The following is a 110890-nucleotide window of genomic DNA, read 5'->3' on the forward strand; positions in this document are numbered from 1 at the left end:
TCGCTGATCGAGCGCAAGCTGTTCTCCGTTCGCCGGCTGTTCTGCGCGTCCCCTGCGTACCTGGAGCGCCATGGCGCGCCACGGGTGCCGACGGACCTGCAACTGCACAAGGTGGCGCTCTACGAGGGCTATCCGTCCCGCAACAAGTGGGTGTTCAACGGCGAGGAACAGGTGGAACTCAACCTCACCGGCCAGGTGCGTTCCAATTCCGTGCATCTGCTGCGGGACTACGCCCTGACCGGCACCTGCGTGGTCTGCCTGCCGACCCTGGTGGCCAGCGACGACCTCCTGGCCGGCCGCCTGGTGCCAGTGCTCGGCGACTATTCGCTGACCTCCTTCAGCTTTTCCGCCGTCTACCCGGCCACCCAACGCCGGGCCCTGAAGGTGCGCACCCTGATCGACTTCCTGGTGGAACGCATCAGTGACGAACCGGCCTGGGACAGGCCGCTGCTCCAGCGCGGCTGGGTACAGCCCTAGCCGCGTCTGCGGGCGACAATCAGGCCGCCGCCCGGGCGTCCCGCGGCGTCCCCACGAAATGCTCGCGCGTGCCGAATATCCAGTCGCACCAGGGCTTGGTCACGCACCAGTTGGCCTGGGGATTGGGACCCATGTGGTGGTCGTAGTGCCAGGGCAGGTGCTGGCGCGCCCAGTCCGGGTGGTCGTGGGCCTTCTTGTGGGTGACGTAGTAGTTGCCGGCGCAGTACCACAGCGTGACGCACAGCCAGGGCGCCCAGAAGAACAGCGGCGCCACCAGCAGGCTGGCGACGATGAGCGCCCAGGCTTCCTTGCCCTGGGCGTGCCAGCCCAGCGGCGGGCGGCGGTAGCAGGGGTCGTAGAAGTCGTACTGTCGGGCGTTGCGGTGGTGTTCGTGGAAATGGAAGCTCCAGAAGGTGCCGCGCTTGCGCCCCAGGCCGTGGAGCACGACGCGGTGGAACCACCATTCGCTGAAGTTGCCGAGCAGCAGGCCGGCGGGGATGCTGATGAGGGCTTCGAAGTACCAGGGCATTTTCTTCTCCTTGTTGTCGTCCCAGCGACCCGGAGTACGGCACCCGCTCCGGGTCATCGGCCCCAGATTCGCGCCGACCGCGGGCGAGGACAGCCCGACTTTCGATTAGCGTCGACGCAGCGCCAGCAGCAGGAGCGTGGCCAGGCAGAAGGCCGCGCCGGCGAGGAAGGTGCTCGCGGCGCCCTGGTATTGCCAGAGCCAGCCGGCCAGCAGGCTGGCCAGGAGCAGCGCGGCGCCGCTGGCCAGGTTGAACAGGCCGAAGGCGCTGCCCTTGAGGTCGGCGGGCGTGGTTTCGGCCACCAGCGCCGCGAGGATGCCCTGGCTGAACCCCATGTGCAGCCCCCAGAAGGCCACGCCGGCCAGCAGCAGGATGGGGCGGTCGGCCACTGCCAGCAGCAGGTCGGCGACGATCAGCAGCACCAGGGAGAAGGCCAGCAGCCCGGTCGGGCCCGCACGGTCGGACAACCTGCCAGCGGGGTAGGCGCAAAGCATGTAGCAGCCCGACATCACCACCATCACCAGCGGCGCCCAGGTGGTGGAAAGCCCCGCGTCCTGGGCGCGCAGCACCAGGAAGGCCTCGCTGAAGCGCGCCAGGCTGAACAGCGCGCCCAGGCCCACCACCCACCAGTAGGCCGCCGGGAAACCGCGCCAGGCGCGCAGGCGGATGGGCGAACGCAGGTGCCGGGACGGCCGGGCCGCGTCCGGCTCCCGCACGCCGAGCAGAATCAGGGCCACCGACACCAGCGCCGGTAACAGGGCGAACCAGAGCACCTGGGCGATATCGCCGGCCAGCAGCATCATCAGCAGGATCGCCAGCAGCGGGCCGAAGAAGGCGCCGGCGCTGTCCATCGCCTGTCTCAGGCCGAAGCAGGCGCCCCGTATCGGCGCCGGGGCGACGTCGGCGATCAGCGCGTCGCGGGGGGCGCCGCGAATCCCCTTGCCGACCCGGTCCAGCAACCGGGCGAAGAGCACCTGGTCGGCGGACGTGGCAACCGGGAACAGCGGCTTGCTCAGTGCCGCCAGGCCGTAGCCGATCAACACCAGGCCCTTGCGCCGTCCCAGGTAGTCGCTGATGGCGCCGGAAAACACCTTGACGGCCAGCGCGGTGGCCTCCGCCAGGCCCTCGATCAGACCGACGGCGAGCATGCTCGCGCCCAGGCTGCCCACGAGGAACAGCGGCAGCAGGCTGTGCACCAGTTCGGACGACAGGTCCATGAACAGGCTGACCAGGCCCAGGACCCAGACGGTGCGCGGGATGCGGTGGGTAACGGGAATGGCGGGCATGTCCTTGTCCTGCGTGACCCATGGGTGGGTTTCAGCCTAGGCGGAAACTCGGCGTGGCACGTTGCCGCATCCCCATCGGGTTTCCGCGACTTGATGTTTTTTTCACGAGTCCTTTACCCGTCGCTCACACGGCCCGGCGCAGACTGTGGTGCTTTCGACTTGCCAAGGAGTCTTTCATGTCCCATTCGCGGCCCTTCAATTTTCGGCTGTGGAGCGCGCTGCCGCTGGCGGCCATGGCGTTCCTGCTGCTGATCGACGTACCCCGGGTCGACTTCGCCCTGGCGCACCTGTTCTACGATCCGCAGAACGGTTTCATCGGGCGTCACAGCGCTTTTCTCGAAGACGTGTTGCATGATCGCGCCAAGCAAGTGGTGATCCTGCTCGGCCTGCTCGCCATCGCCGGTTTTCTCGCCAGCCTGCTGGTCCCCCGGCTGCACCCGTGGCGCCGGCCGCTGGGCTATCTGGTGCTGGCCCTGGGCGTGTCCACGGCCATCGTCACGCCGCTCAAGGCGCTGACCGCCGTGCAGTGTCCCTGGAGCCTCACCGAGTTCGGTGGCGTCGAGCCCTACGCCCCGCTGCTCGGCCACCATCCCTATGTCGACAAGCCCGGCCGCTGCTGGCCCGGCGGCCATGCCTCGGCGGGCTTTTCCCTGCTGGCGCTGTTTTTCGTGCTGCGTGACCGCCGTCCGCGCCTGGCGCGCGGCGCGCTGGTCGGCGCCCTGGCCCTCGGCGGCCTGTTCTCCCTGGGACGGATGCTGCAGGGCGCGCACTTTCTCTCGCACAATCTCTGGACCCTGCTGTTCGACTGGATGATCTGCCTGGCCTGCTACCGGCTGGTGCTCTATCGCCCGGTGCCGGAAGCCGAGGGCACCGGGGCCGTGGAATTCAGTTCTTCCTGAAACGGTAGAAAAGGTTGGGTTCGCCCACCACGTACAGGACGCGTTGGTCGTCCAGGGTCAGGCCTTCCGCCTGGCCCACGCTGTCGTCGAGGTCGCCGAGGTGCCCGAGCAGGGTGCGGAAGCTGACCAGCTCGCCATGTTCCCCGAGCTCGATCACCAGTTTCGACTCATGGCTGAGTACCAGGAGGTGTCCGGTCGGGGCGTCGAAATGCAGGTCGGAAATGTCCCTGGCGAAGACGCTGCGCTCGACCCAGTCGCTGAGGTCCTCCACCTTCAACTGGAGCCTGCCGTCCAGGCTCGCCCTGATGCCGGAGACGGCGTAGAGGCTGCGCGGATCACGCTCCTTGGCGACGAATAGGCGATCGTGCGCGGCGTCATAGGCCACCCCTTCGAACCCCTTGTTGTGGGCGCTGGAGGCCAGTGGCAGGGCCAGGGTCTGGGCGCTGCGCTTGTCGATGCGCTGGCCTGCCTGTCCGGGCAGGCGGAAGAACACCAGTTGCTGCTGCACCTCGTCGGTGAGCGCCACCAGGCTGTCACCCATGTAGGCCAGGCCCTCGACATCCTCGAAGCCTTCCAGCGGATAGCTCGCCAGTACCTTGCCCTCGCGGTCCATCTCCAGCAGCTTGATCGGCGGCGCGTTGGTCACGGCCAGCAGGTGCTGGCGGTCGGCGGCGAAGTCAATGGCGGACAGGTCATCGTCGATATCCGCCACCGGCCGTGCCTGGATGTCGGCCCGGTAGTCAGGCAGCCAGACGCTGCGGCCGGCCCATTGGCTGGCCTCCAGACGACTGCTGACGTAGTACCAGGCGCGCTCATGCCAATGAAACCTGAGCGTGGCGACGGTCGCCAGTAAGAGCAGCGTCACGCCCAGGCCGAGCAGGGTCAGCGCGCGCCAAGTGTGCCTGGACCGGGTCTTGTATCTATCGAGTTCAACGGCACTGTTCATGCTGGGTCCTGTCGTGCGGGCGAGCGACGGCCGCGTCCCCACGCAGGCGGGTCCGCGGCGGATTCACGGTCCTTCAGTCGAGCGGTTGCTTCCAGGCGAATCGATAAGTGAGTCGGTGGGACGCCTGGGCGTGGCACTGGCCGTTGTCGGCATCGGCACCGACCAGCCACCAGTCTTCGTCGTGGCCATCGCCCACGCGTCGGGCCTTTTCCGCGCTGAAGCAGCGGGCCAGCTCGGACCGAGCGATCAGCGCATGACCGCCAGGGTTGGCACGCAGCCATTCGGCGGCCCGTTCCGTCTGCTCGGGGGCGCCGACGCCGAAGTGCACCAGTGGCTGGCGCGCGAACAGCCAGTGCCCTTCGCGCCAGTAGGTCAGGGCGAGTTCTCCCCCGGCGGAGACGTCCGCCACTTCGGCCATCAAGGCCTGACGCGGGTTGATCCCTTCCTTGATGGGCTCGATGAAGCCTCGAGCGAACCAGGCGCAGAACCAGAGGATGGCCAGGCCGACGAACAGCTTCCTGGCGCGTGGACGCCCGGCGAACCAGCGACGCAGCAACCAGGGCACCAGGGGTGCCATGGCGAGCACCAGGCCGGGCAGCGCGGGGTAGATGTACAGCTTGCGCTTACCGCTGCTCAGGCTGAAGAAGATCAGCACCAGCACGACCCAGCCCAGCAGCACCAGGTAGCGCCCGTCGCGCTTGGCCAACTGGCGGCGCCAGGCCGGCACCAGCCAGGGCAGGGCGAGCACCAGGGGCAGCCAGTATTTGGGAATCACCTGGGTGAAGAAGTACCAGAACGGCTCGCGGTGGTGCCAGGCGTTGGCGTAGCGCTGCGCGGTCTGACGCAGCAGGACCTCGCTGAGGTAGGCACGGCTGGCCTCGTCGCCGACCAACGCGACTTTCAGCAGCAGCGGCAGCAGCCAGGTTGCGCTGGTCGCCAGCAGCACCAGCAGGCCGAACAGCCAGGCGCGGGCTTCGCCGGGCATCGGCACGACGCCGGGCCAGCCGCGGCGGACCGCATAGGCGTAGGGAACGAGCATCAACGCCGGGAGAAAGCCGACACCTTTGCTGATGATGCCCAGGCCCATGGCGGCGCAGGCCACGTAGAACCAGCCCCAGGCCGGGCCGAGCAACAGGTGCCGGGCCATGCCGTAGAGCCCCAGGGCGGTCCACAGGCAGAGGAAACCGTCGATCTGGCCGGCGCGCTGGAGGCTGTAGGTCTGGTAGGTGGCGAGGAACAGCAGGCCGGCGATCATGCCGACACGGCGGTTCCACAGGCGCGTGCCCAGGTCGTGCAGGCAGGCGGTGGTGACCATGCCGGCGAACAGTGCGGGCAGGAATAGAGCAATGGTCGGCGCCACGCCGATGCGAATGAGTGCCGCTATGGCCCACATGAACAGCGGCGGCTTGTCCGGGTAGATCTCGGCGGCCCGATGGGGAATCAGCCAGTCGCCGTTCTGGAGCATTTCCAGGGCCACGCCCAGGAAGCGCTCTTCGTCCACGTTGGACGGCTGACGCATGCCCAGGCCGGCGCTGATCATCGCGGCGGCGATCAGCAGCAGGAACAGCCACGAGGTCCGCTCGGAACGGATCAGCCCCATGGATTCGGCGCCTCCGTTCAGGGCAGGCAAGAGGCGACCCATGCTCAATCTCCCAGCTCGCGGGGGGTGGCGTCGAAACGGGTGCGCCGGATCAGCCACCAGACCCCGATCAGATCGAGAACGCCTACCAGTGCGCGGTCCAGGTTGCCGTACTTGGAAACGCCGGCGCCACGCGGACGGTGATTGACCGGGTGGACCAGCATGCCGCCCTGGTGACGCTGGATCAGCGCCGGGATGAAACGGTGCATGTGATCGAAATAGGGCAGGCGGAGGAACGCCTCGCGTTCGATCAGCTTGAGCCCGCAGCCGGTGTCCGGGGTGTTGTCCTTGAGCAGGCGGCCGCGCAGGCGGTTGGCGAATCGCGAAGCCCAGCGCTTGCTGGTGCTGTCCCGGCGGTTCACACGGTGGCCGGCGATCAGCTTGAGGTTAATGGGCGCGTCCGGCGCGCGAAGAATGGCGAGCATGCCGGGGATATCGGCCGGGTCGTTCTGGCCGTCGCCATCGAGGGTGGCCAGCCAGGTCCCTTCGGCGGCCCGTGCCGCGTGGTAGATGGCGGTGCTCTGGCCGAGCGAACGCTCGTGGCTGAGGATGCGCAGCTGCGGATAGCCGCGGCGTTTGAGGGCCAGCAGCCGCGCCGCGGTGTCGTCGGTGCTGCCATCGTCGACCACCAGCACTTCGAAGGACTCGCTGGAAAGCGCCTGGCGAATCTCTTCCAGGAGGGTGGGCAGGTTCTCGGCTTCGTTCCTGGCCGGGATCAATACGGAAAGGTAGGGCCTGTTCGACATGCTGGTTCCATCGCTTGAAAGGGTCATGTGAGCTGTTGCCGGGTGGGCGCTACTGTCGCCGGTCCATGTTGCAGGCAATCCATCGCGGCCAGCGGTTGCTCGCTTGTCATGGGCGTTCCACTTCGCCCAGGGCGGCATCCACCTTGTCGCCCATGCCGAGGCCATGACGGTGATACAGCCAGGCGCCGAGCATCCCGGACGCCAGGAACAGCAGGGCGGCGGTGCCGATACGCAGCGCCGGCGCGACGCTGATGCCACTGCCCACCAGGGCGAAGACCAGCGTCTGCGGCAGGAAACCGACCCCACTGGCGGCCAGGAATGGCGCCAGGCGCGCGCTGGAAATACCGGCGGCGAGGTTGGTCAGCACATTGCTGCCCACCGGCAGCAGACGAATCAGCAGGGTCATCGAGAATGGATGTTCATGGATGAATCGGTCGAAGCGCGCGGCGCGCGTACCCAGGCGGCCCAGCAGCAGGCCGCGGCCGAACGTCCGCGCATAGAAGAAGGTGACCAGGCAGCCGAGCAACGTCGCCAGGGTGCCGAGCAGGGTGCCGGCGACCAGGCCGAAGGCGTAGCCGGCGAGGAAGGCGATGATCTGCCGCGGCAGGCCGACTGCGGTGAACAGCGTACCCATGGCGAGGAACAGCAGCGTGCCTTCGACGCCGTGGCCACGGACGTGGGTGTCGATCCAGGTTTCGTTGATGGCGTTGCCCAGGTCGCTCCTGTCGAACAGGTAGCCGATCAGGGCGAGGCTGAGGATCAGCCCCAGCCCCTTGAGCATGGGCCGCATGGCGGGCATGGCCATGTCCCGGCGCGACGGTTTGTGGTGCGAGGCGCCGCGCTGGATCGTGCTCCACGGCCGCAGTTCATTGCCCATGTCGTTTCATGCTCCGTAGAAGGCCCGGTACCAGTCGACGAAACGGGCCACGCCATCCTGCAACGGTGTGACCGGGCGAAACCCGGTCCGCTCGGCCAGGGCACTGACGTCGGCCCAGGTCCGAGGCACATCGCCCGGCTGCATGGGCTTCATTTGCTTGTTGGCCTCGATGCCGATGGCCGACTCGATGCAGCCGACGAAGTCGAGCAGACGTACCGGGGAGCCCAGGCCGATGTTGAACAACCGATCGGTGGCGCCCTGGCGGGTCCGTTCCGACTCGTCGGCATAGGGGGGCGGGCGGTCCTGGATGCGGACGATGCCTTCGACCACGTCGTCGATGTAGGTGAAGTCCCGCGACATGTCGCCGCCGTTATAGAGGTCGATTGGCTGGCCTTCGAGGATGGCCTTGGTGAACTTGAACGGCGCCATGTCCGGGCGGCCCCAGGGACCGTACACGGTGAAAAAGCGCAGGCCTGTGATGGGAATCCGGTACAGGTGGGCGTAGGTGTGCGCCATCAACTCGTTGGCGCGCTTGGTGGCGGCGTAGAGCGAGATCGGGTTGTCGACGGCATCGGTAACCGCGAAGGGGACTTTCGCGTTCATGCCGTAGACCGAACTGCTGGAGGCATAGACCAGGTGCTGGACGCCGCCCTGACGGCAGCCCTCCAGCACATTGACGAAGCCGGTGAGGTTGGCGTCGGCGTAGGCGTGCGGGTTGTCCAGGGAGTAGCGCACGCCGGCCTGTGCCGCCAGGTGGATGACGCGCTCGAACCGATGTTCGTGGAACAGCGCGAACAGGGCCGCGCGGTTCGCGATGTCCAGTTTGCGGAAGGTGAAGCCTGCGACCGCGTGCAGCCGTGCCAGGCGAGCGAGCTTGAGATCGACGCTGTAGTAATCGTTCAGGTTGTCGATGCCGACCACCTGGTGCCCTTCGCTGCACAGGCGCAGGGCGGTGTGGAAACCGATGAATCCGGCTGCGCCGGTGACCAGGAGCTTCATGGCTGACCCAACCCCACGGCGGCACGGCCGATCGGGTAGTAGGCCAGGCCCTCACGGGCCAGGTGCGCCGGCTCGAAGAGATTGCGCCCGTCGAACACCACCCTGTCGCACAGGCGCTGGCGGATCAGGCCGAAGTCGGCGATGCGGAAGTTCAGCCACTCGGTGAGGATCACCAGGGCATGGGCATCGTCCAGGGCCGACTCCTTGGAGTCGGCCAGGTGCAGGTCGTGGCGCTCGCCATACAGGCGGCGGGCCTCCTGCATGGCCTCCGGATCGAAGGCGCGGACCCGCGCACCGGCCGCCCAGAGGGCCTCCAGCAGCACCCGGCTGGGGGCCTCGCGCATGTCATCGGTGTTGGGTTTGAAGGACAGTCCCCAGAGTGCGAAGGTCTTGCCGCCGAGGTCGCCGCCGTAGTGGCGCTGGATGTTTTCGAAGACCTTGTGCTTCTGCCGGTGGTTGACCGACTCCACGGCCTCCAGCAACTGCGGGCGGTAGCCCACATCGACCGCGCTGCGGCGCAGCGCCTGGAGGTCCTTCGGAAAGCAGGAGCCGCCATAGCCGCAGCCGGCGTAGATGAAGTCGTAGCCGATGCGCGAGTCCGAGCCGATGCCCTTGCGCACCATCTCGATGTCCGCTCCCAGGCGCTCGGCGAGATTGGCCATTTCGTTGATGAAGGAAATCTTGGTGGCGAGCATGCTGTTGGCCGCGTATTTGGTCAGCTCCGCGCTGCGGCTGTCCATGACGATCAGTTTTTCGTGATTGCGGCTGAAGGGTTTGTAGAGCTCGCGGAACAGTTCGATGTCGCGCTCGCCGTCGATGCCGATGATGATGCGCTCGGGGCGCATGCAGTCCTCGACCGCCGAGCCCTCCTTGAGAAACTCGGGGTTGGCCACCACCTGCATGTCGAACCCGTGGCCCTGGCGTGCCAGGGCGGCGTCCAGGTGGGCCTTGAGACGCTGTGCGGTGCCCACGGGGGCGGTGGACTTGTTGATCACCACCTTGGCCTCCAGGGCATGCCGGGCGATGGTATCGGCCACGGCGAAGACGTACTGCAGGTCGGCGCTGCCATCTTCGTCGGGGGGCGTGCCGACGGCGATGAATAGGACCCCGGAGAAGCCCACGCCTTTGGCGGCGTCGCTGGTGAAGCTCAGGCGTCCGGCCGTGAGGTTGGCCTGGATCAGTGCCGCCAGGCCCGGTTCGAAGAGCGGCGAGCGGCCCTGGTTGAGTTGCGCGATGCGGCGTTCGTCGATGTCGACGCAGAGCACCCTGTGGCCTACTTCCGCCAGGCACGCTGCCTGGGTCAGGCCGACATAGCCGGTACCGAAGATGGTGATCTTCATTCAGTGCCTTTTGTTGTTATGCCTGCTCTGTCCGGCGAGCTTGCCATGCACCCCTCCCGCCGATCCTGCCCGCGGGCATGAGGGGCAACCTAACGACATGAACGTGAAAATATTGTGGTGACGGCGCAAAAGAGGTCGCCGCGCGCGACCACCACGCCCCCGGGAGCCGGGAGAAGGGTCATCACCGGCCCGCGTCCTGTCGCGCGAGTTCCAGCACGCGATTGCGGCCTTGCTCGGCGACCAGGTAGCGCCCTGGAGCGGTTTCGACGATGGTCTGGGGCGAGCGCAGGTGCGACAGCACCACGGTCAGATCGCCGTGGGGCGCGAGCAGCAGGACGCGAGCCATGTGGGTGGCGTCCTCGGTGACCCACAGACCTTCGCGGTTGCAGAGCAGGAAACCGGGTTCGCGCAAATTGTCGAGGACCACCGGGTCCTGGCCGTCGGGCCGCCACTCGCGGATGTGGCCGCTGTTCTTTTCGGTGTAGAACAGCCGGCCGTCGGGACAGGAAGCGACCGCCTCGGCTTCGTCCAGGCCGCTGCGCAGGGTGGTCAGGCTGTCCGTCTCCGGGTCGTAGCGCAGCAGGCGGCCGTCACCATGGCGATCTTCGATCGCATAGAGGTAGTGGCCGTCGGTGGCCAGGCCCTCGACGCTGTCGGCGCTGAACAACTGCCGGGTGCCCTGGTCGTTCATCAGGAATACCGGGTGCTCACCCTGTTCCTGGCTGAAGGCAACGCCGCCGCGATAGCGCACCATGCCGTCGGGCTTGGACAGGCCCGACTCCACTTCGGTGCGCTGCCCACCAGGCAGGGCGTGAAGAATCCGGCCTTTGCCGTCTTGCAGCTCCTGGCTGATGTAGAGGCCTCCCGTACCATCGGGCAGCAGCGCACTGACCCGCTCGACGGCGTCCATCTGCACGCGGTAGCGCCACCCTTGCGCCGCACTGGCCGGGTAGAGGTGCCGCCAGGCCGGCAGCCCCGCGCCCACCAGCAGGGCCAGGGCGCAGGTCGCCAGCAGCCAGCGTGTGGCCCGCCGGTCGAGCAATAGCATCAGCCATTGTCCAGTGGGCCGCGATCGCTTGCGCAAAGGCGAACGGTGACGGGGAAGCGGGGCGATTTCTGCGGACATGGAAAGCTCCTTTGCTCAGGACGTCTTGCGCAGGACGTAGACCCGCCACATGGCGAAGCCGGGCAGCAGGTCGAGGTGGGAGAGGATGTTGAAACCGACGCTGTTGAACTCGTCTTCTATCTGTTCGCGCGGCACCACGAAACGGCTTGGCTTGCGCCCCGAGGGGGCGGCTGTCGCCCGGCGGCGATCCACGCGCTTGCGTCGCCAAGCCTGGTAATTGCCGTCCACCCAGAGGGAAATGATCAGGGTGTCACGGGTGACCCGATGGAACTCCCGCAAGACGTCCAGGCGCTGCTGCGTGGATTCCAGGCGATGCAGGAAGCGCATGCAGAAGATGGCATCCACGGCGTTCTCGCCAAGGTCGATGGCGAAGCGCGGCGTATGCAATACGCAAATGCGCTCGGCGATTTCCACGCCATGGGTGGAACGCGGCCTGGCCAGCGAGTCCGCCGGGTCATCCGCGGCCAGCACCAGGCGGTTGGGGTGACGAGTCAGCATCGGCCAGTAGCGGCCATTGCCGCAGGGCAGGTCGAGCACCAGGTTGGGCTCGCCGGCGATGCGCAGGGCCTGCCGCGCCACGCGGTCCTCGCGCCAGACCGTCAGCCGGGTGGCCAGGGCGGGACCGCCGCCGTTAGACGGGGACTCATTGCGTTCGCGGTCAGGGGCGCCTGAGCTGTCCAGCGCGAACGGCTTCGGCCTGGGTTGTGGCATGTGTGCACCGGATCCAGATGGGGAGCGAGTCAATCTAGAGGGCGGGCTGTAACGGCGAGGTCAAAAGCCCGTGAAAAAAATGTCAACGGCCGGGGTAGAGCGTCACGGAGAAGCAGCTTCCCGATTCCGGACTGGATGCCACCCGCACCTCCCAACCCTGCTGCTGGCAGATTCGCCGGACCAGGGACAGACCCAGGCCGAGGCCCTCCCCGCGGGCCTGCTGGCCACGCACGAAACTCTGGAAGATGCGTTCCTGTTCGTCCTGCGCAATTCCCGGACCACTGTCTTCCACGCGAAACCCCTGTGCTCCGAGGATCAACCGGACCGTACCTCGCTCGGTGTAGTGCAGGGCATTGCGCAGCAGGTTCGACAGCACGGTGCGCAGCAGTGGCGCCTCGAAGCGGTCTGCGCTGGCGCCGTCGTCGATGAGGGTGAACGCCAGGCCCTTGGCCCGGAACTGCGGCGACCACTGGTGGTACTGCTCGGCAGCGAGACTGGCCAGGTCTACGTGTTCGGTGACGCCGCCGTCCTCCTGGCCGGCCCTCGCCAGACGCAGGAAGGTCTGTACCAGAGCGTGCATATCGGCACTGGCCCGGGCAATCCGTGAGACCTGGGCGTGCTCGCCGGTGGACAGGCGAGGGGCATTGAGCAGCAGTTCGCAGGAGGAGGCGATAACCATCAGCGGGGTGCGCAGTTCGTGGCTGACGTCGCTGGTGAACAGGCGCTCGCGTTCCAGCGAGTGGCGGAGCTGTCCCAGGGTCTCGTCGAATGCCGCGGCCAGTCGCCCAATTTCATCGTCCGGGTAGTCGGGGGCCAGGCGAGGCGCCAGCGGCAGCAACTGGTCGCGGTGGCGGACCTGTTGCGCCAGGCGTCGTACGGGTGCCATTACCCGGCGCGCCAGCAGACGCCCCAGGCCCCAGGCGCCGAACAGGCTGAGCAGGAATCCCGCCAGGACCACAGCGAACAGCGCCCGCTCGCGGGCTTCGAACTCGTGCTGCTCTTCCACCAGCACGTCTTCATGGCTGCCATGCTTGCGCTTGAAGACGTAATACGCCTCGTCGCCGTCGAGCACTTCCGAGAAACCTTCCGGCAACCCGGTGAAGCGGGGCGGCAAGGCCGCCTGGCCGGCGTGGGAACTGAAGAAGCGGGTGGCGGCGTCAATGCGTGCCGCTGCATCGAGCGCGAGTTCTTCGTGGATGGCGAAGTCCAGTTCCCGCCCCAATTCTTCTGACACCAGATGCTCTTCGATGAAGTGCACGATGGCGACTATGCCCAGGGAGAAGGTGCCGCTGACGATCAGGGTCATCAGCACGAAGGCGAAGATGATCCGCCGCTCCAGCGGCTGCTTGGCTCCCATGGCGCCGACCTAGCGCCCGGCCAGGTCGGTCGTCCCGGTGCGGCAGGAGGCGAACAGGTCCAGGCCGCCCCGGTACTCCTCGGTGCGCACCTGCAGCAGGCCCAGCACCGAATGGAACAGGTTGTCCTGGCTCAGCGGCTTGTCGCGCTCCGCGGCCAGGCAGGCGGTATCCAGGGCGAAGTCCTGCCGGTAGCCGTCGGAGAACCAGGTGAGCAGCGGCACGTGCTTCTGCTGGTCGGGTGCCAGCAGGTAGGGCGTGCCGTGGAGGAACAGGTTGTATTCGCCGAGGGACTCGCCGTGGTCGCTGATGTAGAGCATGGCGGTGTCGACCTTGTCCTGGTTCTGGCGCAGCAGGTCGATCAGGCTCGACAGCAGGTAGTCGGTGTAGACCAGGGTGTTGTCGTAGGCATTGATGATGCTCTGGCGGCTGCAGTCGTTCAGGGCGTTGCTGTTGCACACCGGGGTGAATGTCTCGAAGCGCGCGGGATAGCGCTTGGCATAGTCCGGCCCGTGGCTGCCCATCTGGTGCAGGACCAGCACGGAGTCGTCCTTGAGGTTGTCTATGTAGGCCTGCAGGTCCTTCAAGAGGATTTCGTCGTGGCATTCGCCGTCGCGGCAGAGGTCCGGGTCCTTGGCGTGGCTGACGTTCTCCTGGGCAACCCGGTCGCAGGTGCCCTTGCAGCCGGACTGGTTGTCACGCCAGTCCACCTTCAGGCCAGCGTGCTTGAGCACGTCCAGCAACCCCTCCTGGCTGCGTGCCTGGGCGGCGTCGTAGTCGGCACGGCCCATGTTGGAGAACATGCAGGGCACCGAGACGGCGGTTTCCGTGCCGCAGGAACGCACGTTGCGGAAGGCGGTCACGCCCGGTTCGTTCCTGAGTCGTGGCGTCGTGTCGCGGTCGTAGCCGAGGATGCCGAAGTTCTCGGCCCGCGCGCTCTCGCCGATCACCAGCACGGTCAGCGATTTGCGTTGGTGGGTGTCCCACGCCGCCGATTTGCGAGCGTCGGTGCCGATCTGGCGCAACGGCTCGCTGGCCACCGCCCATTGCTCGCGCAGGTAGCCGTAGGAAGCGTTCAGGTAGTTGCTGGGTACCACCAGCAGGCGCAGTTCGTGGTGGTTGCGCAGCAGCGAGGCCAGGCCCTGGTAGTTGGCCAGCGCGACGGCGCCGAGTACCGCCACCGAACCCAGCGCCAGGACCAGCTTGCCGGCCAGCTCGCGGCCCAGCGACTGGTGACGGACCGGCAGCCGCCACAGCAGCCAGCTGGGCAGCACGCCGAGCAGCAGGACGAACAGCAGGAGTTTGAACGAGAGCAGGTCGCGTACCTCGTTGACGTCGGTCTCCGCGACATTGCGCAGCATGTTGGCGTCGACCATCACGCCGTACTGGCTCATGAAATAGGCGACGCCGGAACTGACGAGGAACAGAACGATGAGGAGCGGCTTGAAGATCCGGCGGAACGACAGCAGCGCCAGCACGAAGGTGAAAATGGCCAACACCATGACGCCGAACGCAATGCGCATGCCGAGGCCGTCGGCATCGGCGGGGACAATGGCGAAGAGATGCCGCCAGAGCGGCAGGTTGTAGATCGAGAGAAGCAGGAGGCTGGCCAGGAAGGCCAGGGCTTCGGGGCGTACCGAAAGGCGTTTGAACATGATCCGCTCGCTGTGACGATGTATCCCTCATGGATAGGGCGCGGAGCTTAGGGGCGGCGGAATCAAGGATTCGTGAAAAAAACCTGCAGAAAATGTCGGGTTTGTGAAAGCGATGTCGAGGCGCCCGACCCGCCGGCGGTGCCTTTTGGATCCAGTCGTGGTCAGAGCAAGGGGGCCCGTCGCGGAGGACACATGACCCGCATCGCCACCTGTCTCGCGCTACTCGCCGGCTGCGGTGCGGCGATGGCGGCCTGTCCGCCGGGGCAGTACGAAGTCTGCGTGACGGACTGCATCTGCCTGCCCGAGGCCCGCGAGGTGATCGGACCCTTGCACGGCGAGGCGACCCGGGTGGCGGCCGCCGCCCTGCAGCACTGGCTGGTGCAGGCGCACGCCGACGCCAGGGCCGGGGGCGTGGAGAGGATACCCGCGGCGATCCGCGCCCGGCTGGCGCCTTACTTCGATGCGGCGTTGCTGGATGGGGTGCGCTATCGGGTCGGCGACCGCAGCGAGATCGGCACGGCCGGCGCGATGCTGAACAACCCGGACATCAAGGCGGTGACCCTTATCGACATCATCCTCTTCCGCGATGCCCAGGCCGCGTCCGCGGATGCGGTGCTCTGGGCCCACGAGCTGGTCCATGCCCAGCAGTTCCGGGAGTGGGGTGTCGCCGCGTTCGCCCGGCGCTATACGGCGGATGCCGACAGCGTCGAACGGCCGGCCTACGCGATGCAGTTCAAGGTGGCGAAGGCGTTGCGGGAGAAGAACGTCCATCGTGAATGAATTCGCTCACACCGGGCTTCGGGTGGAAGCGAATTCATTGCGGGGGCGGTGGCTCAATCCCGCTTGGGAATCGCCAGCCCGCGTTGTACCGCCGGGCGTGCGAGGAAGGCGTCGAGCACGCGCTGGACATTGGCGAATCGCTCGAACCGCACCAGTTCGCCAGCCTCGTAGAATCCGATCAGGTTGCGCACCCAGGGGAAGGTGGCGATATCGGCGATGCTGTACTGCTCACCCATGATCCAGTCGCGGTCTTGCAGGCGCTGGTCGAGCACCGCCAGCAGGCGGGCCGATTCCTGCACATAGCGGTCGAGGGGGCGCTTGTCCTCGTAATCCTTGCCGGCGAATCTGTTGAAAAATCCGAGCTGGCCGAACATCGGCCCGATCCCGCCCATCTGGAACATCAGCCACTGGAGGCACTCGTAGCGGCCGGCGGCGTCCTGCGGGATCAACTGGCCGGTCTTGTCGGCGAGGTAAATGAGGATGGCGCCGGATTCGAACAACGGCAGCGGGCGGCCATCCGGGCCGTTGGGGTCGATGATCGCCGGGATCTTGTTGTTCGGGTTGAGGGAGAGGAGCTCCGGGGACATCTGGTCGTTGCGCTCGAAACTCACCAGATGCGGCTCGTAGGGCAGGCCGGTCTCCTCCAGCATGATGGAGACCTTCACGCCGTTGGGCGTCGGCAGGGAGTAGAGCTGCAGCACGTCCGGGCGGGTGGCGGGCCATTTGCGGTGGATGGGGAAAGCCGACAGATCGGACATGGGGACTCCCTGTGGGATGGCTGATGGGGATGAGCAACCTTACCGGTCGACGGGCGTACCTGAAAGGGCGGGTCAATCGCGATCCGGGGCGCCGAGGGGGAACAGCGACCGATAGGGGCGCGCTTCCTCCACCGCGCGGGCGAACGAGGGGCGGGCCAGCAGGCGCTGGCGGTAACCGAGCAGGTTGGCGAAGTCCGTGGCGATGGGGTGCACCCAATCGGCATAGAAGAGCGCCGGCGCCGCCGCGCAGTCGGCCAGGCTGAAGGCTTCGCCGGCGGCCCAGGTGCGGCCGGCGAGCGTGGCGTCCAGCCAGGCGTAACTGCGCTGCAGCAGCTTCCGGGCTTCTTCCACGCCGAACGCGTCGCGCTGCTCCGCTGGGCGCAACGCGTCGAACACCGGCTTCTGCATGGGCGTCATCACATAGCAGTCGAAGAAACGATCCAGCATCCGCACCTCCAGGGCCGCGTCCGCCGCCTCGGGGATCAAACGCACTGGTCCGGCGTGGTGCTGCTGCAGGTATTCGATGATGACGCTCGACTCCCGCACCACCCGCTCGCCGTCCAGCAGCAGTGGGAAACGCTGCAGCGGCCACAGGCGCTGGAACTGCTCGAAGGTCGCCGGATCGTCCGGCGATAACAGGCGCAGGTGGAACGGCGTGGCGTTCTCGTAGAGCGCGATCAGGACCTTCTGGCAGTAGGAGGAGAAGGGGTGGGCGAACAGGTGCAGGGACATGGGCGGCTCCTGGAGCGTTGGGACGCGCGGACTGGTCGACTGCCAGACGCGGAAATCGACAGCCTGGTGACAGCATGGACCGATATCCCGCCGCTGCCCGGTGAGACGATTGCCGGGAAGAGGATCAGTCGTCGCGGGTCAGGACTTCCAGCAGTTCGATCTCGAACACCAGGTTGGAATTCGGCCGGATATGGGCGCCGACCTGGCGTTCGCCATAGGCCAGGTGCGCCGGCACGAACAGCTTGCGCTTGCCGCCGACCTTCATGCCCATCAGGCCGATGTCCCAGCCCTTGATCACCCGACCGGTGCCGATCACGCACTGGAAGGGCTTGCCACGGCTGTAGGAGGAGTCGAACTCGGTGCCGTCTTCCAGGGTGCCGCGGTACTGGGTGGTGATCAGGGCGCCCTTGACCACTTCCTTGCCGTCGCCCGGTTGGATATCGGTTATCTGCAGTTCGTCGCTCATGGGTGTGCTCCTTGGTTCTGTGGCCGGGTTCGGCCGTTCGCGGGCAGCCTTTTCGCAGGAATCGTGGATGCTGGCAAGCCGGATGTCAGTCAATTGCCACTCGTGCACTTTGCATGACGCCAGGGTGGGAGGTCGTGCAAGTCGCCCGCCGGGGCATGCTTGGCGGCGTTGCAGGTGCCTGATTTGCAAGGCATTCGCCCCGGACGCGAAGCGGGCACGGGGGCTGCTAGGAACAAGGAACCCTCGACCCTGAAGGAGAGTCCCGGATGAAGCTGCCTTTCACTGCCTTCCATGACGCTTTCCCGCAGCACCAGGTGTGCGTCAAGCCGCGCCCGGACGGCACCTTGTTGCTGACACTGGTCGACCAGGCCGGCGAAACCCTGTGCAAGGTCGTCGACCGCGAGGCGCTTTACAGCGACGAGCGGGTGCGTCAGGCCATCCATGAATTGCGGCGGGATATGAAGCTGGAGGCGGGGGAGGTGCACTGGCACGCCAGCGGTATCGATTGGGTTTCCCGCGAACTGCCCACCTACCTGGGCGGCCCTGTCCATATGACGGCGTCCAAGACGCTGGTGGCGCGGCGCAAGCAGGCACTCAGGCAGCAACGGCGCCGCGCCCCACACGCCTGACACAGCCGATTCGCCGGGAAAGGGATGGGGCGATGGCCCCATCCCTCGGGGCTCAGCTACGTTTCGCCTTTTCCGCCCGTTCTTTCTGGACGACGGCTTCCTGGGTTGCGCGCTTTTGCTGCTCGACCTGGGCGAGGCGTTGCTCGTAGCGCTTGATGGTACGGTCGCCACCGCCGGACGCCAGCGCCGAACCGGCGGACAGGGCGACAGCGAGCAGGGTGGCAGTGGTGATGAGCGTCTTCATGGATGTTCTCCTGTAGAGATCAAGGTTGAGTTATCCAGAGCAGGCTCCGAATGCGTTATCCGGACGGGCCGGGAAAAAAAGCCCCGCGGCGAGGAGCTCGGACCCGCGGGGTAGAAGTTGCCGGCCTGGGCAGGCCGGGCAAGGGAGGAGAGGGTCAGGCCTGGGGCTGCCAGCCGCCGCCCAGGGCCTTGTAGATGGCGACGATGCCTCGGTAGACCTCGACTTCCGCCTGGGCCTGGGCGTCCTCGGCGGCCAGGCGCTCGCGTTCGGCGTCCAGCAGCACGAGGAAGTCCACCGTGCCTTCGCGGTAGCGGGTGGCGGCCTGTTCGGCGGCGGCGCGGGTGGCTTCCGACTGGCGCACCAGGGACACCAGGCGCTGCTGGCGCTTGCCGTAGTCGCTGAAGGCGTTCTCCGATTCTTCCAGGGCCAGCAGTACCTGTTGTTCATAGCTGGCCAGGGCGCCTTCGGCGTCGGCTTCGGAGGCGCGGATTTGCGCCCGCACGCTGCCGAGGTCGAAGGCGGCCCAACTGATGGTGGGCGCCACGGCCCAGGCGCGGGCGGCGGACGAACCGATCTGCGAGCCGCGCCCGGCGGTGAAGCCGAGGAAGCCGGAGAGGCTGACACGGGGGAACAGGTCGGCGGTGGCCACGCCCACACTGGCGGTGGCGGCGGCCAACTGACGCTCCGCCGAACGCACGTCCGGACGGCGGCGCAGCAACTCGGCGGGGTCGCCGATGGGCAGGGCCTTGGCGATCACCGGCAGCGGCTTGGGCGAAAGGTCCACGGACAGCTGTTCCGGGCGCTGGCCGAGCAGGGTGGCGATGCGGTTGCGGGCGCGGGCTTCCTCGGCCTGCAATTGCGGCAGGCTGGCCTCGGTGGCAGCCAGGCGGCCGTCGGCGCGCAGCACGTCCAGCTCGCTGCCGACGCCGGCGTCGCGCAGCTGTTCGGTCAGGCCACGGGATTCCTGCTGGTTCTCCAGGTTTTCGCGGGCGATGCGTTCGCGCAGCTGGGCGCCGCGCAGGCTGCCGTAGGCGTCCACCAGTTCGGCGATCAGGCTGACCTGCAACTGTTGCAGGTCGGCCTGGGCGGCATCGGCCTCGGCCTCGCTGGCCTCGATCTGGCGCTGGATGCGGCCGAACAGGTCCAGCTCCCAGGCCATATTCAGGCCCAGGTCATAGCGTTCGGCGTTGACCCGCTCGTCGCTTACGCCGGGCTGCTGGCCCTTGCCGATCGCGGCGCTGGCGCCTGCGGTGACCACCGGAAACTGGTCATTGCCGACGTCGTCGCGGATGGCGCGGGCCGCCTTGAGGCGGGCGAAGGCGATGCGCAGCTCGCGGTTTTCCTGAAGGGACTGCTGCACCAACTGGTTCAGGGTCGGGTCGTCGAACTGCTGCCACCAGAGGCTCTCGAAGCGGGCGCGGTCGACCTTGGCGTCGTCGGCCGAGGCGAGCCGCGCGGGCTCGCTCTCGGGGGCCTTGTAGTCCGGGCCCACGGCGCAGGCGGACAGCGCGAGCGCGAGGAGGGCAGGGGCGAAAGCCTTGTGCATCATGCGTGTACTTCCTTCAGTTGCGGGGCGCGGGCGGCTTTGCGGGCTTCGCGCTTCTCCACGAAGCCGCGGATCAGGACATAGAACACCGGGGTCAGCAGCAGGCCGAAGAAGGTCACGCCGATCATCCCGCTGAACACCGCCACGCCCATGGCATGGCGCATTTCCGCGCCGGCGCCGGAGGACAGCACCAGGGGCACCACGCCCATGATGAAGGCGATGGAAGTCATCAGGATCGGGCGCAGACGCAGGCGGCAGGCTTCCAGGACGGCGGCGATGCGATCCAGGCCTTCTTCCTGTTTCTCCTTGGCGAACTCGACGATCAGGATGGCGTTCTTGCACGCCAGGCCCACCAGTACGATCAGGCCGATCTGGGTGAAGATGTTGTTGTCGAGACCGGCCAGGATCACCCCGGTGATGGCGGAGAACAGCACGGTCGGCACGATCAGGATCACCGCCAGCGGCAGGCTCCAGCTCTCGTACTGGGCGGCCAGCACCAGGAAGGCCAGCAGCACGCAGAGCGGGAAGATGAACACGGCGGTGTTGCCGGCGAGGATCTGCTGGTAGGTCAGGTCCGTCCACTCGTAGGTCATGCCGTTGGGCAGTTCTTCATTCAGCAGCTTGCTGATGGCGGCTTCGGCCTGACCGGAGCTGTAGCCCGGGGCGGCGGCACCGTTGATTTCGGCGGTGATGAAGCCGTTGTAGTGCATCACGCGGTCGGGACCGGAGCTGTTCTCCACCTTGACGAAGGTGGACAGCGGAATCATCTCGCCACGGTTGTTGCGCACCTTCAACTGGCCAATCTGCTCGGGCTCCAGGCGGAACTGCTGGTCAGCCTGGACGTTCACCTGGTAGGTGCGGCCGAAACGGTTGAAGTCGTTGGCGTACAGCGAGCCCAGGTACACCTGCATGGTGTCGAAGATGTCGCTGATGGCCACGCCGTGGGTCTTGGCCTTCTCGCGGTCGATGGCGGCATCCACCTGGGGCACGTTGACCTGGTAGCTGGTGAACACCGACATGGGGTTCAGCTCCGGCAACTGGCGCGCCTTGGCGATGATGTTCTGGGTCTGCTTGAACAGCTCTTCGTAACCCAGGTTGCCACGGTCCTCCACCTGCAGGCGGAAGCCGCCGATGGTGCCGAGACCCTGTACCGGGGGCGGCGGGAAGATGGCGATGTAGGCGTCCTGGATGTCGGCGAACTGCTTGTTCAGCTCGGCGGCGATGGCGCCAGCGGACATGGACGGGTCCTTGCGCTCATCGAAGGGCTTGAGCGGGGTGAACACGATGCCGCTGTTGGGGCTGTTGGTGAAACCGTTGATCGACAGGCCCGGGAAGGCCACGGTGTTCTCCACGCCCGGATGCTTGGAGGCGATCTCCGACATGCGCTTGATCACCGCCTCGGTGCGGTCCAGGGTGGCGGCGTCCGGCAGTTGGGCGAAGGCCACCAGGTACTGCTTGTCCTGCTGCGGCACGAAGCCGGTCGGGGTGCTGGAGAAGCCCAGGTAGCCGAGTACCAGCAGGCCGCCGTAGACCAGCATGGCGATGCTGCTGCCGCGCAGCACGCGGCGCACGGTGCTGACGTAGCCGCCGCCGGCGCGTTCGAACATGCGGTTGAAGGGGCCGAACAGCCAGCGGCCGAACAGCGAGTCGAGGATGCGCGAGAAGCGGTCCTTCGGCGCGTGGTGGTCCTTCAGCAGCACGGCGGCCAGGGCCGGCGACAGGGTCAGGGAGTTGAAGGCGGAGATCACCGTGGAGATGGCGATGGTCAGGGCGAACTGCTGGTAGAACTGGCCGGTGAGGCCGGAAATGAAGGCGGTCGGCACGAACACGGCGCACAGCACCAGGGCGGTGGCGATGATCGGGCCGGTCACTTCCTTCATGGCCTGGCGCGTGGCCTCGACGGGCGATTTGCCCAGGCCGATGTTCCGCTCGACGTTCTCCACGACCACGATGGCGTCGTCCACCACGATGCCGATGGCCAGCACCAGGCCGAACAGCGACAGGGCGTTCAACGAGAAGCCGAACAGGTGCATCACCGCGAAGGTGCCGATCAGCGACACCGGCACGGCGGCCAGCGGAATGATCGAGGCGCGCCAGGTCTGCAGGAACAGGATCACCACCAGCACCACGAGGATGATGGCTTCCAGCAGGGTGTGCACCACCGCCTCGATGGAGCCGCGCACGAAGATGGTCGGGTCATAGACGATTTCGTAATCCATGCCCTGGGGGAAGCTCCGCTTCAGCTCGGTCATGCGCTCGCGCACGGCGTCGGAGATTTCGATGGCGTTGGAGCCGGGACGCTGGAACACCGGGATGGCCACGGCCGGCTGGTTGTTCAGCAGCGAGCGCAGGGCGTACTGGTTGGAACCCAGTTCGACGCGGGCGATGTCCTTCAGGCGAGTGATCTCACCGTCGTCGCCGGCACGGATGATGATGTTCTCGAACTCTTCCTCGGTGACCAGGCGGCCCTGGGTGTTGATCGAGAGCTGGAAGCTGTTGCCGGCATCCGAGGGCGGCGCGCCGAGGGCACCGGCGGCGACCTGGCGGTTCTGTTCGCGGATGGCGTTGACCACGTCGGTGGCGGTGAGGTTGCGCGAGGCCACCTTGTTCGGGTCCAGCCACACCCGCAGGGAGTAGTTGCCCATGCCGAACAGTTGCACGTCGCCCACGCCGTCCAGGCGCGCCAGCTCGTCTTTCACGTTGAGCGCGGCGTAGTTGGACAGGTAGAGCATGTCGTAGCGGTTATCCGGCGAGGTCAGGTGCACCACCATGGTCAGGTCCGGAGAGGCCTTGTCCACGGTCACACCCAGGCGCTGCACCTCGGTGGGCAGGGTGGGCATGGTGCGGGTGACGCGGTTCTGCACCTGCACTTGGGCGTTGTCCAGATCAGTGCCCAGGGCGAAGGTGATGGTCAGCGTCAGCTTGCCGTCGTTGGTGGCCTGGGAGGACATGTAGAGCATGCCTTCCACGCCGACGATGGCCTGTTCCAGCGGCGAGGCGACGGTTTCACCGATCACCTTGGGGTTGGCGCCGGGGAAGTTGGCGCGCACGACCACGGTGGGCGGCACCACTTCCGGGTATTCGCTGATGGGCAGCTGGAACAGGGAGATGGCGCCGCCGATCAGGATCAGCAGCGACAGCACGGCGGCGAAGATCGGCCGCTGGATGAAGAACTGGGAAAAATTCATGGCGTGCTACCTCAGCCGCGCGGGCCGACGGAGGGTTTGGCGTTCTGCCCGGCCAGGCGTGGGGCGTCGCGGCCTTCCACCGATTGGCGCAGGCGGGCCAGCTGGGCGAGGGTGGCGTCGTCGGCCATGGGCACGGCCTGCGGCTCTACCGGCGCGCCGGGCATGGCGCGCTGCAGGCCGTTGACCACGATCTTCTCGCCCTTGGACAGGCCGTTGCGGACGATGCGCAGGCCCTCCAGCTTCGGCCCCAGCTCGACGGCGCGGTAATTCACCTTGTTGTCGTCACCCAGGACCAGGACGAATTTCTTGCCCAGGTCGGTGCCGATGGCTTCGTCCTTGATCAGCGCGGCGGGGTAGGTCTCGCTGCCCACCAGCTTGATGCGGGCATAGAGGCCGGGGGTGAAGCGGCCATCTTCGTTATCGAACACGGCGCGGCCTCGGATGGTGCCGGTGCGCGGATTGACCTGGTTGTCGAGGAAGTCCAGCTGACCCAGGTGCGGGTTGCCGGTTTCGCTGGACAGGCCCATGTACACCGGGCTGGCGGCGCGGGTGTCGGTGCCGGCCTTGCGGGCCAGTTCCACATATTTGAGGAAGGCGCGCTCATCGGCGTCGAAGTAGGCATAGACCTTGTCGGTGGAAACCACCGAGGTCAGCAGCGACTGGCCGGCGTTGACCAGGTTGCCTTCGGTGATCTCGGCGCGGCTGACGCGGCCGTCGATGGGGGCGGTGATACGGGTGAAGCTCAGGTTGAGTTTGGCGTTGTCCAGTTCCGCCTGGGTCGCGGCGACCGCCGCCTGGGCTTCGGTGGCGGCGCTGGTGCGGGCGTCGGCCAGTTCCGCGGAAATGGCGTTGCTCTGGCGCAGGCGCTCGCCACGGCGGGCTTCGTTGGCGGCGCGGGTCTGGTTGGCTCGGGCCTGTTGCAGCTGGGCTTCCAGGCGCTTGACCTCGGCCTGGAAGGGGCGCGGGTCGATCTGGAACAGCAGGTCGCCTTTCTTCACCAGGCTGCCTTCATGGAAGGCCACGCGGTCGATATAGCCGGAAACGCGCGGACGGATCTCCACCGATTCCGGGGCTTCCAGTCGGCCGGTGAATTCGTCCCACTCGTTGAGGGGCTGTTCGATCACCTCGGCGACGCTGACCTTGGGGGCCGCATGGTTGAGTTCGGCTTCCGGTGCCTTGCCACAAGCCACCAGCACCACCGCCGCCGCGAGGGTGAGGGGGTATCGCCAGAATTTTTTCTGAGTTGCTTCCATGGGACAGCTCCACCAATTGGTTTTATGAATGGGCGGAGTCTGCGGGCGGCGTTACATCGAGACGAATCGAATGCCCTGAAGATGACTATCACTGGAAGTGATTGATTCAGGTCGTCATATGGAAATATTGATGATGCGGGGTGGCACGGGGAGACGGTTCTGTGGGGGCCAATTCATTCGCCCCCAGAGATGAATGGGCCTGCGCGGAGCCGAGCTATTCCAGGCTATCCGGGTCCCCGCAATACATCTGGATACGCGAGCGCAGCCAACGCTCGGCGGGGTCGTTGTCCTGGGCGCCGCGCCAGGCCATGGACAATTCGAAGCTCTGCACCGGCAGCGGCGGGTCTTCCGCACGCAGACCGCCGGCGGCGGTGAGGGCGGCGGCGGTGTAGTCCGGCACCATGGCCACCAGGTCGGTGCCGGCCAGGAGCGTGCCGAGGCCGTTGAACTGCGGCACCGCCAGCACCACCTTGCGCGTGCGGCCGACCTTGGCCAGTTCTTCGTCGACGAAGCCGCCCAGGTCCCCGGCGAAGGACACCAGCGCATGGGGCCGCTGGCAGTAGTCGTCCAGGCTGAGGGCGCCGGGCACCGAGTCGGCGCGCAGCAGCTTGGGCCTGGAGCGGCGCAGCGTCTTGCGCTTGGCATTGGCCGGCAGCTCTTCGGTGTAGGCGACGCCCACCGAGATCTCGCCGGAGGCCAGCAGGTTGGGCATCAATAGATAGTTGGTGCGCCGCACTACCAGCACCACGCCGGGCGCCTCCGCGCGCAGACGGCGGAGCAGGGCGGGGAGCAGGGCGAATTCCACATCGTCGGACAGGCCGATGCGGAACACTGCGGTGCTGGTGGCCGGATCGAAGTCGGCGGCACGGCTGACGGCGGTGGAGATGGAGTCCAGGGCCGGTGACAGCAGGGCGAAAATCTCCATGGCCCGCGCCGAGGGCTCCATGCTGCGGCCGGTGCGGACGAACAGCGGGTCGTCGAACAGGGTGCGCAGGCGCGCCAGGGCCGCGCTGATGGCCGGCTGGCCGAGGAACAGCTTTTCTGCCGCGCGAGTTACGCTCCGCTCGTGCATGAGCGTCTCAAACACGATCAGAAGGTTGAGGTCAACTCTTCGCAGGTCGTTCCGGTTCATGGAATCATCCGTAATTAATGTGTGAAAGGTGCTATCCCCGTGCTCGGTCGTCAAGGCTCACATCATCGCCATTTATGACAACTATCAATGACCACGGGTGGTTTTGTAGATAAAGCCCGGATAGAGTCCGTGGCTATGAAGAGACACAGGCGAGGTATGTGATGTCCCGCATGATCCGTTTTCACCAGTTCGGGGGCCCCGAGGTCCTCACGCTGGACGAGCTGCCGACCCCCGCTCCCGGCCCGGGCGAAGTCCTGGTACGCACCCAGGCGTTGGGTGTGAGCTGGCGTGACGTACTCTGGCGGCAGAACCTGGCGGCCGAGCAAGCCGCTCAACTACCTTCCGGTCTCGGTTCCGAGCTGGCCGGCATCGTGGAGGCCGTGGGCGAAGGCGTTGACGACCTGGCGCCCGGTACCCCGGTCGCCGGTTTCCCGGCGAGCACGCCGAGCCATCATCCGGCCTGGGGCGACCTGGTGCTGATGCCGCGCAATGGCCTGGTCGCCTACCCGGACGCCTTGACGCCGGAGGAAGCCAGCATCCATTACACGCCGCTGCTGATGGCCTATTTCGCCCTGGTCGACCTGGGCGGCATCACGCCCGGCCAGCATGTGCTGGTCACCGAGGCCGGACACTGTCTGGCGCCGCAGACGCTGCAGTTGGCCAAGGCGCTTGGCGCCAAGGTGATCGCGTCCACCAGCTACCCGGAAAGTCGTGCGTTCCTCAAGCAACTGGGCGCCGACAAGGTCATTGTCACCGAAGAGCAGGACCTGGTCCTGGAAGTGGAGCGCTTCACCCAGGGCAAGGGCGTCGAGGTCGTTCTCGACCAGTGCGCCGGCCCGCAGATGAAGCTCCTCGGCGACGTGGCCGCGCCGCGCGGCAAGCTGGTGGTCTACGGCTGCAATGGCGGCAACGACACCGCGTTCCCGGCTTGCGCCGCGTTCAAGAAGCATCTGCAGTTCTATCGTCATTGCGTACTCGACTTCACCGGTTCTCCGGAGCTGGGCATCGAGGCCAATGCGGCTTCGGTCAAGCGGGCGCTGGACCATATCAACCAGATGACCCGCGATCATCTGCTGAAGCCTCCGATCGATCGCGTCTTCGCGTTCGAGGACTTCGTCGAGGCCAACCGTCACATGGAAACCTGCCCGGCGGGCGGGCGCGTGGTGATGAAGGTCGCCGACTGAGGAAGGCGGGGCGGGCCCTTGGGTCCGCCTCGAATCTGTGTTGTTTTCGAATGTTGGGCAGTGTGCCGCGCGAGACGGCCGGGTCGATAGCCGAATCCTGCTGAATTATTGCCTGATCCTCCTGACCCTGCTCCCGGCGCGAGACGAGCTGGCAAGCCATGGGTAAAGTTGGCCCATCTTCTCCGAGGGTCCAAACCATGAATGCACAGGCGTTCCTTGCCGCGCCGGAAGCGGATGCGGCCACGCGCCAGCAGCAGGCGCTGGTGCAGCTCATTGAACGATTCACTCGCCATGACGGTGTGGTCGATACAGCCATCCCCGGTCTTACCCTGTACCGCGTCACCCAGCCCAGCGAACCGCTGCACTGCCTCTACGAGCCAGCCATAGGCCTGGTGGTGCAGGGGCGCAAGAAGGTCCTGCTGGGGGACGACACCTACTTCTACGGACCGTCCCAGTACCTGGTGGTGTCGGTGGATCTGCCAGTGATCGGTCAGGTCATCGAGGCCAGCCCCGAAGTGCCTTTCCTCAGCCTGCGCCTGGACCTCGACCCCAAGGAAATCAGCGCCCTGCTGATGGACCTGCCGACTCTCGAATCCCCACCGAAGTCCTGCCCGCGCTGCCTGTCGGTCAGCGGAATCGGCGAGCCCCTGCAGGATGCCGTGCTGCGCCTGCTGCGCCTGCTGGATACACCGGAGGACATCCCCGCCCTGGCGCCGCTGGTGCGTCGGGAGATCCTCTACCGCCTGCTGCGCGGCGAGCAGTACGCGCAACTGCGCCAGATCGCCAGCAGCGGCACCCAGGGGCATCGCATCGGCCGGGCGGTGAACTGGCTGCGGCAGAACTTCCACCAGCCCCTGCAGATCGAGCGTCTGGCCAATGAGGTGAACATGAGCACCTCGGCCCTGCATCACCACTTCAAGGCGATGACGGCCATGAGTCCGTTGCAGTTCCAGAAGCACCTGCGCCTGCAGGAAGCCCGCCGCCTGATGCTGGTGGAGGCCCTGGATGCCGCCAGTGCCGGCGGCCGGGTGGGCTACGAGAGCCCGTCGCAGTTCAGCCGCGAGTACAGCCGGCTGTTCGGTGCGCCACCGCTGCGGGACATCGCGCGCCTGCGCCAGTCGGCTTGACTCCCGCACGCCCGCCTAAGCTGAACCATCATCGTTGTTTCCCGAATGCCGGACCGGCTTTGCTGGCCGGCGCCTATCCGCCATCCACACAGAGGTGGTAAGCCTGATGATTACCCTGAACCTGAACGGCAAGGACTATGAACTCGACGTGCCCGCGGACATGCCCCTGCTCTGGGCTCTGCGCGACGTCGCCAATCTCACCGGCACCAAATACGGCTGCGGCATGGCGTTGTGCGGCGCCTGCACCGTGCATATCGACGGCCAGGCGACGCGCTCCTGCGTCACCCCGGTGTCCATGGCGGTGGGCAAGCAGGTGACCACGGTGGAAGCGGTCGCCGAGGACCCGGTGGGCAAGGCCGTGCAGACGGCCTGGCGCAATCTGGACGTGGTGCAGTGCGGCTACTGCCAGTCCGGGCAGATCATGTCCGCCACCGCGTTGCTGCGCGGCAACCCCAAACCGAGCGATGCCGACATAGACGCCGCCATGAGCGGCAATATCTGCCGCTGCGCCACCTATGTGCGGATTCGCGCCGCCATCCATGAAGCAGCCGGCACCCTGGCCTGAGGAGAGTCGAGATGGGCACCTTCGAAACTGAAACCCGTGCCGCCAGCGGCATCCTCAATGTCAGCCGGCGCACCTTTCTCAAAGGCAGTGGCGGCCTTGCCCTGGGCATCGCCTTCGCACCACTGCTGCGCGGCGGCGACGCACTGGCTGCCGCCGAACCCTTCATGGCCAATGCCTTTGTGCGTATCGCCAGCGATGGCAGCGTGACCGTCCTGGCCAAGCACGTGGAAATGGGGCAGGGCAGCTACACCGGCCTGGCCACCCTGTTGGCCGAGGAGCTGGACGCCGACTGGAGCAAGGTCCGGGTGGAGGGGGCGCCAGCCAACGCCGCGCTCTACAACAACCTGGCCTTCGGCCCGATGCAGGGCACCGGCGGCAGCTCCGCTATCGCCAACTCCTGGGAGCAGATGCGCAAGGCCGGCGCCAGCGCCCGCGCCATGCTGGTGGCGGCCGCGGCCGAGCAGTGGAAGGTGCCGGCCGGAGAGATCGGCGTGAGCAAGGGCGTGGTCAGCCACGCGGCCTCCGGCAGGACCGCCGGGTTCGGTGAGCTGGCGGAAGCGGCGGCGCGTCAACAGGTGCCGTCCGAGGTGAAGCTCAAGTCCCCCGAGCAGTTCACCCTGATCGGCAAGGAGCGCCTGTCGCGCAAGGACAGCCTCGACAAGACCGACGGCAGTGCGCTCTTCACCCAGGACTTCAAGCTGCCGGGCATGCTGGTGGCGGTTGTCGCCTACTCGCCGCGTTTCGGCGGCGTGCCCAAGTCGGTGGACACCAGCAAGGCCAAGGCGGTGCCTGGCGTGGTCGAGGTGGTGGAGTTCAAGGACACGCCCCACGGCCGCGCCGGCGTGGCGGTGCTGGCGAAGAACACCTGGGCCGCGCGCCAGGGTCGTGACGCCCTGGTGGTGGAGTGGGACGACAGCCGTGCCTTCACCCTGGGCAGCGAGGACATCTTCGCCCGCTATCGCGAGGCGGCGGGCAAGGAAGGGCGGGTGGCCGGCAAGCAGGGCGATATCGCCGCGGCCCTGGCGCAGCCGGCGAAGCTGATCGAGGCCGAGTACGAGTTCCCCTATCTCGCTCATGCCGCCATGGAGCCGATGAATTGCCTGGTGAAACTTTCGGAGGGGCAGTGCGAGGTGTGGAACGGCGAGCAGTTCCAGACCGTGGACCAGATGGCGATTGCCAAGTACCTCGGCATTCCGCTGGAGAAGGTCAGCCTTACCCAGCTCTATGCCGGCGGCAGTTTCGGGCGTCGCGCCAACCCGCAGTCGGACTACCTGCTGGAAGCCGTGGCGATCGCCCGGGCCGCCCATGCCAAGGGCCACGGCGTGCCGGTGAAACTGGTCTGGACCCGCGAGGACGACACCCGCTCCGGTTTCTTCCGTCCGGCCTACCTGCACCGCGCGCGCCTGGCGCTGGACGCCGAGGGCGGGCTGCAGGGCTGGCATCAGCGCGTGGTCGGCCAGTCCATTCTCAAAGGCTCCGCCTTCGAGGAGGCCATGGTGAAGGACGGCATCGACCATACCTCGGTGGAAGGCGTGGCGAACCTGGCCTATGCGGTGCCTAACCTGCAGGTGGAATTGCATACCCCCGAGGACATCGGTGTGCCGGTGCAATGGTGGCGTTCGGTGGGCCATACCCACACCGCCTATGCGGTGGAAACCCTGATCGACCAGGCCGCCAGCACCGCCGGCAAGGACCCGTACGAGTACCGCAAGGCGTTGTTGGGCAAGCAGCCGCGCCATCTCGGCGCGCTCGAGCTGGCGGCGCAGAAGGCCGGCTGGAGCCAGCCGTTGAAACCGGGGGCGGAAGGCGAGAAGCGTGGGCGTGGCATCGCCGTGCACGAGTCCTTCGGTTCCTTCGTCGCCCAGGTGGCGGAGGTGACGGTGAAGGCGGACGGTAGCTACAAGGTAGACCGGGTGGTCTGCGCGGTGGATTGCGGCGTGGCGGTGAACCCGGATGTGATCCGGGCGCAGATGGAAGGCGGTATCGGCTATGGCCTGGCGGCCGCGCTGCACGGTGCCATCACCCTGAAGGAGGGCCGGGTGGAGCAGTCCAACTTCCATGACTTCCAGGTGCTGCGGATCAACGAGATGCCGGCGGTGGAGGTACACATCGTACCGTCGGCCCAGGCGCCCACGGGGGTCGGGGAACCGGGTGTGCCGCCCATCGCGCCGGCCGTGGCCAATGCGCTGTATGCGGCGGTCGGGCAGCGCTTCTACCGGCTGCCGCTGCCACCACAGCTGAAGCAGGCCTGACTCGTCAGGCCGCCCGGACGGCAGCGATCAGTTCGCGCAGGGCCTTGCGCTCGGCCACCGGTGTGGGGGCCTTGCGCACGGCCAGGCTGCCGTCTTCCAGGCTTACCACCACTTCGGTCTCGAAGTGCAGGCGGACTTCGTCGAGGGTCACGTGGGTGACCTGATACAGGTTGTCGCTGATGCGAGGGTCGGCGGACATGGCGTTTGTCTCGTTCCAGGTGGCGCAAGGCCGATGGAGCGATAGTGACGTCGGGGCGTCCAGCGCGGAACTGAAAGGGGCTGATGATGAACATCATCCCCGTCGATGGCCGTCAGGGCTGCCCTCCCGGCCTAGTGCGGTTGCGGCACGAAGGCGGGATCGGACAGGTGCTGCACCAGCCGCTCATGCACCAGCCGCACCCTGGGCGGGACCGGTCCTTGCTGGGGGCGGTAGATGAACATGTCCCAGGGCTCCGGGGTCTGCTCCTGCAGCACCGGTATCAGGCGTCCGACGCGTATGTGCGGTTCGATCAGGTAGTAGGGCAACTGGCCGAAGCCCATCCCGGCCAGCACCGCCTCCAGTTCGTTCTCCGGGTCGTCGGTGCAGAAGGCGACGTTGGCCGGCTGGACCTGGCGCCCGTCGGTGAACAGCCAGGGCCAGATGCGGCCGGTGTTGCTGTCGATCAGCGCGGTGGTGGGCAGCCGGTGCAGGTCGTCCAGTGCGCGTGGTTCGCCGTGGCGCAGCAGCAATTCCGCGGCGCCCACCACCAGCAGCGGCACCCGGGCCACAGCGCGGGCGATGTAGCGGCGGTCGCGGATGAAACCGATGCGCACGCCGAGGTCGATCTGTTGTTCGACCGAATCGGTGAGCTGGTCGGACAGGCGCATGTCGAAATGGATGCCCGGGTGCTCCCGCGCGATCGTCGCCAGCACCGGCAGCAGGAAGTGCCGCCCGACCGCGCGCGGCGCGGCGATGCCAACGCGCCCGGCCAGTTCCTCTTCGCGTTTGCCGCCGTGCTCCTGGAACAGCCGGTCCAGCCCCGCCAGGGCTTCACGGGCCTGGCCGGCGAGCCGCTCGCCGAAGGCGGTGATCTGGACGTGGCGGGTGTTGCGGTGGAACAGCGGTTCGCCGAACTGGTCTTCCAGGTCCTTGATGGCGCGGGTGACGGTTTGCGGCGAGGCACCCAGGCGGTTGGCCGCTTCGCGAAAGCTCGGGGTCTCTGCGGCTACACAGAGGATGCGCAGCAGTTCGATGCGATTGAACATGGATAGTGTTCCATTATGTGGAATTTCAAAATCCTAACTATTCCATTCCTTGGTGGTAAAGGCTTTCCGATACTGGCGCCCAGCTACCGGATTCATCCCGATTCCGGACTACCTGGGAGTGCCCACATGAGCAACAACATTTCCACCAAGGTTGTAGTAATCACGGGTGCCAGCAGCGGTCTGGGCGAAGCCACCGCCCGGCATCTGGCGTCGCTCGGCGCCAAGGTCGTACTGGGTGCGCGCCGGGTGGATCGCCTGCAAGGCCTGGTCGCCGAGATCGAAGCGGCTGGCGGTGAAGCCCTGGCGATCGCCACCGACGTCACCTCCGCGCAGCAGGTGGCCGCACTGATGGACGGTGCGGTGCAGCGCTTCGGCCGCGTCGATGTGCTGGTGAACAACGCCGGACTGATGGCCATCGCTCCCATGGAAGAGGTCAAGGTCGATGAGTGGTCGCGCATGTTCGATATCAACGTCATGGGCGTACTCCACGGCGTGGCGGCGGCTCTGCCACTGTTCCGCAGGCAAGGCAGCGGGCATTTCATCAATGTCGCGTCCGTGGCCGGCATCAAAGTGTTCAGCCCGGGCGGTACCGTCTACAGCGCTACCAAGTTCGCGGTGCGCGCCATCAGCGAAGGCCTGCGCCACGAAATCGGCGGTGCCATCCGCACCACGGTGATTTCCCCTGGCGCGGTGGAGTCCGAGTTGAAGCACGGCAGCTCCCACGAGGAAAGCAGCCGGGTGGTGGGCGAGTTCTACAAGATGGCCATTCCGTCCGACTCCGTGGCGCGTGCCATCGCCTACGCCATCGAACAACCGGCCGATGTGGACATCAACGAAGTGGTATTGCGTCCCGCCGTCCAGGAGTTCTGATCTCCAGGCGTGAAAAAGGCGGCCCAGGTGGCCGCCTTTTTTTATTTGCTCAGGAGCACCGCCAGCTCGTCGGCTTCCTCCGCCCAATCGGAATCGTCCAGCAGGGCATCGCGCAGGAAGGCGGATTGGGCGGTGTTCCAGAAGGGGGCGTCGGGCAAGGCCTGGCCCACCGCCAGCCGGTGGTTTGCGACGAAGCCCTCTATACCGCTCTTGTCGGAAGGCAGGCCGAGTTGGTCGAAGAGGGCGCTGAGGGAGTGATGGCTGGTGTCCATGTGGGGCCTCCGGTGGGGCGTTCGACGGAAAAGACCTCCATCGACTATAGACCTTGTGCCGGCTGGAACCTTCCCATGGCAGCATGTCGGTTGAGCCCGGCGCGGGCTTGCGCCGCCGGGCGGCTTGGCTAGCCTCTCAACAAGCGCGGCTGTCGAACCGCGAGCCACCTCACAGGGGGGCGAAATGAGCGTTCAGAGCGAGCAGAAGCATTCCTTCCGAGACCCCGTGGAGGGGCTCGTGTTGATCGCGCCGGTGTGGTCGCCGGTACTGTTCATCTTCCTGGCTCAACTGCTCCACGAGTTCTTCCAGATCCATTGGCTGTTCAATTCCAGCCTGAGTACCGTCGGGATGTTCCTGGTGCCGGCGATTTCGGTATTCCCCCTACTCCACGCGTCGCACCGGCCAGTGGCGTTCACACTGTTGCTGGCGGGCGGCTATTACCTGGTCGGGCTGGCGGCGATCTTCCTGATGGCCTGGGGGATGTTGCTCTATACCGGCTATACCTGATCCTGCGCGGAACCCGGCACGGGCCTATGGATCAAAGGCCTCGGGTCCGCGCATTCGGCGGATCGTCCCACTACGGAGCTATCCATGTCCCCTCTGAAGAAACTCGCGCTCGTCGGCCTCGTGGCCCTGCCGCTGGCGGGCTGCCTGAAAGACGAGCCCATCGACCAGGCAGTGCTTTGCACGTACAGCACCGATGCCGAGGCCAAGCTGTGCAAGCCCGGCCAGTTGTCCTGGTTCAAGGCGGGCAAGGCAATCAACCAGGCATTGCCGCTGAGCGTGGCGGCGGCCTACTGCGATTTCAATCATCAGGTGATGTACAACGAGGCGGGGGTGATCTGCGTGTTCACCGACAAGCGCCTGAGCCTGGTGAAGTAGGAGCGAATTCATTCGCGATCGGTCAGCGCCGCTGGCCCCTGTACCTTCTGGTGGCAAACCTGCAGTTCGCCTTCGCGATTGAAATCGCTCCCACAGGCCATCGGTTTTGCCTGCCCCAAAAAGAAAGAAGGCGCCACAAGTGGCGCCTTCTGCCTTTCGAGGTGCATACGTCATGGATTGCCTGCCTCTGAACTGCTCCGGGAATCAGCTGATGCGGTTGGCGCCAGTACGATCGGCACCGCCTTCGGCTACACGCAGGGACTGGGAGCGCTCGGAACCGTTTTCAGCAACATCGAAGGCCTTGGTGCGGTCGGAGCCACCTTCGGCTACGCGCAGGGACTGGGAACGCTCGGAACCGTTCTCGGCGACGTCGAAGGCCTTGGTGCGATCGGAGCCGCCTTCAGCCACGCGCAGGGACTGGGAACGCTCGGAACCGTTTTCGGCGACATCGAAGGCCTTGGTGCGGTCAGAGCCGCCTTCAGCCACGCGCAGCGACTGGGAGCGCTCGGAACCGTTCTCGGCGACGCGGAAGGCGTTGGTACGGTCGGAGCCACCTTCGGCAACGCGGTGGATGCTGGTGCGGTCAGCGCCACCCTCGGCAACGGACAGTGCGAAAGCGGAAGCGGACAGGCTGGCGATGAACAGGCTGGCGAGGATTTGCTTTTTCATTTTGGTCACCTTGGTTAGAGGGGGTTGGAATTCGTCTACGGGGCCCATCTTACGGATGTGATTTCGATGAAGAAGTGATGCTGCGTGATGGTTACCATCGACGCCGATGATAGTTGTATGGATGCTAATAAAAACAATATGTTAGGCGATCAATTGGGTCGTTGTTGTGGAATGTTGAAAGGCCTTTTCCGTAAATTGTTATAATCGATTTATTAGATGTGTATGCCTGATGAACCTCACCGGTTAGTCAGATCCGGGCCGGACGGGGCTGGGCAGGTGGGAGTCTTCTCGGGCAGGAGGCTGCAGGCCGGGCGTGGGATCCGGCCTGCGAATGGGGTCGCCTGGGGCGGGGCTGGATTGCGTGGGCGGTCAGCGCTTGCCCATGGAGCGACGGGAGCCACGGGGCGGCGGATGGAGCCGTTGGCCGCGGTCGTGGCCCTTGAGCGTCTGATGCCAGGGGATGTTCTGCTTCGTCGGCTTGGCGGGAACGTTTTCGGCGGACGGGGTTTCCTGCGGCTGGGCGTCGGCCGGGTCGTGGTCTTGGCTGGTCATGCTGTTCTGCTCGTTTCGGGCTTGGCCCTGGGCGGGCCGGAGGCGCGCATCATACACCACGGCCTTGCGGGCAGCCTCCGGGATGGCCCGGAGGCTGCGTTCGTCAGACGGGTTGCTGATGGCCGGTGAGCGACACGCGCGGATCCACATGGTTGATGGTGTACAGGATGTGCTCCGGGGCTGTCAGGGAGGGAACCATGGTCCAGCGATTGATGGGCTCATTGCCAACCCGAACCATGCCGGTGTGGGTGAACTGATTGGCGTCCACTTCCGGTTCGATGTCATAGAAGCCCAGCGCATAGCGCAGTGCGTACATGTCCTGCGGGTCGCCGGTGAAGAAGTCCCAGTTCGGTCCGAGCCGGTAGCGCTCGATGTACTCCCGCAGGTGCCTGGGCTGATCCAGCTCAGGTTGTAGCGTCAGGGAATACATGAAGACGTCACGGCCCAGGCGGTCGCCGAGCATCCGTTGCACACCACGGAGATTGGCGATCGAGGTGGGGCAGGTTGCGCCGCAGTTGGTGTACATCATGTTGAGGACCACCACCTTTCCGCGCACCAGGTCGTCATAGAAGGCAAACCGGCGTCCGTCCTGATTGAACAGGGGCGTGTTCGGCAGGTCGAGGGTGCCGGGGCCGCTCACCTTGGGCGCCTGTCGCCCGCTCAGGGCGCCGTGGGCCAGCAATCCCAGCATCCCCACGCCAAGTCCGCCGATGAGGTATCTGCGAGTGTTCATCTGGAGTTCCTCCCGGCGTCTATTCGACATCGAAACGCAGCATCATCGCGTGGTCTTCGTGGATCAGGTTGTGGCAATGCATCACATACTTGCCCCCGTAGTCCCTGAAGCGGATGAAGATGCGGACGGTCTCTTTTTCATTGATGACATACACGTCCTTGCGCCCCTGCTCGTGGGCTGGAATGGGCAGTTGTTTGCCGTTGCGCTGGCGCGACAGGATGCGCCCTTCCTCCAGGTGGATATGAATGGGGTGGGACCAGCCGTCGTCTATGTTGATCAGCTCCCAGATCTCGCCGCGCCCCTTGGGTACCTTGAATCGCGGCGCGTAGACATTGACGAACTCGCCGTTGATGGCCCACATGTTCTGCCGGCGCTCGAAGACGAAACGGCGCACTGGCGCGGCAGCCACTTCCGCCGGGTCCAGGGGAGGCAGCGGACGCAGGTCGGCCGGGACCAGGCTCAGGTCCTGGGCGGAGGGCCAGCGGTCCACCAGGATCTTCAGTACCCGCACACCCGGGTCCCTGGCGCGTCGCGGTAGTCGCGTCTCGATCTGCTCCATCCGGTTGACCAGGTAGAGGGTGGTTCCTACCAGGTACTTGGAGAAATCCACGACGATATCCGCCCGCTCGGCCACGCCCAGGGTGATGTTCTGCATGTTCAGGATGGGGTGGGGGAGCAGGTTGCCGTCGTTGGCGATGTAGGTGAATTTCTGCTTGATGTTGTTGGGGTTCACCAGGGCGAAGTCGTAGAAGCGGCTCGGCCCGGTGTTCAGCAGGCGGAACCGATAGCGGCGCGCGGCCACCCTCAGCACCGGCTCGATCATGCCGTTCACCAGGACCTTGTCCCCCAGCACGCCTTCGGGGTTCACCTGGTCGTAATAGAGCCGGCCCGCGGCGTCGAACAGACGGTCGGCGAAATTCAACGGGTAGTCGTAAGGATGGCTGGGCAGCCGCAGTGCGCCCGGCGTCGCGTCGCCTTCGTCGCCAGAGTCCAGGTGGTCGTAGAGGAAGTAGAAACCGGCCAGGCCCCGGTACAGGTTGGGCGCCGTGAAGTCCAGGGTGTGGTCGTGGTAGAAGAGCGTGCCCAGCGCCTCGCGGTAATCGCCCGGGCTGTTGGGCGGGGTGTTGAATCCGGCGTAGGCATTGGGGTACAGCTGGTCTCTGAACTTGCCGGGGGCTGTGAGATTGGGGCCTGCCTTGGTGGCGCTGTAGTAGTCGCCGGGGAAACCATCGCTTTCCGAGCCGCAATGCATGTTGTGCAGGTGGGTGGAGATTTCAGGGGTGCCGAAGCCGGTGTGGTTGGCCGGCAGGTCGTTATGGATGCGACAGAGCATCGGCGTCCCGTAATGGGCCATCACCGTGGCGCTGAACTCATCGGTGGGTGTATTGGCGGCTCGATAGGTCCAGACCTTCTGCTTCGGATAGGAGGGGTTGAACACCCAGTCGTATTCCTGTGCCCGCAACTCGTAGTACTCGGCTCCGGGGCGGAATCGCGCCCAGTGCTGATGGCGCCCGCGCCCGGCTTCGCCGCCCGTCACGTTGGCGAACTCGGTAGGCGCGGGGTTCAGGTAGGGCACGCTGGCTGCTGGCACGATCTGGTTCGGCAGTCGCATCACCCAGGGTTGGGTCGCCGGACTGGCAGTCGGAATCGCCGCCTCGCTACTGGGGGCCTTCAACAGGGCGGGCGTCGCGGCCGCCAGGGCCGACAGCTTGAGGAAATCCCGTCGGGTTTCGTTATCCAACCTGTCTTTCTTGTTCTCCGGTTGTTGCGAGTCTTTGCCTTTCATGGATGTGCTCCACCTCCCCTTCGCGAACTCGTGTGAACGGCCCGCCCGTGGATGCAGTGCTCCAGGGCTGATTTTCCCCATCCGTTCGCACGAAGGTGCAGGCCGCCAGTGGATCGGCTCGCGCGGCCAATGCGCCAATAAGTCGACTAAAGACTTCTCACTTGGCGAGCGCAATTGGCGGAATGACAATAATTTGCCGCATATGCTGGCCAGTGGCTTCTGGCTCTAGGCGCGCCACCGAATGTTGCAAAATATTTCGCGAAGACGGGCGGCAGCGAACGGAGGGCGGGCGGTAGAGCGGTTTCGCGAGAGGGCGGCGACCGGAAGAAGGGCGAGTCCGGCCGCCGTCGGGGGGTTACTTGTACTTGTCGTGGAACAGGGCGATCTGTTTGACCGGCTTGGGTTCTTCCTTGCCCAGTACGTAGACCACGCGCTGACCTTCCGGACCGCCACCGATGTCGACGTAGCTGAAGGTGGGTTCGCCGATCTTGTACATGTCCATCATGTCGCCGTAACGGCTGAACACGTAGATGACGCCGTCTTCGTCGCGCAGTTCGCCGTAGAACGGCTGGGCCGGCGGCAGGCTGACGTCGAGGAAGCGCTTGGCGGAGAGGGTGTCGGGGTTCTTGCCCTGGTCGGCGGCCTTCAGTACCAGGGCGATGTCGCGGCCGAAGCCGTCCTTCGCGCCAGTGCTCTGTTTGACGGGGGCGGAGCCGCTTTTCACGAATTCACGGTAAGTGGCGTAGTCGTCGAAGAGGAACAACTCCTTCTCGGTGCGGATCTGATACCAGTCTTCATTGTCCAGGGCCGCCGGCTTGGCTGGAGCCGGAGCCTGCATGGCGCAGGCACCGAGGGTGGCGGCCAGCAGGGCGGCGGCCAGGGGCTTGAACAGGTTCTTCTTGTGGTTCATCGGAGGTCCTCCCCAGGAAAGTGGAGCAGAGAATCTGCCTGCGGCGGATGACCGATTGATGACGGGTTCATGTCGCGATGATGAAGCTCAAGAATCTTTGTTTTTCAATAATTTGGCGGCGTTTCTTGTAGGAGCGAATTCATTCGCGAAGGGGCGCGCAGCGAGCCGTTTCGACGTATCGCGAAGGGTTCGTTGGTGCGCAGGGTGTCGGCAAAAAACAGAGTTACCGGTGCGCACGACGCACCCTCCGGATGCCGGCTCGTAATCAGTCCGGCGCTTAAGAAAAAGGGTGAAGGATTTCTCCTTCACCCTGTTAAGGCCCCGCCGTGGCGGGGCAGTCGAGGGACTCGGGTTCAGCCGCGGTAGTAGCGCTGCGGCACGAAGGGGGTCTTGGCGACTTTCATCGCCACGCGCTTGCCGCGCACCAGGGCCCAGACCTCGGTGTCCAGGGCGGCCTGCTCGGCGGCCAGGTAACCCATGGCCACCGGCGCGCCCAGGCTGGGGCCGAAGCCGCCGCTGGACACGCGGCCGATCACCGCGCCCGCGGCGTCGACGATTTCCGCGCCTTCGCGCACCGGCACGCGCTCCTGGGGCAGCAGGCCGACGCGCTTCTCGGCGACGCCGTCGCGCTGCTGGGCGAAGAGGCGCCCGGCGCCGGGGAAGTTGCCGGCGCGCACGCCGTCGGCGCGGCGGGCCTTGGAGATGGCCCAGGCCAGGCTGGCCTCGATGGGGGTGGTGGCGCTGCTCATGTCGTGGCCGTAGAGGCACAGGCCGGCTTCCAGGCGCAGCGAGTCGCGGGCGCCGAGGCCGATCGGCTGGACTTCCGGCTGGGCCAGCAGGGTGCGCGCCAGGGCCTCGGCCTGGGCCGCGGGCACGGAGATCTCGTAGCCGTCTTCGCCGGTGTAGCCGGAGCGGCTGACGAAGCATTCGACGCCTTCCAGGCGCACGCTGCCGAACTGCATGAAGGTCATCTTCTGCACTTCCGGCGCCAGGCGGCCGAGCACTTCGACGGCGGCGGGACCCTGCAGGGCGAGCAGCGCGCGGGACTCGAACAGCGACTCGATCGCGCACTGCTCGCCGAGGTGCTGCCGGAGGTGGGCCAGGTCCTGTTCCTTGCAGGCGGCGTTGACCACCAGGAACAACTGGTCTTCGGCCAGGCGGGCGACCATCAGGTCGTCGAGGATGCCGCCGTTGTCGTCGGTGAACAGCGCGTAGCGCTGGGTGCCCACCGGCAGGTCGAGGATGTCCACCGGCACCAGGCTTTCCAGGGCGCGGGCGGCATGCTCGCCACGCAGGAGGATCTGGCCCATGTGGGAGACGTCGAACAGGCCGGCCTGCTCGCGGGTGTGCAGGTGCTCCTTGAGCACGCCGAGGGGGTACTGCACCGGCATGGCGTAGCCGGCGAAGGGCACCATGCGGGCGCCGAGTTCGAGGTGCAGGGCGTGCAGCGGGGTTTGGGCGAGGTCGGTCATGTAGGGCTCCAGTCAAATTCGGTACGGGGCGAGGCATCCCTCACCCTCGGCCCCTCTCCTGCTTCCGGGAGAGGGCTGGGGAGAGGGTGCTTCTTCAGCATTCGATGATGTTCACGGCGAGGCCGCCGCGGGCGGTTTCCTTGTATTTGCTCTTCATATCGGCACCGGTCTGGCGCATGGTGCGGATGACCTTGTCGAGGGAAATGAAGTGCTGGCCGTCGCCGCGCAGGGCCATGCGCGCAGCGTTGATGGCCTTTACCGAGCCCATGGCGTTGCGCTCGATGCAGGGCACCTGGACCAGCCCGCCGACCGGGTCGCAGGTCAGGCCGAGGTTGTGCTCCATGCCGATCTCGGCGGCGTTCTCCACCTGCTGCGGGGTGCCACCGAGGACTTCGCAGAGGGCGCCGGCGGCCATGGAGCAGGCCACGCCGACTTCGCCCTGGCAGCCGACTTCGGCGCCGGAAATGGAGGCGTTTTCCTTGTAGAGGATGCCGATGGCGGCGGCGGTGAGCAGGAAGCGCTCGACGCCGTCGTCGTTGGCGCCGGGCACGAAGCGACTGTAGTAGTGCAGCACCGCCGGGACGATGCCCGCCGCGCCATTGGTGGGCGCGGTGACCACGCGGCCGCCGGTGGCGTTCTCCTCGTTCACCGCCAGGGCGTAGAGGTTGACCCAGTCGAGCACGCTGAGGCTGTCCTTGAGGGCGGCCTCCGGGCGCTCGCTGAGCTGGCGGTAGAGGGCGGCGGCGCGGCGCTTGACCTTGAGTCCGCCGGGCATGATGCCTTCCTTGCGGCAGCCGGTCTTCACGCAGTCCTGCATCACTTGCCAGATCTTCATCAGGCCAGCGCTGGTGTCCTCGGGACGGCGCCAGGCCTTTTCGTTCTCGCGCATCAAGTCGCTGATGGCGAGGCCGCTGGCGGTGCAGTGGGCGAGCATTTCCTTGGCCGTCTTGAAGGGGTAGGGCAACGGCGTGCGGTCTTCGACGATGCGGTCGAGGCCGGCGGCTTCCTCATCCACCACAAAGCCGCCGCCCACCGAGTAGTACTCGCGGGAACGGATCTGGATGCCGGCGTCGTCGAAGGCGCGGAAGATCATGCCGTTGGGGTGGTAGGGCAAGGGCTTCCTGATCATCGCCAGGTGTTCCTTTTCCACGAAGTGGATCGGCTTCTCGCCGCCCAGGCGCAGTTCGCCGCGCTGGCGGATGGCCGCCAGGCGTTCATCCACGCCTTCGGTATCCACGGTGTCCGGCTGCTCGCCTTCCAGGCCGAGCAACACGGCCTTGTCGCTGCCGTGGCCCTTGCCGGTGGCGCCGAGGGAGCCGTAGAGCTCCACCTTCAGGCTGTGGGTGTCGGCCAGCAGACCTTCCCGGCGCAGGCCATCGACGAAGCGCGCGGCGGCGCGCATCGGGCCTACGGTGTGGGAGCTGGAGGGGCCGATGCCAATCTTGAACAGGTCGAAGACACTGAGGGACATGTCGCGCTCCTGAGCGTGTGCTCGGCGTTTCTTATTAGTCAGCGTAGACAGCTCGACGGATCGGGACCGAGGGCCCGACCGCCGCGCGTCAATGGTGAGTCTCGACCTGCGGGAGCAAATTCATTCGCGAATGAATTCGCTCCCACGGACGGTCGGGTCAGGCGTCCTGGTAGGCCTCGATGGACGGGCAGGCGCAGACCAGGTTGCGGTCGCCGTAGACGTTGTCGACGCGGCCCACCGGCGGCCAGTACTTGCCGTCCACCAGGCTGGCGGTGGGGTACACGGCGAGTTCGCGGCTGTAGCGGTGGGGCCACTCGCCGACCAGCTCCTGCGCGGTGTGCGGGGCGTTCTTCAGCGGGTTGTCGTCCCGGTCCAGTTCGCCGCTTTCCACCGCGCGGATTTCCTCGCGGATGCGGATCATGGCGTCGCAGAAGCGGTCCAGCTCTTCCTTCGACTCGCTCTCGGTGGGCTCGATCATCAGGGTGCCGGGCACCGGGAAGGACATGGTCGGCGCGTGGAAGCCGTAGTCGATCAGGCGCTTGGCGACGTCGTCGACGCTGATGCCGCTGGTTTCCTTGAGCGGGCGCAGGTCGAGGATGCACTCGTGGGCCACCAGGCCATCGGCGCCGCTGTAGAGCACCGGGTAGTGCTCTTCCAGGCGGCGGGCGATGTAGTTGGCGTTGAGGATCGCCAGCTGGGTGGCGCGGCGCAGGCCGTCGCCGCCCATCATGCGGATGTACATCCAGGTGATCGGCAGGATGCTGGCGCTGCCGAAGGGCGCGGCGCTGACCGCGCCGTCCTTGCGCGCCATCTGCGCGTGGCCGGGGAGGAAGGGTGCCAGGTGGGCCTTCACGCCGATCGGGCCGACGCCCGGGCCGCCACCGCCGTGGGGGATGCAGAAGGTCTTGTGCAGGTTCAGGTGGGACACGTCGCCGCCGAACTGGCCCGGGGCGCAGAGGCCGACCATGGCGTTCATGTTGGCGCCGTCGATGTACACCTGGCCGCCGTTGGCGTGGATGATCTCGCAGATCTCGCGGATGCCTTCCTCGAACACGCCGTGGGTGGAGGGGTAGGTGATCATGATCGCGGCGAGGCGGTCCTTGTGCTCCTCGGCCTTGGCCTTGAGGTCGGCGATGTCGACGTTGCCGCGGGCATCGCAGGCGGTCACCACCACGCGCATGCCGACCATGCTGGCGGTGGCCGGGTTGGTGCCGTGGGCCGATTGCGGGATCAGGCAGATGTCGCGCTGGTCGTCGCCCCGGCTCTGGTGGTAGGCGCGGATCGCCAGCAGGCCGGCGTACTCGCCCTGGGAGCCGGCGTTGGGCTGCAGGGACACGGCGTCATAGCCGGTGGCCTGGCAGAGCATGGCTTCCAGTTCGGTGGTCAGTTCCTGGTAGCCGGCGCTCTGCTCGGCGGGGGCGAAGGGGTGCAGGGCGCCGAACTCGGCCCAGGTCACCGGGATCATCTCGCTGGCGGCGTTCAGCTTCATGGTGCAGGAGCCCAGCGGGATCATGCTGCGGTCCAGCGCCAGGTCCTTGTCGGCGAGCTTGCGCAGGTAGCGCATCAGCTCGGTTTCCGAGTGGTAGCGGTTGAACACCGGGTGGCTGAGGATCGCGCTCTGGCGCAGCAGGGCGGCCGGCAGGCGGCTGGCGACGGACGCGGCGAGGGCGGCGAAGTCCGGCAGGGCCTGGCCGTTGGCGAAGATCGCCCAGAGGGCCTCGACGTCGGCCTGGGTGGTGGTTTCGTCGAGGGACAGGCCGAGGCGGTTGGCGTCCACTTCCCGCAGGTTGATGCGCTGGGCGCGGGCCTTACCGTGCCGCTCGGCGGTCTGCTCGCCGGTGGCCAGGGTCAGGGTGTCGAAGAAGTGCTGCTGCTCGACGCTGACGCCGAGCTGGGCCAGGCCGTCGGCCAGGATCGCGGTCAGCTGGTGCACGCGACGGGCGATGCGGGTCAGGCCCTGCGGACCGTGGTAGACGGCGTACATGCTGGCGATGTTGGCCAGCAGCACCTGGGCGGTGCAGATGTTGCTGGTGGCCTTCTCGCGGCGGATGTGCTGCTCGCGGGTCTGCATCGCCAGGCGCAGGGCCGGCTGGCCGTGGCGGTCGATGGAGACGCCGACCAGGCGGCCGGGCATGTCGCGCTTGAAGCTGTCGCGGGTGGCGAAGTAGGCCGCGTGCGGGCCGCCGAAGCCCAGCGGCACGCCGAAGCGCTGGGCGCTGCCGAGGGCGACGTCGGCGCCGAACTCGCCGGGCGGGGTCAGCAGGGTCAGGGCCAGCAGGTCGGCGGCCACGGCCACCAGGGCGTTGGCGGCGTGCAAGCGCTCCACCAGTGCGCGGTAGTCGAAGATGTCGCCGTCGGCGGCCGGGTACTGCAGCAGGGCGCCGAAGTAGGCGCTGGCATCGCCGATCTCGCGCTCGTCGCCGATCACCACCTCGATTCCCAGGGGCTCGGCGCGGGTGCGCAGCACGTCGAGGGTCTGCGGGTGGCAGTGCCGGGAGGCGAAGAAGGCGTTGCTGGCCTTGTTCTTCGACAGGCGCTTGCAGAAGGTCATGGCCTCGGCGGCGGCGGTGCCTTCGTCGAGCAGCGAGGCGTTGGCCACCGGCAGGCCGGAGAGGTCGCTGACCAGGGTCTGGAAGTTCAGCAGGGCTTCCAGGCGGCCCTGGGAGATTTCCGGCTGGTAGGGGGTGTAGGCGGTGTACCAGGCGGGGTTTTCCAGCAGGTTGCGCAGGATCGGGCTGGGGGTGTGGCAGGGGTAGTAGCCCTGGCCGATATGGCTCTTGAACAGCTGGTTCTTGGCGGCGATGGCCTTGATCGCGGCGAGGGCTTCGGCCTCGCCCTGGCCGGCCGGCAGGTCGAGCACGCTGGTGCCCTTGATGCTGGCGGGAATGACGCTGGCGGTCAGGGCTTCGAGATCATCGAGGCCGAGCAGTTGCAGCATGGCCTGGATGTCGGCTTCGCGCGGGCCGATATGGCGGGCGATGAATTCGTTGGTGGTGGCCAGGGCCGGGGTTTCGATGCTCATGGACGTTCCTCAGCCGTTGGCTTTCAGCAGGTTTTCGTAGCCGGCCTGGTCGAGGAGGCCGTCGAGGACGCTGGAGTCGGCCAGCTGCATGCGGAAGAACCAGCCCTTGTCGAGGGGGGATTCGTTGACCAGTTCGGGGCTATCCACCAGTTGCGGGTTGATTTCCACCACTTCGCCGTCCAGCGGCATGACGATGTTGCTGGCAGCCTTCACCGATTCCAGCACCGCGACTTCCTCGCCCTTGGCGTAGGCCTGCAGCTCCGGGAGCTGGACGAAGACCACGTCGCCCAGCGCATCCTGCGCGTACTCGGTAATACCGACGGTCACGCGACCGTCTTGTTCAAGGCGCAGCCACTCGTGGTCGGCGGTGAAACGCAATTCGCTCATTCTTGGTCCTCAACTCGTATGACGCGCCTGTTTCTTCTGCCAGACGCTTGGCCCCGCACGCGGTCATGGCCGCGCGCTGTTGCCCGCCCTTTTAGCAAGGGGAGTGCCAGGAGCGTGAAAGCCTTTGAAAACGGGAGCTTGGACGTATTTCGACAGAAATTACGTAAGGTTTTGTGTAGCGAAATCGCTACGGAGTGTGGCGGGGGTGATGGTGAGTCGTTAGTTGAGCTAGGTGTGGCGCGGGCTGCAGGTGTTCGTTACGGAATCGTTACGCTGTAGTGATTTCGATACGGTGCGTAGAGTGCTGCGGATCGTTTTATTTAAAATCAGCAAGTTACACGCATTTTATCGCGTAAAAGGTGAGAAGTGAGACCGTAGGATGGGTAGAGCGAAGCGAAACCCATGCTGTCTGGAGATGGAGGCGATGGGTTTCGCAGGCTCTACCCATCCTACGGGACGAGTATGTATATCGATTTAAATCAAATAGTTGAGCATTTAATCCAGAAACAGGATCAGCTTTTCCCCGGAATGCCGTACTTGCGCAGCCGGTGGGCAATGGCTGTGTGGGACGTCTGCAGGCGCGCGGCGAGTTGGCGGGTCGAGGGGTAGGTGACGAACAGCTTTTCCAGCAGCGCCCGCTCGAAGTTCTCCACCGCTTCTTCGAGGCTGTTCACCTCGCCGTCGCTTTCCCGCGCCACGGCGGTGCCGGCGATATCCAGGTCGCCGATCTCCACCAGGCTGCTCTCGCAGATGGCGGCAGCGCGGAAGACCACGTTCTGCAGCTGGCGCACATTGCCCGGCCAGCGGTTGCCGAGCAGGGCCTGGAAGGTGCCGGGGGCCAGGCGGCAGGGCGGTCGCTGGATCTGGGTGCAGGCCTGCTGCATGAAGAAGCGGGCCAGCAGGAGGATGTCCTGGCCGCGCTCGCGCAGGGGCGGCACTTCCAGGTTGAGCACATTGAGGCGATAGAAGAGGTCTTCGCGGAAGGTGCCTTCGCCGACCATCTTCTCCAGGTCGCGGTGGGTGGCGCTGAGGATGCGCACGTCTACCTTGATCTCGCGGTCGCCGCCGACCCGGCGGAAGCTGCCGTCGCTGAGGAAGCGCAGCAGCTTGGCCTGCAGGTAGGGCGACATTTCGCCGATTTCGTCGAGGAATACCGTGCCCTGGTGGGCCAGTTCCAGCAGGCCCGGCTTGCCGCCACGCTGGGCGCCGGTGAAGGCGCCTGGGGCGTAGCCGAACAGCTCGCTCTCGGCCAGGTTCTCCGGCAGCGCGGCGCAGTTCAGGGCGAGGAAGGGCTGGTTGCGGCGCGTGCTGGCGGCGTGGCAGGCGCGCGCCACCAGTTCCTTGCCGGTGCCGGTTTCACCGCGGATCAGCAGTGGCGCATCCAGGGACGCTACGCGCTGGGCGCGGGCCTTGAGGGTGGCCATGGGGGCCGAATCCCCGAGCAGCGCATCGAAGCCTTCGGCGGCGTGATCGTGGTGCAGCGCGGAGAGGCGTTCACCGATGCGGTTCGGTGGGTAGAGGGTGAGCAGGGCGCCCGTCAGGTGGTCGCCTTCGGTGATGGGGACGGCGTCCAGCAGCAGCGTCTGGCCCTTGAGGGTGATTTCCCGCAGCGGCAGGCGGAAACCCTGCTGCAGCAGCGTGTGGTGCAGGCTGTCATCGCCGAACAGCCGGGCCAGCGACCAGCCTTCCGGCTCGTCGCCGTAAAGGGCGATCAGTGCCGGGTTGGCGAGCAGGACGCGGCCATCGCTATCCACCGCCAGGACTGGATCGCTCATCGCCGCCAGCAACGCATCCAGCTGCAGGCGCCGGCGCTGGCCGGGGAGGATGTCCACCACCGTCACTTCCTGCACGCCGTGCACGGCATGCAGGGCCTCGCGGAGCTCGTCGAGCACCTCGGGGCTGAGTGTCGGGGCGTCGATGTAGACGTTGGGTGGCACCATTTCCACCGCGTCCAGGTTGAGGTTGCGGCCGCCGAGCAGGGCCAGGACCTCCTGGGTGATGCCGACGCGGTCGATGAAGGTGACGTGAATTCGCATGTGGACGCAGGGCTGGCGATTGGAAGGGGCGAATTATGCCCGGTCCGTCGCGCTTAGGTAACGGGCTGTCGCTTGCGGGTCAGGACGCGAGGGGCTGCACACCGCGTCAGGAATGAAAAAGCCCCGCATCGGCGTAATGCTGTTCACTTAAGCGGAGCAGCCTTGCGGTCCACCGGGTAGCGGGTCTTGGAAATCTTTACCGTCCTGGGTCTTGATGGCTTGGGGCGGTGATCCAGAAACAGTCCGCCAATACCGGCTCGCAACTCCGACAGGCGACGGCCCGTGGCCGAAATCGGGTTGGCCGCCGCCATCACGATCAATTGCACGGCGATATAGTGAGCCACCGGCTTGAAGCGGATGTCGGCGGGTGAGCGGCCGAAGGCGACTGCCGCCTGACCGGCCTCACGGCGGATGATGTTGTAGGCCAGCAACAATCCCCAGACCTCCTGGTAGACCAACGCCTTGACCTTGCTGCGCAGGGTCACCGCATTCTGCTGCAGGGAACTCTTGATGTTCCGGAAACCCAGTTCGATCTCCCAGCGCTCCCGGTACAGTGTGGCGACCGCCTTGGCGCTGTAGCGCTCGGCCGGCAGCGAGGTCAGAACGGTTTTTACCTTGCCCTGGACTTCGTAGCTGACCTCGCGCACCTCCCAGTGCGTGGGTAGGTTCGGGTTACGGTTTCGCGCCTGGGGCGACACCTTCATGCGCAACAGGCGATCCCCTTTGCCATAACGCGTCACTTCCTCGCTGACCAGGCCCTGGCGGGCCGGGATCAACCAATGTCGGTGGTCACCGCCCTTGTTCAACCCCAACAGCAAATCGGCGCTCCAGAACCCCTTGTCGAACAAGGTCACCGAATGGTCGGGAATCTGCTGCACAAAGGCATCGGCCAAGCGCATTTCACTGCGCCGGTATGGGCTCAGCTGGGCATCCAGAATCAAGTGCGAGCGCACATTCATCAGGGCCACGAGCCGCAGCATGGGGAACGGCGTCTGACGGTCAGTGGCGGTATTGCCAGAGCCGAAATGCTCCCGCAGTTCGGGTGTATCCGGGGTGCGCAGCAGTGCACCATCCACCGCCAACACCTGCAGGCCCTGCCAGCTATCGCCGTCATAGCGCTCACACCCCCATTGCTGACCCGTCTGGCGAAACAGCCATTCAACCGGATCGGCCCCCAGCCGTTTGCGTGCCTCGGTGACCCCGCTTCTGGCCAGCAGGTGGCCGGAGGCCAGACCCTGGGCGCAGATGTTCAGGCGCCGCGCCACCTCATGGACCGGCTCGTCGCGGAACAAGGCCATGCCGAGCACCAGCCAGAGCACCTGATCACTGGGCAGGCGCCGGCGGCGGATGGTGGCCTGGGCAGAAAGGTCCAGCGCCGACGCCACCCACTCGATCGGGATGTTTTGGGTGAAAGTGCTCAAGTCGGAGAAGTTGAACAACTCGCCCAGGTCGAGCAACTGCTGTTGAAAGGACATAAAAAATCCGATGCCAGAGGTCTGGCATCGGATTCTCGGGGAGCCTCGGCTGCAGCTCAAATGCTTATGTGAACAGCATTACCGCATCGGCGGGGCTTTTCACGGGGGGCTGTCTCATCAGCAGGTCAGGGCCTTGTGCGTCCGGTCGATCACATTCTGCAGGTGGTCGGCGTCGCCATAGTGCTCCGGGTACAGGCGCTCGCTGTAGCGGGCGACACCGAACTCGTTGACGACAGTGAAGCTGAAGTTGCCGTTGCGAGCGGCGGTGATATGGCAGGTGAACGGCGCAAATGCGCGGGTCAGGGTGCTGATTGCAGCTTGGGCTTGATGATGGATAGTCATCGTGTTGCTTCCTTCGTATTGCGGCCAATCGGCCGCCAGACAATGGCTCCGAATCCGCCGGGCAAGGTGCCCTGGTCGAATGATCCTTATCGGAGCAAGGGTGCCGGCACTGGGTTCCCCAATGGGAATCTGGCTCTGGCAGCTGGTACATGGGATGCCAGGTGCTGCGCCGGGCAAGGGTCTGGCCTGGCTGGCAGTCCTGGTCAATCTACCGCGGGTTCATGACAGCTTTACTGCGTCGCCGGGTGGCGGGCGGGTGGTCGGTGAATCAGCGGGGGTGGCCGGGTCCCCTTGTGGGGCTGCTCCAGCAGGAGCGGCGGGGATCGGAGGCCGGATTGACTTACAACTTGGTACTAACGGAGGCGACCCTAGAGGATCGCCAAGCAAAAGTCAAGCCATCAATGGCCGGAGGGCAATTGGCTGATGTTGATTTCGGTGACCAGCGAGGTCCGCGCCGGGGGTGTACGGGCGAGCAGCGGGCAGAAGCGATCCAGCGACTGGATCAGGTCCCACTGCAGTTCGAGGTCCTGGCCGAGCCCGGTGACCTTGTCCAGCAGGCCGGCGGAGGCCGCCTGCAGGTTGCTGTCAGTGGAGTTGGCCAGGTGGGCGCTGACCTGCGCCAGCAGCGTGGTGATGGCCGTCATGTTGCGGGTGGTGAGGGCCAGGATATTGGCCAGCAGGGCAATTTCGCTCTGGGCTACGTGTTGGGGCGTCTGATCCATGAATGCTCCGTGAGGGTCGCCAATCCGTATGGCATTGAGCCATTATCGGTTTGAGATGGCCGTCACAGCGTTGGAGTCACGTTCATGGTGCGCCTGGGTGGATTCCTGACCGATGAGTGGGCAGTTACCCATCCTTCCGCTTCTTCCACGGCGCCACGGGGCGCCGGCGGGTATCCCTACACCAGTTCCGCGTGCTTCAGTTCGCTCTTCAGGTAGGCGTAGTAGATGGGGGCGGCCACCAGGCCCTGCAGGCCGAACACCGCTTCGAAGGCCAGCATGGCCAGCAGCAGTTCCCAGGCCTTGGCGCTGATCTGGCCGCCGACGATGCGGGCGTTGAGGAAGTATTCCAGCTTGTGGATGGTGATCAGGTAGCCGAGCGCCACCACTGCCACCCAGAGGGAGACTGAGAAGCCGGCGATGAAGATCAGGGTGTTGGACATCAGGTTGCCGATCACCGGCAGCAGGCCAAGGATGAAGGTCAGCAGGATCAACACCTTGGTCAGCGGCAGGTGAATGTCCAGCAGCGGCAGCACCACGGCGAGGAAAATGCCGGTGAGCGTGGTGTTGAGCAGGGAAATCTTGATCTGTGCGAAGACAATGTTGCGGAAGGCGGTCACCAACAGGGCCAGGCGTTCCAGCAGCAGGCGGCTGAGGGGCTTGAGGGTCTCGAAATTGGGGATCGGCTGCAGCGCAATGATGGCGCCGAGGATCATGCCAATCAGCATGGTCACGAAGGTGTGCGCGGCGCCCTTGCCCAGCAGTTGTAACTGGCCGACATGGGCGCGCAGCCAATCCATCAGTTCGCGGCGCAGTTCATCGGCGTTTTCCGGCAGGTAGTTCTCCACCGAGGCCGGCAACTGTGCGCGCGCCTGTTCGGTGAGGACGATGAACTTCTCCAGCAACTGCCCGGGGTTGTGCACTTCCTGCATGACCACGCCGGTGATCCACACGAAGAACAGCGACAGCAGGCTCACCACCAGGGTGCCCAGCAACGCCACCGCCAGCCAGCGCGCCCGGCGGCCGCCCGGGATCACCGGCTGCAGGCGCGGCGCCAGGGTGATCACCAGCTCGTAGACCAGCAGGCCCGACAGCAGCGAAGGCAGGAGACGGAACGGCAACACCAGCAGGAGGCCGAGGATGACGATGGCCCAGCTGGCCAGGAGCAGTTGGCGATGAGTGAAGGCTTGCATAGGTTCCGAAGACGATGGGCGGCGGCGCAGGGCGGCAGTCTGCCAGTGACGGGCGAGGTCGCACAATCGGCTTCGGTAGGCGGTGTGAAGGGCGGCACCGACTTCCTCGGTTGATCACCTGTCGCCGCGCCCGGCCTCACGGGCGCGGCGGACCATGGCGACTAGCCGTAGCGCCGGGCGATCAGGTGATCGATGGAGAGCACCCCCGGCCCCTGGCTGACCAGCAACAGCAGGCTGGCGGCCCAGACGCCGTGGGTGGGGTAGGCATCGGGGTAGACGAAGGTCTGGATCACCAGGGTCATGCCCAGCAGGGCCAGGGCCGAGAAGCGCGTCGCCAGGCCGAGCAGGATCAGCAGCGGGAAGGCGTGTTCGGCGAAGGCCGCGGCATAGGCGGCGAATTCCGGCGAGAGCAGGGGCAGCTTGTACTCATCGGTGAACAGGGGGATGGCCGAGGCGGACAGCTGTGGCATGCCCAGCTCGAAGCGGCCTTCCACCAGGTCGATGGCCAGGCCTTCCACCTTGGTCTGCCCGGACTTCCAGAAGATCGCGGCAATGGAGAAGCGGGCGACGAAGGCCACCAGGGAGTAGGGAATCCCCTTGCACAGTTCGATGGCCTGGGCGACCAGTTTCAGCGGCAGTTGGCTGTGGCGGATTTGCAGGGTGGGACTCATGGTGTCGGGCTCTCGCTGTGGAAGGTGATGGCGCCGCCCGCAAGCAGGCGCGCGAGGGTGGAACCGAGGTCGAAGTCGGTGTCGAGGGTCAGCGCGGCGCCCGCCGCCGGACCAAGGGCACTGCCGGCGCCCAGGGCGCGGATGAAGGCCGTGGCGCCCTGGCCGATCCGGCTGACTTCCACGTCCAGGCCATTGCGCAGCACCAGCGCGCACTCAGGCAGGCCGGGGTCCACCCGGGCCAGTTCCAGCACGCCCTGATGCGCGGCCCAGAGCGAGACGATGGCGAAGTCGGAGTCGATCACCGTCACCGAAGGGTGCAGCCCGAGGCGCAAGCCAGGCAGGCTGTCCGGGTCCGCAAGGCGGGCGGCCAGGGCACTGCCGTCCAGCGGCGGCAGGTCGGCGGCGTGATAGGCACAGACCCGCGCCCGTTCCAGCCGGGCCACGTCGGCCAGGTAGGGCAGCGTGGCGGCTGGCGGGAAGGCAGCGATGAAATCGGCAAAGCCCTCACCGTAGAGCGCCAACACTGGCGAGCGCGGCGGTTCCGCTCGCACGTACAGGCGCGCCATGCCGTCGAAGAACGCATCGCCCACCAGTTGCCGCGTTACCGGAAAGGTCTCGGCGAGTGCATTGATCAGCGACGCCAGCACATTGTTGCGGTACACCGCGAAGCGCCGTTCCGGGTCGGAGCCATTCCATGCGTGCAGGCCAGAGGGCGCGGGGCGCTCGGGATCGAGCAGGGCCCGGGCGAAATCGCTGCGATTCATGGCGCGGACTCCCGCTGCAGCAGCGCTTCGGCGTGCCCGGCTTCGTGGACCAGGGTCGCCAGTGAGGGAATCTCGTTGTCCCGCTCGATCAGCGTCGGCAGTGGCCCCAGGCGCTCCAGCGTCTCGGCGTAGAGCCCCCAGACGGCGGCATCCACTGCCGAGCCGTGGTGGTCGATCAGCAGGCGCGCGCCAGCGGCGTCGCGGTCCTCGGCGAACCCCGCCAGGTGGATTTCCCCGACCGCGTGCAGGGGCAGCGCCGCCAGGTAGGCGCGGACGTCGCGATTGTGGTTGACGCACGTGACGTAGGCGTTGTTCAGGTCCAGCAGCAGGCCGCAGCCGGTGCGTTTCACCACCTCGGAGATGAACTCGGCTTCGTCCAGGCTGGAGCCGTCGAAGCCCAGGTAGGTGGCCGGGTTCTCCAGCAGCATTCGTCGTCCCAGGTGTTCCTGCACCTGCTCGATGTGCCGGCAGACCCGCGCCAGGTTGGTTTGGTCGTAGGCCAGGGGCAGCAGGTCGTTGAGAAAGTGGTCGCCGTGGGTGGACCAGGCGAGGTGTTCGGAGAAGGACGCCGGCTCATAGCGCGCGATCAGCGCGGCCAGGCGTTTCAGGTGGGCTTCGTCCAGCGGCTGGTCGGCGCCGATGGACAGGCCCACGCCGTGGATGGACAGCGGATAGGCCTCGCGAATGGCGCCCAGGTAATGGTGGAAGGGGCCGCCTTCCACCATGTAGTTCTCGGCGTGGACCTCGAAGAACCCGAGGTCGGGACGGCTGTCGAGCACGTCCCGGTGATGCTGGGACTTGAGCCCGATGCCGGCCCGCGCCGGCAGCTGGCCGGCGGGAGCGCGAAGGCGCGGGGAATGGATCATGGGGGTGCTCCCGCCGGCGTGCCTTCAGCCTTTCTTCTCTTCCTTGAATTCCTGCAACTGGCCATGGCCGGTGGGCGAAGTGGGGGACGCGGTCTTCTCGCAGGTGCCGGCCGGGACGTATTTCCACGCATTGCCCTGGTAGTCCATCTTCGCGGTGCCCGCGCAGGTGGTGCCGGCGCCGGCGGCGCAGTCGTTCTTGCCCTTCATGGCGACGCCGAAGCATTTCTCGTTTTCGGCGGCCTGGGCACCGAGTGGCGCCATGGAAAGGCCAATGGCCGTGCTCAGGGCCAGGGCGAGGCCGGTTGCGGATACGACACTGGCAGTCGGGGTTTTCATGGTTGTTCTCTCCGTTTCCATTGGGTCGGTAAGGGCGAGTTGCCCGAGGGTGGCGGGGCGATCCGGTCGCCGGGGACGTTGTCCCCGCCTTCAGGATAGGAGACGAAGGCATCGGCGGGCTGTTACACGGCGGCGGGAAAATATTCCGCGGAGCGCCGTCGGCCTGGCGCCAATGTCTGCGAGGGTTGCGTTTCGTCGCGTCTCTGGCCCTCCTGTCAAAGCCGCGATGGTGGCGTCTTGACTCCTGTTCCCCGGTTACGAAACTCGGGAGGCGGCATCGGTAAATGTAGCGATGCGTCAGCGCTCAGCCCTGAATCAGCAGTGCGGGCAACGGTGGACGTTGTCGGCGAGGGGAGGCAGTCATGTGCCATTCAGTGGAAGTCAGTGGGCTTTACACCGCCGAAGGGAGCCGGCAACTCATCAATTACCCCGACGCCGATGCGGCCTTGCCCATCCATGATCCGCAGCGCGGCGTGGTGTGGATTCCCTGGGGGCGCCGCAGCCGGGAGCATGGCGAGCTCCCGGCCACTGGCTGGCTGCTGGATGGCGGTACGCTACCCGAGGGTTGGGAGCGCTTCAGCCCGGCCACGGTGCTGGCGCGGGTGGCCCGCTTCATGGAAATGAGTGTCGACGGCGAGGCACACTGGTTCGACGTGGAAGATGGTAAGTCGCTGCAGTGCGTGCTGCTGCGTCACGGCAACGAACAGCGGGTCTATGTGGTGACCACAGAATCGCCGAGCGCCCGGCACAACAGTTGGCCGCTGACCCGCGGGCATCGGAGCCGGGGACGCCTCGCACTGCAACCTGCCTGAGCACAGCGGGGCTTGGCCCGGTGCGCTGCCAGTGGTCGATGAAGTCCCCTCCGGGGCCCTGGAGGGCGCTGCGGGTGGATGGAAAGGCGCCACCCTCCCGCCAGGGATTGGCTTTCTCTTTTCGTGAAGAATTTCTTCTCGATTATTCGTTTTACGTGAATAGGTGCCTGGCTTAACGTCGCCGCCAGATTGATCGCGAGCCTCAGCGGCTCCCACGTACGACGAGGACAATATGACCCAGCCCGCCGCCATCTCCCGAAACCCCGCCACTGGCGAGGAAATCGCCCGCTACCCCTATCAGGATGCCGCCACCCTGGATGCCAGCCTGGCGTCCGCCCAGCGCGGCTTCCAGGCCTGGAGCCAGGCCAGCGTCGCCGAGCGTGGCGCCGTGCTGCTGCGCATGGCCAAGGTCCTGCGGGCCAACGCCGAGGCCATGGCGCGCATGACCACCACGGAAATGGGGATGCCGATCAGCCAGTCCCGTGGTGAGATCGAGAAGTGCGCCAAGCTCTGCGAATGGTACGCCGAGCACGGTCCGGCGATGCTGGACGACGAGCCGACCCTGGTCGAGGACGACAAGGCCGTGGTCGCCTACCTGCCGCTGGGCCCGGTCCTGGCGGTGATGCCCTGGAACTTCCCGGTGTGGCAGGTGATGCGCGGCGCGGTGCCGATCATCTTCGGCGGCAACAGCTATGTGTTGAAACATGCGCCCAACGTCATGGGCTGCGCGCGCCTGCTGGGCGCCGCGTGGGCCGAAGCCGGCCTGCCGGAAGGCGTGTTCGAGGTGATCAACGTCGAGCCGCCGCTGGTGTCCGTGGCCATCGCCGACCCGCGTATTGCCATGGTGGCGGTGACCGGCAGCGTCGGTGCCGGCGCCGCCATCGCCTCCCAGGCCGGTGCCGCGCTGAAGAAGTGCGTACTGGAACTGGGTGGCTCCGACCCCTTCATCGTCCTGGCCGACGCCGACCTGGACGCCGCCGTGAAGGCCGCGGTCGCCAGCCGCTTCAACAACGCCGGCCAGGTCTGCATCGCCGCCAAGCGCATCATCCTCGAAGCCTCCATCGCCGATGCCTTCACCGAGCGCTTCGTGGCGGCGGTCAAGGCCCTGCAGATGGGCGACCCGCAGGCCGACGCCACTTATGTCGGCCCCATGGCCCGCTTCGACCTGCGCGACGAATTGGACGGCCAGGTCCAGGCAACCCTGGCTGAAGGGGCGACCCTGCTGCTGGGCGGCCACAAGCTGGAAGGCGAGGGCAACTACTACGCCCCGACGATCCTGGGGGACGTGACCCCGGACATGACGGCATTCCGCAAGGAAATCTTCGGCCCGGTGGCGGCGCTGATCAAAGCCCGCGATGCCGAGCACGCCGTGGAGCTGGCGAACGACAGTGAGTTCGGCCTGGGAGGCGCGCTGTGGTCCGCCGACCTGGCGAGGGCGCAGAAACTCGCCCGGCGCATCGTCAGCGGCGCAGTGTTCATCAACGGTTTCACCGCGTCCGACCCGCGCGTACCGATCGGTGGCGTGAAGAAGAGCGGCTACGGTCGCGAGCTGTCGCATTTCGGCCTGCGCGAGTTCCTCAATGTGCAGACCATCTGGCGCGACCGTCGTTGACCGGTGAGAGGTGATCGCGAACCGGCCTGGCGGCGGTGACGTCGCCAGGCCGAGGGTGTACCCCCGGTCAGGTGAGAGGTCCCGGCTTGCTGCCTGTGCTATATCCGGGGGGTGAGCAAGGCATGCGCCGACCTTCCGTTGAACTTCCCAGTACGCCCGCGCGGCCTGCTGTGTACCTGGCCCCGGGCCTTCAACAAAGAGGTAGACCCCATGAGTACCCTGCAATGCGTTCACCGCAACCACACCATTGTCGCCGACGTCTTCGAGCATCCGGGCATTCCCACGCCCTGGGCGGCCGGCTGCCACATCGAGGCGCCTGACGGCCAGACCACTCGCCGCATCGCCCTGCCGTTGAAGTACGCCTTCCTCGCCGAACTGGACAAAGCCCAGCAGGCCTCCATCGCCCACGGCAAGTGGCTGGTAGATCAGCACCTGGACAAGGGCCTCGAACTCTTCCAGAAGAGCGCCTGACGCGCGGGGCTGCCCTTGTCTGCCGCCGTTGCGTCCCCATCTAGGTGGGGCGCAACGTCCGCGCGGACAAGGAGCAGACCCATGACCGACTATCAGCACAACCCCGAATTGGCCAGCGTCAACGGCCGCATTCTGGCCGACGGCGAGCACCTGCCGGCCGTGACCCTGAAGGATGGCAGCAAGGTGCAGACCGGCACCGTGGCCGCCATGCTGCAGAACGTCGCACGTTATAACCACGGCGAGCGCGGCGAGGTGGAACGGGCGCTGGAAATGGCCGTGCCGACGCTGGTGAAGGTGGGTTTGTTCGAACTCTTCACCCCGGAAGAGTGGGCTGCCGGCGACAACCCGGGTCGCCGCTTCGTCGGCCTCAAGGCGCGTGACTACCTGGCGGACCGCAACGCCTGATCAGGCTGCATCGTCGCGGCGCTGCTGCTCGCGGGAGATCACCCCGCGGGAGGCCGACGCGCGTTTCGGTCGGGTGGAACTGGTGGGAGAGGCCTGGGTCTCTTCAGCGAAACGGGTTTCGCGGGGAGGAAGCGACATTTCATTTCCGCCCTCGCTGTCAAATCCAGCATCGATGGTGAAGCGAAGGGCACGTTCCCTGCGCGAGCAAGAATTCGCGCCTATGGCATGGCCCTGGCACCGATGCTTGGGCTAGCCTTCGCAGGCCAGCCGTGATCAGGACCCGCCGTTGAACATCGACAACCGCATCAAGTTCCGCCACCTGTTGTGTTTCCTCGAAGTCGCGCGCCAGGGCAGCCTGGCGCGTGCGGCGGACCAACTGGCGGTGAGCCAGCCGGCCATCTCCAAGACACTCAAGGAACTGGAAGAGATCCTCGGCACCAGCCTGTTCGAGCGGGGCAAGGGCGGCGCCAGCCTGACGGAGGCCGGGCTGGCCTTCATGCGCTACGCCGGCCCCTGCGTGCAGGCCCTGCGTGATGGGGTGAACAGCCTGCGCGAGGGCGAATACGCTGCCGGCACCCTGCGCCTCGGCGTGCTGTCCACCGTCGAAGGCCTGCTGGTGCCGGATGTGGTGCGGCGCCTGCACCAGCGGCATCCGTCCCTGGTGGTCAGCGTGCTGACCGGACCAGGCGCCTACCTGCTGTCGCAACTGCGAGTGGGGGAACTGGACCTGGTGGTCGGGCGCATGACCGACAGCCCGGACATCCACGGCCTGACCTTCGAGCACCTGTACAGCGAATCCATGACCCTGGTGGTGCGCGCCGGGCACCCGTTGCTGGCGGAGGGCGCCGATCGCCGCTCCCTGGAGGGTTTTCCGCTGGTCCTGCCACTGGCCGGCACCACCATCCGCAAGCACGCCGACGGCTTGTTCGTGCAAAGCGGCATCAGCCCGCCGCGTCAGCGTCTGGAAACCCTGTCCCTGGCCCTCAGCCGGCGCTATGTGCTGAACGGCGATGCGCTGTGGATCGCACCGCTGGATGCGGTGCGGCTGGACCTGGACCGGGGCGAGCTGGTGGAGCTGGACCTTGGTTTCAAGGAACCTGGTGGCTCCGTGGGCATCTGCCGCAATGCGTCGCTGCCGCTTTCCCTGGCCGCCCAGTGGGCGGTGGAGACCCTGCGCGAAGCCGCCCTGGACTACCGTGAAGGGCGTCTTGCATAACTGACTGGTTATGGATGGTCGGCAGGATTTCAGTTTTCCCCCGCCTTGTGCCGGATGACACTGCGGCCCCGGCCCCTGCCTGTTGCACCGGGCCGCCCGACAACTCCAAGAAAGAGGAAACCGTGATGTCCGATGCGGAAAACAGCCGCTTCGTCATTCGTGACCGAAACTGGCACCCGAAAGCCTTCACGCCTGATTACAAGACGTCCGTCGCGCGCTCCCCGCGCCAGGCGCTGGTGAGCATCCCGCAGTCCATCTCCGAAACCAGCGGCCCGGACTTCTCCCACCTGAAGATGGGCGAGCACGACAACGACCTGCTGCTCAACTTCAGCCACGGCGGGCTGCCCATCGGCGAGCGCATCATCGTTTCCGGCCGGGTCATCGACCAGTACGGCAAGCCGGTTCCCCATACCCTGGTGGAAATGTGGCAAGCCAACGCCGGCGGCCGCTACCGCCACAAGAACGACCGCTACCTGGCGCCGCTGGACCCGAACTTCGGCGGTGTCGGGCGCGCCCTGACCGACAGCGACGGCCACTATTGCTTCCGTACCGTCAAGCCGGGTCCGTACCCCTGGCGCAACGGCCCCAACGACTGGCGCCCGGCGCACATCCACTTCTCCATCAGCGGGCCCTCCATTTCCACCCGACTGATCACCCAGTTGTATTTCGAAGGCGACCCGATGATCCCGCTGTGCCCGATCGTCAAGAGCATTGCCAATCCCGACGCGGTGCAGACCCTGATCGCCCGGCTCGACATGAGCAACGCCATCCCCATGGATTGCCTGGCCTACCGTTTCGACATCGTCCTGCGCGGCCAGCGCAAGACCCACTTCGAGAACCGCTGAGGAGCGCCCGCATGCCCATCGAACTGCTGCCGGAAACCCCCTCGCAGACCGCCGGCCCCTACGTCCACATTGGCCTGGCCCTGGAGGCCGCCGGCAACCCCACCCGTGACCAGGAAATCTGGAACCGCATGGCCCGCGCCGATGCGCCGGGCGAGCACATCCTGCTGATCGGGCACGTCTACGACGGCAACGGCCACCTGGTGCGCGACTCGTTCCTGGAGTTCTGGCAAGCCAACCACGAAGGCGTCTACGACAGCGACTTCGACCTGGAAAAGCCCTTCAACGGCTTCGGTCGCACCGCCACCACCTTCGACGCCGGCGAGTGGACCCTGCACACGGTGAAGCCCGGTGTGGTGAAGAACGCCGCCGGCGTGCCCATGGCTCCGCACATCAACCTGTCGCTGTTCGCCCGGGGCATCAATATTCACCTGCAGACGCGCATCTACTTCGAGGACGAAGCCGCCGCCAATGCCGCCGACCCGGTGCTCAACCTGATCGAACAGCCGCAGCGCCGTGAAACCCTGGTGGCGCGGTGCTGCGAGGTGGACGGCAAGCGGGCCTACCGCTTCGATATCCGCCTCCAGGGGGAAGGGGAGACGGTGTTCTTTGACTTCTAGGGGCGCGCCCTGACACGCGGACCGAGGCCGTCGGTCCGCGTGTCTGCAACCATCAGCCGCATCCGCGACTTCATGGGCGAGGTGTTTCCGTGCCCGACGGGACTGTCGCGCTGACTATCCTCTAAGGGGTGCCGCACGGCCGTGCGACCCCACCCGAACAGGAGGAGGCGATGATGAGCAAGCGATTGAGCGAGGAGGGCATGGACCTGTTGTTCCGTCAGGCCCGCACCTACAGCGCCTGGCTGGAAAAACCGGTCAGCGACGACACCCTGCGCCAGCTCTACGACCTGATGAAGTGGGGCCCCACCAGCGCCAACTGTTGTCCGGCGCGCATTCTGTTCCTGCGCACGGAGGAGGCCAAGCGGAGACTCCTGCCCGCGCTGGCCCCCGGCAACGTGGACAAGACCATGGCGGCGCCGGTTACGGCCGTCATTGCCTATGACGTGAAGTTCTACGAACAGTTGCCCAAGCTCTACCCGCATACCGACGCCCGCGCCTGGTTCGCCGATACCCCGGAGCTCGCGGGCGTCACCGCCCGGCGCAACAGCTCGCTGCAGGGGGCCTATTTCATGCTCGCGGCGCGGGCGCTGGGGCTGGACTGCGGCCCCATGTCCGGCTTCGACAACGCGATGGTCGACCATGAGTTCTTCCCGGCCGACGGGCAGGACGATGCCTTCCAGCTGGAACATTTCCCGGACAGCCACGTAAAGACCAACTTCCTCTGCAACCTGGGTTATGGCGATCCGTCCAGGCTGCATCCGCGTTCGCCTCGCCTGGAATTCGACGAGGTGTGCAAGCTGCTCTAGGGCGACCCGGTGCCGCTTTGTGGGGCGCGCTCGATCGCGAGTGAACTCGCCCCTACAGCGGCCCCACTTCCACCTTGCCGTCGTGGCGTTCGTTCATCCAGCGCAGGACCTGCTCGCCGAACTCCGCCGGCGCCTTGCGTGCGACCCGGCGTATCAGGTCGAGCACCGTGGTCTGGGCCAGCGCCTCTTCCATGCGCTGCTGCGCCTGCATCATCACCGCGTGGATGGAGCAGGGGCCGGCCTGGGCCCAATCCGGTGTCGGGCAGCCATCGCTGAACAGGGCGCAGCGTTCACGCACGTCACGGCATTCGAATATCTGCTTGTCGCCATCGATGGCGCGAACGATATCCAGCACCGTGATCTCGTCGGCCGGCCGCGCCAGGCGGAAGCCGCCGCGCACGCCCTCGGTGGCCGCCACCAGGCCGGCCTTGGCCAGGCGCGTGAACACCTTGGCCAGCAGTTCCGGGGGGACGCCCTGCAGTTCCGCCAGGCTGCGCACGCTGGCTTCGCGGCCGTCGCCTTTCTCGTCTGCCAGGTAGAGGAGGCAATGGATGCCGTATTCCACTCCCGCGCTATACAAAGCCATTTATAACTCCGACTAATGTGGTCGCCACTTAAGGGGCATTTCTCCGGTGCTCTCCGGCGATTTCGGCTGCCTTGTGCATGCCTTCTTTCACTCTGCATGCTCTCATGCTAAGGGATTTAAGGCAAAAGACCCAGATTTCTTGCGGCTCGGAGGAAATGATGGCGACGAGCGGCAGGCGTGGGCAAGAAAAAAAGCTTGTGGAAATTAACTACGACAAATACAGTCGCAGTTAGCCGGTGTGGTGCGAAACGCGAACCTCACAGCCCGGCATGACGATGTCGGGCGCCTCGGCCCGCTACAGCCTCACTTTTCGCTTTGTGGAGAACGATATGAAACAACGCATCCTGATCGTCGGCGCCGGTTTCGGTGGCATGTGGAGCGCCCTGAGCGCCACTCGACTGCTGGACCAGCATGGCCGCGACGACGTCGAGGTGGTGGTCCTGGCGCCCCAGGCCGAGCTGCGCGTACGCCCGCGCTTCTATGAGCCGGAGGTGCACAAGATGGTGGCGCCGCTGGGCGAACTGTTCGACGCAGTGGGTGTGACTTTCGTGAAAGGCTTCGCCGAACGCATCGATGCCGAGGGCAAGCGCGTGGGTTACCGCACCATCGATGGCCAGTTCGCCGAGCTGGGCTATGACCGCCTTGTGCTGGCTACCGGCAGCCAGGTGGTACGTCCGGCGCTGGCCGGCGTCGAACACGCCTTCGATGTGGACCAGCTGGAAGAAGCCGTGCGCCTGGAGCGCCACATCCAGTCCCTGGCGCAGCGCCCGGCTTCGGCCAGCCGTAACACGGTGGTGGTGGCCGGCGGTGGCTTCACCGGCATCGAAACCGCTGCCGAAATGCCCGCCCGCCTGCGTGCGGTATTGGGCGCGGACGCCGAGGTGCGGGTGATAGTCGTCGACCGGGGCAACCAGATCGGCGCCGCCCTGGGCGAAGGTCCGCGCGTGGCCATCGCCGAAGCCTCCGCCGAACTGGGGGTGGAATGGTGCCTGAACAACGCGGTGGTCTCGGTGGACGCCAGCGGCGTGACCCTGTCCAGCGGTGAGCGCATCGAGGCAGACACAGTGATCTGGACCGTCGGCGTGCGCGCCAGCTCGCTGACCGAACAGGTCGCCGGCGAGCGCGATGCCCAGGGGCGCCTGCATGTGGATGCCAACCTGCAGGTGCCGGGGCATGACGGGGTGTTCGCCACGGGCGACGTCGCGCGCGCCGCGTGCGATGACCAGGGCAACCACGCGCTGATGTCCTGCCAGCACGCCATCGCCCTGGGTCGTTCTGCCGGCAACAACGTGGCGGCGAGCCTGCTGGGTGTGGCGCCGATTCCCTACAGCCAGCCCAAGTACGTCACCTGCCTGGACCTGGGGGCCTGGGGCGCGGTGTTCACCGAAGGCTGGGACCGCCAGATCAAGTTCGAGCGTCAGGAAGGCAAATCCATCAAGCAGCAGATCAACTCGGTGTGGATCTACCCGCCGGCGGCCGACCGCGCCACCGCGCTGGCCGCGGCCGATCCGCTGATCCCGGTCGTGGCCTGACCCACGCCCGCGGCCACAAACTGCCTGTGCCGCCCGTCCCGCGACGGCGCGGCCAGACGTCGAGCGACGCACCGGAGCCTGTCATGAACCAGACCGTCCTGATCAGCACGCGCCCCTTGGACTTCTCAATCCTCCAGCGCTTCATGGCCAGCTGCCTGCCGGCAGACGCCTGGGCCCTGCGCCCGGAATCGGGCGAGGGCCGCGCCTGGAATCTCCAGCTTTCCATTCACCCTTGCTCCGAGCCGGTCCGGCAGATGCTCTGCGCCATCCTGAATCACGGTTGGCTCCAGGGCCTGGAGTTCGGCAGCGCCTGAGGCGCCGGCTTTCACAGACTCCGCCGCCGGGTTGAAATTGACCGGGCCGATCAGCGCTCGATGGCCAGGGCCACGCCCATGCCGCCGCCGATGCACAGGGTTGCCAGACCCTTCTTCGCATCGCGCTTGATCATTTCGTGCAGCAGGGTCACCAGCACGCGGCAGCCGGAGGCGCCGATGGGGTGGCCGAGGGCGATGGCGCCGCCGTTGACGTTGACCTTGGCCATGTCCCAGCCCAGCTCCTGGCCCACCGACAGCGACTGCGCGGCGAAGGCTTCGTTGGCTTCGATCAGGTCCAGTTCGTCCAGGCTCCAGCCGGCCTTCTCCAGGCAGCGGCGGGTAGCGCCGACCGGGCCGATGCCCATGATCGCCGGGTCGACGCCGGCATTGGCGTAGCCCTTGATCCGCGCCAGCACCGGCAGGCCCAGGGCCTCGGCCTTGTTGGCGCTCATCAGGACCACGGCGGCGGCGCCGTCGTTGAGGCTGGAGGCGTTGCCGGCGGTGACGCTGCCGTCCTTCTTGAACGCCGGCTTGAGCTTGGCCAGGGACTCGGCGGTGGTGCCGGCGCGCGGGCCTTCGTCGGTGGCGAAGGCGACCGGGTCGCCCTTGCGCTGGGGAATCAGGATCGGGGTGATCTCGTCCTTGAAGCGGCCGGCTTCGATGGCGGCGACGGCCTTCTGTTGTGAGGCGGCGGCGAAGGCGTCCTGGGCTTCGCGGCTGATGCCGTACTTGTCCACCAGGTTCTCGGCGGTGACGCCCATGTGGTAGTGGTTGAAGGCGTCGGTCAAGCCGTCGTGGATCAGGCTGTCCAGGGCCTGGGCATGGCCCATGCGCAGGCCGGTGCGGGCGGCCGGAAGGACGTAGGGCGCCAGGCTCATGCTTTCCTGGCCGCCGGCGATGACCACTTCGGCGTCGCCGCAGCGGATCGCCTGGATGCCCAGGTGCAGGGCCTTGAGGCCGGAGCCGCAGAGCTTGTTCAGGGTCATGGCCGGCACCGCGTGGGGCAGGCCGGCGAGGACGGCGGCCTGGCGCGCGGGGTTCTGGCCGGCGCCGGCGGTGAGCACCTGGCCGAGGATGACTTCATCCACCTGCTCGCCCTTGAGGCCGGTCTGCGCCAGCAACTGGCGGATCACCGCGGCGCCCAGTTCGTGGGCCGGGATGTTGGCCAGGGCGCCCTGGAAGCTGCCGATGGCGGTGCGGGTGGCGGCGACGATGACGACGTCTTGCATGTTGGAACTCCTGAAAATCGCAGGTGGGTGCGGGCGGCGGACTGCCTGAGCGAAGCGCAGCCCAAGGAGGCGGACCATCCTGCGGAGCGAAGTGGAAAAAGGCGCGGCCCGAAACCAGCAGGGCCGCGCGTCACGCTAAAGCCTCAGAACTGCTCGGCGCTGAGCCCGAAGAGGGCGTCGCTGCCAGCGCGGATGCTGGCTTCCAGACCCAGGATGCGAGGCAGCAGGCGGCGGAAGAAGAACTCCGCGGTGGCCAGCTTGCCGGTGTAGAAGGCTTCGTCCTCGCTGCGGCGAGCCTGCGCCGCCTGGGCCATGCGCGCCCACATCCAGGCATAGGCCACGTGGCCGAAGAGCTGCAGGTATTCCACTGAGGCGGCCCCCACTTCATTGGGGTTCTGGGTGGCGCGGGCCAGCAGCCATTCGCTGGTGCTCTGCAGGCGTTGCACGGCCTCCAGCAGTTCGGTGGCGTAGGGCGCGCCGGGTTGGCTGGCGAAGGCGCGGACCTCGGCGCAGAACAGTTTGAGCGCGGCGCCGCCGTTGGCCACCACCTTGCGGCCCAGCAGGTCGAGGGCCTGGATGCCGTTGGTGCCTTCGTAGATCTGCGCGATGCGCACGTCGCGCACCAGTTGCTCCTGGCCCCATTCGCGAATGTAGCCGTGGCCGCCGAACACCTGCTGGCCATGCACGCAGCTGTCCAGTCCGGTGTCAGTGAAGAAGGCCTTGGCCACCGGCGTGAGCAGGGCCACCAGGGCCTCGGCGCGCTGGCGTTCATCGGTGTCTTCGGCGTACTTGGCCAGGTCCAGCTGCTGGCCGACGTAGCAGGCGAAGGCGCGGCCACCCTCGGTCATGGCCTTCATGCTGAGCAGCATGCGGCGCACGTCCGGGTGGACGATGATCGGGTCGGCGGCCTTGTCCTGGGCCACCGGGCCGGTCGGCGCGCGGCTCTGGATGCGCTCGCGGGCGTAGGCCACGGCGTTCTGGTAGGACGCGTCGGCGCAGCCGATGCCCTGGAGGCCGATGGACAGGCGCTCGTAGTTCATCATGGTGAACATGGCGGCCAGGCCCTTGTTGGCTTCGCCGATCAGGTAGCCGATGGCGCCGTCGAAGTTCATTACGCAGGTGGCCGAGGCCTTGATGCCCATCTTGTGTTCGATGGAGCCGCAGGACACGGCGTTCTTCTCGCCCAGGGAACCGTCGGCGTTCACCATCACCTTGGGCACCAGGAACAGCGAAATTCCCTTCGGGCCGGCCGGCGCGTCCGGCAGCTTGGCCAGCACCAGGTGGATGATGTTCTCGGTCAGGTCCTGCTCGCCGCCGGTGATGAAGATCTTGGTGCCGCTGATCGCGTAGCTGCCATCGGCCTGGGGTTCGGCCTTGGTGCGAATGATGCCGAGGTCGGTGCCGGCATGGGGTTCGGTCAGGCACATGGAGCCGGCCCAGCGGCCTTCGTACAGCGCCGGCAGGTAGGTGGTCTTGAGTTCCTCACTGGCATGGGCGTCGATGGCCAGGCAGGCGCCGGAGGACAGCGCGGAGTACAGGGCGAAGCTGGCGTTGGCGGCGTAGAGCATTTCCTCGAACTGCACGGCGAGCATCTTCGGCATGCCCATGCCGGCGTAGTCCGGGTTGCCGGAAAGCCCCACCCAGCCGCCTTCGATATAGGTGGCGTAGGCCTCCTTGAAGCCGGCCGGCGTGCTCACCAGGCCATCGCGCCACTGCGCGCCTTCCTCGTCGCCGCTGCGATTGAGCGGGGCTATCAGCTGGCCGGTGACCTTGGCCGCTTCTTCCAGGATGGCATCGGCGGTGTCGGCGTCCACCCGCTCGGCCAGGGCCGGCAGGCGCGCCCAGAGGGCCGGGGCCTGGAAGACTTCATGGAGGACGAAGCGCAGGTCACGAAGCGGAGCGGAGTACTGGGGCATGGGCGTTACCTTGGGTTGAGACGGGGGAAGCGGTTTTCAGGAAGCTGACCAACTGGGAGACGGCGCCGAGGATCAGGCTTTCGAGGAAGGCCGAGCGCTCGGCCTCGGCCAGCCCGGCGTGCTCCAGCCAGTTGGGTATCTGCTGGAAAATGTTCAAGAGGGCATCTCCGGCGGCCTTGCGGCTGCTGGGGGACAGGTGCAGGCCCTTGCCCACCTGGCGCAGCCAGCGCTCCTGGCAGAGCAGTTCCAGTTCGGCGATGCGTTGCTGGTGGGCGGGGGTGAGGCAGTGGCGTTCCTTGGCGGCGAGGCGGAAGCGCAGCGGCTGCTGGCGGTGCAACTCGATCAGCGCCGCGGCCAGGTCGCGCAGTTGCTCGGCGCACGGCTTGCCGGGAGTGACGCGGGACGACACCGCGAGCAGCCCCTCGTAATACTCCTCGATGAATTCGAACAGGAGTTCTTCCTTACTGCTGCAGTGGTGATACAGCGAGCCCGCGGTCAGTTCGAGGTGGGCCGCCAGCTCGCGCAGGCTGACCTGGCCGAAGCCCTTGCAGGCGAAAAGCGCCAGGGCCTTTTCCCGGTTGCGCTCGAAACGCGACGCCGCCGGACCTTCGCGGCGGGCGCAGGGCGAGGCGCCGGCGCTTGCTGTCTGTGTAAAACCCACTTTTCCTCCTGGTCCGCGGACCGACCCGATCTAGAACAGCTTCGAGTCTAGGCACGAAAGGCGCATCGGCCTATGCCCAAAGTGCGCGACCCGGCCTGAACATTTTTGCCACACGCACGCTGTCTGGCGGGAGCCGCGCCCACTATGATTGGCGGACTTTACGCCGGAGCGACGGAGCAACGAGGGGCACGATGCGGGAACAGGATTCGGTGGCGGCGTACCTCGTGCAGGTGGCCCTGCACAGGCTGGAGGACGAGCCCGCGCGCAAGAAGGCGGTGCTCGACGAGGCCGGTATCGACCCGCGCACGCTGGAGATCGTCGATGCGCGCCTGCCCGCAACGGCCGTCAACCGGTTCTGGCTGGCGATGGTGCGCGAGCTGGATGATGAGTTCTTCGGCTTCGATTCACACGGCCTGCCGCGCGGCAGCTTCGCGCTGATCTGCCGGGGCCTGATCCAGGAACCGACGCTCGGCAAGGCCTTGCGCCAGTGCCTGACCTACCTGGGGCTGTTCATCCATGACATCCGCGCGCACCTGGAGGTGCGGGGCGGCCGGGCGGTGGTCAGCCTGCGCACCTCGATGGACAACCAGGCCATTCGCGGCGGCGCGGAGGAGATCTACCTCAATATCGTGCTCGGGGTGCTGTGCTGGCTGGTGGGCCGGCGGATTCCCCTGGACAGCACGCGCTTCAGCCATCCGCGCCCGGCCCATCGTTCCGATCCGCTGTTGTGGGGCCCGCTGCTGGAGTTCGACGCCGCCTGCACCGAAGTGGCCTTCGACGCCAGCTACCTGGCGCTGCCGGTGGTGCAGGATCTGGCCGCGCTCAAACACTTCCTGCGCACATCGCCGCAATGGCTGATCGTGCGCATCCGCAACGAGGAAAGTCTGGCTGCGCGCGTGTTCCGGCGCCTGCGCCAGCAGGAGGACCATGTCCCGCCGACCCTGGTGGCCCTGGCCGAGGAATTGGGGATGAGTGCTGCCGGTTTCCGTCGCCAACTGGAGCGGGAAGGCTTCAGCTACCAGGAAATCAAACACGAAGTGCGGCGTTCGGTGGCGTTCGAGCTGCTCCGGGGCGACCGTTACAGCATCGGCGAAATCGCCATCAAGGCCGGTTTCCAGGAACCCAGTGCCTTCCACCGGGCCTTTCGCAGCTGGACCGGGGAAAGTCCGGGGCATTTCCGCAAGCGGGTGCAGCAGGCGCCCGCCGACGACTGAGCGGAACCGGGCCCGCGCGGCCCGGTTTCGCCCGTGGCGGGTTCAGCCGCGCGACAGGGGCGGGGTGCGCGGCGGGATCAGCCGCTTCGAACCGGTGGACTCGAACGCCGCCGCGAAACGCAGAAGCGCCGAATCGTCGTAGGCGCGGCCGGCGAAGGTCAGGCCCACAGGCATGCCGATATCCGCCATCACACCCATCGGCACCGTGACCGTCGGAACCCCGAGGTGCCGGATGGCGAGGTTGCCGTTGGCCACCCAGACGCCGTTGCTCCAGGCGATATCCGCCGACGCCGGGTTCACATCGGCGTCCGCCGGGCCGACATCGGCCACGGTCGGGAACAGCACCGCGTCCAGGCCCAGGCGGTCCATCCATTCCTCCAGGTCGATGCGCCGGGTTTCTTCCAGGCCCCGCAGGCCGTCGGGGAGGGTGGGGATCTGCTCCCAGGACTTGATGCCGCGCTCGGCCATCCGCACGTATTCATCCATGCCGGCGGCCAGGTCGCCTTCGCGGTTGGGCAGGGTGCCCGGGTCGTGGGGGAATATCTGCGGGCCGTCCACATCCACCAGACGGTTCAGCCTGGGGTCGCCGTTGGCGCGGAGGAAGTCGTCGAAGCCCCAGGCCGACAGGTCCCAGAGCTCGTCGTGGAGGAACTCCTTGGAGACCAGGCCACGATTGAACACGGTGGGCGCGCCGGGGCGGTCACCCTCGCAGTTGGAGACCAGCGGGAAGTCCACTTCGACCACCTCGGCGCCAGCGGCTTCCAGCGCCTTGCGCGCATCTTCCCAGAGGGCGATCACCGAGGGGCGGGTGTCGATGCGTTGCCCGGTCGGGCCGCCGATGCCGGGGTGCTCGCTGGTGCCCATCTCCGGGTCCTGGTTGATGAACATGCGCGGCACACCGAAACGCTTGCCGGCCAGCGCGTCGGCCTTGGCCGCCAGTTCCAGGTAGGATGCCGGGCGCACCGACGCGACGCTGGGGATGGGCACCCAGGGCTGCAGGCGCCACAGGTCGCCGCGCGTGTCCGGGTCCTCGGCCACCACCACGTCCAGCACTTCCAGCAGGTCGGCCATGGTGCGGGCGTAGGGCACCACGACGTCCATGGTGGGCGTCAGCGGCCAGTTGCCGCGCACCGAGATCACCCCGCGCGACGGGGTGTAGGCGCACAGGCCGTTGTTGGACGCCGGGCCCCGGCCGCTCGACCAGGTTTCCTCGGCCAGGCCGAATGCCGAGAAGCTGGCCGCCGTGGCCGTACCGGCGCCGTTGGACGATCCCGAGGCGAAGGGCGCGGTGAGGTAGTTCGCGTTGTAGGGGCTCTCGGCGCGGCCGTACACGCCGCGCTGCATGCCGCCATTGGCCATGGGCGGCATGTTGGTCTTGCCCAGGCAGATGGCGCCGGCGGCGCGCAGCCGCTCGATGGTGAAGGCGTCGCGCTGGGCGACCAGGTCCTTGAAGGCCGGGCTGCCGGAGGCGGCGGTGAGGCCCTTGACCAGGTAGCTGTCCTTGGCGGTGTAGGGAATGCCGTCGAGCGGGCCCAGGGTTTCGCCCCGCGCCCGGCGGGCGTCGGACGCTGCCGCTTCCTTGAGCGCATCGGGGTTGCGCACCACCAGCGCATTGAGGGCGGTGGGCGTGTCGGGCCCGTCGTAGGCGTCGATCCGCGCCAGGTAGGCCTGCACCAGCTCGACCGCCGTGGTGCGACCGGATTCCAGCGCGGCGCGCAGTTGGGCAATGGAAACCTCGGTCACCTCGATCATGCTGTCACCGCCGGCTGCTGGTGGATGGCTGCGGCGCACCGGGCGCCGGATGTCTCAAGATCGGCTCTCATGGGGTTCCTCGTTTCATGGCATGACGCGACAGGGTCGGAAGGGCCGCGAGGTTACTGGGGCGTCCACTGAACATCAAACTATTAGCAGAGGCCAGGGTGGTGCGCACCCGCCCCGCAGCGACCCGCACGCTCCGCGCGCGGATTCGCTCGTCGGGAGACCGGGTCGAACCGCCACGTCGCCGGGCTGAACCGAACTATAAAGTGGTGTGCGGCTCGCAGGCCTGTTGCGCCACGTCCCAACATCGAAGCGGAGAACACCCATGGCGAACTGGATCATCACCTATAGCAAGGACCAAGGTACGAACACCCTGGACATGCAGCTCGACCATCAGCCGAGCATGGAGGAGGCGGTCCTGCACCTGCTGGAGTGGGCCCACGGCAACCTCCAGAAAGGCGAATATGGGGACCTGCAGGACAAGCGCAGCGACGAACCGGCGGAGCTGCTGCTGCGCCAGTACGGCATCACCATCACCGGCATCTCGCGGGCCTGAGGCGATACGCCTGTTCCACACGGCCTGCGCTGCCCGCGCGCGGCGGCGCGACCAGTCCTGAATCCCTACCTTCCTTGGCCGCCCTGAGATCCGGCAGTGGCCGTCGGCTTGATGGCCGATCAGCAGGGCGCGCAACTGGCGACGGTGGCTACTGACCGTGCTTGACCGCCTGGATGATCACGTTGGCGACCTCGACCGGTTTCGACTGCTGCGGCACGTGGCTGGCGTCGAGCTGCGTCGTACTGGCGCGGATCTTCCTGGCGAAGGCCCGTTGCAGGTCCGGCTGGATCATGCGGTCCTGGTTGCTGACGATGTAAAAGGATGGCTTGGCCTGCCAGGCCGCAGCGCTGGTCTTTTCTTCGAAGGCCGCCGCGCGGATCGGCCCCTGGGTGGCGCTCATCACGGCGGTCTGCTCCTTCGACAGGTCCTGGGCGAAATCGGTGGCCATGCCCTGCGGGGTCATGTACAGGTAGCCGTTTTTGTCCGGCGCGATCTGGCTGACGCCGGGCGGCGACGGATAGCCCTCGTAGAGTTCCTTGGTGTTCTGCCCGGCATTGGGCGCGAAGGCGGCGACGTAGACCAGGCTGCGGACCTTCTTGTCGGTGCCGGCCTGGCTGATGACCGTGCCGCCCCAGGAGTGCCCGACCAGCACCACGTCGCCATCCTGGTTGTTCAGCACGCGCTGGGTGGCGGCGACATCGTCGGCCAGGGAGGTCAGCGGGTTCTGCACCACGGTGACCTTGATGCCTTCGGCCTGGAGCAGGGGAACGACCCGGGCCCAGTCGGAGCCGTCGGCGAAGGCGCCGTGGACGATCACCACCGAGGGCTGGGCGGTGGCCGCCTGGCTGCCGAGGGTGAAGAGCGAGGTGGCCATGGCGAGGGCCAGGGCGAGGGACTTGGGTGTGTTCATGGGGTGGATCTCCGCTGTGTGTGTGGCGCCAGTGTCGGGATTGCGCGGCTGTGCGGGTATCGGTCGTTTATCCGAGGCGACTCGTGGACAATGCGGGCGAGGGGAGGGAGAACAGCATGCTGGATACTGAATGCGTGGGTCTGGAGGACGCCATCCTGGCGCTGTCCATGGTGGGCGATCTGAGCATGGGGCAGCCCATCGACCAGTCCCGCCGTACCGCGCGCCTGGCCGGATTCCTCGCTGGCGCCTGCCAGGGGGAGGCTGGGCGGGAAGAGGTCGCCCGTCAGGTGGCGCTGCTGCGCTGGTCGGGCTGCACGGCCAACGCCGAGGGCTTCATGCACCTGCTGGGGGATGACGTCGGTGGACGCCGCGCCATGCTCAGCCAGACGCTGGACGCGGCGGGGTTGCGCGCCATGCGCAAGTCGCGGCCCCTGGCCGAGGTGCATTGCGAGGTTTCCGGCGATATCGCCCGTACCCTGGGCCTGGCCCCTGCGGTGGAGCTGGGCCTGCGCCATGTCTTCGAACAGTTCGACGGCCAGGGCAATCCCCTTGGCCTGCGCCACCCCGAGATACCGGACGTGGTCTACCAGGTGGTGTTGGCCGGTGATCTGGAAATCCTTTCACGCGTGCATGGACTGGAGGCCGCGCTGGAATGGATCAGCGCCCAGGGCGACCGCCGCTATCCGTCCGCGCTGGTCACCGAACTGGTGCGTCATGGCAAGGACTGGCTGGATGCGCTGCATCAGCCGGAACCGCCTCCGGTTTCGGCGGGGGAACGAGCACAGGTCGAGTTGACCCTGGTGGCGGATGTGATCGACCTCAAACTGCCCTGGCTCGCCGGCTATTCGCGCCAGGCCGCCGAGCTGGCGCGTCGCGCTGGCAAGCTCTGGGGCCTGTCCGGAACCGCGATCGATCTGCTCGGCAAGGCCGCGTTGATCCATGGCATGGGCCGGGCGGCGGTACCCAACCGGATCTGGAACCACCCTGGCCGGTTGCTCGAAGGCGACCTGGAACAGGTGCGTCTGGTGCCCTACTGGACGCTGCGCGCATCAGGTTCCATCAGCGGCCTGTCCGCCTCCGGGCAATTGGCCGCCCATGCCTACGAACGCCTGGATGGTAGCGGCTACTTCCGTTCCCTCAGTGGCGACCATCTGCAGGCCGAGCAGCGGTTGCTGGCGGCGGCCCTTGCCTGGCAGGCGTTGCGTGCCGAGCGCCCCTGGCGGCCAGCCTTCAGCGAGAGCGAAGCAGCACGCCTGCTGGAGGGGGAGGCCAAGGAGGGGCGATTCGACGCCGGGGCCTGCCAGGCGGTGATCGCCGCCGCCCGTGGCGAGTGCGGCGCTACCTTGCCCAAGGTCGCCAGTGCGCTGCTTTCCGAGCGGGAAACCGAGATTCTGCGGCGCATCAGCACCGGCGCGAGCAACAAGGAAGTGGCCCGCGACCTCGGCATCAGCCCGAGCACGGTGCGAACCCATGTGGAGAGCCTGTTCCGCAAGCTGCAGTGTTCCACCCGCGCCGCCGCGACGTTGAAAGGCCTGACGCTGGGACTGATCTGATGGCTCAGGCGCGCCCGTGCGCCGACCGAGCGTTCCCGGGCAGGGAACACCCGGAAAGCCGGGGGCGACTCAGAGCTGGACGTTAGCCAGTTCGCGGGCGATCAGCAGGCGCTGCACTTCGCTGGAGCCTTCGTAGATCTGGGTGATGCGGGCGTCGCGGTAGTACTTCTCCACCGGGTAGTCCTCCAGGTAGCCGTAGCCGCCGTGGACCTGGATGGCGCTGGAGCACACCTGTTCGGCGATCTCCGAGGCGAACAGCTTGGCCTGGGAGGCTTCGGAGAGGCAGGGCAGGCCGGCGCTCTTCAGGCGGGCGGCATGGAGGATCATCAGCCGCGCGGCGTTGAGGCGGACCTGCATGTCGGCGAGCAGGTTGCCGATGCTCTGGTGCTCGACGATCGGTTTGCCGAACTGCACCCGTTCCCGCGCATAGCCCAGCGCCGCCTCGAAGGCCGCACGGGCGATGCCGAGGGCCTGGGCGGCGATGCCGATACGCCCGCCTTCCAGGTTCGACAGGGCGATGGCCAGGCCCTTGCCGCGCTGGCCCAGAAGGTTCTCTTCCGGTATGCGGCAATCGCTCAGGGTCACCGCACAGGTGTCGGAGGCCTTGATGCCCATCTTGTGTTCGCTGCGGTCGACCGCGAAACCGGGGGTATCGGTGGGTACCAGGAAGGCGGACAGGCCTTTCTTGCCCAGTTCCGGATCGGTCACCGCGAAGACGACGGCGAGCTTGGCGCGCCGTCCGTTGCTGACGAACTGCTTGGCGCCGTTGAGTACCCACTGGCCGTCCTTGAGTTCGGCGCGGGTGCGCAGGTTGTGGGCTTCGGAGCCGGCCTGGGGTTCGGTGAGGCAGAAGCAGCCGATGGCCGCACCGCTGGCCAGGTCCGCCAGCCAGCGGTCCTTCTGGGCCTCGCTGCCGTACTTGAGGACGGGCCCGCAGCCCACGGAGTTGTGGATGCTCATCAGGGCGCCGAGGGCGCCATCGCCGGCGGAGATTTCTTCCACCGCCAGGGCATAGGCCACGTAGTCGATGTAGGTGCCGCCCCATTCCTCGGGCACCACCATGCCGAGCAGGCCCAGTTCGCCCATCTGGCGCACCAGGTCGTCATCGATCCAGCCGGCCTTTTCCCAGGCCTGGGCCCTGGGCGCCACTTCGGCGCGGGCGAATTCCCGCGCCATGTCGCGGATCATGCGTTGTTCTTCGGTGAGTTCGATATCGTGCATCGTACGTGTCTCCCGCAGCGTGCTGCCGTCAGGCACTGCGAAGGGGGTTGCCGAACGCGGCCTTGCATCCGCTGAAGAAGGACGGCACGCGCTGGGGCTCCGCCAGGGTCGGCGGGCGCTCGCAGGCCAGCTTCGGGGCCGCGTTCTCGTTCATGCTCAGGCTTCCCGGCGGAACAGCTTGATGATCGCGGAGAAGTCCAGGCCGCCGTTACCCTGCAGGCTGAAGGTCTGATAGAGCTGCTGGGCGGCGGCGCCGAGTACCACCGGCTGTTTCGCCTGACGCGCCGCTTCGGTGGCCAGGCCGAGGTCCTTGAGCATCAGGTCAGTGCCGAAGCCGCCGCTGTAGCCGCGCGAGGCGGGGGCGTTTTCCAGCACGCCGGGGAAGGGGTTGTTGATTTCCGAACTCCAGCAGCGGCCGCTGGAGGTGTTGATGATGCCGGCCAGCACCTTCGCGTCCATGCCCAGGGCGACGCCCAGCGCCATGGCTTCAGCCGCGCCGATCATGGAAATGCCGAGCAGCATGTTGTTGGCGATCTTGGCGACCTGGCCGTTGCCGGTGTCACCGCAGTGGACGATGTTCTTGCCCATCGCGGTAAGCAGCGGATAGGCCTGGTCGAAGGCGCTGGCGGTGCCGCCGACCATGAAGGTCAGGGTGCCGGCCGCGGCGCCGCCGGTGCCGCCGGAAACCGGCGCATCGAGCATGGGATTGCCCTGTGCGGCGGCGGCCGCGGCGACTTCGCGGGCGCTGAGCGGGTCGATGGTGGAGCTGTCGATCAGCAGCACACCCGGGGCGATATTGGCCAGCAGGCCGTCCTCGCCAAGGTAGACCTGCTTCACCTGGGCCGCGGCGGGCAGCATGGTGACGATGGCGGCGACGCCATTGCGGGCAAGTTCCGCCGGGCTGTTGGCGCTGCGGGCGCCCAGTTCGATGAGGGGCGCGGTGGCCAGGGCCGAGGGATCGAACACGGTGAGGCTGTGGCCGGCCTTGAGCAGGTTGCGGGCCATGGGGCCGCCCATGTTGCCGAGGCCTAGGAATCCGATATGCATGTTGGCGTCCTCCAGGGATGGGCCGGGAAATTCGGTCAGTGGTGGGAGAAGCGGGGGGCGGGTTTCCACGCAGGCGTGAATGCCTTTGTCCAGGGCGGCGCCGGCGGCGAATTCCATGCCGCTGCTCCAGGCGGGCCGGCGCGAGGCGCCGGCCCGCAGGGGTCATTTCAGGGTGATGGTGGTGTTCACGGCGCCGCCGACTTCGTCCTCGTCGAACCAGCGCGCGGTGACGGTCTTGGTCTGGGTGTAGAACTGCACCACCTGCTTGCCGTAGGGGCCGAGGTCGCCGAGCTTGGAGGCGCGTGAACCGGTGAAGGAGAACAGCGGTACCGGCACCGGGATCGGTACGTTGATGCCGACCTGGCCGACGTCGATCTCTTCCTGGAAGTGCCGCGCGGCGGCGCCGGAGCGGGTGAAGAGGGCCGTGCCGTTGCCGTTCGGGTTGGCGTTGATGAAGGCAATGGCTTCGTCCAGGGTCGCGGCGTTCACCAGGCAGAGCACCGGGCCGAAGACCTCTTCGCGGTAGATGGTCATGTGCGGGGTCACGCCGGAGAAGATGGTCGGGCCGACGAAGTTGCCGTCCTGATAGCCCGGCACGCTCGGGCTACGGCCGTCGAGCTCCAGCGTGGCGCCTTCCTCGGTGCCGGTCGCGATCAGGCCGCTGATGCGCTCCAGCGCGGCGCAGGAGACCACCGGACCGACATCGGTACCCGGCTCCACGCCGGCGCCGATCTTCAGGGTCTTCGCCTTTTCCACCAGCTCCGGCACCCAGCTCTGCGCCTCGCCCACCAGGATCGCCACCGACAGCGCCATGCAGCGCTGGCCGGCGGCGCCGAAGGCGGCACCCAGCAGGTTGTTGAGGGTCTGCTGCTTGTTGGCGTCGGGCAGGACGATGGCGTGGTTCTTGGCGCCCATCATGCACTGGGCGCGTTTGCCGTTCAGCGTGGCGCGGTTGTAGACGTGGGTGCCCACGCGGGTGGAACCGACGAAGGAAACGGCCTTGATGTCCGGGTGGTCGCAGAGCAGGTTCACCGCATCGGCGCCGCCGTGGATGACGTTGAGCACGCCTTTCGGGATGCCGGCTTCGAGGGCCAGCTCGGCCAGGCGCATGGTCACCATCGGGTCCTGCTCGGAGGGCTTGAGGACGAAGGTGTTGCCGGTGGCGATGGCCATGGGGAACATCCACAGCGGGATCATCGCCGGGAAGTTGAACGGGGTGATGCCGGCGCACACGCCCAAGGGCTGGTTGAGGGTGTAGGTGTCCACGCCGCCGGCCACGTTATTGGCCAGCTCGCCCATCTGCAGGGAGCCGATGTTGGCGGCGTGCTCCACCACTTCCAGGCCGCGGAAGATGTCGCCCTCGGCGTCCGGCAGGGTCTTGCCCTGCTCGGCGGTGAGCAGGGCGGCCAGCTCCTTCATGTTTTCGCGGATCAGTTGCTGGTACTTGAGGAAGATGCGCGCGCGGGCACCGATGGGGGTCTTGCGCCAGGTCTTGAAGGCCTCCTTGGCAGCGGCCACGGCGGCGTTCATTTCCGCCTGGGTGGCGAAGGGCACGCGGGCCAGGACTTCCTGGGTGGCCGGGTTGACCACGTTGCGCCACTCGGTGGTGCGGGATTCGACGAGTTCGCCGTTGATGAGCAGCTTGACGCTGGGAACGCTGGAAGAGGTCATTGTCGGGTCCTGCCTGCTGTCATGGAGTCGAGTGAGGCCCCTCGGCGCGATGCGCCGAGCGGTAAGGTTTTCAGTCGCGGTGCGGATTCAGCCCTTGAGCTGCGGGAAGTCTTCTTCGAAGTACTCCTGCTCGCCCCGTGCAGCGCTTTGCCAGCGCAGCACTTCCATCTGCCGCAGTTCCACCCGGCGGATCTTCCCGGAGATGGTCTTGGGCAGTTCATGGACGAACTCGATGCGCCGGACGCGCTTGTAGGGCGCCAGGTGTTCGCGGGCGAAGGCGAGGATGTTGCAGGCCAGTTCGGCGCTGCCGGGCTGGTCATGGGCGAGAATCAGGAAGGCCTTGGGCACCGCCAGACGCACCGGGTCCGGGCTGGGCACGATGGCCACTTCCATCACGGCCGGGTGTTCGATCAGTGCGCTTTCCAGTTCGAAGGGGCTGATGCGGTAGTCCGACGACTTGAACACGTCGTCGGCGCGACCGACGAAGGTGATGTAGCCGTCTTCACAGACCTGCGCGGTATCGCCGGTGCGGTAGTAGCCGTCGCGCATCACTTCGGCGGTCTTTTCCGGGCTGTCTTCGTAGCCGAGCATCAGGCCCAGGGGGCGTACGTCCAGCGGCAGGGCCACTTCGCCTTCGTGGCCAGGCTGGCCGTCGGGATCGAGCATGGTCACCCGGTATCCCGGCAGCGGGCGGCCCATGGAACCGGGCTTGAGCGTCTGGCCGGGGGTGTTGCCGACCAGGGCGGTGGTTTCCGTCTGGCCGAAGCCATCGCGCAGCCAGAGGCCCCAGGCCTGGTGGACCTGCTCGATGATTTCCGGGTTGAGTGGCTCGCCGGCCCCCACCAGCTCACGCAGGCGCAGGCGGCCACGGTAACCGGCCAGGTCTTCCTGGATCAGCATGCGCCAGACGGTGGGCGGCGCGCACAGGCTGGTGATGCCGTAGCGTTCCAGCACGCCGAGCAGGGCCGGGGCGCTGAAGCGCGAAGTGTTGTGGATGAAGATGCAGGCGCCGGCGTTCCAGGGGGCGAAGAAGCAGCTCCAGGCGTGCTTGGCCCAACCGGGGGAGGAAATGTTCAGGTGCAGGTCGCCGGGCTGCAGGCCGATCCAGTACAGGGTGGAGAGGTGGCCGACCGGGTAGCTCTGGTGGCTGTGCAGCACCATCTTCGGCTTGGAGGTGGTGCCGGAGGTGAAGTAGAGCAGCATCGGATCGGTGGCCAGCGTCACACCGTCGGCTTCGAACTCGGCGGCGTATTCCTGCGCGGTTGTGTGCGGCGTCCAGCCCGGCGCCTCCTGGCCGACGCTGATGCGGGTGCAGCCTTCGGCCAGGCCGTTGAACTTCTCCAGGTGGGCACCGCCGACCACCAGGTGGCGGACGCGGCCACGTTCGATGCGGTCGCGCAGGTCCTCGGGGGTGAGCAGGGCGGTGGCGGGAATCACCACGACGCCGAGCTTGAAGGCGGCCAGCATGGTTTCCCAGAGGGCGATGTCGTTGCCGAGCATCATCAGGATCCGCTCGCCGCGTTTCACGCCCAGGGCACGCAGGTGGTTGGCGACGCGGTTGGAGCGTTCGGCCAGCTCCCGGAAGCTGTAGCGGCACTCACTGCCGTCTTCCTCGACTATCCAGAGTGCGGTGGCCTGGTTGTCCCGGGCCATCTCGTCGAAGTAGTCCAGGGCCCAGTTGAATTCGCCGAGCTGCGGCCAGCGGAAATCCCGCACGGCGGTGTCGTAGTCGGTGCGGTGGGTGAGCAGGAAGTCACGGGCGGCAAGGAAAGGAAGGCTGTTGGCGTTCATGGTGCGTACCCTTGATTGTTTTTGTCGGGTCTTCCGGCCCGTGGCCGGCGGGTGGCTTGAGTATAGGCAGGCGCAAATCAGATAAGAACGCGCAGAAAAACCGGTGCGATGTGCAAAAAAGTCATTAGTAGACCGCGAGGCTACGAATGGCCTGCCCGTAGGTGGGGCTTTGCAGACTCAGCGCGGGCCATGGGCGGCACAGGGTAGCCAGGAAAAGTCGCTTGGCCGCAGTCGTTGGCTGTGCGTATATGCAGGCATCCATCCACCCATGAGCGGATAAATATCCTGATGGACATGCAAAAAAGTGCCAGCCCCGATCAGGTCAAGTGGGATGACCTGCGCTTCTTCCTGGAGGTCGCCCGAACCCGTACCGCCACCGCCGCCGCGCGCCGCCTGGGCGTCGACTACACCACCGTCTCGCGGCGCGTGCGCGCCCTGGAACAGGCACTCGGTGCCTTGCTGTTCGAGAAGTCGCGCGCGGCGGGCTTCGTTCTCACGGTGGAAGGCCAGCGCCTGCTGGGCCACGCCGAGACCCTGGAAAGCACCCTGCAGGCCGCTTGCGAGCAGGTTTCCGGTACGCGCCTGGGGCTTTCCGGACACGTCCGGATCGGCTGTACCGAAGGCTTCGGCTCCTACTTCGTGACCGCGCAGATGAGCCGCTTTCTCGAGCGTTACCCGCACATCTCCGCGGACATCCTGCCGGTGCCGCACTTCGTCAGCCTGTCGCGACGCGAGGCGGATATCGCCATCACCCTGGAGCGGCCGGAACGCGGCCCCTATGTCTGCTCCAAGCTCGCCGACTACCGCCTGCGCCTGTACGCCTCGCCGGAGTACCTGGCGAAGCACCCGCCGATCCGGTCGCGCGACGACCTGGCCCGCCACCCGTTCATCACCTATGTCGAAGACCTGGCGTTCAGTCCGAAGCTGCTGTACCTGAACGACCTGCTGCCCGGGGCCATGAGCCAGTTACGCAGTACCAGTGTGATCGCCCAGTACCAGGCCGCGCTGCAGGGCAAGGCGCTGGCCATCCTGCCGTGTTTCCTGGTGGCCGGCGACCCGAGGCTGCAGGCCGTGTTACCGGGCGACGTGGAGGTGACGAGGCAGTTCTGGATCTACTACAGCGAAGACTTGCGCCGCCTCAAGCGCATCACGCTGGTGGCCGAACACCTGCATCGCTGCGCGGACCTGAACCGGGACTGGCTGATGGGTGAGGGCAGCACGCTGCTGGTTCCCACGCTCGAGTAAACATCCACGTTCGTAGAACGTGGACTTGCTCTTGGCCCCCTAGAAGGGGGCATCCAGGTGCCGCCTGGCAAATCGGGGCCGGGAGGAAATCCGGGAGCACTGACGGGTCTTCCCCCCAAGCGCTTCCCTGCGACGAGACTGGCCACGACGACGTAGCAACGTAGGATGGGTTGAGCCGGCGAAACCCATGCCGTTTGCTGGGACCGATGGGTATCGCTTCGCTCAACCACATCCTACGAACGTCATCCTGATACCCGGGCAGCCCAATCGTCACAGGCAGAGCCGATAACTCATGACCACGTCCTCAGGACGTGGTTTCCCAAGTTCAAATGAATGTGTCTGGCGGCCGTGTCGACGCAATGGCGCTTGCGGAGGGTGCCACGGCCGCTCCGTCTTCCTGGGGCGTCAGCTACGGTGCCGGTCGCGCCGCTCGACTGGAATGGGTTGCAGGGGCGGTTCGGTGCGTTGACCGCGGATCGCCACGATGACCAGCACAACCAGCACAGCGGCGAGAATCGACGATGAGCCAACGGTGCCGAAGTCGAGGCCGCCCTTGTCGTGCGCCTTGGTCAGCACATCACCGAGTGTGGCGCCAAAGGGGCGAGTCAGTACAAAGGCCAGCCAGAACAGCAGTACGCGTGAAACACGGGTGCAGTAGTAGGCCAGGGCTACGCTCGCGATCAGGCTGCCGATCAGCAATGCCCCGCCGACGAAGCCCAGGCCGGAATCATCGGCCAGGTAGTCACCCAGCGCAGTCCCCAGGGTGTTGGACACTAGGATCGCCGCCCAATAGAACAACTCCCCTCGGCGGCTGTCGATGTGAGCGACCGACACCGTACGTTCGCTGAAGCGCCACGCCGCCAGCACGCCCAGCAGCAGGGCCAACAGGAGGACCGAGCCGCTTGCATAGCCCAGACCGAGCGTGCGATCCATGAAATCCGACATCGTCGTGCCGGCGGTGCTGGTGGTGAGGATTACGGTCCAATAGAGCGCAGGATGGAAGCCTTTGGCCCGCAGTTGGCCCAGCAGGGAAACGAGGAACAGGCTGATCAGGATCAGCGAGCTGATCGCGTAACCGACATCGAGGGTCATCGACAGCAGATCGCCGGCGGTTTCGCCCAGCGTAGTGGCACAGATCTTCATCACCCAGAATGCCAGGGTGATCGTCGGCAGTTTGTTCATGTGATGTCCTTGAAGGTTAAGCCACAGAGATGGCGCCCGGACTGTAAGCGCGACCACGTCAAGCACCGGTCAAGCGGAATTCAAATTTTTGTGAAGGCAGAAATGAAGGCGCTAGCGGCGCCTGCCGGCGAACACGGTGCAGAACCTCGAGGTACAGGTCATGGCGGAGCAGGCCAGGCCCCATCGCCGTGGTGAACGTCAGTACCCGGTCGTGGATTCCCTGACTGGCAAGGCGGAGCGGGATGGGGTATGCCACTCCAGCACGTCGCTAAAGGAAGGGGGCTTCGTTTCGCCGGGCCGGTCAGGCGTTTCTGCGGAACAACAGTGCGTCCAGGCTGAACCGCCCAGCGCCGTTGAGCAGCAGAGGCAGGGCGGCAATGAGATAGATCAGCGGCAGCTTGTAGTTGCCGAAGCCCTTGTTGCTGATGGCGTAGCCCTGGGCCAGTTCGGCCAGGCTCGACCAGTGCGCCGGCCAGTGCACGGCGGCGATGGCGACCACGGTCAACACCATCAGCGCCGCCGTGGCGAAGCGGGTTCCCAGGCCAAGCAAGAGGAGCAGGGGCGCGATCAGCTCGACCCACATCGACAGTTGCCAGCTCAGGTCGGCGGAAAGCAGGTTGAAGGGGAAGGGAAAGGCGGACTGGATATCGGCGAACCAGTTCTGGCCATTCCATTTTTCCAGTCCGGATTCATAGAACTCCCAGGCCAGGAACAGGCGCAGGGGGAGGTCGGCGCCCCAGGCACCGACGCGGTCGAGGTGGTTGAACAGGGGGGTGACGAAGGGAGGCATGGGCGGGCTCCTTTGCCTGGCGCGGTCGGCGGGATGCCGGCGCTGCTCATGTGCCCATGCTGACAAGGGGGCTTGTCCCGGATGTGTCCGCCGAAGGCCGCCATGTATCGCTGTGTACAGAGCCTCAGGTCGCGCCGCCGAGGTCCAGTTGTGCGCAGAGGCCGCCGCCGTCACGGTTGGCGAGGGTCAGGCGGGCGCCCAGGGCCTGGCTCAATTGCAGGGCGATGGCCAACCCGAGGCCGGTGCCACCGGTGCTGCGGTTGCGTGAGCTCTCCACCCGGTAGAACGGTTTGAACACGTCCTGCAGTTCCGCCTCGGCGATGCCCGGCCCGTTGTCCAGTACCTGCACCTGTACATGGCCCAGTGCGTCGCGGTGCACGTCCAGTTGGGCGTTGCCGCCAAATTTCAGGGCATTGTCGATCAGGTTGCTCAGTACCCGTCGCAGGGCATGAGGGCGGGTTTCCAGCAGCATTCCGCTGGCCCCGGCGAGGCTCACGGCCTGGCCGCTGTCCTGGTAATCGCAGACCAGGCTGTCGAGGAAGGCATCGAGGTCGATGCGGCACAGGGGCTCGCTGGCGCCGTCCATGCTGCGTGCATAGGCGACGCCTTCACGCACCAGGTGCTGCATTTCGTTCAGGTCGCTCCAGAGCTTGTCGCGCTCCTGCGAACCCTCCATCTGCTCGACACGCAGCTTCATGCGCGTGATGGGGGTCTGCAGGTCGTGGGAAATGGCGGCCAGCAACTGCATGCGCTCTTTCAGGTAAGCGCCGATGCGCCCCTGCAGCGCATTGAGCGCGCGCGCGGCATAGGCCACTTCCTGGGGGCCGCGTTCGTCCAGCAGCGGGCCCGAGGCGTCCGGGTCGAGGTGGTCGACGGCCTGGGCCAGGCGGGTCAACGGACGGATCGCCATGCGCACCGCAAGCCAGGTGCAGACCAGCAGCAGCGCCAATTGCAGGATCAGCACAACGGGCAGCCATTGGGCGACTGGAATGGGGCCGGGGGTGACGTCGATGGTCAGTGGTCGGCCATCGTTCAGTACCAGGTGGGCCTGGAAATGCGGGTGCGGGCCGGGAATGTTTTCGAAGCGCAGCGCGTAGCGCTGGCCAATGGCGCGCTCGATGGAGGTCACTGCCATCGGGGCCTGGGCCATGTCCATCGGCTTGCCGGGCAGGCCTTCGTCCAGTCGATAGCGGTAGTTGCGCCGTTCCAGGAGCGAAAGCCACCGGCTGCGCTCCTCCGCCGGCAGGCGGTCGATCAGTGCCACGGCGGTGCTCACGTCGTGCTCCAGGTTGCCGAGCATCACATTGCGCCCGGTCTGGTAGCGCTCGTAGAACTGTGAAGCGAACGACAATCCATAGGCCAGCAGCAGCCCGCCGAGGAAGATCAGCGCGAGGCGCGCGGCCAGGGTGCGTGGCCAGCGGGACAGGGCCATCACGCAGTGGGCTCGATCAGTTGCACGGGCAAGGAGAAGACGTAGCCCTCGCTGCGAACGGTCTTGATATAGGCCGACTCGCGGGCGTCGTCCTGCAAGCGTTGCCGCAGGCGGCTGACCAGCAGGTCGATGGAGCGGTCGAACACGTCCGCCTCGCGGCCCTGGGTGAGGTTGAGCAATTGCTCGCGACTGAGGACCCGCTGCGGATGATCCAGAAACACCCGCAACAGGCGATATTCGGCTCCGCTCAGGGCAACCAGGGTGCCCTCGGCGTCCAGCAGGTGACGGGCGGTGGTGTCCAGGCGCCACTTGCCGAAGCCGATCAGCCGGCTGCTCTCGGTAATCTGCAGGTTCGGCGGCAGCATGCGCGTGCGGCGCAGCACGGCGTTGATCCGCGCCAGCAGCTCGCGGGCCGAGAAGGGCTTGGTGAGGTAGTCGTCAGCGCCCATCTCCAGGCCGATGATGCGGTCGGTTTCCTCGTTGCGCGCGGTAAGCATCAGCACCGGCGTCGCTTTGTGCCGGCCCACCCGTAGCTCGCGGCACAGGCGCAGCCCATCGTCGCCGGGCATCATGATGTCGAGGACGATCAGGTCCACCACGTTGGCGTCGAGGAACGCCCGCATCTGCCGGCCGTCTGCCGCCAGGCTCACGCGCAGGCCGTTCTTCTTCAGGTAGTTGCCCACCAGCTCGCGGATTTCCCGGTCGTCGTCGACGATCAGGATGTGATCGACATGCTCCATGGAAAGACCTCGTTCAGCTCGATGGGGGCCAGTGTATCGGCCCTGGCGGCGCTTGCCTTGCGCGCTTTGTATTCCAGTGTATCCGCCGCCGCCCAGATACCTGCGCTTGCACAAGGCCCTGCGTATCCCTGTGTATCCACGGGCGTTGCCGATACCTGACGGCGCAATGTCCGCTGGCGCCGGACACATCGAAGATACCCCCCGGCGATGGAATAGGCCCTGACGGATGCGGTGCTTGATCCGCTCCCCTTACTCATCGGTCAGGAGATCAGCATGAAGTTCATGTCCCTGGGTGCCGCCTGCCTGCTGGCGGCTACTTTCAATGTTGTCAGTGCCGTGGCGCACGCCGCCGAGAGCGCTCCCCCCGAGCGCTACCACTATGGCATGCACCTGGATGTAAAGAAGGTTATCGCGGTCCATGAGGAACCGTCCGTGCTGTGCCAGGTAGTCGATGCGCGCATGGACTACCTGGATTCCAGCGGCCAGCTGCGCAGCCTGGAGTACCGCAAGCACGCCGATGTGTGCAGCAACGAAAATTGAACGGTGTGAATCGCGTCCGCTGGCCCGGAACCCTGCGGTTCATGCAGCCGAAAAGCGGTGGGCGCGCCGCCAACGTCATTTGCCATCGAGGTGCCTCATGCTGCTCGTAGCCTTTCTTGGTGGGGTGCTGACCCTGTTCAGTCCCTGCGTTCTTCCTGTCTTGCCGCTGTTGTTCTCCCGGGCGGGAGGTCCCACCTGGTCGCCCTTGCTGACCCTGGCAGGCCTGGCGTCCGGCTTTGCCGTCCTGGCGAGCCTGGCGGTGGTTTCCAGTGAATGGGTGATCCACGCCAGCGAGTGGGGGCGCGACCTGGCCCTGGTGCTGCTGGGCGTTTCGGCCGTAGCGCTGCTTTCCAGTCGATTCGGTACCTGGGTGTCGCGCCCCTGGCTCTGGATGGGCAATCGGCTGCACGGCGATGCCCGGCGCCTGCCACCGGCGCTTTCCGCCTGGCTGATGGGCTTCGCCGCGGGCCTGCTGTGGGCGCCTTGCGCAGGTCCGATCCTGGGGCTGATCCTGTCCGGTGCCATGCTCAACGGCCCCAGTGTCTCCACCAGTGTGTTGCTGATGAGTTTCGGCCTCGGCAGTGCCCTGGCGATGGGCGCCCTGATCTTCCTTGGGCGCGGCGCCTTCCAGCGGGCGAAACTGTCGCTGCGTGCGGTGGAATGGCTGCGGCGTGGCGCTGGCGCCCTGGCGTTGGTGGCGCTGGTGGGGATTGCCAGCGGAACCAGCAATCAGTTGGCGGCGCTGGGGTCGTCACGCCTGTCTGCCGAACTGGAGCGCAAGGTGATCGAGGGCGTTCCCGTCCTGCTGGAGAAGCTGGTGAGCAGTGCCCGCGCAGACAGCATCGAGCAACTGCCGGACCTCGGGGCGATGCCGTCGCTGGATGGCGCCACCCTGTGGCTCAACGGCCCGTCGCTGACCAACGAGCAACTGCGTGGCAAGGTGGTGCTGGTGGACTTCTGGACCTTTGACTGCATCAACTGTCGCAACAGCTTGCCCTACGTGAACCAATGGGCAGAGCGCTACGCCGACCAGGGTCTGGTGGTGATTGGCGTGCATACGCCCGAGTACCCCTTCGAACGGATCATCGACAACGTGCGCGAGGCGACCGTACGCCTGGGCGTCAAGCATCCGGTGGCGGTCGACAACCAGTACCGTATCTGGAATGCGTTCACCAACCAGTATTGGCCGGCGCACTACTTCATCGATGCCAACGGCCGTGTCCGTCACCTGCATATCGGTGAGGGTGATTACGAAGAGCAGGAGGCCATCATCCAGAAGCTGCTGCAGGAGCGGACGGCGGCGGAGAAGGAGGGGAGTGCCACCTGATCGTCTGGCGGCTTGGCAAGATCAAGGGGAGGCCATGCCTCCCCTTGGGTCTACGCCATTACCACTTGCCGGTGCTCATGCCACCGTCCACGGCCAGGACCACGCCGGTCGTGAAGTTGGCGCGGGCCAGATAGAGCACGGCGTCGGCGATTTCCTCGATGGTACCGACCCGGCCGGACGGTGCCAGATTATTCAGGAACTCACGGGCCGCCGGATCGTGCATGGGCGTGTCGATGATGCCAGGGGCCACGGCATTGACCTGGATGTTGTGCGGCGACAGTTCCAGGGCCAGGGCTCGGGTCATCTGGTTGATGCCGCCCTTGATCAGGACCGGCAGCGCGGCCGGGACGCTGATGTTCGGCTGCAGCGCCACCGCCGCGGAAATGTTGATAATGTGGCCGCCACCACGCTGCTGCATGTGCGCGGCTGCCACCTGGGAGCTGTAGACGACACCCTTGAGGTTGGTGTCCAGCAGCGCTTCCAGGTCCTGCGGGCTGTATTCGATGAAGGGCTTGGGCAGGAAGAAACCGGCGTTGTTCACCAGCACCTCAACGCTGCCGAAGGCTTCGATGGCGGCATCGAACACCTGGCGCGCGGTGGCCGGATCGGCCACATCGCCGGCCACGCCAAGGAATTTGGCCGGCTGTCCCAGGCTGGCGGCGGCTTCCTCCAGGCGCTCGATGGAGCGGGCGGTGCCGACGACGTTGTAACCCTGTTCGATGAAGGCCCTGGCCAGGCCCAGGCCGATACCGCTGGATGCTCCGGTGATGACGACGGTCTTGTTGCTCATGATCTGTTCCTCGCAGTGGATGTTGAGGGCGGCGGTTCGGTTAAGAGGGGGGATTCCGCCCTTGGGAATCACTTTATTCACGATGTCTGAGTTTATAAATGTGTCTTGACTTGTTTGAGTTGATACCTGGTGTAATCAATCGTTGCCAGCCGAGGGAGGAAACGAAGAGGCCCGGAGCGGCCGGGGGCCAGGACAGTGGACGTCGTTGCGGTTGCCCACCCGGCACCGTGCCGGGTGGGAACTGGCCGGAGTGACGTCAGCCAGGCTGATTCTTGCGGTACTCGGTGGTGGTCATTCCGGCGTAGCCCCAGTTATCGGTGTCCACTTCCTCGATCACGATGTGCGTGAGGTCAGGGCGCTTGCCCAGTACGCGCTGCAGGGTGTCGGTGATCTCGGCGATGACCTGGGCCTTCTGTTCCCGGGTCACGCCATCACGGGTGATACGAACGCTAACGAACGGCATCTTGAGCCTCCTTGGAGGATTGGTTATTGGTACCAGGGCAGCGGGACGACCCCACCCTTGGTCCGGTTTGCCCCCACATGAACCTGTACCGGCTGCTCGGGCGGAAGTGCCGAGATCACGTTGGCACCTGGCGCGACGCTGTACTGCACACAGGTCCCGGAAGATCCGGAGTCGATGGGGGCGGTCGAACTATATTTGTGCGGGTTCGGTGGATAAATGTAGGCTCGGATACTTCAGTTGATACTTGGTGTAATGAGTCGTGAAACGCCACTTCGATGACATTCAATTGGGCAGTATCGAACTTTTCTGCCTGGCAGCGGAGGAGGGCAGCTTCACGGCTGCGGCGCTTTCGGCAGGGGTGACACCGGCGGCCGTGAGCCGGTCGATTTCGCGGCTGGAGGAACGCCTTGGCACGCGCTTGTTCGTGAGGACGACACGCAACATCCGACTCACGGAAAACGGCCGTACCTATTTCGAGCAGAGCCGCCAGGCGCTGACCCAACTGGTGGAAGCCGAGCGCGAAGTAATGGGCAAGCAGCTCGAACCCACGGGCGTACTGCGCATCAGCATTCCCACGACCTATGGCCACTATCGCATCCTCCCGCTGCTGTCGCGCTTCCGCGAGCGCCATCCCGGCGTGAAGATCGACATCCATCTGAGCAACCGCAATATCGACTTCGTAGGGGAGGGCTACGACTTGGCGATCCGCGTGCGCGCCCAGCCCGACTCGACACTGATCGCCCGGCACCTCGAAGACGCGGCGCTGGTGGTGGTCGCCACGCCGGAGTACCTGGCGAAGGCGGGCACGCCCACCACCCTGGACGATCTGGAGAGGCACGACTGCATCCAGTTCGAGCTGCCCAGCAGTGGCCGCCGTATCTCCTGGCTTTTCACCGAGGACGGCAAGGAGCGGGAGATCTTCGCCAGCGGCAACTACTGCTGCTCGGACGATGTCCTTGGCGGTGTGACCCTGGCCAAGCATGACGCCGGCCTGTTCCAGACCTACCGCTTCATCGTCGAGCGGGAACTTGAAGAGGGCTCGCTGGTGGAAGTCCTGCAAGCGTTCGGCGGCCGCTCGCGGCCGTATACGCTGCTGTACCCGCACGGTCGTCATGTCCCGTTGCGCCTGCGCGCCTTCATTGACTTCCTGATGGAGTGCAAGCGGGAGTGGAACGGTTGAGCGTCAGGGCGGGCAACTGCTACGAACGTACCGCGCCACTCGTGAAAAATTAAGTCCAAAGCAGCATTGCCTCACCGTTGGACGCTGTTGAAGCTATGGCTGTATTCCGCGGCTATCCGGCGCGCCATGTCTTCTTCGATCAACGCCCCCAGAGCGCCATCCCCTGTGGACTTGCGTCTCCCCAACGGTCTGCGAGTTCGCCTGCTGCGACGGCCAGGGGCCACGGCGGCGGCGGCGGTAGAAGTAAGTGCCGGCAGCCACGATGAACCGGCCGAGTATCCGGGATTGGCGCACTTCGTCGAGCACGTGGTCTTTCTCGGCAGCCGGGATTTTCCTCCCGGCGAGGGACTGATTCCCTTCGTCCAGGGCCTGGGAGGCCGGGTCAACGCCAGCACGCGCGCGCGCAGCACGCGGTTCTTCTGCGAAGTGCCGGCGCAGCGTCTGGAGGGCGCCCTGGCACGGCTCCTGGACATGCTCGCCACCCCCTTGCTGGAAAGTGAAGCCGCGCGGCGCGAGCGCGAAGTGCTGGAGGCCGAGTACCGTGCTCGTGCGCAGGACCCGCAGACGCTGTGCGAAGCCGCCCTGGCCTGGGCCTTGGCACCTGGCCATCCGCTGGCCGACTTCCATGCCGGCAACGCCGGCAGCTTGCGGCTGGATACGGATGACTTCTTCCCGGCCCTCAGGCATTTCCATCGGAGCCAGTACCACGCGCGGAACATGCGCTTGAGCCTGGTAGCCCCGCAACCTCTGGATGAGCTGCGGGAGTTGGCGCAGCGCCTGGGTAGCCAACTGCCGAAAGGCGAGACACTGCCGAAGTCCGTCCTCCCGCCCATGCAGCCTCTTCGCGCGGGCAGGATCAGGCTCGGGGTTCCGGGCGGTCGCGAGCGACTACTGTTGGCCTTCGTGCTGGAAGGAAAGGCGCAGGACTTGAGCGCCGCATTGGTCTTCCTTGAACTCCTCATCGCCAATGGTTCCACCGGTGGCCTGCACGCATGGCTGGCATCCCTCGCGCTGTGCGATGCCATACGGCTGTCCCTGCCCTATGCCGACGGCGGGCAGGGGTTGCTGTCGATGGCGTTCGACCTGGTGGTCGGGGCCGATTGCGCCCGGCTGGAAGCAGAGGTCCTGGATTGGCTGGCCTTCCTCCGCGCAGCGTCGCCGTGGCCCGGACTTTGGGAAGAGAGCCTCGGGATTCTGCGGCGCAAGGCGGTGCTGCAGGCGCCGCTGGAGACGGCCCTCGCGGCGCCATTGCCCACGAAAGCGGGCGTCCGGACCCTCCTCGAACAGCTGCGCCCGGAACGCCTGATACGCCTGGAAACCTGCGATTTGCTCGGGCCGCCCACGGTGATTTCGGCCGGCTTTCCGCTGTGCCTGGAACGGCTCGAGGCGCCGCCTGCAACCAAGGCCGCCGGGGAATGGCGCTTACCCCCTGCGAACCCTTACCTGCATCCCACCAGGGTGTCATCCGCGATAGTGTCGCCATTGCCATTTCCACGGCTTCCCGGCCTTGCCGGCCTTGCCGGCGCTCACGAAGATGGAGCCCTGTTCCTGCGCTGGCTACCGGGGCGGGGCGGAATGCCCCGTGGCCTGGCCCATGGGCTGCAACGAGCCCTGCGCCCGGTGCTCGGGGCTGCGGTACAGGCCGGCGTAAACGGGAGCTTTCAGGCCGAGCACGGTTGCCTGGCGTTAACGCTGCAGGGCAACGCGGCGCTGGTGGGCAAGGTCGCGGGGGATCTGCTGCACTGCCTGCAGGCCCCCGCGCTCCCGGACCTGGCCCAGGGACCGCGCCTGCAGCAGGAGGAGCAGCGTCGTGCCGCCGGCGAACTGCCGATCCGGCGGCTGCTGCAAAGCCTGCCCGGCTTTCTGGATGCCCCGATGCAGGTGGCGCCTGCCGTGCTCGACACGGCAGGGCTGGCGCAATTCTGGCTGCAGGCATGTTGGCAAGGCCTCGGCGTTGGCGAGGTGGCGGTGGAGGCCGAGCTTCCGGGCTTGTCGACTCCGATCCAGGTTCCGGTGGAGAAGGGCGGGCGGGTCTGGCAGCGGTTGGCACTGCCTGGCAGTGAAGCGTCGCTGCTGCTCTTTTATCCGCTGCACCATCCCTCGGCCGAGGACGAGGCTTGCTGGCGCCTGCTGGGCTGTTGCCTGGAGCCGGCTTTCCATCAGCGTCTGCGCGGTGAGTTGCAGTTGGGCTACGCCCTGGCTTGCGGCTTCCGTCAGTTCGGACCACACCGTGGCCTGCTGTTCGCAGTGCAGTCACCGCGCACCTCCGTGGCGGGACTCGTCGACGCGGTGGATGGGTTTCTCGCGCGCCAACAGGACACCCTGTTGCGGCTCGGCGAGGGGCGCCTGCAAGGGCTGATCAGCGATCTGGATCAGCAAATGCGGCAGCAGGCCGTGAGCTTTTCCGAGTATGCGCGGCAATGCTGGTGGGACCGTCTCGCGGGCCTGCCGCAAGGCCATGCCGGCAGGGTGCGAGACGCCCTCGCCACGTTGCACCCGGCCCAGTTGCGGGACCAGCATCAATGCCTGGTCGCCGGCCTGTCCTGCCTGGCGTTGGCCAATGCCGAAGCACCTTCGCCAAGCTGGCAAACCCCTGCCTGATCCCACTCCATCTGACCCCTTCGAGATGATCCTTTCCGGTTTCGTCTCGTGGTGCCCGCGTCTCCGACCTGTGGTCTACGACTTCGGTCCAGGCCGGTCGTAAGCCTTTTCGGCGCGGCGATCCTGCCCTGGCCAAAGCAGTGACAAAACCCTGCCAAGGCAGCGTATTTCGGCCTCGCCGGCATTTCGATAATCGCCTCCGACACGACTGACCTAAGCGGTCGTCCAACCACAGTGGAGAGCGCCATGAACAACAAGAAGATCGCCCAAGCCCGAACGTCCCGTCTTGCCCTGGCCGCGGCGGTTGCCCTGGCTGGCCAGCAGGCCGCTGCCGAGATCGTCCTCTACGACAAGGACCAGACGACCTTCTCCACCGACGGCTACGTCAACGCCTTTTACGTCAACAGCGATGTGGACCGCGACGGCGAACAGTTCGACCGCCGTCAGTCGCGAGTGAAGATGGGCTTCCTGCCCAACTGGATCGGCTTCAACATGGGCAAGCAGGTGGACGATCTCAAGCTCGGGGCACGCTCATCCTTTTGGGTCACCATCAACGATAGCGAAACCAACGGGACCGCCACTGCCATCGATGTTCGCCAGTTCTATGGCACGGCCGGGGGCGACTGGGGCGAAGTACTGGTGGGCAAGGATTTCGGTCTGTTCGCACGCTCCAACATCCTGCTCGATGAACTGCTGGCCGGTTATGGCCAGGTGAGCGATACCCTGGGTCTGGTGGACGGAGGCGGCGTGTCCTTCGGGAATATCGGCAGCGGGTATCCCTATCCTTTCCCGACGTCGCAGATCACCTACCGCAGCCCCAAGAGCGATGGCCTGCGCGCCGCCGTGGGCATCATGGACCCGGTGGACACCAATGACGACAGTCCGACCGGCAAGGCCTACCAGGAAAACCCGCGCTTCGAGTCGGAGGTCACTTACGAATTCGATCTGGCCGGCGCGCAGGTCTATTCCTGGGTCAATGGCGCCTACCAGACTTCGGAGAATACCGACCCCAGAGTCGACAGCGTGACCTCCAAGGGCCTGGGTTACGGCGTTCAGGCCAAGATGGGGGCCTTTACCGTGGTCGGCTCGGGCTTCCAGGCCAAGGGCATCAACCCGTTCTTCACCAACAACGCAGGTGAACCGACTCTGCGGGAAGTGGACAGCGACGGTTACCTGCTCCAAGGGTCCTACCGCTTCGGCAAGAACCGCCTGGCAGTGTCCTACGGCAAGACCAGGGACGACGGCAATGGCGTGGTCAACACGGGGGCCGACTACGAGACACGCGGCATCGCCCTGTTCCACGATATCAACGACAATCTCAAGCTCGTGGCCGAGTACAACCAATTCGAGATCGATGGCCATGAAGGCGATGCGCAGAACGAAGACACCGACTCCTTCGCCGTGGGCGCCGTGCTGACCTGGTAATCCCATCGCTCCAGATGCTCCGGTCTTGGCGGGAGAGGCGGCAGCCCTCCCGCTTTTTTTGATTCGGCGCCCGCATTCTCGATGCGGCCGCAGGGCTGGCCGGTTACTCCACCGTGAGGGCACTGTCCAGTGCGCGCAGCCAGGACAGCTCCTACCTTCGAACGAGTCCGCCGCTACCCAAGGAGGATGGGGAGCCGGCAATGAGGCCCGTAGAATCCCACTATCGAAAGCAGGCTCATTGGGTGGTGATCGGGATGCTCGACGAACCGGCAGAAGGCGTCGTTACCGCCATGTCCCTGGCCAGCGAGGCCGAGGCAGTGGCCCAGGACCTGGCGCGCCAGCTTATTCATCCGCACCTCGGCTTCGTGTTGTTCTTCTGCTCGGCCGAGTACGATCTGGAAGCGCTCGGCCAGGCCCTTGAGCAGTACTTCGGTGGAGTCCGTCTGGTGGGCTGCACAAGTGCCGGCGAGATCACTTCCCAAGGCTACGGCCGCAACTGCGTCAGTGCCGTGGGTTTCGACCACCGCAGCTTCTCCATCGCGAGCGCCCTGGTCGACGAAATGGACCGCTTCGGCCTGATCGACGCCCAGCAGCTGGTGGAGCGCCTGGTGCAGGATTGCCGCGTCAACTCCCTGGCTCCGATCAAGGACCACAGCTTTGCCCTGACCTTGCTGGACGGCCTATCCAGCCGCGAGGAAGTGGTACTCGCGGCCCTGGGCGCAGCATTCGGAAGCATCCCGCACTTCGGGGGATCGGCCGCAGACGACAATCACCTCAAGCACACCCATGTCTACTACGAGGGCTGTTTCCACACCGGTGCGGCGGTGGTGGTGCTGGTCAACACCGGCCTGGATTTCGAGGTATTCAGCACGCACCACATCCTCCCGCAAGCGGAAAAGCTTGTGGTCACCCGTGCCGACAATGCCAGTCGCCGGGTTTTCGAACTCAATGCCGAGCCGGCGGCGCAAATCTACGCACAACTCACCGGGGTTCCCCTGGAGCGATTGGATCATCGGGTATTCGCTGCCCACCCATTGGCGGTGCGCCTGGGCGACTCGTACTACGTGCGTTCCATCCAGCGGGTCAATCCCGACCTTAGCCTGAGTTTCTATTGCGCGGTGGAGAACGGCATCGTCCTCACCGCCATGCGTCCCGGCCCCATGCTGCCGAACCTGGAAGCGCTCTTCGCGCGCCTGGGCGAGCGGCTGGGCCCAGCGCTGCTGACTATCGGCTGCGACTGTTTCCTGCGTCGCCTGGAGCTGGAGGATGACCCGCAGGCGCTTGCGCTCACGTCCGAGGTCCTGCGCCGGCAGCGGGTGATTGGCTTCAACTCCTATGGAGAGCAGTTCAATGGCATGCACATCAACCAGACCTTCACCGGAGTCGCCATCGGACGCCGGAGTCGCAGCGGCGGCCGCTGAACAGCACGCACGCTTGGCGGCCCTGGAGGAGGAGAACCGCAAGCTCCGGCGGATCAATGCGGCACTCATCGAGCGAGTGGAGTCCGGAGCCTCTCGCCCCGACGACAGCTATGCGGCTTTCCAGCATTCGGTGGTGCTCGCCGAGCAGGTTCGCGAGCGCACTGACGCACTGAACCAGGCCATGGCCGAGCTCAAGGCCGGCAACCGGCTGTTGAGCGATGCCCGATTGCGGGCGGAAACTGCCCACCAGTACCTGATCGACGCCATCGAAAGCATCTCCGATGCCTTTGTACTGTTCGACCGCGAACAGCGCATCGTCCTCTTCAATAGCCGCTTCAAGTCCTTCTGGGCGCGAACCCGTGCGCGCATCGGCAGCGGTACGCGTTTGTCGGAGATCCGCCGCCTGGCCGAAAGCACCGGACTGATCGTCGAAGAACACCGTGGCAGTGACGACAACATCCTCTACCGGCTGCATGACGGCCGTTGGGTGCAGGTCAGCGAGCGGCCTACCCGCGAGGGTGGGCTGGTGATTCTCTACACCGATATCACCCAGGTGAAGCAGACCGAGAGCGACCGCCGCGAACAGGCCCTGGCGCAAAAGTCCAGGCTGCTGCAGCGTGCGGTGGACAACCTCTCGCAGGGCGTGGCCATGGTCAGCGTCGAGGGCATCCTCGAACTGTGGAACCACCGCTTCCTCGAACTCTGCGGCCTGGCTCCGGTGGAAGCGCATCGCCCCTTCGCCGGCGTCATGGCCGACAGCGAACTGCCGCTGCTCACCCCCGACACCCGCGATGCTGTCGGTCGCCCCATCCGCGAAATGGAAACGCGCCTGTGTAACGGCCGGGTGCTGGAGGTGCGTACTCATCCACTGCCCACCGGCGGCTTCGTCAACACCTTCACCGACATCACCGAACACTACCGTCATGCCGAGGCCCTGGCCGAAAGCGAGCGCTGGATTCGGCTGATCGCCGACCATGTTCCGGCGTTGATCGCCTACCTCAACGCCGACCTGGTCTACGAATTCACCAACAAGGTCTACGAGGAGTGGTACCGCTGGCCCCGTGGCGCCATGCTTGGCCAAAGGCTGCGCGAGGTGCACAGCGAAGAGCACTGTCGGCGTCTGGAACCCTATGTCGAGCGAGTATTGGCCGGAGAGAGCCTGTCCTTCGAGGTCAGCGAGACCAACCTCAACGGTCAGGAGCGCTGCATGCTGCGTTCATATGTACCGAACCGCCTGGCTAATGGAGAAGTGGTGGGGATATTCGTGCTGATCCGCGATATCACGGAACGCCGCCGCACCGCCGAGGCCCTGCATCAGGCCTATCAGAACCTGGAGCAGCGCGTGCGTGAGCGCACCGCCGAACTGACTTCGTTGAACAACCAACTGCGGCGTGAAATCGACGAACGCAGCCAGGTGGAGTTGCGTCTGCGCGAGGCCAAGTCCGAGGCCGAAAAAGCCAATCTGTCCAAGACCAAGTTCCTCGCTGCCGTCAGCCACGACCTGCTGCAACCCCTGAACGCCGCGCGGCTCTTCACCAGCGCCCTGCTCGAACAGCGCGACCAGGCGTGCAACCTGGCGCTGGTGCGCAATGTCAGCAACTCGCTGGAGGACGTGGAAAACCTCCTGGGCACCCTGGTGGACATCTCTAAGCTGGACGCCGGCGTGATCAAGCCGGACATTGCGTCCTTCGCAGTCAGCGAATTGCTCGACAACCTGGCCGTGGAATACCGCCAGATCGCTGCAAGCGAAGGCCTGCGCCTGGACTTCGTGCCAAGTTCCGCACTGGTGCGCAGCGACCAGCAGTTGCTTGCCCGCATCCTGCGCAACCTGCTGAGCAACGCCATTCGCTACACCCCGAGCGGCCGCATCCTGCTGGGCTGCCGACGCCAGCGACATAGTCTGTGGATCGAGGTGCACGACACCGGCATTGGCATAGCCCAAGACAAGCTCGATGAGATTTTCCTGGAATTCAAGCGTGGCGAGATGGTGCGCGAAAAGCCGGACCGTGGCTTGGGACTGGGCCTGGCCATCGTCGAGAAAATTGCCCGCATGCTCGGTCACCGCATTCGTGTTGCGTCGACCCTGGAGCGGGGCTCGCTGTTCGCCGTGGAGGTTCCCCTGGCCCGCCGCGTCCCCCGGTCGAGGCGGGTGCAGGACGAACCCCAGGCGGTGCTGGAGCGCCTGCAGGGCGCACGAGTCTGGGTGCTGGACAACGACGCGGCCATCTGTGCCGGCATGCGCACTTTGCTGGAAGGCTGGGGCTGCCGGGTCATCACCGCGCTCTCCGAGGAAGATCTGGCACGCCAGGTGGAGAACTTCCATGCCGAAGCCGACCTGCTGATCGCCGATTACCACCTGGACGACGGTTGCAACGGTGTGGATGCCGTCGCCGCCATTAACGCCCGACGCAGCACACCGCTACCCGCCCTGATGATTACCGCCAACTACAGCAACGAGTTGAAGCAACAGATGCGCGAACTGGGCCACACCCTGATGCACAAGCCCGTACGGCCCATGAAGCTGAAGACGGCGATGAGTCACTTGCTGGGGCAGTGAGGTCCGCGTCTGCCGCGGCGGGTCAGGCGCGCTGCGATACGGCCTGAAACTTCGCGCGCAAAACCAGGGCTATGCCACCCAGCACCGCCACCGACACCAGCGCCAGGCGAAGGCTGATGTCTTCGCCAAGTAGCAGGGCGCCCCCAGGGCGGCGATTACCGGGACGCTCAGTTGCACGCTGGCGGCCTGCAGGGCTCCGAGGCCGGGAAGCGCGCTGTACCAGATGGCGTAGCCGATACCAGAGGTCAGAGCGCCGGAAAGAAGGGCGTAGATGAGGCCCATCGGGTCAAGCCGCAGTTGGCCAATGAAGGGCACCAGGAGCAGCGAGGCAAAGGGCAGGGCGCGGATGAAGTTGCCGGCAGTGGCGGCCAGTGGCCTGCCGGCCTGGCGACCGAGCAGTGTGTAGGCGCCCCAGGCCAGGCCGGAGAGAAGCATCAGCAGTCCCCCGGCGAAAGGGGGCGCGCTGGCTCCAGGCAGCAGCAGGACCACCAGCCCGCCGGCGGCCAGGGCAAACCCCAGGAGCTGCTGTGGGTTCAGACGCTCGCCCCGTACCAGACCGACGACCACCATGCACAGTTGCACTGCACCGAACAGCAGCAAAGCTCCCGCGCCAGCGTCCAGTTGAAGGTAGGCGTAGGAGAAGGCCGCCGCATAGACGAACAGTGCCGCGGCTGCGCGCCAGTTGCCGGTCGCTGCCAGGGATGGGCGACGCAACCGCAAAAGCAACCAGAGCACCAGTGCGCCGGAGGCGATGCGGATGAAGGTGAAGCTCACCGCGTCTATGGCGGTCTCCTTCAGGGCGAGACGGCAGAGCAGAGAGTTTCCGGCGAAGGCCAGCATGGCGAGCGTCGTCAGCAGCAGGATGCGTGCGGCAGGCATGGGATTCCTCGGGGAGATGCCGGTCGTTCAACGGCGCAGGTAGGCCGTGAAATCGATATCGCTGGCCGAGAGGATGGCCTGCACCCGGTTGTGCACGTTGAGCTTGCGGAGGATGGCCGAGACGTGCGCCTTGACGGTGGTTTCGGCGATGTCGAGGTTGTAGGCGATCTGCTTGTTCGACTCGCCCTTGGTCATGCGCTCCAGTACGAGCAACTGCTTGCGGGTCAGGGCCTGCAAGAGCTCCGGCGGAATGCCGGCGTCTTCATGGCTGCGGCGCGGCGAGGTCTTCTGGGTGCGAATGATGTCCGACGGCAGGTACACGTTGCCGTTGAGAATCTGTTCGATGGCGTCGGTCATCTGCGCCCGTGGCGAGGACTTGGTGATGAAGCCCACCGCTCCGTAGGTAATGGCCTGCAGAACAACCTGTTTGTCTTGTTCGGCGGAGACGATGACCACCGGCACGGTGGGCGCCTCGTTGCGGAGATTGATCAGGCCGTTCAGGCCATGCATGCCGGGCATGTTCAGGTCGAGAAGGATGAGGTCCAGGTCATCGTGTTCCTGGGTCAGCGCCAGGGCGCTGTCCAGGTCGGCGGTCTCCATCACTTCGCTTTCCGGGAAGCCATCGCTGATGACGTTGTGGATGGCTTCGCGGAAGAGCGGGTGGTCATCGGCAATCAAGATCTTGTACACGGCCTTTCACCTCGTTGATTTCATTATGGTGCGGCATGCCCGGCGGGAAATTCGACGGGACGAGCGGGCAGCAACGGCAAGCCTGCCTGTGCCCACGCGTCGATGCCGTCACGGTACCAGTAGAGGTTGGTGTAGCCCAGCGTGGCGGCGCGTTTCACGGCGTTCCAGCTCAGCCAGCAATCGGAGCGGCAATAGAACACCAGCGGGCGGTCCCGGCGGCCCCCGGTGACCTTGTGCAGATTGTCGGTGAGGTAGGCCTGCCATGCGGGAGGCAGTTGGCCGTCACCGGTGTTGGCGAGCCAGAGGCTGGCGGGCAGGTTGGAATGGGGTTCGTCTTCGACGAATCGCCCGTGAAGCCATTGGCGGCGGTAGACGTCGATCAGCAGGGTGTCGGGGCGTTGCTTGAGCTGCGTCTGGAGCTGGGATGTGTCGAGGGTGTGGGCGAACGGAGCATGTTCGGGGGTTGGGCTCCGGTAGCGGCCCAGCCGATAGCCCTCGGTGGAGAACAACGGTGTTTCGCGTGCCTCGTCGGCAAAGACGGGCAGCACCAGCGCAAGGCAGGTCAGGCAGGTGAGAAGGCGCTTCATGGCGGGCTCTCTGTTCTTTTTATGAAGTCATTACAGGCCCATTCCGCTGCTTTTGGAATTCGACGTTGAGAGGGGAAAAGCAGTACCAAAGTCGTAGTGGGTGCCGGCCGGGCGACTCATCCCGCCTTGCGCAACGCCGCATGCTGGGGATTGAAGGTCAGCAGCGCGGCCACGGCGATCAGGATCGTCAGGCCTAGGCAGACGCTTGTCGCCAGGGCATCGAAGCGTTCGTAGAGGGCGAAACGAACCATCTCCACTGCATGGGTGAAGGGATTCAGCGCGCAGAGCCAATACAGCCATTCGCTGGCTTCGCGCATCTTCCACAGCGGGTAGAGCGCCGAGGAGAGGAAGAACAGTGGGAAGATCACGAAGTTCATGACCCCGGCGAAGCTCTCCAACTGACGGATGCCGTTGGACAACAACAGACCAAGGGCACTGAGGAACAGCGCGGCCAACAGCAGGGCGGGGAGTGCCACCAACAGCCCGAAGGCTGGCGGCTGCACCCCGTAAAGCCATGCGATGACGAGAAAGGCATAGACCTGCAGCAGGGACACCAGGGCCGTCGCGAGCAGCTTGGCCGCCAGCAGGAAAGCTCGCGGCAGCGGGCTGGTGAGCAGCAGGCGCATGCTGCCCATCTCGCGGTCATAGACCATCGACAGGGAGCCTTGCATGCCATTGAACAGGAGGATCATGCAGGCCAGGCCCGGGACTATGTAGGTCTCGTAGGTGATGTAGGTGTCGTAGGGCTCGATGATGGCAATGCCCAGGGCCGAACGAAAACCCGCGGCGAACACCAGCAGCCAGAGCAGTGGGCGCACCAGGGCGCTGAGGAAACGAGTGCGCTGCTGCACGAAGCGCAGCCACTCGCGCAGCAAGATGCCGCGAAGGCAGTACCAGTAGCGTGTCAGCATTGGGCGTCGCTCCGGAATCGCGGCATGGATGGGCAGTCGTGTATTCGTGCGGTCAGGCGTTCGAAGGCGCCGGCCAGTCCGCCTTCTTCCCGGGCAACCAGGTTGGCGGCTCTGTCATTGGCAATCAGCCGGCCCTGGTGCAGCAGTAGCAGGCGGTCCTGGGTGTGGACTTCGTCCAGAAGGTGCGTGGTCCAGAGCACCGCCATGCCCCGGTCGTGGCAAAGGCGGCGGACGTGGCGGTTGAGGTTGTCGCGGCTTGCCGGGTCCAGTCCGCTGGTGGCTTCGTCAAGCAGCAGCAAATGCGGTTCGTGGAGCAGGGCGCGGGCGATTTCCACGCGGCGCCGGTGGCCGCCATTGAGCAGGCGCACCTTGTCATGCCGGCGCAATTCCAGTTGCTGGCGTTCCAGTTCGCACTCGATGCGCTGTTCCGCCAGGCGTCTCGGCAAGCCGTGCAGGGCGGCGTGGTATCGCAGGTTCTGTTCGACCGAGAGGTCCAGGTCCAGGGTGCTCTGCTGGAACACCACGCCGAGCCGCGCCAGGGCGGCGCGCGGTTCACGGCGCAAGGAATGGCCGCAGACACTGACCTCGCCCCGTTGCAGATCGTAGAGGCGGGTGAGCAAGGCGATCAGAGTCGACTTGCCGGCGCCGTTAGGGCCGAGCAGGGCGGTGAAACTACCGGGTTCAAGGCGGAAGCCGACCTGCTCCAGGGCGCGGCGCGCTCCGTAGGTGAATCCCACGCCGGACAGTTCCAGGGCGCTCACGGGGTCACCACCACGCCCCAGGGGTAGCGGCCGACCTTGATCGACTTGCTCACCTTGCGCTCATCCACCTCGATCACCGACACGTCGCCACTGATGCCGTTGGTGGCCAGGAGCCGTTTCTCGTCCGGGGTGAAAGCCAGGTGCCAGACACGCCGGCCCACCAGCAGATAGTCGAGTACCTCGTATGTCTTCGCATCCACCACCGCGACGTGATTGGCCGGACCGAGAGCGACGAACGCGTAGTTGCCGTCGCGGGTCAGCTTGACGCCCACCGGTTGCACCTTGTCCGGGTGAACACCCTTGATCTGGAATTTCAAGACCTTCTGCACCTGGCGACTGGCCACGTCGACCACTGTTACCGTGCCGCCGATCTCGGCCGAGGCCCAGAGCAGCTTGCCGTCCTGGCTGAACTCCACATGGCGGGGGCGCTGGTCCACCAGGGTATTGTCCACCAGGCTCTGGGTGGCGCTATCGATCCAGTGCAGCATGTTGGTGGTTTCGCTGGTGTTCACCACCCACTTGCCGTCCGGGCTCACTGCCATGCCCTCCGGTTCGACGCCCACTTCCAGCTGGGCCAGCACCTGCTCGGTCTGGGTGTCCACCACAGTCACCAGGGCGTCGTCCTCGTTGGAGATGTACAACCAGCGGTCGTTGGGATGCAGGGCAAACTGCTCGGGGTCGGCGCCAGAGGGCAACTCCTTGACGATCTTGCGCGTGGCCAGGTCCATCACCTGCACGCTGTCCGAGTCGCTGGCGCAGATGTACAGCAGCTTGTTATCGCTGGACAGCGCGAGACCCCGGGGCCGTGCGCCCACGGGCAGGCTGGCGGTGACCTCCAGACTGTCCAGATCGATCACGCTGATACTGTCGTCCTTTTCATTGGACACATAGGCGGTGGCGGCCAGGGTCTGGCCGGCGAGGAGCAGCAGGGCGGAGCCGATGGCCGCGGCAAGGGGTGTGGGCATGATGGCGGTTGTCCTTCCTGTTCTTGTCAGTCGGCCGCCGCGAACTGGCGGCAGGTGCTTTCCGGACGATCGAAGCCGAGGCTGTCGAGTTCGCTCACCGGGTGGAGGAATCCGTCCTGGGGCGAGGTGCTGACCAGCGCGCGCGGATGTACCACGGGAATGGGCTGGCGCAACTGGCCGTCCCAGTCGCGGTAACTGAGCTTGCGGCCCTTGAATCCGTCCAGGGGCAGGTCGGCGGAAAGCGCCAGCCGGCGAATGGCGTGCGGGTCAGTGCTTTTCTGGCGGGTCACGGCGCTGGCGATACTGCGCACGGCGATCCAGGCGGCAAAGTCGCGGTCGTTCATCCAGCGTCCGGCCAAGGCTTCGAAGCGCTTCTGCAACTGCGCCGCGCCATAGGTTTCCACCGCCTTGTGCCAGCCGGTGGGGGTCAGGCCCTGGGTGCCGGCCACCGGGCGCGGGTACCAGGTGTTGTAGGGCAGGTACTCGCCGAAGTCACCGCGCTCGTCGGCCACCAGCACCACGTCGTAGTCGCTGGCCTGGGTGAACAGCGGCATGTCCGCCTGGGCGCTGCGGCGCTGGTCGTTGTCGAAACTCCAGGGTTTCTCCGCGACGATCTTGGCGCCGAAGCGCCCGGCAGCGCGGCGCAGGGCGGCGGCGTAGGCCTGGTCGTCGGGCGTCTGTCCGCTGACCAGCAACCAGCGCTGCCAGCGGCGGGTGGCGAGGAACTGCGCCAGGGCATCAGCCAGCATGGTGCGGTTGGGCAGGCTGTGCAGCAGGTTGGCCCGGCATTGCGAGCCACGCAGTTCATCGCTGGGGCTGCCGGCGTTGAACAGCAGGCTGTCGGGGAGGCTGTCGGCCAGTTGCAGTACCTGCTCCGCCGGCGCGTTCACCACGAACAGACGCAGGCCCTGGTCGTGCATGTCGCGGGCCTTGGCCAACAAGTCCTCGGGGGTGGCGGCGCGGACTGCATCCAGCCGATAGCGCTGCCGGAGGAAGCGGCCCGTGCTGTTGCTGTCGGCGACGGCCAGTTCGGCGCCGCGCAGGCCGGCATCCTGCGGCTCGGGGATGACGTTGGAAAGCAGCGGACCGCGCTTCGGCTCCCAGGCCAGGTAGCCGATACCGACCTCGAGGCCGTCGCCTTCGGCACGGACCTGGGTGGCGAGCAGAGCGGCGCTGGTCAGGGCGAGCAGGCAGGCCAGACCATGGATCAGGTAGTGGCGCATCAGATGGCTCCTTCGAACATGGAGCCAGCATAGGAAGGGGTGGGGGGGCGGGAAATATGCAGAAGGTACCGGTCGAGCGGTACCAAGGTAGTAGAAAGCCGTCGGCGATTCGGCCCTAGCATGGCCGCACAAGAACTGGAAGGAGGCCGCCATGCGCACCCTCAAGCACCTGTTGCTGCCCTTGCTGCTGATCCTCACTCTGCTCGGCTTCGACCGCGTCACGTCCGCCGATGGCCACTACCGGGGTGGGGCGCCGGTGCTGCCGGTCATCTGGCTGGATGAGTGAAAGTTGTCTGTCCGCCTGCCGGCCGCCGGGAGGTCGGCGGGTAATCCGTGGCCAGGGGATGAGCGTTCGCACCTGCAGGAAAGTACTGGTCGTTCGGCACCAACGTAGTACAGCCAAGTCGAGCACCCGGTCCTAGGATCGCAGGTGAATGCACGTGAAAGAGGATCCCGCCATGGTCGTCATCAAGCATCTGTTGTTCCCCCTTCTGGTGATCTACTGCCTGCTGGAGTTCGAAGCGGTCAGGGCCGCCGACGACCTGGAGCAGTGCAGGCCCTCTTGCTCGGGCCGCAGCCTTGCCGCGCCCGTGTCGCTGTCCACGGCGAGTTGACTCGTCCCGCCTCCTCGGCACAGTGGCTGCCGGCTCGGCGGAGGATGGCTTTGGCCTTTCGCCGATGAGTCGGCCCCTGTGCGTTGGCTGTCGCAGAAGTCTTGTTCCCCTCCACCGGCACTACTACCAAGGGATGAGGCGCCGGCCACCAAAGCAGCATGGGGAGAGTTCCCACGGCTTTTTACCATCTCATCACAGCGCCCCGACCGGGGCGTCGCCTTGCACAGCAGCAGAATGAGGATGTACGTGATGAACAAGAACAGCGCACTGCGCGGCCTCGCATTCCTGGCCGGCCTGACCCTCAGCGGAATCGTCATGGCCCACGGCGACGTGGTCCCCCAGGCCGTCAACACCGAAGGTCTGGAGCCGCTGGGCGAGGAGTGGCGCGACGAAAATCCCTACCGCAAGCCCTATGCCAACAACGCGCTGGCGGTGGAAATCGGCGCCTCCGCCTACAACCAGAACTGTGCCCGCTGTCACGGCCTGGAAGCCAAGTCCGGCGGTATCGCGCCGGACCTCCGCTACCTGGAGGCCGACGCGAGTGGGGATGAGTGGTTCAAGGAGCGGGTAATCAACGGCGCGGTACGCGACGGGGCGGTATATATGCCGAAGATGGCCGACTTTCTCAGCCAGGAAGCCCTCTGGGCCATCCGCACCTACCTCGATAGTGTTGCCGTTACCGAGTGAACGCCATGCGCCTGCTCGCCTTGCTGGCCTGTCTCGTGTGCCTGCCCCTCGCGCAGGCACAGGTGCGGCCCTATGACGACATCCTCGAGTCGGGGGTGCTCAAGGTGGCCGTGTACGAGAACTTCGCGCCCTACAGTTTCCTGGAGGAGGGTCGCGGCCGTGGCGTGGACGTCGATCTGGCGCGGGCCCTGGCCGAAAGCCTGGGCCTGAAGCTGGAGCTGCTCTGGGTCGTCCCCGGGGAGAAGCTCGACGACGACCTGCGCAACTTCGTCTGGAAGGGGCATTACCTGCGGCCCGGCGTGCTCGCCGACGTGATGCTGCGGGTGCCCTACGACCGTGACTTTTCGCAGAAGCGCAACGACCTGGGTGAGCTGGCCAATGAACAGGTGGTGATTTTCTCCCCCTACCAGCGCGAGCGTTGGCAGGTGGCCTACGACAGTCGCCGCCTGGCCGAGGTGCCGAGCATAGGCGTCTTCCAGTTCCATCCCATTGGTGTCGAACTGGAGAGCGTGCCGTCCTTTTATCTCACCTCGGTCTTTGGCGGGCGATTGGCGCGCAACACCCGTCATTATCCGGGGCCGGCGGCGGCCTTCGAGGGCATGCGCATGGGCGAGGTGGACGCGGTGATGGCCCTGCGTGGAGAACTGGACTGGCTGGAGCGCCAGGCCCGCGATCCGCAGATCAGAAACGCCGACGGCACCTATCCCAACCTTGGCAGACCCGACTGGGATATCGGCATGGCGGTGCATGAAAGCAACCGCCAGTTGGCCAATGCCCTGGAGGAAACCATCGAAGGCATGGTTCGCGACGGGCGCATGGAAGAACTCTATGCGGGCTATGGCCTGCATTACGAGCTGCCGGGCCTCTACCAGGACGTCAGATAGGAGGCGCGGGATGGACAGGCGCTCGTTGTTGCTTTTGGGAATGCTGGGCTGCGTTGCGCCGCTGCGAGCGGCACAGGATCCCGTCGAGTCGGTGATGTGGGACTACTTCCACCAGCGCCTGCTCGGCGGCCAGCCCTTTGTCCATGATCCCGGTGTAGTCCTGGAAGCACCGCCGTTCGCCGAGGATGCGCGCCAGGTGCCGATTCAGGTGGACGCCCGCGCCCTGGCTGGATCGGTGGTGAAAATCATGGCCTGGGCGGAGCTCAATCCCATTCCGCGGATATTCATTTTCCAGCCCGGCGAGCGGGTGGCGCCGCTGCTCGCAATCCGTATCCGCGTCGAGCAGGCCACGCCTCTCCGCGCCGCCGTTCTGACCCGCGACGGGCTCTGGCACGTAGGCTCCACCCGCATCGACGCCGCCGGGGGCGGTTGCACCGCACCAAGCCTGGTGCGCGCCCAGGCAGGTTGGGAGGACCGGCTCGGGCAGGTGCGGGGTGGACGTTTTGCCAAGGGGGAGAGCAATCGACTGCGCCTGCGCATCGACCATCCGATGGATAACGGACTCACCGGTGGCATCCCGGAGTTCTTCCTCGATCAGGCCGAGCTGCGGGATGCGCAAGGCACGGTCCTGGCGACGCTGGAGCTGTTCCCCGCCGTCAGCGAAAACCCAACCATCAGCCTGGAGATGCGGGGCAGGGAAGAGGCGCAATTGTGGCTGCGGGACAACCACGGCAACGAGTTCGAGGCCAGTCTCTGAAGGAGTGCCCATGCACCTGATCGTGTTGCTGATGGCCTGCCTGGCGCTGACCGTCCAGGCCGGCCAGGACTATTCGCTCGCGCCTCGGCGGATCGCCGAAGGGACCTGGTTGCTGGAAGGCACCGTTGACAACTTCGACGAGGCCAACGGCGGGAACATCGTCAACACTGCCTTCATCGTCACCACGGCCGGGGTTGTGGTGATCGACAGCGGCCCGTCAAGGGCCTATGGCGAAGCCATGCGCCGGGCCATTGCCGGCGTCACCGAACGGCCGGTGGCACTGGTGCTGCTCACCCACCATCACCCGGATCATGTGCTGGGCAACCAGGCCTTCGCCGATGTTCCCATCGCCGCCCTGAGCGGTACCCGCAGGCTGCTGCGAGAACAGGGCGAAGCGATGGCGGAGAATATGTACCGCCTGGTGGGCGACTGGATGCGTGGTACCGAGCTGGTGCTACCGACCGAAACCCTGGAGCCCGGCGTGCGCGAGATTGGCGGGCACCGCCTGCGGCTGCTCGGTCTGCAGGGGCACACGGGCGCGGATCTGGCGGTGCTGGACGAAAACACCGGCGTGCTCTTCGCTGGTGATCTGGTGTTCTACCAGCGCGCCCTAACCACACCCAACAGCCCAGGTCTGGACGCCTGGCTGGACGACCTGGAGCGCCTGGATAAATTGCCCTGGAAACTGCTGGTGCCCGGCCATGGCCCGACCAGCGCAGGCCCTGCGCCATTCGCCCAGATGCGCGATTACCTTGGTTGGCTGGATGCCTTGCTGAAGAAGGCGGCAGCCAATGGCGATGAGATGAACGAGGTGATTCGCGCGCCGATTCCGGAGCGCTTCGCCTCGGTGAGCCTTAGCCGCTACGAGTTGATCCGCACGGTCAGCCACCTCTACCCGAAGTACGAGATGGCGCGCCTGTCAAAGATCGACGGCGCGGCGAAGTGACGTCGCCACAAGCACGCATGGGTGTCCTGTCCCTTCGGCGCCCCCGTTGCCAGCCCTATCGCCGCCACGGCAAGTCTCGCCTGCCAGCGCCGCAGCCAATCGGTGCGCTCGGAGCTGCTTCGAGAACGAGCCGATATTGCTACCAACGGAGGAGATAATTCCGCACTGCGTCCAATTGTGGGTCTTCCATGGCGAACCAAGAATTTGCTGCAGACCGGGAAATCTTCCCGGTTCACAACAACAAGCCCGCAGAGGTAGCCGCTAATGAAGCTCGCCACACCCCACCAGCCTTTCGCCCGGACGCTGCTGTCCGTCGCCCTGATGCTGTCCAGCAGCCTGGCCCTGGCCGGTGTCACTGACCAGGACATCCTCGACGACTCCAAGTCCACCGACCAGATAGTGACCAACGGTCTGGGTCTGCAGGGGCAGCGCTACAGCAGCCTGGACGCCCTGAACGCCGATAACGTGCAGCAACTGCGCCCGGTCTGGGCGCTGTCCTTCGGTGGCGAAAAGCAGCGCGGACAGCAAGCCCAGCCCCTGGTGAAGGATGGTGTGATCTATGTCACTGGCTCCTACTCGCGGGTGTTTGCCGTGGATGCGCGCACGGGCAAGAAGCTGTGGCAGTACGATGCGCGCCTGCCCGACGGCATCATGCCTTGCTGCGACGTGATCAACCGCGGGGTGGCGCTCTACGGTGACCTGGTCATCTTCGGCACCCTGGATGCCAAGCTGGTGGCGCTGAACAAGGACACCGGCAAGGTGGTCTGGCGCAAGACCGTGGCCGACTACAAGGCCGGCTATTCCATTTCCGCCGCACCGCTGGTGGTCAAGGGCAAGCTGATCACCGGGGTCGCTGGCGGCGAGTTCGGCGTAGTGGGCAAGATCGAAGCCTACGACCCTAACAACGGTGAGTTGCTCTGGACTCGTCCGACCGTGGAAGGTCACATGGGCTACGTCTACAAGGATGGCAAGAAAGTCGAGAACGGCATCTCCGGTGGCGACGCCGGCAAGACCTGGCCCGGCGATCTGTGGAAGACCGGCGGTGCCGCGCCGTGGCTCGGCGGTTACTACGACCCTGAAACCGACTCGCTGCTGTTCGGCACCGGTAACCCCTCGCCGTGGAACTCCCATCTGCGCCCCGGCGACAACCTGTACTCCTCTTCACGCCTGGCGCTCGACCCGGACGATGGTTCGATCAAATGGCACTTCCAGACCACTCCGCATGATGGCTGGGACTTCGACGGCGTCAACGAGCTGGTGTCCTTCGACTACCAGGACGGCGGCAAGACAGTGAAGGCGGCGGCCACCGCCGACCGCAATGGCTTCTTCTATGTGCTGGACCGCACCAACGGCAAGTTCATCCGCGGCTTCCCCTTCGTGGATGAACTGACCTGGGCCAAGGGGCTGGATAAGAACGGCCGGCCCATCTACGACGATGCCAAGCGACCTGGCGCGCCCGCCGCCAATGGCAAGCACGGCAGCGCCGTGTTCGTCGCGCCCTCCTTCCTTGGCGGCAAAAACTGGATGCCCATGGCCTACAGCCAGGACACCGGTCTGTTCTATGTGCCCTCCAACGAGTGGGGCATGGACATGTGGAACGAGAACGTCGCCTACAAGAAGGGTGCGGCCTACCTGGGCGCCGGCTTCACCATCAAGCCGCTGAACGAGGACTACATCGGCGTCCTGCGCGCCATCGATCCGAAGTCCGGCAAGGAGGTCTGGCGCTACAAGAACTACGCGCCGCTCTGGGGCGGCGTGCTGGCCACCAAAGGCAATCTGGTGTTCACCGGCAACCCCGAGGGCTACCTGATGGCGTTCGACGCCAGATCCGGAAAGAAACTCTATGAGTTCAACACCGGCTCCGGCGTCATCGGCTCTCCCATCACGTGGGAAATGGACGGCGAACAGTACGTGTCGGTGCTGTCCGGCTGGGGTGGCGCCGTGCCGCTCTGGGGCGGTGAGGTGGCCAAGCGCATCAAGGACCTGAACCAGGGCGGCATGCTCTGGACCTTCAAGCTGCCAAAGGCCGAGGTGATGGCCAAGCGCTGATCGGGCGTTCCTGCGGGCCAACCGGGGTGGATCAGGCTGCCCTGGTCCACTCCGGTTGGCTGAGCAGGTGGAGTTGGAGGCGAAATCCACGCAGCACGATTCATGTGATCTCCAAGGCCAGGAAACAGGGCTGTTCCCGCCCATACGACAATAACAAGGCGCCCTGATGCCAGGCGCCAAGGGGCATGAAATGCGCAACTGCCTGTTCCAAAGCCTGCTGATCCTTCTTCTTGCCGGCGCCGTGGCCGTGAGCGGACTGCCCCCCTGGTCGGGTATCGCCCTGTGCCTAGTGGTGCCCTGGCTGTTCTGGCGCAAGGCCCCATCGACCATGCCTCCGGTCGTGGGGGAGGGCGCTGATGTGGTGCGGCTCACCCGCGATCTTTCTCGTAGCACCACCTACAACGCTCTCTCCGCCGCCGGGGTGGCTTTCGCAGTGGGCTGCCTTGCCGAACGCTTGAAGTCGCAAGTGCGGGCCGCCGAGCGCATCGTCGGCAGCGCTGAGGCGATAATCGCCACCGAGGCCTCGACCTCGGCACTCAGCCAGCAGGCTTTTGCCGCGGCGCGGGATGTGCGCGGTTGCAGTGAGGAAGGCAATGACGCTCTGCGTCGGGCCGTCGAGTTGATGCATCGGCTGAGCGCCAGCGCTTGCGCCAGCCGCGAGCTGATCGCCGCTCTCAGCCAGCGCGGTGAGGACATCCAGCAGGTGGCTCAGGTGATCCAGTCCATCGCCAGTCAGACCAACCTGCTGGCCCTGAATGCGGCCATCGAAGCCGCACGTGCTGGAGCGCACGGACGGGGCTTCGCCGTAGTCGCCGATGAAGTGCGCGGTCTGGCCGGGCGCACCGCCCGTGCAACGGACGAAGTGGGACAGATGGTGGCCGACATCCAGCGTCAGACCGCCGAGGTGGTCGAGCAGATCAGTCAGCTCTCCGCCGACCTCGAAGCTGGCGTCGGCCAGGTCGAGTTGACTGGCCACCGGCTGGAGAAAATCACCGGGTTGGCAGCAGCGGTGGAAGACCAGGTGGATGAAATCGCCCGGGGCACGCAGACCAACCGGGACCAGTTGGCCCGCCTGTTCGAGGCGGTGGAGCAGGTGCGTAGCGATCTGCGCGTCAGTGATGAACAGACCCGGCGTCTGGCCGTGGCCGCCGGTGCGCTGGAAGTGCAGGCCGAGACCCTCAGCGAGCGCCTCGCCGAAGTCCGTCTGGACGACTATCACCAGCGAGTCTACGACCTCGCCCGGCGCGGCGCGGCGGACATCGCCGAACGCTTCGAGCAGGACCTGCTCGACGGTCGCGTGAAGCTCGATGATCTGTTCGATCGCCGCTTCCAGCTGGTGCCTGGAACCAACCCGCAGAAATACAGTTCGCGCTTCGACCGTTATACCGACCAGGTTCTGCCGGCTATCCAGGAAGAGCTGCTGAAGAGTCACGAAGGCCTGGTGTTTGCCATCGCCTGTACGCCGGAGGGATATGTGCCCACCCATAACCTGGCGTTCAGTGAAGCACCCAGCGGCGATCCGGAGCGGGACATGACCCGCAGTCGAAGTAAGCGTCTGTTCAACGACCGCACGGGCATCCGCTGCGGCAGCCACCAGCAACCGTTGCTGTTGCAGACCTACACCCGAGATACGGGCGAGCTGATGCACGATCTGTCGGTGCCGATCTTCGTCCGGGGTCGCCACTGGGGAGGACTGCGCCTGGGTTACCGGCCGGAACAGGCTGGCGCGTCAGAATCCCGACCCGGGCGCCGCGAAGCGTTGGTCACGGCCTGAACGCGCAGACCGGCGCGCGCGACCAACTACTACCAAATGAGGAGGGGGGCTGTGCCATTGGCGCATACCGGTCCCTGGCGGCGGCTGACTAAGATCGGTCCATAACCTGCCCGGTCGGGCAGGCACAGACCAGAGAGAGCAACGCCATGATCTATGCACAACCAGGCACTCCGGGCGCCGTCGTCAGCTTCAAGCCACGTTATGGCAATTACATCGGGGGCCAGTTCGTCCCGCCGGTAGATGGCGAATACTTCACCAATACCTCGCCCGTGAATGGCGAAGTGATCGCCGAGTTTCCCCGGTCAGGCGCCGCGGACGTCGACAAGGCCCTGGACGCCGCCCATGCCGCGGCCGATGCCTGGGGTCGCACTTCGGTCCAGGACCGCTCGAACATCCTGCTGAAAATCGCCGACCGCATCGAGCAGAACCTCGAAGTGCTGGCCGTCAGCGAAACGTGGGACAACGGCAAGCCGGTGCGCGAAACCGTCAATGCCGACGTGCCGTTGGCCGCCGACCATTTTCGCTACTTCGCCGGCTGCATCCGTGCCCAGGAAGGCGGCGCCGCCGAGATCAATGAGAACACTGCCGCCTATCACTTCCACGAACCCCTGGGCGTGGTCGGGCAGATCATCCCGTGGAACTTCCCGCTGCTGATGGCCGCCTGGAAACTCGCCCCGGCGCTGGCCGCCGGCAATTGCGTGGTGCTCAAGCCAGCCGAGCAGACGCCGCTTTCGATCATGGTATTGGTGGAGATCATCGGTGACCTGCTGCCGCCCGGCGTGCTGAACATTGTCCAGGGCTTCGGCAGGGAAGCGGGCCAGGCGCTCGCCACCAGCAAGCGCATCGCCAAGATCGCCTTCACCGGTTCCACCCCGGTGGGCGCGCACATCATGCATTGCGCGGCGGAGAACATCATTCCCTCTACCGTGGAGCTCGGCGGCAAGAGTCCCAACATTTTCTTCGAAGACATCATGCAGGCCGAGCCGGCCTTCATCGAAAAAGCCGCCGAAGGCCTGGTGCTGGCCTTCTTCAATCAGGGTGAGGTCTGCACCTGCCCATCGCGGGCGCTGGTACAGGAGTCGATCTTCGAACCCTTCATGGTCGAGGTGATGAAGAAGATCAAGGCGATCAAGCGCGGTGATCCGCTGGACACCGACACCATGGTCGGCGCCCAGGCCTCGCAGCAGCAATACGAGAAGATCCTCAGCTACCTCGACATCGCCCAGCAGGAAGGTGCCGAACTGCTCGCCGGCGGCGGCTCCGAGCGCCTGGGTGGCGACCTTGCCAGCGGTTACTACATCCAGCCGACCCTGCTCAAGGGCCACAACAAGATGCGTGTATTCCAGGAGGAAATCTTCGGCCCGGTGGTGGGCGTCACCACCTTCAAGGACGAAGCCGAGGCCCTGGCGATCGCCAACGACACCGAGTTCGGCCTCGGCGCCGGCCTCTGGACCCGTGACATCAACCGCGCCTACCGCATGGGTCGCGGCATCAAGGCGGGCCGCGTGTGGACCAACTGCTATCACCTGTACCCGGCCCACGCCGCCTTCGGTGGCTACAAGAAATCCGGCGTCGGCCGCGAAACCCACAAGATGATGCTCGACCACTACCAGC

The 110890-nt window shown here is 66.0% G+C and carries 106 protein-coding genes and 1 pseudogene (2 of these 107 only partly in view); 41 read left to right on the top strand and 66 right to left on the bottom strand.

Annotated features, from left to right (window positions below):
- Nucleotides 1-477 carry the 3' portion of a LysR family transcriptional regulator gene (locus PJW05_RS12840; RefSeq protein ID WP_271412076.1) on the top strand. The gene continues 453 nt to the left of window position 1, outside the view, so the window shows 477 of its 930 coding nt (coding positions 454-930); its start codon lies off the left edge, out of view; its stop codon occupies nucleotides 475-477.
- Between the two features lie 19 nt (nucleotides 478-496).
- On the opposite strand, the gene PJW05_RS12845 is transcribed toward PJW05_RS12840, so the two are convergent.
- Together PJW05_RS12845 and PJW05_RS12850 are read right to left on the bottom strand one after the other, a co-directional pair.
- On the bottom strand, nucleotides 497-1006 hold the full coding sequence (locus PJW05_RS12845; protein WP_271412077.1) for a sterol desaturase family protein: 510 nt from the start codon (nucleotides 1004-1006) through the stop codon (nucleotides 497-499).
- A gap of 105 nt (nucleotides 1007-1111) precedes the next feature.
- The gene (locus tag PJW05_RS12850; protein ID WP_271412078.1) at nucleotides 1112-2290 is read right to left on the bottom strand and encodes an MFS transporter; all 1179 of its coding nucleotides are present in this window, start codon (nucleotides 2288-2290) and stop codon (nucleotides 1112-1114) included.
- Nucleotides 2291-2466: 176 nt separating this feature from the next.
- Between PJW05_RS12850 and PJW05_RS12855 the strand changes: the two genes are divergently transcribed.
- Entirely contained in the window at nucleotides 2467-3189 is a 723-nt protein-coding gene (locus PJW05_RS12855; protein ID WP_271412079.1) for a phosphatase PAP2 family protein, read from the top strand.
- Here the strand turns inward: PJW05_RS12855 and PJW05_RS12860 are convergent.
- From PJW05_RS12860 to PJW05_RS12905, 10 genes are all read right to left on the bottom strand, one after another.
- Nucleotides 3176-4135 (bottom strand): SdiA-regulated domain-containing protein, encoded by a 960-nt coding sequence (locus PJW05_RS12860; protein ID WP_271412080.1) that lies wholly within the window; start codon nucleotides 4133-4135, stop codon nucleotides 3176-3178. The genes PJW05_RS12855 and PJW05_RS12860 overlap by 14 nt on opposite strands.
- Nucleotides 4136-4208: 73 nt before the next feature.
- Nucleotides 4209-5735: an ArnT family glycosyltransferase gene (locus PJW05_RS12865; RefSeq protein ID WP_271412217.1), complete on the bottom strand. Its 1527-nt coding sequence runs from the start codon at nucleotides 5733-5735 to the stop codon at nucleotides 4209-4211.
- 44 nt (nucleotides 5736-5779) lie between these two features.
- Entirely contained in the window at nucleotides 5780-6520 is a 741-nt protein-coding gene (locus PJW05_RS12870) for a glycosyltransferase family 2 protein (protein WP_271412081.1), read from the bottom strand.
- Between the two features lie 106 nt (nucleotides 6521-6626).
- Nucleotides 6627-7397, bottom strand: coding sequence for a TVP38/TMEM64 family protein (locus tag PJW05_RS12875; RefSeq protein ID WP_271412082.1), 771 nt, complete (start codon nucleotides 7395-7397; stop codon nucleotides 6627-6629).
- A gap of 6 nt (nucleotides 7398-7403) precedes the next feature.
- A complete protein-coding gene (locus tag PJW05_RS12880) occupies nucleotides 7404-8396 on the bottom strand; it encodes an NAD-dependent epimerase (protein ID WP_271412083.1) in 993 nt (330 codons plus the stop codon).
- Complete coding sequence (locus tag PJW05_RS12885) at nucleotides 8393-9736, bottom strand: UDP-glucose dehydrogenase family protein (protein WP_271412084.1); 1344 nt, start codon at nucleotides 9734-9736, stop codon at nucleotides 8393-8395. Before PJW05_RS12885 ends, PJW05_RS12880 begins: the two co-directional genes overlap by 4 nt.
- 181 nt (nucleotides 9737-9917) lie before the next feature.
- Nucleotides 9918-10784: a hypothetical protein gene (locus tag PJW05_RS12890; RefSeq protein WP_271412085.1), complete on the bottom strand. Its 867-nt coding sequence runs from the start codon at nucleotides 10782-10784 to the stop codon at nucleotides 9918-9920.
- Nucleotides 10785-10877: 93 nt separating this feature from the next.
- Nucleotides 10878-11573 (bottom strand): class I SAM-dependent methyltransferase, encoded by a 696-nt coding sequence (locus PJW05_RS12895; protein WP_271412086.1) that lies wholly within the window; start codon nucleotides 11571-11573, stop codon nucleotides 10878-10880.
- Between the two features lie 82 nt (nucleotides 11574-11655).
- The gene (locus PJW05_RS12900) at nucleotides 11656-12930 is read right to left on the bottom strand and encodes a sensor histidine kinase (RefSeq protein WP_271412087.1); all 1275 of its coding nucleotides are present in this window, start codon (nucleotides 12928-12930) and stop codon (nucleotides 11656-11658) included.
- A gap of 9 nt (nucleotides 12931-12939) precedes the next feature.
- Nucleotides 12940-14583, bottom strand: a complete 1644-nt coding sequence (locus PJW05_RS12905; RefSeq protein WP_271412088.1) for a phosphoethanolamine transferase — start codon at nucleotides 14581-14583, stop codon at nucleotides 12940-12942.
- A gap of 192 nt (nucleotides 14584-14775) precedes the next feature.
- Between PJW05_RS12905 and PJW05_RS12910 the strand changes: the two genes are divergently transcribed.
- A complete protein-coding gene (locus PJW05_RS12910) occupies nucleotides 14776-15363 on the top strand; it encodes an eCIS core domain-containing protein (RefSeq protein WP_271412089.1) in 588 nt (195 codons plus the stop codon).
- Between the two features lie 53 nt (nucleotides 15364-15416).
- Here PJW05_RS12910 and PJW05_RS12915 read toward each other — a convergent pair whose 3' ends face one another.
- The 3 genes from PJW05_RS12915 to PJW05_RS12925 form a co-directional block, all read right to left on the bottom strand.
- Complete coding sequence (locus tag PJW05_RS12915; protein ID WP_271412090.1) at nucleotides 15417-16121, bottom strand: glutathione S-transferase N-terminal domain-containing protein; 705 nt, start codon at nucleotides 16119-16121, stop codon at nucleotides 15417-15419.
- 72 nt (nucleotides 16122-16193) lie between these two features.
- Nucleotides 16194-16853 (bottom strand): glutathione S-transferase family protein, encoded by a 660-nt coding sequence (locus PJW05_RS12920; RefSeq protein WP_271412091.1) that lies wholly within the window; start codon nucleotides 16851-16853, stop codon nucleotides 16194-16196.
- Between the two features lie 124 nt (nucleotides 16854-16977).
- Entirely contained in the window at nucleotides 16978-17319 is a 342-nt protein-coding gene (locus PJW05_RS12925) for an FKBP-type peptidyl-prolyl cis-trans isomerase (RefSeq protein ID WP_271412092.1), read from the bottom strand.
- 266 nt (nucleotides 17320-17585) lie between these two features.
- On the opposite strand from PJW05_RS12925, the gene PJW05_RS12930 reads away from it, so the two are divergent.
- On the top strand, nucleotides 17586-17948 hold the full coding sequence (locus PJW05_RS12930) for a DUF3509 domain-containing protein (protein WP_271412093.1): 363 nt from the start codon (nucleotides 17586-17588) through the stop codon (nucleotides 17946-17948).
- A 52-nt stretch (nucleotides 17949-18000) separates the two neighbouring features.
- Here PJW05_RS12930 and PJW05_RS12935 read toward each other — a convergent pair whose 3' ends face one another.
- From PJW05_RS12935 to PJW05_RS12955, 5 genes are all read right to left on the bottom strand, one after another.
- Nucleotides 18001-18192, bottom strand: coding sequence for a co-regulatory protein PtrA N-terminal domain-containing protein (locus PJW05_RS12935; protein ID WP_271412094.1), 192 nt, complete (start codon nucleotides 18190-18192; stop codon nucleotides 18001-18003).
- Between the two features lie 154 nt (nucleotides 18193-18346).
- The gene (locus tag PJW05_RS12940) at nucleotides 18347-19741 is read right to left on the bottom strand and encodes an efflux transporter outer membrane subunit (RefSeq protein ID WP_271412095.1); all 1395 of its coding nucleotides are present in this window, start codon (nucleotides 19739-19741) and stop codon (nucleotides 18347-18349) included.
- Complete coding sequence (locus PJW05_RS12945) at nucleotides 19738-22926, bottom strand: efflux RND transporter permease subunit (protein ID WP_271412096.1); 3189 nt, start codon at nucleotides 22924-22926, stop codon at nucleotides 19738-19740. The genes PJW05_RS12940 and PJW05_RS12945 overlap by 4 nt, the downstream gene beginning before the upstream one ends.
- Nucleotides 22927-22937: 11 nt before the next feature.
- Nucleotides 22938-24179: a multidrug efflux RND transporter periplasmic adaptor subunit MexE gene (mexE, locus tag PJW05_RS12950; RefSeq protein ID WP_271412097.1), complete on the bottom strand. Its 1242-nt coding sequence runs from the start codon at nucleotides 24177-24179 to the stop codon at nucleotides 22938-22940.
- Nucleotides 24180-24393: 214 nt separating this feature from the next.
- Entirely contained in the window at nucleotides 24394-25311 is a 918-nt protein-coding gene (locus tag PJW05_RS12955; RefSeq protein ID WP_271412098.1) for a LysR substrate-binding domain-containing protein, read from the bottom strand.
- A gap of 161 nt (nucleotides 25312-25472) precedes the next feature.
- On the opposite strand from PJW05_RS12955, the gene PJW05_RS12960 reads away from it, so the two are divergent.
- The 4 genes from PJW05_RS12960 to PJW05_RS12975 all read left to right on the top strand — a co-directional run bounded on the left by PJW05_RS12960 (nucleotide 25473) and on the right by PJW05_RS12975 (nucleotide 30439).
- On the top strand, nucleotides 25473-26495 hold the full coding sequence (locus PJW05_RS12960; RefSeq protein ID WP_271412099.1) for a zinc-dependent alcohol dehydrogenase family protein: 1023 nt from the start codon (nucleotides 25473-25475) through the stop codon (nucleotides 26493-26495).
- A 197-nt stretch (nucleotides 26496-26692) separates the two neighbouring features.
- Complete coding sequence (locus PJW05_RS12965; protein WP_271412100.1) at nucleotides 26693-27622, top strand: AraC family transcriptional regulator; 930 nt, start codon at nucleotides 26693-26695, stop codon at nucleotides 27620-27622.
- A 106-nt stretch (nucleotides 27623-27728) separates the two neighbouring features.
- A complete protein-coding gene (locus PJW05_RS12970; RefSeq protein WP_271412101.1) occupies nucleotides 27729-28187 on the top strand; it encodes a (2Fe-2S)-binding protein in 459 nt (152 codons plus the stop codon).
- 11 nt (nucleotides 28188-28198) lie between these two features.
- A complete protein-coding gene (locus PJW05_RS12975) occupies nucleotides 28199-30439 on the top strand; it encodes a xanthine dehydrogenase family protein molybdopterin-binding subunit (RefSeq protein WP_271412102.1) in 2241 nt (746 codons plus the stop codon).
- Nucleotides 30440-30443: 4 nt separating this feature from the next.
- Here PJW05_RS12975 and ptrC read toward each other — a convergent pair whose 3' ends face one another.
- Nucleotides 30444-30638 carry a type III secretion system co-regulatory protein PtrC gene (ptrC, locus tag PJW05_RS12980; protein WP_271412103.1) on the bottom strand — a complete coding sequence of 65 codons (195 nt, stop codon included), beginning with the start codon at nucleotides 30636-30638 and terminating at the stop codon, nucleotides 30444-30446.
- 131 nt (nucleotides 30639-30769) lie between these two features.
- Nucleotides 30770-31684: a LysR family transcriptional regulator gene (locus PJW05_RS12985; protein WP_271412104.1), complete on the bottom strand. Its 915-nt coding sequence runs from the start codon at nucleotides 31682-31684 to the stop codon at nucleotides 30770-30772.
- 126 nt (nucleotides 31685-31810) lie between these two features.
- Between PJW05_RS12985 and PJW05_RS12990 the strand changes: the two genes are divergently transcribed.
- Nucleotides 31811-32554 (top strand): SDR family oxidoreductase, encoded by a 744-nt coding sequence (locus tag PJW05_RS12990; RefSeq protein WP_271412105.1) that lies wholly within the window; start codon nucleotides 31811-31813, stop codon nucleotides 32552-32554.
- Between the two features lie 41 nt (nucleotides 32555-32595).
- Here PJW05_RS12990 and PJW05_RS12995 read toward each other — a convergent pair whose 3' ends face one another.
- The gene (locus tag PJW05_RS12995; protein ID WP_271412106.1) at nucleotides 32596-32826 is read right to left on the bottom strand and encodes a DUF2789 domain-containing protein; all 231 of its coding nucleotides are present in this window, start codon (nucleotides 32824-32826) and stop codon (nucleotides 32596-32598) included.
- A gap of 184 nt (nucleotides 32827-33010) precedes the next feature.
- Between PJW05_RS12995 and PJW05_RS13000 the strand changes: the two genes are divergently transcribed.
- Together PJW05_RS13000 and PJW05_RS13005 are read left to right on the top strand one after the other, a co-directional pair.
- Complete coding sequence (locus PJW05_RS13000) at nucleotides 33011-33334, top strand: hypothetical protein (protein ID WP_271412107.1); 324 nt, start codon at nucleotides 33011-33013, stop codon at nucleotides 33332-33334.
- Nucleotides 33335-33418: 84 nt separating this feature from the next.
- On the top strand, nucleotides 33419-33709 hold the full coding sequence (locus PJW05_RS13005; protein ID WP_271412108.1) for a hypothetical protein: 291 nt from the start codon (nucleotides 33419-33421) through the stop codon (nucleotides 33707-33709).
- Nucleotides 33710-33913: 204 nt separating this feature from the next.
- On the opposite strand, the gene PJW05_RS13010 is transcribed toward PJW05_RS13005, so the two are convergent.
- From PJW05_RS13010 to PJW05_RS13095, 18 genes are all read right to left on the bottom strand, one after another.
- Nucleotides 33914-34378, bottom strand: a complete 465-nt coding sequence (locus tag PJW05_RS13010) for a hypothetical protein (protein ID WP_271412109.1) — start codon at nucleotides 34376-34378, stop codon at nucleotides 33914-33916.
- A 369-nt stretch (nucleotides 34379-34747) separates the two neighbouring features.
- Nucleotides 34748-34930, bottom strand: a complete 183-nt coding sequence (locus tag PJW05_RS13015; protein WP_271412110.1) for a hypothetical protein — start codon at nucleotides 34928-34930, stop codon at nucleotides 34748-34750.
- Nucleotides 34931-35033: 103 nt separating this feature from the next.
- Nucleotides 35034-35663, bottom strand: a complete 630-nt coding sequence (locus PJW05_RS13020) for an SCO family protein (protein WP_271412111.1) — start codon at nucleotides 35661-35663, stop codon at nucleotides 35034-35036.
- A 19-nt stretch (nucleotides 35664-35682) separates the two neighbouring features.
- Nucleotides 35683-37449, bottom strand: a complete 1767-nt coding sequence (locus PJW05_RS13025; protein WP_271412112.1) for a multicopper oxidase family protein — start codon at nucleotides 37447-37449, stop codon at nucleotides 35683-35685.
- Nucleotides 37450-37804: 355 nt separating this feature from the next.
- Nucleotides 37805-38359, bottom strand: coding sequence for a hypothetical protein (locus tag PJW05_RS13030; RefSeq protein ID WP_271412113.1), 555 nt, complete (start codon nucleotides 38357-38359; stop codon nucleotides 37805-37807).
- 353 nt (nucleotides 38360-38712) lie between these two features.
- Complete coding sequence (gene gcvT, locus PJW05_RS13035; RefSeq protein WP_271412114.1) at nucleotides 38713-39831, bottom strand: glycine cleavage system aminomethyltransferase GcvT; 1119 nt, start codon at nucleotides 39829-39831, stop codon at nucleotides 38713-38715.
- Between the two features lie 94 nt (nucleotides 39832-39925).
- Entirely contained in the window at nucleotides 39926-41302 is a 1377-nt protein-coding gene (locus tag PJW05_RS13040; protein WP_271412115.1) for an L-serine ammonia-lyase, read from the bottom strand.
- A 157-nt stretch (nucleotides 41303-41459) separates the two neighbouring features.
- Nucleotides 41460-44324: an aminomethyl-transferring glycine dehydrogenase gene (gene gcvP / locus PJW05_RS13045; protein ID WP_271412116.1), complete on the bottom strand. Its 2865-nt coding sequence runs from the start codon at nucleotides 44322-44324 to the stop codon at nucleotides 41460-41462.
- A 9-nt stretch (nucleotides 44325-44333) separates the two neighbouring features.
- Complete coding sequence (gene gcvH, locus PJW05_RS13050; protein WP_271412117.1) at nucleotides 44334-44711, bottom strand: glycine cleavage system protein GcvH; 378 nt, start codon at nucleotides 44709-44711, stop codon at nucleotides 44334-44336.
- Nucleotides 44712-45223: 512 nt separating this feature from the next.
- A complete protein-coding gene (locus PJW05_RS13055; RefSeq protein ID WP_271412118.1) occupies nucleotides 45224-46747 on the bottom strand; it encodes a sigma-54-dependent transcriptional regulator in 1524 nt (507 codons plus the stop codon).
- 143 nt (nucleotides 46748-46890) lie between these two features.
- Nucleotides 46891-48222: an IS4 family transposase gene (locus PJW05_RS13060; RefSeq protein ID WP_271410199.1), complete on the bottom strand. Its 1332-nt coding sequence runs from the start codon at nucleotides 48220-48222 to the stop codon at nucleotides 46891-46893.
- 117 nt (nucleotides 48223-48339) lie between these two features.
- Nucleotides 48340-48564: a hypothetical protein gene (locus PJW05_RS13065; RefSeq protein WP_271412119.1), complete on the bottom strand. Its 225-nt coding sequence runs from the start codon at nucleotides 48562-48564 to the stop codon at nucleotides 48340-48342.
- A 398-nt stretch (nucleotides 48565-48962) separates the two neighbouring features.
- A complete protein-coding gene (locus PJW05_RS13070; RefSeq protein ID WP_271412120.1) occupies nucleotides 48963-49286 on the bottom strand; it encodes a hypothetical protein in 324 nt (107 codons plus the stop codon).
- A gap of 176 nt (nucleotides 49287-49462) precedes the next feature.
- On the bottom strand, nucleotides 49463-50476 hold the full coding sequence (locus tag PJW05_RS13075; RefSeq protein ID WP_271412121.1) for an AI-2E family transporter: 1014 nt from the start codon (nucleotides 50474-50476) through the stop codon (nucleotides 49463-49465).
- Between the two features lie 161 nt (nucleotides 50477-50637).
- Nucleotides 50638-51147 (bottom strand): DoxX family protein, encoded by a 510-nt coding sequence (locus PJW05_RS13080; RefSeq protein WP_271412122.1) that lies wholly within the window; start codon nucleotides 51145-51147, stop codon nucleotides 50638-50640.
- A complete protein-coding gene (locus PJW05_RS13085) occupies nucleotides 51144-51911 on the bottom strand; it encodes an HvfC/BufC N-terminal domain-containing protein (protein ID WP_271412123.1) in 768 nt (255 codons plus the stop codon). The genes PJW05_RS13080 and PJW05_RS13085 overlap by 4 nt, the downstream gene beginning before the upstream one ends.
- Nucleotides 51908-52777 carry an MNIO family bufferin maturase gene (gene bufB / locus PJW05_RS13090; protein WP_271412124.1) on the bottom strand — a complete coding sequence of 290 codons (870 nt, stop codon included), beginning with the start codon at nucleotides 52775-52777 and terminating at the stop codon, nucleotides 51908-51910. Before bufB ends, PJW05_RS13085 begins: the two co-directional genes overlap by 4 nt.
- 24 nt (nucleotides 52778-52801) lie before the next feature.
- A complete protein-coding gene (locus PJW05_RS13095) occupies nucleotides 52802-53113 on the bottom strand; it encodes a BufA1 family periplasmic bufferin-type metallophore (protein WP_271412125.1) in 312 nt (103 codons plus the stop codon).
- A 362-nt stretch (nucleotides 53114-53475) separates the two neighbouring features.
- Between PJW05_RS13095 and PJW05_RS13100 the strand changes: the two genes are divergently transcribed.
- The 4 genes from PJW05_RS13100 (at nucleotide 53476) to PJW05_RS13115 (ending at nucleotide 56413) form a co-directional block, all read left to right on the top strand.
- Entirely contained in the window at nucleotides 53476-53925 is a 450-nt protein-coding gene (locus tag PJW05_RS13100) for a hypothetical protein (RefSeq protein ID WP_271412126.1), read from the top strand.
- A gap of 232 nt (nucleotides 53926-54157) precedes the next feature.
- Entirely contained in the window at nucleotides 54158-55537 is a 1380-nt protein-coding gene (locus PJW05_RS13105) for an aldehyde dehydrogenase family protein (RefSeq protein ID WP_271412127.1), read from the top strand.
- A gap of 210 nt (nucleotides 55538-55747) precedes the next feature.
- Nucleotides 55748-56008 (top strand): hypothetical protein, encoded by a 261-nt coding sequence (locus tag PJW05_RS13110; RefSeq protein ID WP_271412128.1) that lies wholly within the window; start codon nucleotides 55748-55750, stop codon nucleotides 56006-56008.
- Nucleotides 56009-56089: 81 nt separating this feature from the next.
- The gene (locus tag PJW05_RS13115; protein WP_271412129.1) at nucleotides 56090-56413 is read left to right on the top strand and encodes a DUF7709 family protein; all 324 of its coding nucleotides are present in this window, start codon (nucleotides 56090-56092) and stop codon (nucleotides 56411-56413) included.
- Here the strand turns inward: PJW05_RS13115 and PJW05_RS13120 are convergent, their stop codons facing one another.
- The gene (locus PJW05_RS13120; RefSeq protein ID WP_271412130.1) at nucleotides 56414-56551 is read right to left on the bottom strand and encodes a hypothetical protein; all 138 of its coding nucleotides are present in this window, start codon (nucleotides 56549-56551) and stop codon (nucleotides 56414-56416) included. It lies immediately after the preceding gene.
- A 148-nt stretch (nucleotides 56552-56699) separates the two neighbouring features.
- Between PJW05_RS13120 and pcaQ the strand changes: the two genes are divergently transcribed.
- From pcaQ to PJW05_RS13140, 4 genes are all read left to right on the top strand, one after another.
- Nucleotides 56700-57629, top strand: coding sequence for a pca operon transcription factor PcaQ (pcaQ, locus tag PJW05_RS13125; RefSeq protein WP_271412131.1), 930 nt, complete (start codon nucleotides 56700-56702; stop codon nucleotides 57627-57629).
- Between the two features lie 125 nt (nucleotides 57630-57754).
- Entirely contained in the window at nucleotides 57755-58474 is a 720-nt protein-coding gene (gene pcaH / locus PJW05_RS13130; protein ID WP_271412132.1) for a protocatechuate 3,4-dioxygenase subunit beta, read from the top strand.
- Nucleotides 58475-58485: 11 nt separating this feature from the next.
- On the top strand, nucleotides 58486-59091 hold the full coding sequence (gene pcaG, locus PJW05_RS13135; RefSeq protein WP_271412133.1) for a protocatechuate 3,4-dioxygenase subunit alpha: 606 nt from the start codon (nucleotides 58486-58488) through the stop codon (nucleotides 59089-59091).
- 173 nt (nucleotides 59092-59264) lie between these two features.
- Nucleotides 59265-59897 (top strand): malonic semialdehyde reductase, encoded by a 633-nt coding sequence (locus tag PJW05_RS13140; RefSeq protein ID WP_271412134.1) that lies wholly within the window; start codon nucleotides 59265-59267, stop codon nucleotides 59895-59897.
- Nucleotides 59898-59949: 52 nt separating this feature from the next.
- Here PJW05_RS13140 and PJW05_RS13145 read toward each other — a convergent pair whose 3' ends face one another.
- Nucleotides 59950-60483 (bottom strand): RrF2 family transcriptional regulator, encoded by a 534-nt coding sequence (locus PJW05_RS13145; protein WP_271412135.1) that lies wholly within the window; start codon nucleotides 60481-60483, stop codon nucleotides 59950-59952.
- A 329-nt stretch (nucleotides 60484-60812) separates the two neighbouring features.
- Between PJW05_RS13145 and PJW05_RS13150 the strand changes: the two genes are divergently transcribed.
- A complete protein-coding gene (locus PJW05_RS13150; RefSeq protein WP_271412136.1) occupies nucleotides 60813-62015 on the top strand; it encodes an NAD(P)/FAD-dependent oxidoreductase in 1203 nt (400 codons plus the stop codon).
- Nucleotides 62016-62098: 83 nt separating this feature from the next.
- Complete coding sequence (locus PJW05_RS13155; RefSeq protein WP_271412137.1) at nucleotides 62099-62329, top strand: hypothetical protein; 231 nt, start codon at nucleotides 62099-62101, stop codon at nucleotides 62327-62329.
- 50 nt (nucleotides 62330-62379) lie between these two features.
- Here the strand turns inward: PJW05_RS13155 and PJW05_RS13160 are convergent, their stop codons facing one another.
- The 3 genes from PJW05_RS13160 to PJW05_RS13170 form a co-directional block, all read right to left on the bottom strand.
- Entirely contained in the window at nucleotides 62380-63558 is a 1179-nt protein-coding gene (locus PJW05_RS13160; protein WP_271412138.1) for an acetyl-CoA C-acetyltransferase, read from the bottom strand.
- Between the two features lie 143 nt (nucleotides 63559-63701).
- Nucleotides 63702-65474 carry an acyl-CoA dehydrogenase C-terminal domain-containing protein gene (locus PJW05_RS13165; protein WP_271412139.1) on the bottom strand — a complete coding sequence of 591 codons (1773 nt, stop codon included), beginning with the start codon at nucleotides 65472-65474 and terminating at the stop codon, nucleotides 63702-63704.
- Nucleotides 65446-66135, bottom strand: a complete 690-nt coding sequence (locus tag PJW05_RS13170; RefSeq protein WP_271412140.1) for a TetR/AcrR family transcriptional regulator — start codon at nucleotides 66133-66135, stop codon at nucleotides 65446-65448. The genes PJW05_RS13165 and PJW05_RS13170 overlap by 29 nt, the downstream gene beginning before the upstream one ends.
- A gap of 191 nt (nucleotides 66136-66326) precedes the next feature.
- On the opposite strand from PJW05_RS13170, the gene PJW05_RS13175 reads away from it, so the two are divergent.
- Entirely contained in the window at nucleotides 66327-67349 is a 1023-nt protein-coding gene (locus tag PJW05_RS13175; protein ID WP_271412141.1) for an AraC family transcriptional regulator, read from the top strand.
- Nucleotides 67350-67391: 42 nt separating this feature from the next.
- Here the strand turns inward: PJW05_RS13175 and PJW05_RS13180 are convergent, their stop codons facing one another.
- Nucleotides 67392-69101, bottom strand: coding sequence for an amidase (locus PJW05_RS13180; RefSeq protein ID WP_271412142.1), 1710 nt, complete (start codon nucleotides 69099-69101; stop codon nucleotides 67392-67394).
- 331 nt (nucleotides 69102-69432) lie between these two features.
- Here PJW05_RS13180 and PJW05_RS13185 point away from each other — a divergent pair, with 331 nt between their 5' ends.
- Nucleotides 69433-69663, top strand: a complete 231-nt coding sequence (locus PJW05_RS13185; protein WP_271412143.1) for a hypothetical protein — start codon at nucleotides 69433-69435, stop codon at nucleotides 69661-69663.
- Nucleotides 69664-69811: 148 nt separating this feature from the next.
- Here PJW05_RS13185 and PJW05_RS13190 read toward each other — a convergent pair whose 3' ends face one another.
- The gene (locus tag PJW05_RS13190) at nucleotides 69812-70573 is read right to left on the bottom strand and encodes an alpha/beta hydrolase (protein WP_271412144.1); all 762 of its coding nucleotides are present in this window, start codon (nucleotides 70571-70573) and stop codon (nucleotides 69812-69814) included.
- A 116-nt stretch (nucleotides 70574-70689) separates the two neighbouring features.
- Here PJW05_RS13190 and PJW05_RS13195 point away from each other — a divergent pair, with 116 nt between their 5' ends.
- Nucleotides 70690-72126, top strand: a complete 1437-nt coding sequence (locus PJW05_RS13195) for an HD domain-containing phosphohydrolase (protein WP_271412145.1) — start codon at nucleotides 70690-70692, stop codon at nucleotides 72124-72126.
- A 69-nt stretch (nucleotides 72127-72195) separates the two neighbouring features.
- Here PJW05_RS13195 and PJW05_RS13200 read toward each other — a convergent pair whose 3' ends face one another.
- The 5 genes from PJW05_RS13200 to PJW05_RS13220 all read right to left on the bottom strand — a co-directional run bounded on the left by PJW05_RS13200 (nucleotide 72196) and on the right by PJW05_RS13220 (nucleotide 77856).
- Nucleotides 72196-73347 carry an acyl-CoA dehydrogenase family protein gene (locus PJW05_RS13200; RefSeq protein WP_271412146.1) on the bottom strand — a complete coding sequence of 384 codons (1152 nt, stop codon included), beginning with the start codon at nucleotides 73345-73347 and terminating at the stop codon, nucleotides 72196-72198.
- 28 nt (nucleotides 73348-73375) lie between these two features.
- Nucleotides 73376-73501 carry a hypothetical protein gene (locus PJW05_RS13205; RefSeq protein WP_271412147.1) on the bottom strand — a complete coding sequence of 42 codons (126 nt, stop codon included), beginning with the start codon at nucleotides 73499-73501 and terminating at the stop codon, nucleotides 73376-73378.
- A 2-nt stretch (nucleotides 73502-73503) separates the two neighbouring features.
- Nucleotides 73504-74394, bottom strand: a complete 891-nt coding sequence (gene mmsB / locus PJW05_RS13210; RefSeq protein ID WP_271412218.1) for a 3-hydroxyisobutyrate dehydrogenase — start codon at nucleotides 74392-74394, stop codon at nucleotides 73504-73506.
- Between the two features lie 162 nt (nucleotides 74395-74556).
- Entirely contained in the window at nucleotides 74557-76065 is a 1509-nt protein-coding gene (locus PJW05_RS13215; protein WP_271412148.1) for a CoA-acylating methylmalonate-semialdehyde dehydrogenase, read from the bottom strand.
- An 87-nt stretch (nucleotides 76066-76152) separates the two neighbouring features.
- Nucleotides 76153-77856 (bottom strand): AMP-binding protein, encoded by a 1704-nt coding sequence (locus PJW05_RS13220; RefSeq protein ID WP_271412149.1) that lies wholly within the window; start codon nucleotides 77854-77856, stop codon nucleotides 76153-76155.
- A 288-nt stretch (nucleotides 77857-78144) separates the two neighbouring features.
- Here PJW05_RS13220 and PJW05_RS13225 point away from each other — a divergent pair, with 288 nt between their 5' ends.
- Complete coding sequence (locus tag PJW05_RS13225; protein ID WP_442969234.1) at nucleotides 78145-79101, top strand: LysR family transcriptional regulator; 957 nt, start codon at nucleotides 78145-78147, stop codon at nucleotides 79099-79101.
- 405 nt (nucleotides 79102-79506) lie between these two features.
- Here the strand turns inward: PJW05_RS13225 and PJW05_RS13230 are convergent, their stop codons facing one another.
- From PJW05_RS13230 to PJW05_RS13245, 4 genes are all read right to left on the bottom strand, one after another.
- Complete coding sequence (locus PJW05_RS13230; RefSeq protein WP_271412150.1) at nucleotides 79507-80283, bottom strand: COG4705 family protein; 777 nt, start codon at nucleotides 80281-80283, stop codon at nucleotides 79507-79509.
- A 301-nt stretch (nucleotides 80284-80584) separates the two neighbouring features.
- Nucleotides 80585-81073 (bottom strand): HvfX family Cu-binding RiPP maturation protein, encoded by a 489-nt coding sequence (locus PJW05_RS13235; RefSeq protein ID WP_271412151.1) that lies wholly within the window; start codon nucleotides 81071-81073, stop codon nucleotides 80585-80587.
- Between the two features lie 124 nt (nucleotides 81074-81197).
- Nucleotides 81198-82505 (bottom strand): sensor histidine kinase, encoded by a 1308-nt coding sequence (locus PJW05_RS13240; RefSeq protein ID WP_271412220.1) that lies wholly within the window; start codon nucleotides 82503-82505, stop codon nucleotides 81198-81200.
- A complete protein-coding gene (locus tag PJW05_RS13245) occupies nucleotides 82505-83245 on the bottom strand; it encodes a response regulator (RefSeq protein WP_271412152.1) in 741 nt (246 codons plus the stop codon). Before PJW05_RS13245 ends, PJW05_RS13240 begins: the two co-directional genes overlap by 1 nt.
- A 273-nt stretch (nucleotides 83246-83518) precedes the next feature.
- Here PJW05_RS13245 and PJW05_RS13250 point away from each other — a divergent pair, with 273 nt between their 5' ends.
- Both PJW05_RS13250 and PJW05_RS13255 read left to right on the top strand, forming a co-directional pair.
- On the top strand, nucleotides 83519-83785 hold the full coding sequence (locus PJW05_RS13250) for a DUF2790 domain-containing protein (RefSeq protein ID WP_271412153.1): 267 nt from the start codon (nucleotides 83519-83521) through the stop codon (nucleotides 83783-83785).
- A gap of 97 nt (nucleotides 83786-83882) precedes the next feature.
- Nucleotides 83883-85112 carry a cytochrome c biogenesis protein DipZ gene (locus tag PJW05_RS13255; RefSeq protein WP_271412154.1) on the top strand — a complete coding sequence of 410 codons (1230 nt, stop codon included), beginning with the start codon at nucleotides 83883-83885 and terminating at the stop codon, nucleotides 85110-85112.
- 58 nt (nucleotides 85113-85170) lie between these two features.
- Here PJW05_RS13255 and PJW05_RS13260 read toward each other — a convergent pair whose 3' ends face one another.
- Together PJW05_RS13260 and PJW05_RS13265 are read right to left on the bottom strand one after the other, a co-directional pair.
- Entirely contained in the window at nucleotides 85171-85902 is a 732-nt protein-coding gene (locus tag PJW05_RS13260; protein ID WP_271412155.1) for an SDR family NAD(P)-dependent oxidoreductase, read from the bottom strand.
- Nucleotides 85903-86158: 256 nt separating this feature from the next.
- Nucleotides 86159-86365 (bottom strand): tautomerase family protein, encoded by a 207-nt coding sequence (locus PJW05_RS13265; protein ID WP_271407487.1) that lies wholly within the window; start codon nucleotides 86363-86365, stop codon nucleotides 86159-86161.
- A 259-nt stretch (nucleotides 86366-86624) separates the two neighbouring features.
- On the opposite strand from PJW05_RS13265, the gene PJW05_RS13270 reads away from it, so the two are divergent.
- The 5 genes from PJW05_RS13270 to nahK all read left to right on the top strand — a co-directional run bounded on the left by PJW05_RS13270 (nucleotide 86625) and on the right by nahK (nucleotide 95549).
- Nucleotides 86625-87545: a LysR family transcriptional regulator gene (locus PJW05_RS13270; RefSeq protein ID WP_271407488.1), complete on the top strand. Its 921-nt coding sequence runs from the start codon at nucleotides 86625-86627 to the stop codon at nucleotides 87543-87545.
- 126 nt (nucleotides 87546-87671) lie between these two features.
- Complete coding sequence (gene pqqF, locus PJW05_RS13275) at nucleotides 87672-90146, top strand: pyrroloquinoline quinone biosynthesis protein PqqF (protein WP_271407489.1); 2475 nt, start codon at nucleotides 87672-87674, stop codon at nucleotides 90144-90146.
- Nucleotides 90147-90392: 246 nt separating this feature from the next.
- Nucleotides 90393-91571, top strand: coding sequence for a porin (locus PJW05_RS13280; RefSeq protein ID WP_271407490.1), 1179 nt, complete (start codon nucleotides 90393-90395; stop codon nucleotides 91569-91571).
- A gap of 254 nt (nucleotides 91572-91825) precedes the next feature.
- Complete coding sequence (nosP, locus tag PJW05_RS13285) at nucleotides 91826-92992, top strand: nitric oxide-sensing protein NosP (protein ID WP_271412221.1); 1167 nt, start codon at nucleotides 91826-91828, stop codon at nucleotides 92990-92992.
- Complete coding sequence (gene nahK, locus PJW05_RS13290) at nucleotides 92922-95549, top strand: hybrid sensor histidine kinase/response regulator NahK/ErcS' (RefSeq protein ID WP_271407491.1); 2628 nt, start codon at nucleotides 92922-92924, stop codon at nucleotides 95547-95549. The genes nosP and nahK overlap by 71 nt, the downstream gene beginning before the upstream one ends.
- Nucleotides 95550-95571: 22 nt before the next feature.
- Here the strand turns inward: nahK and PJW05_RS13295 are convergent.
- The 7 genes and pseudogenes from PJW05_RS13295 to PJW05_RS13325 all read right to left on the bottom strand — a co-directional run bounded on the left by PJW05_RS13295 (nucleotide 95572) and on the right by PJW05_RS13325 (nucleotide 101565).
- A pseudogene (locus tag PJW05_RS13295) lies at nucleotides 95572-96428 on the bottom strand (EamA family transporter).
- A gap of 27 nt (nucleotides 96429-96455) precedes the next feature.
- Nucleotides 96456-97118, bottom strand: coding sequence for a response regulator transcription factor (locus tag PJW05_RS13300; RefSeq protein ID WP_271407492.1), 663 nt, complete (start codon nucleotides 97116-97118; stop codon nucleotides 96456-96458).
- Between the two features lie 23 nt (nucleotides 97119-97141).
- Nucleotides 97142-97705, bottom strand: coding sequence for a PQQ-dependent catabolism-associated CXXCW motif protein (locus PJW05_RS13305; RefSeq protein WP_271407493.1), 564 nt, complete (start codon nucleotides 97703-97705; stop codon nucleotides 97142-97144).
- A gap of 116 nt (nucleotides 97706-97821) precedes the next feature.
- Complete coding sequence (locus PJW05_RS13310; RefSeq protein WP_442969255.1) at nucleotides 97822-98613, bottom strand: ABC transporter permease; 792 nt, start codon at nucleotides 98611-98613, stop codon at nucleotides 97822-97824.
- The gene (locus PJW05_RS13315; protein WP_271407495.1) at nucleotides 98610-99377 is read right to left on the bottom strand and encodes an ABC transporter ATP-binding protein; all 768 of its coding nucleotides are present in this window, start codon (nucleotides 99375-99377) and stop codon (nucleotides 98610-98612) included. The genes PJW05_RS13310 and PJW05_RS13315 overlap by 4 nt, the downstream gene beginning before the upstream one ends.
- Complete coding sequence (locus tag PJW05_RS13320; protein ID WP_271407496.1) at nucleotides 99374-100342, bottom strand: YVTN family beta-propeller repeat protein; 969 nt, start codon at nucleotides 100340-100342, stop codon at nucleotides 99374-99376. Before PJW05_RS13320 ends, PJW05_RS13315 begins: the two co-directional genes overlap by 4 nt.
- Nucleotides 100343-100368: 26 nt before the next feature.
- Complete coding sequence (locus PJW05_RS13325) at nucleotides 100369-101565, bottom strand: ABC transporter substrate-binding protein (protein ID WP_271407497.1); 1197 nt, start codon at nucleotides 101563-101565, stop codon at nucleotides 100369-100371.
- A 151-nt stretch (nucleotides 101566-101716) separates the two neighbouring features.
- On the opposite strand from PJW05_RS13325, the gene PJW05_RS13330 reads away from it, so the two are divergent.
- The 9 genes from PJW05_RS13330 to exaC all read left to right on the top strand — a co-directional run.
- Nucleotides 101717-101851, top strand: coding sequence for a hypothetical protein (locus PJW05_RS13330; protein WP_271407498.1), 135 nt, complete (start codon nucleotides 101717-101719; stop codon nucleotides 101849-101851).
- Between the two features lie 154 nt (nucleotides 101852-102005).
- Entirely contained in the window at nucleotides 102006-102179 is a 174-nt protein-coding gene (locus tag PJW05_RS13335) for a hypothetical protein (RefSeq protein ID WP_271407499.1), read from the top strand.
- A gap of 249 nt (nucleotides 102180-102428) precedes the next feature.
- Complete coding sequence (gene pedF / locus PJW05_RS13340; RefSeq protein WP_271407500.1) at nucleotides 102429-102866, top strand: cytochrome c-550 PedF; 438 nt, start codon at nucleotides 102429-102431, stop codon at nucleotides 102864-102866.
- 5 nt (nucleotides 102867-102871) lie between these two features.
- Nucleotides 102872-103750 (top strand): substrate-binding periplasmic protein, encoded by an 879-nt coding sequence (locus tag PJW05_RS13345; protein WP_271407501.1) that lies wholly within the window; start codon nucleotides 102872-102874, stop codon nucleotides 103748-103750.
- A 10-nt stretch (nucleotides 103751-103760) separates the two neighbouring features.
- Nucleotides 103761-104507 (top strand): quinoprotein dehydrogenase-associated SoxYZ-like carrier, encoded by a 747-nt coding sequence (locus tag PJW05_RS13350; RefSeq protein ID WP_271407502.1) that lies wholly within the window; start codon nucleotides 103761-103763, stop codon nucleotides 104505-104507.
- 10 nt (nucleotides 104508-104517) lie between these two features.
- Nucleotides 104518-105453: a quinoprotein relay system zinc metallohydrolase 1 gene (locus PJW05_RS13355; RefSeq protein ID WP_271407503.1), complete on the top strand. Its 936-nt coding sequence runs from the start codon at nucleotides 104518-104520 to the stop codon at nucleotides 105451-105453.
- Nucleotides 105454-105717: 264 nt separating this feature from the next.
- A complete protein-coding gene (locus PJW05_RS13360) occupies nucleotides 105718-107502 on the top strand; it encodes a methanol/ethanol family PQQ-dependent dehydrogenase (RefSeq protein ID WP_271407504.1) in 1785 nt (594 codons plus the stop codon).
- Nucleotides 107503-108124: 622 nt separating this feature from the next.
- Nucleotides 108125-109276, top strand: a complete 1152-nt coding sequence (locus PJW05_RS13365) for a methyl-accepting chemotaxis protein (protein ID WP_442969256.1) — start codon at nucleotides 108125-108127, stop codon at nucleotides 109274-109276.
- 146 nt (nucleotides 109277-109422) lie between these two features.
- A protein-coding gene (gene exaC, locus PJW05_RS13370) for an acetaldehyde dehydrogenase ExaC (protein WP_271407506.1) crosses the window boundary here: on the top strand, nucleotides 109423-110890 show its 5' portion. Its footprint extends 53 nt past the window's final position; only the first 1468 of its 1521 coding nucleotides appear in the window; its start codon is at nucleotides 109423-109425; its stop codon lies beyond the right edge, outside the window.

Source organism: Pseudomonas sp. Q1-7 (assembly GCF_028010285.1).
GTDB lineage: Bacteria > Pseudomonadota > Gammaproteobacteria > Pseudomonadales > Pseudomonadaceae > Metapseudomonas.

Coding starts and splice junctions, on each gene's coding strand:
- PJW05_RS12845 (WP_271412077.1), bottom strand. CDS start 1,006: ATGCCCTGGTACTTCGAAGCCCTCATCAGCATCCCCGCCGGCCTGCTG.
- PJW05_RS12850 (WP_271412078.1), bottom strand. CDS start 2,290: ATGCCCGCCATTCCCGTTACCCACCGCATCCCGCGCACCGTCTGGGTC.
- PJW05_RS12855 (WP_271412079.1), top strand. CDS start 2,467: ATGTCCCATTCGCGGCCCTTCAATTTTCGGCTGTGGAGCGCGCTGCCG.
- PJW05_RS12860 (WP_271412080.1), bottom strand. CDS start 4,135: ATGAACAGTGCCGTTGAACTCGATAGATACAAGACCCGGTCCAGGCAC.
- PJW05_RS12865 (WP_271412217.1), bottom strand. CDS start 5,735: ATGGGGCTGATCCGTTCCGAGCGGACCTCGTGGCTGTTCCTGCTGCTG.
- PJW05_RS12870 (WP_271412081.1), bottom strand. CDS start 6,520: ATGTCGAACAGGCCCTACCTTTCCGTATTGATCCCGGCCAGGAACGAA.
- PJW05_RS12875 (WP_271412082.1), bottom strand. CDS start 7,397: ATGGGCAATGAACTGCGGCCGTGGAGCACGATCCAGCGCGGCGCCTCG.
- PJW05_RS12880 (WP_271412083.1), bottom strand. CDS start 8,396: ATGAAGCTCCTGGTCACCGGCGCAGCCGGATTCATCGGTTTCCACACC.
- PJW05_RS12885 (WP_271412084.1), bottom strand. CDS start 9,736: ATGAAGATCACCATCTTCGGTACCGGCTATGTCGGCCTGACCCAGGCA.
- PJW05_RS12890 (WP_271412085.1), bottom strand. CDS start 10,784: ATGCTATTGCTCGACCGGCGGGCCACACGCTGGCTGCTGGCGACCTGC.
- PJW05_RS12895 (WP_271412086.1), bottom strand. CDS start 11,573: ATGCCACAACCCAGGCCGAAGCCGTTCGCGCTGGACAGCTCAGGCGCC.
- PJW05_RS12900 (WP_271412087.1), bottom strand. CDS start 12,930: ATGGGAGCCAAGCAGCCGCTGGAGCGGCGGATCATCTTCGCCTTCGTG.
- PJW05_RS12905 (WP_271412088.1), bottom strand. CDS start 14,583: ATGTTCAAACGCCTTTCGGTACGCCCCGAAGCCCTGGCCTTCCTGGCC.
- PJW05_RS12910 (WP_271412089.1), top strand. CDS start 14,776: ATGACCCGCATCGCCACCTGTCTCGCGCTACTCGCCGGCTGCGGTGCG.
- PJW05_RS12915 (WP_271412090.1), bottom strand. CDS start 16,121: ATGTCCGATCTGTCGGCTTTCCCCATCCACCGCAAATGGCCCGCCACC.
- PJW05_RS12920 (WP_271412091.1), bottom strand. CDS start 16,853: ATGTCCCTGCACCTGTTCGCCCACCCCTTCTCCTCCTACTGCCAGAAG.
- PJW05_RS12925 (WP_271412092.1), bottom strand. CDS start 17,319: ATGAGCGACGAACTGCAGATAACCGATATCCAACCGGGCGACGGCAAG.
- PJW05_RS12930 (WP_271412093.1), top strand. CDS start 17,586: ATGAAGCTGCCTTTCACTGCCTTCCATGACGCTTTCCCGCAGCACCAG.
- PJW05_RS12935 (WP_271412094.1), bottom strand. CDS start 18,192: ATGAAGACGCTCATCACCACTGCCACCCTGCTCGCTGTCGCCCTGTCC.
- PJW05_RS12940 (WP_271412095.1), bottom strand. CDS start 19,741: ATGATGCACAAGGCTTTCGCCCCTGCCCTCCTCGCGCTCGCGCTGTCC.
- PJW05_RS12945 (WP_271412096.1), bottom strand. CDS start 22,926: ATGAATTTTTCCCAGTTCTTCATCCAGCGGCCGATCTTCGCCGCCGTG.
- mexE (WP_271412097.1), bottom strand. CDS start 24,179: ATGGAAGCAACTCAGAAAAAATTCTGGCGATACCCCCTCACCCTCGCG.
- PJW05_RS12955 (WP_271412098.1), bottom strand. CDS start 25,311: ATGAACCGGAACGACCTGCGAAGAGTTGACCTCAACCTTCTGATCGTG.
- PJW05_RS12960 (WP_271412099.1), top strand. CDS start 25,473: ATGTCCCGCATGATCCGTTTTCACCAGTTCGGGGGCCCCGAGGTCCTC.
- PJW05_RS12965 (WP_271412100.1), top strand. CDS start 26,693: ATGAATGCACAGGCGTTCCTTGCCGCGCCGGAAGCGGATGCGGCCACG.
- PJW05_RS12970 (WP_271412101.1), top strand. CDS start 27,729: ATGATTACCCTGAACCTGAACGGCAAGGACTATGAACTCGACGTGCCC.
- PJW05_RS12975 (WP_271412102.1), top strand. CDS start 28,199: ATGGGCACCTTCGAAACTGAAACCCGTGCCGCCAGCGGCATCCTCAAT.
- ptrC (WP_271412103.1), bottom strand. CDS start 30,638: ATGTCCGCCGACCCTCGCATCAGCGACAACCTGTATCAGGTCACCCAC.
- PJW05_RS12985 (WP_271412104.1), bottom strand. CDS start 31,684: ATGTTCAATCGCATCGAACTGCTGCGCATCCTCTGTGTAGCCGCAGAG.
- PJW05_RS12990 (WP_271412105.1), top strand. CDS start 31,811: ATGAGCAACAACATTTCCACCAAGGTTGTAGTAATCACGGGTGCCAGC.
- PJW05_RS12995 (WP_271412106.1), bottom strand. CDS start 32,826: ATGGACACCAGCCATCACTCCCTCAGCGCCCTCTTCGACCAACTCGGC.
- PJW05_RS13000 (WP_271412107.1), top strand. CDS start 33,011: ATGAGCGTTCAGAGCGAGCAGAAGCATTCCTTCCGAGACCCCGTGGAG.
- PJW05_RS13005 (WP_271412108.1), top strand. CDS start 33,419: ATGTCCCCTCTGAAGAAACTCGCGCTCGTCGGCCTCGTGGCCCTGCCG.
- PJW05_RS13010 (WP_271412109.1), bottom strand. CDS start 34,378: ATGAAAAAGCAAATCCTCGCCAGCCTGTTCATCGCCAGCCTGTCCGCT.
- PJW05_RS13015 (WP_271412110.1), bottom strand. CDS start 34,930: ATGACCAGCCAAGACCACGACCCGGCCGACGCCCAGCCGCAGGAAACC.
- PJW05_RS13020 (WP_271412111.1), bottom strand. CDS start 35,663: ATGAACACTCGCAGATACCTCATCGGCGGACTTGGCGTGGGGATGCTG.
- PJW05_RS13025 (WP_271412112.1), bottom strand. CDS start 37,449: ATGAAAGGCAAAGACTCGCAACAACCGGAGAACAAGAAAGACAGGTTG.
- PJW05_RS13030 (WP_271412113.1), bottom strand. CDS start 38,359: ATGAACCACAAGAAGAACCTGTTCAAGCCCCTGGCCGCCGCCCTGCTG.
- gcvT (WP_271412114.1), bottom strand. CDS start 39,831: ATGACCGACCTCGCCCAAACCCCGCTGCACGCCCTGCACCTCGAACTC.
- PJW05_RS13040 (WP_271412115.1), bottom strand. CDS start 41,302: ATGTCCCTCAGTGTCTTCGACCTGTTCAAGATTGGCATCGGCCCCTCC.
- gcvP (WP_271412116.1), bottom strand. CDS start 44,324: ATGAGCATCGAAACCCCGGCCCTGGCCACCACCAACGAATTCATCGCC.
- gcvH (WP_271412117.1), bottom strand. CDS start 44,711: ATGAGCGAATTGCGTTTCACCGCCGACCACGAGTGGCTGCGCCTTGAA.
- PJW05_RS13055 (WP_271412118.1), bottom strand. CDS start 46,747: ATGCGAATTCACGTCACCTTCATCGACCGCGTCGGCATCACCCAGGAG.
- PJW05_RS13060 (WP_271410199.1), bottom strand. CDS start 48,222: ATGTCCTTTCAACAGCAGTTGCTCGACCTGGGCGAGTTGTTCAACTTC.
- PJW05_RS13065 (WP_271412119.1), bottom strand. CDS start 48,564: ATGACTATCCATCATCAAGCCCAAGCTGCAATCAGCACCCTGACCCGC.
- PJW05_RS13070 (WP_271412120.1), bottom strand. CDS start 49,286: ATGGATCAGACGCCCCAACACGTAGCCCAGAGCGAAATTGCCCTGCTG.
- PJW05_RS13075 (WP_271412121.1), bottom strand. CDS start 50,476: ATGCAAGCCTTCACTCATCGCCAACTGCTCCTGGCCAGCTGGGCCATC.
- PJW05_RS13080 (WP_271412122.1), bottom strand. CDS start 51,147: ATGAGTCCCACCCTGCAAATCCGCCACAGCCAACTGCCGCTGAAACTG.
- PJW05_RS13085 (WP_271412123.1), bottom strand. CDS start 51,911: ATGAATCGCAGCGATTTCGCCCGGGCCCTGCTCGATCCCGAGCGCCCC.
- bufB (WP_271412124.1), bottom strand. CDS start 52,777: ATGATCCATTCCCCGCGCCTTCGCGCTCCCGCCGGCCAGCTGCCGGCG.
- PJW05_RS13095 (WP_271412125.1), bottom strand. CDS start 53,113: ATGAAAACCCCGACTGCCAGTGTCGTATCCGCAACCGGCCTCGCCCTG.
- PJW05_RS13100 (WP_271412126.1), top strand. CDS start 53,476: ATGTGCCATTCAGTGGAAGTCAGTGGGCTTTACACCGCCGAAGGGAGC.
- PJW05_RS13105 (WP_271412127.1), top strand. CDS start 54,158: ATGACCCAGCCCGCCGCCATCTCCCGAAACCCCGCCACTGGCGAGGAA.
- PJW05_RS13110 (WP_271412128.1), top strand. CDS start 55,748: ATGAGTACCCTGCAATGCGTTCACCGCAACCACACCATTGTCGCCGAC.
- PJW05_RS13115 (WP_271412129.1), top strand. CDS start 56,090: ATGACCGACTATCAGCACAACCCCGAATTGGCCAGCGTCAACGGCCGC.
- PJW05_RS13120 (WP_271412130.1), bottom strand. CDS start 56,551: ATGTCGCTTCCTCCCCGCGAAACCCGTTTCGCTGAAGAGACCCAGGCC.
- pcaH (WP_271412132.1), top strand. CDS start 57,755: ATGTCCGATGCGGAAAACAGCCGCTTCGTCATTCGTGACCGAAACTGG.
- pcaG (WP_271412133.1), top strand. CDS start 58,486: ATGCCCATCGAACTGCTGCCGGAAACCCCCTCGCAGACCGCCGGCCCC.
- PJW05_RS13140 (WP_271412134.1), top strand. CDS start 59,265: ATGAGCAAGCGATTGAGCGAGGAGGGCATGGACCTGTTGTTCCGTCAG.
- PJW05_RS13145 (WP_271412135.1), bottom strand. CDS start 60,483: ATGGCTTTGTATAGCGCGGGAGTGGAATACGGCATCCATTGCCTCCTC.
- PJW05_RS13150 (WP_271412136.1), top strand. CDS start 60,813: ATGAAACAACGCATCCTGATCGTCGGCGCCGGTTTCGGTGGCATGTGG.
- PJW05_RS13155 (WP_271412137.1), top strand. CDS start 62,099: ATGAACCAGACCGTCCTGATCAGCACGCGCCCCTTGGACTTCTCAATC.
- PJW05_RS13160 (WP_271412138.1), bottom strand. CDS start 63,558: ATGCAAGACGTCGTCATCGTCGCCGCCACCCGCACCGCCATCGGCAGC.
- PJW05_RS13165 (WP_271412139.1), bottom strand. CDS start 65,474: ATGCCCCAGTACTCCGCTCCGCTTCGTGACCTGCGCTTCGTCCTCCAT.
- PJW05_RS13175 (WP_271412141.1), top strand. CDS start 66,327: ATGCGGGAACAGGATTCGGTGGCGGCGTACCTCGTGCAGGTGGCCCTG.
- PJW05_RS13180 (WP_271412142.1), bottom strand. CDS start 69,101: ATGATCGAGGTGACCGAGGTTTCCATTGCCCAACTGCGCGCCGCGCTG.
- PJW05_RS13185 (WP_271412143.1), top strand. CDS start 69,433: ATGGCGAACTGGATCATCACCTATAGCAAGGACCAAGGTACGAACACC.
- PJW05_RS13190 (WP_271412144.1), bottom strand. CDS start 70,573: ATGAACACACCCAAGTCCCTCGCCCTGGCCCTCGCCATGGCCACCTCG.
- PJW05_RS13195 (WP_271412145.1), top strand. CDS start 70,690: ATGCTGGATACTGAATGCGTGGGTCTGGAGGACGCCATCCTGGCGCTG.
- PJW05_RS13200 (WP_271412146.1), bottom strand. CDS start 73,347: ATGCACGATATCGAACTCACCGAAGAACAACGCATGATCCGCGACATG.
- PJW05_RS13205 (WP_271412147.1), bottom strand. CDS start 73,501: ATGAACGAGAACGCGGCCCCGAAGCTGGCCTGCGAGCGCCCGCCGACC.
- mmsB (WP_271412218.1), bottom strand. CDS start 74,394: ATGCATATCGGATTCCTAGGCCTCGGCAACATGGGCGGCCCCATGGCC.
- PJW05_RS13215 (WP_271412148.1), bottom strand. CDS start 76,065: ATGACCTCTTCCAGCGTTCCCAGCGTCAAGCTGCTCATCAACGGCGAA.
- PJW05_RS13220 (WP_271412149.1), bottom strand. CDS start 77,856: ATGAACGCCAACAGCCTTCCTTTCCTTGCCGCCCGTGACTTCCTGCTC.
- PJW05_RS13225 (WP_442969234.1), top strand. CDS start 78,145: ATGGACATGCAAAAAAGTGCCAGCCCCGATCAGGTCAAGTGGGATGAC.
- PJW05_RS13230 (WP_271412150.1), bottom strand. CDS start 80,283: ATGAACAAACTGCCGACGATCACCCTGGCATTCTGGGTGATGAAGATC.
- PJW05_RS13235 (WP_271412151.1), bottom strand. CDS start 81,073: ATGCCTCCCTTCGTCACCCCCCTGTTCAACCACCTCGACCGCGTCGGT.
- PJW05_RS13240 (WP_271412220.1), bottom strand. CDS start 82,505: ATGGCCCTGTCCCGCTGGCCACGCACCCTGGCCGCGCGCCTCGCGCTG.
- PJW05_RS13245 (WP_271412152.1), bottom strand. CDS start 83,245: ATGGAGCATGTCGATCACATCCTGATCGTCGACGACGACCGGGAAATC.
- PJW05_RS13250 (WP_271412153.1), top strand. CDS start 83,519: ATGAAGTTCATGTCCCTGGGTGCCGCCTGCCTGCTGGCGGCTACTTTC.
- PJW05_RS13255 (WP_271412154.1), top strand. CDS start 83,883: ATGCTGCTCGTAGCCTTTCTTGGTGGGGTGCTGACCCTGTTCAGTCCC.
- PJW05_RS13260 (WP_271412155.1), bottom strand. CDS start 85,902: ATGAGCAACAAGACCGTCGTCATCACCGGAGCATCCAGCGGTATCGGC.
- PJW05_RS13265 (WP_271407487.1), bottom strand. CDS start 86,365: ATGCCGTTCGTTAGCGTTCGTATCACCCGTGATGGCGTGACCCGGGAA.
- pqqF (WP_271407489.1), top strand. CDS start 87,672: ATGTCTTCTTCGATCAACGCCCCCAGAGCGCCATCCCCTGTGGACTTG.
- PJW05_RS13280 (WP_271407490.1), top strand. CDS start 90,393: ATGAACAACAAGAAGATCGCCCAAGCCCGAACGTCCCGTCTTGCCCTG.
- nosP (WP_271412221.1), top strand. CDS start 91,826: ATGCTCGACGAACCGGCAGAAGGCGTCGTTACCGCCATGTCCCTGGCC.
- nahK (WP_271407491.1), top strand. CDS start 92,922: ATGGCATGCACATCAACCAGACCTTCACCGGAGTCGCCATCGGACGCC.
- PJW05_RS13305 (WP_271407493.1), bottom strand. CDS start 97,705: ATGAAGCGCCTTCTCACCTGCCTGACCTGCCTTGCGCTGGTGCTGCCC.
- PJW05_RS13320 (WP_271407496.1), bottom strand. CDS start 100,342: ATGCCCACACCCCTTGCCGCGGCCATCGGCTCCGCCCTGCTGCTCCTC.
- PJW05_RS13325 (WP_271407497.1), bottom strand. CDS start 101,565: ATGCGCCACTACCTGATCCATGGTCTGGCCTGCCTGCTCGCCCTGACC.
- PJW05_RS13330 (WP_271407498.1), top strand. CDS start 101,717: ATGCGCACCCTCAAGCACCTGTTGCTGCCCTTGCTGCTGATCCTCACT.
- pedF (WP_271407500.1), top strand. CDS start 102,429: ATGAACAAGAACAGCGCACTGCGCGGCCTCGCATTCCTGGCCGGCCTG.
- PJW05_RS13345 (WP_271407501.1), top strand. CDS start 102,872: ATGCGCCTGCTCGCCTTGCTGGCCTGTCTCGTGTGCCTGCCCCTCGCG.
- PJW05_RS13350 (WP_271407502.1), top strand. CDS start 103,761: ATGGACAGGCGCTCGTTGTTGCTTTTGGGAATGCTGGGCTGCGTTGCG.
- PJW05_RS13355 (WP_271407503.1), top strand. CDS start 104,518: ATGCACCTGATCGTGTTGCTGATGGCCTGCCTGGCGCTGACCGTCCAG.
- PJW05_RS13360 (WP_271407504.1), top strand. CDS start 105,718: ATGAAGCTCGCCACACCCCACCAGCCTTTCGCCCGGACGCTGCTGTCC.
- PJW05_RS13365 (WP_442969256.1), top strand. CDS start 108,125: ATGCATCGGCTGAGCGCCAGCGCTTGCGCCAGCCGCGAGCTGATCGCC.